Annotated in this window: 108 protein-coding genes, 1 pseudogene and 2 riboswitches; of the genes and pseudogenes, 78 read left to right on the top strand and 31 right to left on the bottom strand. The window is 44.2% G+C overall.

What is annotated here, in order from left to right; genetic code table 11:
• The first annotated feature begins 381 nt into the window (after window positions 1–381).
• The 5 genes from H2C83_RS12735 (at window position 382) to cdiI (ending at window position 3,045) form a co-directional block, all read left to right on the top strand.
• Window positions 382–777: a hypothetical protein gene (locus tag H2C83_RS12735; RefSeq protein ID WP_181741334.1), complete on the top strand. Its 396-nt coding sequence runs from the start codon at window positions 382–384 to the stop codon at window positions 775–777.
• A 348-nt stretch (window positions 778–1,125) separates the two neighbouring features.
• The gene (locus tag H2C83_RS17425) at window positions 1,126–1,302 is read left to right on the top strand and encodes a hypothetical protein (protein ID WP_220184155.1); all 177 of its coding nucleotides are present in this window, start codon (window positions 1,126–1,128) and stop codon (window positions 1,300–1,302) included.
• 4 nt (window positions 1,303–1,306) lie between these two features.
• The gene (locus H2C83_RS12730) at window positions 1,307–1,699 is read left to right on the top strand and encodes a hypothetical protein (protein WP_181741314.1); all 393 of its coding nucleotides are present in this window, start codon (window positions 1,307–1,309) and stop codon (window positions 1,697–1,699) included.
• A gap of 411 nt (window positions 1,700–2,110) precedes the next feature.
• Window positions 2,111–2,650, top strand: a complete 540-nt coding sequence (locus H2C83_RS12725; RefSeq protein WP_220184154.1) for a CdiA family toxin C-terminal domain-containing protein — start codon at window positions 2,111–2,113, stop codon at window positions 2,648–2,650.
• 2 nt (window positions 2,651–2,652) lie between these two features.
• The gene (gene cdiI / locus H2C83_RS12720) at window positions 2,653–3,045 is read left to right on the top strand and encodes a ribonuclease toxin immunity protein CdiI (RefSeq protein ID WP_181741310.1); all 393 of its coding nucleotides are present in this window, start codon (window positions 2,653–2,655) and stop codon (window positions 3,043–3,045) included.
• 221 nt (window positions 3,046–3,266) lie between these two features.
• On the opposite strand, the gene H2C83_RS12715 is transcribed toward cdiI, so the two are convergent.
• Window positions 3,267–3,677 (bottom strand): TetR/AcrR family transcriptional regulator, encoded by a 411-nt coding sequence (locus H2C83_RS12715; RefSeq protein WP_181741308.1) that lies wholly within the window; start codon window positions 3,675–3,677, stop codon window positions 3,267–3,269.
• 45 nt (window positions 3,678–3,722) lie between these two features.
• Here H2C83_RS12715 and H2C83_RS12710 point away from each other — a divergent pair, with 45 nt between their 5' ends.
• Both H2C83_RS12710 and H2C83_RS12705 read left to right on the top strand, forming a co-directional pair.
• On the top strand, window positions 3,723–4,253 hold the full coding sequence (locus H2C83_RS12710) for a hypothetical protein (protein WP_181741306.1): 531 nt from the start codon (window positions 3,723–3,725) through the stop codon (window positions 4,251–4,253).
• Between the two features lie 618 nt (window positions 4,254–4,871).
• Window positions 4,872–5,693, top strand: a complete 822-nt coding sequence (locus H2C83_RS12705; protein WP_181741304.1) for an ABC transporter ATP-binding protein — start codon at window positions 4,872–4,874, stop codon at window positions 5,691–5,693.
• Between the two features lie 145 nt (window positions 5,694–5,838).
• On the opposite strand, the gene H2C83_RS12700 is transcribed toward H2C83_RS12705, so the two are convergent.
• The 7 genes from H2C83_RS12700 to H2C83_RS12670 all read right to left on the bottom strand — a co-directional run bounded on the left by H2C83_RS12700 (window position 5,839) and on the right by H2C83_RS12670 (window position 17,040).
• Window positions 5,839–6,960, bottom strand: coding sequence for a KamA family radical SAM protein (locus H2C83_RS12700; RefSeq protein WP_181741302.1), 1,122 nt, complete (start codon window positions 6,958–6,960; stop codon window positions 5,839–5,841).
• Between the two features lie 434 nt (window positions 6,961–7,394).
• Window positions 7,395–9,032 carry an SLC13 family permease gene (locus H2C83_RS12695; RefSeq protein ID WP_181741300.1) on the bottom strand — a complete coding sequence of 546 codons (1,638 nt, stop codon included), beginning with the start codon at window positions 9,030–9,032 and terminating at the stop codon, window positions 7,395–7,397.
• 368 nt (window positions 9,033–9,400) lie between these two features.
• Window positions 9,401–11,584, bottom strand: coding sequence for an ATP-dependent Clp protease ATP-binding subunit (locus tag H2C83_RS12690; protein WP_181741298.1), 2,184 nt, complete (start codon window positions 11,582–11,584; stop codon window positions 9,401–9,403).
• Window positions 11,585–12,364: 780 nt separating this feature from the next.
• Window positions 12,365–13,045, bottom strand: coding sequence for an NTP transferase domain-containing protein (locus tag H2C83_RS12685; protein WP_181741296.1), 681 nt, complete (start codon window positions 13,043–13,045; stop codon window positions 12,365–12,367).
• Window positions 13,042–14,031 carry a DMT family transporter gene (locus H2C83_RS12680; RefSeq protein ID WP_181741294.1) on the bottom strand — a complete coding sequence of 330 codons (990 nt, stop codon included), beginning with the start codon at window positions 14,029–14,031 and terminating at the stop codon, window positions 13,042–13,044. The genes H2C83_RS12685 and H2C83_RS12680 overlap by 4 nt, the downstream gene beginning before the upstream one ends.
• On the bottom strand, window positions 14,028–15,890 hold the full coding sequence (locus H2C83_RS12675) for a phosphotransferase (RefSeq protein WP_181741292.1): 1,863 nt from the start codon (window positions 15,888–15,890) through the stop codon (window positions 14,028–14,030). Before H2C83_RS12675 ends, H2C83_RS12680 begins: the two co-directional genes overlap by 4 nt.
• A gap of 310 nt (window positions 15,891–16,200) precedes the next feature.
• A complete protein-coding gene (locus H2C83_RS12670; protein WP_181741290.1) occupies window positions 16,201–17,040 on the bottom strand; it encodes a LicD family protein in 840 nt (279 codons plus the stop codon).
• A gap of 392 nt (window positions 17,041–17,432) precedes the next feature.
• On the opposite strand from H2C83_RS12670, the gene H2C83_RS12665 reads away from it, so the two are divergent.
• From H2C83_RS12665 to H2C83_RS12625, 9 genes and pseudogenes are all read left to right on the top strand, one after another.
• Window positions 17,433–18,683 carry an alkaline phosphatase gene (locus H2C83_RS12665; protein ID WP_181741288.1) on the top strand — a complete coding sequence of 417 codons (1,251 nt, stop codon included), beginning with the start codon at window positions 17,433–17,435 and terminating at the stop codon, window positions 18,681–18,683.
• Between the two features lie 423 nt (window positions 18,684–19,106).
• A complete protein-coding gene (locus tag H2C83_RS12660) occupies window positions 19,107–19,631 on the top strand; it encodes an FmdE family protein (protein WP_181741286.1) in 525 nt (174 codons plus the stop codon).
• A 144-nt stretch (window positions 19,632–19,775) separates the two neighbouring features.
• Window positions 19,776–20,450: a class I SAM-dependent methyltransferase gene (locus H2C83_RS12655; RefSeq protein ID WP_181741284.1), complete on the top strand. Its 675-nt coding sequence runs from the start codon at window positions 19,776–19,778 to the stop codon at window positions 20,448–20,450.
• A 22-nt stretch (window positions 20,451–20,472) separates the two neighbouring features.
• Entirely contained in the window at window positions 20,473–21,558 is a 1,086-nt protein-coding gene (locus H2C83_RS12650) for a FecCD family ABC transporter permease (RefSeq protein ID WP_220184153.1), read from the top strand.
• On the top strand, window positions 21,555–22,307 hold the full coding sequence (locus H2C83_RS12645) for an ABC transporter ATP-binding protein (protein ID WP_181741282.1): 753 nt from the start codon (window positions 21,555–21,557) through the stop codon (window positions 22,305–22,307). Before H2C83_RS12650 ends, H2C83_RS12645 begins: the two co-directional genes overlap by 4 nt.
• A gap of 53 nt (window positions 22,308–22,360) precedes the next feature.
• A complete protein-coding gene (locus H2C83_RS12640; protein WP_181741280.1) occupies window positions 22,361–23,470 on the top strand; it encodes an iron ABC transporter substrate-binding protein in 1,110 nt (369 codons plus the stop codon).
• 472 nt (window positions 23,471–23,942) lie between these two features.
• Window positions 23,943–24,551: a TetR/AcrR family transcriptional regulator gene (locus tag H2C83_RS12635; RefSeq protein ID WP_181741278.1), complete on the top strand. Its 609-nt coding sequence runs from the start codon at window positions 23,943–23,945 to the stop codon at window positions 24,549–24,551.
• A gap of 25 nt (window positions 24,552–24,576) precedes the next feature.
• Window positions 24,577–25,155 (top strand): hypothetical protein, encoded by a 579-nt coding sequence (locus tag H2C83_RS12630; RefSeq protein WP_181741276.1) that lies wholly within the window; start codon window positions 24,577–24,579, stop codon window positions 25,153–25,155.
• 114 nt (window positions 25,156–25,269) lie between these two features.
• Window positions 25,270–26,023: pseudogene (locus H2C83_RS12625) on the top strand (methyltransferase domain-containing protein).
• A 138-nt stretch (window positions 26,024–26,161) separates the two neighbouring features.
• Here the strand turns inward: H2C83_RS12625 and H2C83_RS12620 are convergent.
• Complete coding sequence (locus tag H2C83_RS12620; protein WP_181741274.1) at window positions 26,162–26,911, bottom strand: MerR family transcriptional regulator; 750 nt, start codon at window positions 26,909–26,911, stop codon at window positions 26,162–26,164.
• Between the two features lie 320 nt (window positions 26,912–27,231).
• Here H2C83_RS12620 and uvrA point away from each other — a divergent pair, with 320 nt between their 5' ends.
• The 6 genes from uvrA (at window position 27,232) to H2C83_RS12590 (ending at window position 33,010) form a co-directional block, all read left to right on the top strand.
• The gene (gene uvrA / locus H2C83_RS12615; RefSeq protein ID WP_181741272.1) at window positions 27,232–29,703 is read left to right on the top strand and encodes an excinuclease ABC subunit UvrA; all 2,472 of its coding nucleotides are present in this window, start codon (window positions 27,232–27,234) and stop codon (window positions 29,701–29,703) included.
• A 605-nt stretch (window positions 29,704–30,308) separates the two neighbouring features.
• Window positions 30,309–31,172, top strand: coding sequence for a DegV family protein (locus tag H2C83_RS12610; RefSeq protein ID WP_181741270.1), 864 nt, complete (start codon window positions 30,309–30,311; stop codon window positions 31,170–31,172).
• A gap of 310 nt (window positions 31,173–31,482) precedes the next feature.
• A complete protein-coding gene (locus H2C83_RS12605) occupies window positions 31,483–31,677 on the top strand; it encodes an alpha/beta fold hydrolase family protein (RefSeq protein ID WP_181741268.1) in 195 nt (64 codons plus the stop codon).
• A 61-nt stretch (window positions 31,678–31,738) separates the two neighbouring features.
• The gene (locus H2C83_RS12600; RefSeq protein WP_181741266.1) at window positions 31,739–31,966 is read left to right on the top strand and encodes an AbrB/MazE/SpoVT family DNA-binding domain-containing protein; all 228 of its coding nucleotides are present in this window, start codon (window positions 31,739–31,741) and stop codon (window positions 31,964–31,966) included.
• 176 nt (window positions 31,967–32,142) lie between these two features.
• Window positions 32,143–32,757, top strand: a complete 615-nt coding sequence (locus tag H2C83_RS12595) for a nitroreductase family protein (protein ID WP_220184152.1) — start codon at window positions 32,143–32,145, stop codon at window positions 32,755–32,757.
• 82 nt (window positions 32,758–32,839) lie between these two features.
• Window positions 32,840–33,010, top strand: coding sequence for a hypothetical protein (locus H2C83_RS12590; RefSeq protein ID WP_181741262.1), 171 nt, complete (start codon window positions 32,840–32,842; stop codon window positions 33,008–33,010).
• A gap of 141 nt (window positions 33,011–33,151) precedes the next feature.
• On the opposite strand, the gene H2C83_RS12585 is transcribed toward H2C83_RS12590, so the two are convergent.
• The 6 genes from H2C83_RS12585 to H2C83_RS12560 all read right to left on the bottom strand — a co-directional run bounded on the left by H2C83_RS12585 (window position 33,152) and on the right by H2C83_RS12560 (window position 40,841).
• A complete protein-coding gene (locus H2C83_RS12585) occupies window positions 33,152–33,499 on the bottom strand; it encodes a hypothetical protein (RefSeq protein ID WP_246333897.1) in 348 nt (115 codons plus the stop codon).
• A gap of 264 nt (window positions 33,500–33,763) precedes the next feature.
• Window positions 33,764–33,892, bottom strand: coding sequence for a hypothetical protein (locus H2C83_RS17820; protein ID WP_312853915.1), 129 nt, complete (start codon window positions 33,890–33,892; stop codon window positions 33,764–33,766).
• Window positions 33,893–34,279: 387 nt separating this feature from the next.
• Complete coding sequence (locus H2C83_RS12575) at window positions 34,280–36,250, bottom strand: TRAP transporter permease (protein ID WP_181741260.1); 1,971 nt, start codon at window positions 36,248–36,250, stop codon at window positions 34,280–34,282.
• A gap of 14 nt (window positions 36,251–36,264) precedes the next feature.
• The gene (locus tag H2C83_RS12570; RefSeq protein WP_181741258.1) at window positions 36,265–37,275 is read right to left on the bottom strand and encodes a TAXI family TRAP transporter solute-binding subunit; all 1,011 of its coding nucleotides are present in this window, start codon (window positions 37,273–37,275) and stop codon (window positions 36,265–36,267) included.
• A 139-nt stretch (window positions 37,276–37,414) separates the two neighbouring features.
• Complete coding sequence (locus tag H2C83_RS12565) at window positions 37,415–38,821, bottom strand: sigma-54-dependent transcriptional regulator (protein WP_181741256.1); 1,407 nt, start codon at window positions 38,819–38,821, stop codon at window positions 37,415–37,417.
• 1 nt (window position 38,822) lies between these two features.
• Entirely contained in the window at window positions 38,823–40,841 is a 2,019-nt protein-coding gene (locus tag H2C83_RS12560; RefSeq protein WP_181741254.1) for a transporter substrate-binding domain-containing protein, read from the bottom strand.
• A gap of 263 nt (window positions 40,842–41,104) precedes the next feature.
• Here H2C83_RS12560 and H2C83_RS12555 point away from each other — a divergent pair, with 263 nt between their 5' ends.
• The 16 genes from H2C83_RS12555 (at window position 41,105) to H2C83_RS12485 (ending at window position 52,259) form a co-directional block, all read left to right on the top strand.
• Window positions 41,105–41,335 (top strand): helix-turn-helix transcriptional regulator, encoded by a 231-nt coding sequence (locus H2C83_RS12555; protein ID WP_181741252.1) that lies wholly within the window; start codon window positions 41,105–41,107, stop codon window positions 41,333–41,335.
• Window positions 41,336–41,632: a hypothetical protein gene (locus H2C83_RS12550; RefSeq protein ID WP_181741250.1), complete on the top strand. Its 297-nt coding sequence runs from the start codon at window positions 41,336–41,338 to the stop codon at window positions 41,630–41,632.
• 178 nt (window positions 41,633–41,810) lie between these two features.
• Entirely contained in the window at window positions 41,811–42,380 is a 570-nt protein-coding gene (locus tag H2C83_RS12545) for a class I SAM-dependent methyltransferase (protein WP_181741248.1), read from the top strand.
• 15 nt (window positions 42,381–42,395) lie between these two features.
• Window positions 42,396–43,007 (top strand): DedA family protein, encoded by a 612-nt coding sequence (locus H2C83_RS12540; protein WP_181741246.1) that lies wholly within the window; start codon window positions 42,396–42,398, stop codon window positions 43,005–43,007.
• Window positions 43,007–43,708, top strand: coding sequence for a response regulator transcription factor (locus H2C83_RS12535; protein WP_376766363.1), 702 nt, complete (start codon window positions 43,007–43,009; stop codon window positions 43,706–43,708). The genes H2C83_RS12540 and H2C83_RS12535 overlap by 1 nt, the downstream gene beginning before the upstream one ends.
• The gene (locus H2C83_RS12530; RefSeq protein ID WP_181741242.1) at window positions 43,705–44,787 is read left to right on the top strand and encodes a sensor histidine kinase; all 1,083 of its coding nucleotides are present in this window, start codon (window positions 43,705–43,707) and stop codon (window positions 44,785–44,787) included. Before H2C83_RS12535 ends, H2C83_RS12530 begins: the two co-directional genes overlap by 4 nt.
• 188 nt (window positions 44,788–44,975) lie before the next feature.
• Window positions 44,976–45,671 (top strand): lantibiotic protection ABC transporter ATP-binding protein, encoded by a 696-nt coding sequence (locus tag H2C83_RS12525; protein WP_181741240.1) that lies wholly within the window; start codon window positions 44,976–44,978, stop codon window positions 45,669–45,671.
• Window positions 45,671–46,429, top strand: a complete 759-nt coding sequence (locus H2C83_RS12520; RefSeq protein ID WP_181741238.1) for a lantibiotic immunity ABC transporter MutE/EpiE family permease subunit — start codon at window positions 45,671–45,673, stop codon at window positions 46,427–46,429. The genes H2C83_RS12525 and H2C83_RS12520 overlap by 1 nt, the downstream gene beginning before the upstream one ends.
• Window positions 46,426–47,211, top strand: coding sequence for a lantibiotic immunity ABC transporter MutG family permease subunit (locus H2C83_RS12515; RefSeq protein WP_181741236.1), 786 nt, complete (start codon window positions 46,426–46,428; stop codon window positions 47,209–47,211). The genes H2C83_RS12520 and H2C83_RS12515 overlap by 4 nt, the downstream gene beginning before the upstream one ends.
• Window positions 47,212–47,267: 56 nt before the next feature.
• Window positions 47,268–47,966, top strand: a complete 699-nt coding sequence (locus tag H2C83_RS12510) for a response regulator transcription factor (protein ID WP_181741330.1) — start codon at window positions 47,268–47,270, stop codon at window positions 47,964–47,966.
• Window positions 47,902–49,461 (top strand): HAMP domain-containing sensor histidine kinase, encoded by a 1,560-nt coding sequence (locus H2C83_RS12505; protein ID WP_220184151.1) that lies wholly within the window; start codon window positions 47,902–47,904, stop codon window positions 49,459–49,461. The genes H2C83_RS12510 and H2C83_RS12505 overlap by 65 nt, the downstream gene beginning before the upstream one ends.
• A 148-nt stretch (window positions 49,462–49,609) precedes the next feature.
• Complete coding sequence (locus H2C83_RS12500) at window positions 49,610–50,095, top strand: MarR family winged helix-turn-helix transcriptional regulator (RefSeq protein ID WP_181741234.1); 486 nt, start codon at window positions 49,610–49,612, stop codon at window positions 50,093–50,095.
• Complete coding sequence (locus H2C83_RS17815) at window positions 50,064–50,735, top strand: MATE family efflux transporter (RefSeq protein ID WP_246333896.1); 672 nt, start codon at window positions 50,064–50,066, stop codon at window positions 50,733–50,735. Before H2C83_RS12500 ends, H2C83_RS17815 begins: the two co-directional genes overlap by 32 nt.
• The gene (locus tag H2C83_RS17810; RefSeq protein WP_246333895.1) at window positions 50,690–51,418 is read left to right on the top strand and encodes an MATE family efflux transporter; all 729 of its coding nucleotides are present in this window, start codon (window positions 50,690–50,692) and stop codon (window positions 51,416–51,418) included. Before H2C83_RS17815 ends, H2C83_RS17810 begins: the two co-directional genes overlap by 46 nt.
• Window positions 51,419–51,548: 130 nt before the next feature.
• Window positions 51,549–51,821: a DUF5320 domain-containing protein gene (locus H2C83_RS12490; RefSeq protein WP_181741326.1), complete on the top strand. Its 273-nt coding sequence runs from the start codon at window positions 51,549–51,551 to the stop codon at window positions 51,819–51,821.
• Window positions 51,822–51,881: 60 nt separating this feature from the next.
• Complete coding sequence (locus H2C83_RS12485) at window positions 51,882–52,259, top strand: DUF134 domain-containing protein (RefSeq protein ID WP_181741232.1); 378 nt, start codon at window positions 51,882–51,884, stop codon at window positions 52,257–52,259.
• Between the two features lie 256 nt (window positions 52,260–52,515).
• On the opposite strand, the gene H2C83_RS12480 is transcribed toward H2C83_RS12485, so the two are convergent.
• Complete coding sequence (locus tag H2C83_RS12480; protein ID WP_246333894.1) at window positions 52,516–53,199, bottom strand: Crp/Fnr family transcriptional regulator; 684 nt, start codon at window positions 53,197–53,199, stop codon at window positions 52,516–52,518.
• Between the two features lie 541 nt (window positions 53,200–53,740).
• Here H2C83_RS12480 and arcA point away from each other — a divergent pair.
• The 11 genes from arcA (at window position 53,741) to H2C83_RS12425 (ending at window position 65,687) form a co-directional block, all read left to right on the top strand.
• The gene (gene arcA, locus H2C83_RS12475; RefSeq protein WP_181741230.1) at window positions 53,741–54,973 is read left to right on the top strand and encodes an arginine deiminase; all 1,233 of its coding nucleotides are present in this window, start codon (window positions 53,741–53,743) and stop codon (window positions 54,971–54,973) included.
• A 75-nt stretch (window positions 54,974–55,048) separates the two neighbouring features.
• Window positions 55,049–56,050, top strand: coding sequence for an ornithine carbamoyltransferase (argF, locus tag H2C83_RS12470; protein WP_376766362.1), 1,002 nt, complete (start codon window positions 55,049–55,051; stop codon window positions 56,048–56,050).
• 41 nt (window positions 56,051–56,091) lie between these two features.
• Window positions 56,092–57,516 (top strand): arginine-ornithine antiporter, encoded by a 1,425-nt coding sequence (gene arcD, locus H2C83_RS12465; RefSeq protein ID WP_181741226.1) that lies wholly within the window; start codon window positions 56,092–56,094, stop codon window positions 57,514–57,516.
• Window positions 57,517–57,545: 29 nt separating this feature from the next.
• On the top strand, window positions 57,546–58,496 hold the full coding sequence (arcC, locus tag H2C83_RS12460) for a carbamate kinase (protein ID WP_181741224.1): 951 nt from the start codon (window positions 57,546–57,548) through the stop codon (window positions 58,494–58,496).
• A 356-nt stretch (window positions 58,497–58,852) separates the two neighbouring features.
• Window positions 58,853–59,314 (top strand): transcriptional regulator AhrC/ArgR, encoded by a 462-nt coding sequence (gene ahrC / locus H2C83_RS12455; RefSeq protein WP_181741222.1) that lies wholly within the window; start codon window positions 58,853–58,855, stop codon window positions 59,312–59,314.
• 238 nt (window positions 59,315–59,552) lie between these two features.
• On the top strand, window positions 59,553–60,395 hold the full coding sequence (locus H2C83_RS12450) for an ABC transporter ATP-binding protein (RefSeq protein ID WP_181741221.1): 843 nt from the start codon (window positions 59,553–59,555) through the stop codon (window positions 60,393–60,395).
• A complete protein-coding gene (locus H2C83_RS12445) occupies window positions 60,349–61,251 on the top strand; it encodes an iron-hydroxamate ABC transporter substrate-binding protein (RefSeq protein ID WP_181741219.1) in 903 nt (300 codons plus the stop codon). Before H2C83_RS12450 ends, H2C83_RS12445 begins: the two co-directional genes overlap by 47 nt.
• Window positions 61,252–61,356: 105 nt before the next feature.
• Complete coding sequence (locus H2C83_RS12440) at window positions 61,357–62,322, top strand: FecCD family ABC transporter permease (protein WP_246333893.1); 966 nt, start codon at window positions 61,357–61,359, stop codon at window positions 62,320–62,322.
• On the top strand, window positions 62,319–63,326 hold the full coding sequence (locus tag H2C83_RS12435) for a FecCD family ABC transporter permease (RefSeq protein WP_181741215.1): 1,008 nt from the start codon (window positions 62,319–62,321) through the stop codon (window positions 63,324–63,326). Before H2C83_RS12440 ends, H2C83_RS12435 begins: the two co-directional genes overlap by 4 nt.
• Before the next feature lie 897 nt (window positions 63,327–64,223).
• On the top strand, window positions 64,224–64,850 hold the full coding sequence (locus H2C83_RS12430) for a nitroreductase family protein (protein WP_181741213.1): 627 nt from the start codon (window positions 64,224–64,226) through the stop codon (window positions 64,848–64,850).
• Window positions 64,851–65,054: 204 nt separating this feature from the next.
• Complete coding sequence (locus H2C83_RS12425) at window positions 65,055–65,687, top strand: N-acetylmuramoyl-L-alanine amidase family protein (protein ID WP_181741211.1); 633 nt, start codon at window positions 65,055–65,057, stop codon at window positions 65,685–65,687.
• Window positions 65,688–65,742: 55 nt separating this feature from the next.
• Here the strand turns inward: H2C83_RS12425 and H2C83_RS12420 are convergent, their stop codons facing one another.
• Together H2C83_RS12420 and H2C83_RS12415 are read right to left on the bottom strand one after the other, a co-directional pair.
• Window positions 65,743–66,180: a peptidylprolyl isomerase gene (locus H2C83_RS12420; protein WP_181741209.1), complete on the bottom strand. Its 438-nt coding sequence runs from the start codon at window positions 66,178–66,180 to the stop codon at window positions 65,743–65,745.
• Between the two features lie 42 nt (window positions 66,181–66,222).
• Complete coding sequence (locus H2C83_RS12415; RefSeq protein WP_181741207.1) at window positions 66,223–66,510, bottom strand: hypothetical protein; 288 nt, start codon at window positions 66,508–66,510, stop codon at window positions 66,223–66,225.
• Window positions 66,511–66,681: 171 nt separating this feature from the next.
• Between H2C83_RS12415 and H2C83_RS12410 the strand changes: the two genes are divergently transcribed.
• The 6 genes from H2C83_RS12410 to H2C83_RS12385 all read left to right on the top strand — a co-directional run bounded on the left by H2C83_RS12410 (window position 66,682) and on the right by H2C83_RS12385 (window position 75,114).
• The gene (locus H2C83_RS12410) at window positions 66,682–67,653 is read left to right on the top strand and encodes a DUF3048 domain-containing protein (protein WP_246333900.1); all 972 of its coding nucleotides are present in this window, start codon (window positions 66,682–66,684) and stop codon (window positions 67,651–67,653) included.
• Between the two features lie 82 nt (window positions 67,654–67,735).
• The gene (locus tag H2C83_RS12405; protein ID WP_181741322.1) at window positions 67,736–68,056 is read left to right on the top strand and encodes a YerC/YecD family TrpR-related protein; all 321 of its coding nucleotides are present in this window, start codon (window positions 67,736–67,738) and stop codon (window positions 68,054–68,056) included.
• A gap of 143 nt (window positions 68,057–68,199) precedes the next feature.
• Window positions 68,200–68,913, top strand: coding sequence for a heptaprenylglyceryl phosphate synthase (gene pcrB / locus H2C83_RS12400; protein WP_181741203.1), 714 nt, complete (start codon window positions 68,200–68,202; stop codon window positions 68,911–68,913).
• Between the two features lie 4 nt (window positions 68,914–68,917).
• On the top strand, window positions 68,918–71,083 hold the full coding sequence (gene pcrA, locus H2C83_RS12395) for a DNA helicase PcrA (protein WP_181741201.1): 2,166 nt from the start codon (window positions 68,918–68,920) through the stop codon (window positions 71,081–71,083).
• A 155-nt stretch (window positions 71,084–71,238) separates the two neighbouring features.
• Entirely contained in the window at window positions 71,239–73,260 is a 2,022-nt protein-coding gene (gene ligA, locus H2C83_RS12390; RefSeq protein WP_181741199.1) for an NAD-dependent DNA ligase LigA, read from the top strand.
• Between the two features lie 126 nt (window positions 73,261–73,386).
• On the top strand, window positions 73,387–75,114 hold the full coding sequence (locus tag H2C83_RS12385; protein WP_181741197.1) for a transglutaminase domain-containing protein: 1,728 nt from the start codon (window positions 73,387–73,389) through the stop codon (window positions 75,112–75,114).
• Between the two features lie 52 nt (window positions 75,115–75,166).
• Here H2C83_RS12385 and H2C83_RS12380 read toward each other — a convergent pair whose 3' ends face one another.
• The 4 genes from H2C83_RS12380 to H2C83_RS12365 are packed head-to-tail and all read right to left on the bottom strand — an operon-like array spanning window position 75,167 to window position 77,959.
• Window positions 75,167–75,916, bottom strand: a complete 750-nt coding sequence (locus H2C83_RS12380) for an ABC transporter ATP-binding protein (protein ID WP_181741195.1) — start codon at window positions 75,914–75,916, stop codon at window positions 75,167–75,169.
• Window positions 75,879–76,676, bottom strand: a complete 798-nt coding sequence (locus tag H2C83_RS12375; protein ID WP_181741193.1) for an ABC transporter permease — start codon at window positions 76,674–76,676, stop codon at window positions 75,879–75,881. The genes H2C83_RS12380 and H2C83_RS12375 overlap by 38 nt, the downstream gene beginning before the upstream one ends.
• A complete protein-coding gene (locus H2C83_RS12370; protein ID WP_181741191.1) occupies window positions 76,660–76,959 on the bottom strand; it encodes a thiamine-binding protein in 300 nt (99 codons plus the stop codon). Before H2C83_RS12370 ends, H2C83_RS12375 begins: the two co-directional genes overlap by 17 nt.
• A gap of 1 nt (window position 76,960) precedes the next feature.
• Complete coding sequence (locus H2C83_RS12365) at window positions 76,961–77,959, bottom strand: ABC transporter substrate-binding protein (RefSeq protein ID WP_181741189.1); 999 nt, start codon at window positions 77,957–77,959, stop codon at window positions 76,961–76,963.
• Window positions 77,960–78,196: 237 nt separating this feature from the next.
• Window positions 78,197–78,309: riboswitch (TPP riboswitch) on the bottom strand.
• A 170-nt stretch (window positions 78,310–78,479) separates the two neighbouring features.
• Here H2C83_RS12365 and H2C83_RS12360 point away from each other — a divergent pair.
• From H2C83_RS12360 to H2C83_RS12340, 5 genes are all read left to right on the top strand, one after another.
• The gene (locus tag H2C83_RS12360) at window positions 78,480–79,391 is read left to right on the top strand and encodes an RluA family pseudouridine synthase (protein WP_181741187.1); all 912 of its coding nucleotides are present in this window, start codon (window positions 78,480–78,482) and stop codon (window positions 79,389–79,391) included.
• A gap of 205 nt (window positions 79,392–79,596) precedes the next feature.
• Window positions 79,597–81,249 (top strand): esterase/lipase family protein, encoded by a 1,653-nt coding sequence (locus tag H2C83_RS12355; protein ID WP_181741185.1) that lies wholly within the window; start codon window positions 79,597–79,599, stop codon window positions 81,247–81,249.
• A gap of 453 nt (window positions 81,250–81,702) precedes the next feature.
• Window positions 81,703–83,016: a YeeE/YedE family protein gene (locus tag H2C83_RS12350; RefSeq protein WP_181741183.1), complete on the top strand. Its 1,314-nt coding sequence runs from the start codon at window positions 81,703–81,705 to the stop codon at window positions 83,014–83,016.
• A 366-nt stretch (window positions 83,017–83,382) separates the two neighbouring features.
• Entirely contained in the window at window positions 83,383–85,077 is a 1,695-nt protein-coding gene (locus tag H2C83_RS12345; RefSeq protein WP_181741320.1) for an FAD-dependent oxidoreductase, read from the top strand.
• Between the two features lie 14 nt (window positions 85,078–85,091).
• The gene (locus H2C83_RS12340) at window positions 85,092–86,423 is read left to right on the top strand and encodes an APC family permease (RefSeq protein WP_181741181.1); all 1,332 of its coding nucleotides are present in this window, start codon (window positions 85,092–85,094) and stop codon (window positions 86,421–86,423) included.
• Window positions 86,424–86,620: 197 nt separating this feature from the next.
• Here H2C83_RS12340 and H2C83_RS12335 read toward each other — a convergent pair whose 3' ends face one another.
• Window positions 86,621–86,830: a hypothetical protein gene (locus H2C83_RS12335; protein WP_181741179.1), complete on the bottom strand. Its 210-nt coding sequence runs from the start codon at window positions 86,828–86,830 to the stop codon at window positions 86,621–86,623.
• Between the two features lie 121 nt (window positions 86,831–86,951).
• Window positions 86,952–87,074, bottom strand: a complete 123-nt coding sequence (locus H2C83_RS18165) for a hypothetical protein (protein WP_281364158.1) — start codon at window positions 87,072–87,074, stop codon at window positions 86,952–86,954.
• Between the two features lie 342 nt (window positions 87,075–87,416).
• On the opposite strand from H2C83_RS18165, the gene H2C83_RS12330 reads away from it, so the two are divergent.
• Window positions 87,417–88,178, top strand: a complete 762-nt coding sequence (locus H2C83_RS12330; protein WP_181741177.1) for an SDR family oxidoreductase — start codon at window positions 87,417–87,419, stop codon at window positions 88,176–88,178.
• Between the two features lie 120 nt (window positions 88,179–88,298).
• Here H2C83_RS12330 and H2C83_RS12325 read toward each other — a convergent pair whose 3' ends face one another.
• Complete coding sequence (locus H2C83_RS12325) at window positions 88,299–88,493, bottom strand: hypothetical protein (RefSeq protein WP_220184149.1); 195 nt, start codon at window positions 88,491–88,493, stop codon at window positions 88,299–88,301.
• A 121-nt stretch (window positions 88,494–88,614) separates the two neighbouring features.
• Between H2C83_RS12325 and H2C83_RS12320 the strand changes: the two genes are divergently transcribed.
• From H2C83_RS12320 to H2C83_RS12310, 3 genes are all read left to right on the top strand, one after another.
• A complete protein-coding gene (locus H2C83_RS12320; RefSeq protein WP_181741173.1) occupies window positions 88,615–91,185 on the top strand; it encodes a transglycosylase domain-containing protein in 2,571 nt (856 codons plus the stop codon).
• A gap of 81 nt (window positions 91,186–91,266) precedes the next feature.
• Complete coding sequence (locus H2C83_RS12315; RefSeq protein ID WP_181741171.1) at window positions 91,267–92,310, top strand: YkvI family membrane protein; 1,044 nt, start codon at window positions 91,267–91,269, stop codon at window positions 92,308–92,310.
• A gap of 34 nt (window positions 92,311–92,344) precedes the next feature.
• Window positions 92,345–92,902 (top strand): glycerol-3-phosphate acyltransferase, encoded by a 558-nt coding sequence (locus tag H2C83_RS12310; RefSeq protein ID WP_181741169.1) that lies wholly within the window; start codon window positions 92,345–92,347, stop codon window positions 92,900–92,902.
• 6 nt (window positions 92,903–92,908) lie between these two features.
• Here the strand turns inward: H2C83_RS12310 and H2C83_RS12305 are convergent, their stop codons facing one another.
• Window positions 92,909–93,703 (bottom strand): DUF2797 domain-containing protein, encoded by a 795-nt coding sequence (locus H2C83_RS12305; RefSeq protein WP_312853914.1) that lies wholly within the window; start codon window positions 93,701–93,703, stop codon window positions 92,909–92,911.
• 195 nt (window positions 93,704–93,898) lie between these two features.
• On the opposite strand from H2C83_RS12305, the gene H2C83_RS12300 reads away from it, so the two are divergent.
• Window positions 93,899–94,069 (top strand): hypothetical protein, encoded by a 171-nt coding sequence (locus H2C83_RS12300; protein ID WP_181741168.1) that lies wholly within the window; start codon window positions 93,899–93,901, stop codon window positions 94,067–94,069.
• A 16-nt stretch (window positions 94,070–94,085) separates the two neighbouring features.
• Window positions 94,086–94,967 carry an SDH family Clp fold serine proteinase gene (locus H2C83_RS12295; protein ID WP_181741167.1) on the top strand — a complete coding sequence of 294 codons (882 nt, stop codon included), beginning with the start codon at window positions 94,086–94,088 and terminating at the stop codon, window positions 94,965–94,967.
• A gap of 276 nt (window positions 94,968–95,243) precedes the next feature.
• Here the strand turns inward: H2C83_RS12295 and H2C83_RS12290 are convergent, their stop codons facing one another.
• Together H2C83_RS12290 and H2C83_RS12285 are read right to left on the bottom strand one after the other, a co-directional pair.
• Window positions 95,244–95,573 (bottom strand): metal-sensitive transcriptional regulator, encoded by a 330-nt coding sequence (locus H2C83_RS12290; RefSeq protein WP_181741166.1) that lies wholly within the window; start codon window positions 95,571–95,573, stop codon window positions 95,244–95,246.
• Between the two features lie 81 nt (window positions 95,574–95,654).
• Window positions 95,655–96,494: an alpha/beta hydrolase family protein gene (locus tag H2C83_RS12285; RefSeq protein WP_181741165.1), complete on the bottom strand. Its 840-nt coding sequence runs from the start codon at window positions 96,492–96,494 to the stop codon at window positions 95,655–95,657.
• A gap of 64 nt (window positions 96,495–96,558) precedes the next feature.
• A riboswitch (cobalamin riboswitch) is annotated at window positions 96,559–96,750 on the top strand.
• A 147-nt stretch (window positions 96,751–96,897) separates the two neighbouring features.
• Here H2C83_RS12285 and H2C83_RS12280 point away from each other — a divergent pair.
• The 12 genes from H2C83_RS12280 (at window position 96,898) to H2C83_RS12225 (ending at window position 105,767) form a co-directional block, all read left to right on the top strand.
• Window positions 96,898–97,857: an ABC transporter substrate-binding protein gene (locus tag H2C83_RS12280; RefSeq protein ID WP_181741164.1), complete on the top strand. Its 960-nt coding sequence runs from the start codon at window positions 96,898–96,900 to the stop codon at window positions 97,855–97,857.
• A 14-nt stretch (window positions 97,858–97,871) separates the two neighbouring features.
• Complete coding sequence (locus H2C83_RS12275) at window positions 97,872–98,885, top strand: FecCD family ABC transporter permease (protein WP_246333892.1); 1,014 nt, start codon at window positions 97,872–97,874, stop codon at window positions 98,883–98,885.
• Window positions 98,886–98,898: 13 nt separating this feature from the next.
• Window positions 98,899–99,675 carry a heme ABC transporter ATP-binding protein gene (locus tag H2C83_RS12270; protein ID WP_181741162.1) on the top strand — a complete coding sequence of 259 codons (777 nt, stop codon included), beginning with the start codon at window positions 98,899–98,901 and terminating at the stop codon, window positions 99,673–99,675.
• Between the two features lie 19 nt (window positions 99,676–99,694).
• Window positions 99,695–100,249 (top strand): cob(I)yrinic acid a,c-diamide adenosyltransferase, encoded by a 555-nt coding sequence (locus tag H2C83_RS12265; RefSeq protein ID WP_181741160.1) that lies wholly within the window; start codon window positions 99,695–99,697, stop codon window positions 100,247–100,249.
• 53 nt (window positions 100,250–100,302) lie between these two features.
• A complete protein-coding gene (locus H2C83_RS12260) occupies window positions 100,303–100,662 on the top strand; it encodes an arsenate reductase family protein (RefSeq protein WP_181741158.1) in 360 nt (119 codons plus the stop codon).
• Between the two features lie 145 nt (window positions 100,663–100,807).
• On the top strand, window positions 100,808–101,068 hold the full coding sequence (locus H2C83_RS12255; RefSeq protein ID WP_181741156.1) for a methyltransferase family protein: 261 nt from the start codon (window positions 100,808–100,810) through the stop codon (window positions 101,066–101,068).
• A gap of 544 nt (window positions 101,069–101,612) precedes the next feature.
• Entirely contained in the window at window positions 101,613–102,152 is a 540-nt protein-coding gene (locus H2C83_RS12250; RefSeq protein ID WP_181741154.1) for a peroxiredoxin, read from the top strand.
• A gap of 73 nt (window positions 102,153–102,225) precedes the next feature.
• Window positions 102,226–102,672, top strand: a complete 447-nt coding sequence (locus H2C83_RS12245) for a TlpA family protein disulfide reductase (RefSeq protein WP_281364157.1) — start codon at window positions 102,226–102,228, stop codon at window positions 102,670–102,672.
• Window positions 102,673–102,687: 15 nt separating this feature from the next.
• Entirely contained in the window at window positions 102,688–103,077 is a 390-nt protein-coding gene (gcvH, locus tag H2C83_RS12240) for a glycine cleavage system protein GcvH (protein ID WP_181741152.1), read from the top strand.
• Between the two features lie 93 nt (window positions 103,078–103,170).
• Window positions 103,171–103,395, top strand: a complete 225-nt coding sequence (locus tag H2C83_RS12235) for a DUF2553 family protein (protein WP_181741150.1) — start codon at window positions 103,171–103,173, stop codon at window positions 103,393–103,395.
• A 281-nt stretch (window positions 103,396–103,676) separates the two neighbouring features.
• Window positions 103,677–104,903 carry a dicarboxylate/amino acid:cation symporter gene (locus H2C83_RS12230; RefSeq protein ID WP_181741149.1) on the top strand — a complete coding sequence of 409 codons (1,227 nt, stop codon included), beginning with the start codon at window positions 103,677–103,679 and terminating at the stop codon, window positions 104,901–104,903.
• A gap of 438 nt (window positions 104,904–105,341) precedes the next feature.
• On the top strand, window positions 105,342–105,767 hold the full coding sequence (locus tag H2C83_RS12225) for a hypothetical protein (RefSeq protein WP_181741147.1): 426 nt from the start codon (window positions 105,342–105,344) through the stop codon (window positions 105,765–105,767).
• 339 nt (window positions 105,768–106,106) lie between these two features.
• Here H2C83_RS12225 and udk read toward each other — a convergent pair whose 3' ends face one another.
• The 3 genes from udk to H2C83_RS12210 form a co-directional block, all read right to left on the bottom strand.
• Window positions 106,107–106,790 carry a uridine kinase gene (udk, locus tag H2C83_RS12220; protein WP_181741145.1) on the bottom strand — a complete coding sequence of 228 codons (684 nt, stop codon included), beginning with the start codon at window positions 106,788–106,790 and terminating at the stop codon, window positions 106,107–106,109.
• Window positions 106,791–107,054: 264 nt separating this feature from the next.
• A complete protein-coding gene (pckA, locus tag H2C83_RS12215) occupies window positions 107,055–108,632 on the bottom strand; it encodes a phosphoenolpyruvate carboxykinase (ATP) (RefSeq protein ID WP_181741143.1) in 1,578 nt (525 codons plus the stop codon).
• Window positions 108,633–108,938: 306 nt separating this feature from the next.
• Window positions 108,939–109,082, bottom strand: coding sequence for a hypothetical protein (locus tag H2C83_RS12210; protein ID WP_181741141.1), 144 nt, complete (start codon window positions 109,080–109,082; stop codon window positions 108,939–108,941).
• Window positions 109,083–109,341: the final 259 nt, after the last annotated feature.

Raw genomic sequence — 109,341 nt, 5'->3', positions numbered from 1 at the left:
ACAAACGGGGTTCATTAAGTTGGATGTATATACATAACTAAAAGTGATGCATGTTCATTACCCTTGAGTTGAGGGTTTGAATTTCAATCTGCTTTAAACTCTGAAAGGCTGATAAACAAATTACCCGAACCGGTACAAAAGTTATTTAGCAAAGACTTTTGGAAAAGCATGGTTCGATTCCTCCTTGGCAGAATGAGAATCAATTGGAAAAATGTTGTCGTCACCCATGAATCACACACTTTTAGAACAATTGATGGTTGGTAAAACAGGATAATTTTTTGAACATGAGAAAAGCAGTGCGTGGGATTTATTGAGAAAGGCGGTAGCATAAAAAATGAAAAATGACCATGAATCAAAAGATGATCTTTTTAATATTGGTTGATGGAAATGGATGATAAGCTTGATGAATTCCTTGAGATCATGCCACAAGACTTAAATTTGGATTTTAGTCCGCAGTCATTACTTCGATCAGAAGCCTGGATGCTAGAAATATATTCAACAGTAAAAGATATTTTAAAAGAAAATGAAAAAAGTACACTTGATTTTTTAGCTCGCTATGCTGGTGAGGTATATCGGAAAAATTTCAATGGTAAATGGAAACTCTTCTTAGATGATCCGGATAATGTTATTTATGAATTGCCAGTGGTTATGATTTCAGGCTTAGATCCTATCTGTCCGATAACTGAGGTAACAGCCAGTTTAGACCGCCGACGAGGGGATTATATATATGATCTATTTCAAAAAACTGCTGAGCGAATAAGTGATGACATTAACTAATTTGGATGAGGAACGAACAGGAATATTGAAACGCTGGCAGATATTTTTCTTTGTTTGTTTGAAGAAAAGAAAGAAAATGAAAGTATGAATGATTGATTTCACTAGTTTAATTCAACAATGTGTATTTGATTTTGTGTATGAGTCGTCCATTGGGGCGGCTCAGATTGTTTTTAGTGCTTCTTTGGTGAAAATATAAAGGTGGGAAGCTGCCAATAAACTTGAACAGTCAGGCTGCAACACAAATAACTCATTTCCTGAAATCCATGAAAAAAGTCCGCTTATAATCACACCGCGTTTCTGATCTTTAACTTTTTCCCAATCTTATTCTCCCGGCTAGTCCTTGATGAAATGTTGCTGGATATGTTGTTTGGGGGCATTGCAGGAGCCATATCTGCCTTGTTTGGCTTGGCAGCCGGTACAGGAGCTTTTAAAATGAGTCAAATGGCTGGACGACCTGTTAATTTTATGTTATTTGAAAGTGTGGAAGAAGCACTAAGAAGACCTGGTATAATGGCGGTGACATGATCGAATGGGTATATATGTTACATATGGAACTGTTAAAAATGATTTGTCAGCAGTCAAGAATGATTTGGAAAAGGCATTAAATATTCAATTCAAATTACATGAAAGCAGTTATTGGGATGAGTACTATTTATTTAAAACAGACGACAAGCAAAAGATACGGATTAATTACAACTTTGTAGATGGTGATTGGCTTGAAGATGAATTCAGGCAATATCCTGTTCTGATAAAATTAATGAGCTTGAAAAATCTGGATGAAGTCATGGAAGTGATTAAGAAAGAACTTCCATACGCTAAGCCAATCCGGAAAACAGAAATAATTCCTGGGATCAAAAGCAAAGAATATTTATTTATTGATGATAAACCTGCATTAATATCAGAACAAGAACTGAAAAAATGATTCTAAAGGTTGAAAAGCTGTTGGCGAGTCTTTGCCAACAGCTTTTCAGTTGGGACATTTGAAGAGAAATTTTTTATACACGTTTCCCCATTTTACTGGTACAAAATTTTTTCAGAAAAGACTGCTGAAAAGGTATATCCAGCGACAGTTATGGGAGGCGTTAATATTGGTTGAAATAAAGTATAGAATAATTGAGATTTTGATGATTGAGGAGAAATTGTTGACTGTACAATATAAAAAGCAATGATTGCCTTGGATGTGTAAAGAACTGGGTTAACAGCTCAGTTCTTCTTATTTTGCAAGCGGCACGGGTTATGCCACCGGTGCAGGAGCTGCCGGGAGCAGTGTGGTTCGTTGGCTGGGCTAACTACGGCACCCACGAAGATTGGAGATACCCCGTTAGGAGAGTGGTTGCAGAAGTTTGCTGCTGAAAGCGGAGAAAATGGAACCACCGTCGGCAGTTCAACTGTGCGAATTACAGTGCAGTTTGCAGAAGGCTTTGATGACCATTTGATTAGAGGAAATGGAATAGGGAAAGGCAAACAGGGAGTGATTGGTGCCCATAATATGGAGGAATTTGTTCGAACGTTAAAAGAAACGGGGGTAGAAATAGATAATTTAATAATTAGTAAGATGCAACACCCGAAGTTTCCAGGATTGTATGATATTGAATACAAGCTTCCATCCCTAACCTATGATAAAAACGGGAACTTGGTTCCATCTGGTCAATATAAAGTGATAAAGAATCCTAAAACTGTGTATGACCCTGAAGTTTATTCAGATCAGCAAATGATTCAGGGGGGAAAAGAGGCCATGCAAGAAGGAATAGATGCCAAAAGAATTGATGGGAGATTTGTTGAAGGATTTAGCACCAATGGAATGAAGTTTGCAGGCTGTCTAAATGAACAAGAAAAAATAAAAAACTTTTATCCTGTAATCAAGGAGAAGTGAAAATGTACAATTCTGAAGAAGAAAACTATAAAATTATGAAAACAATTGAAGAAAAAGAATTATGCATAAGAATTTTCTTTAGTCTGGTTGGGAATTACTATTTTATTAGGTGTCTAAATGAATTTAAAGAAAAAACTGGTTTTGGGAAAGAGGAAATCATGATTTTATTTCATCAGGATTTTGAAGAATGGGAAAAATACCGATGTAAAGAAAATGAAGTTGCTCTGTTAATGTATTATCCGGCCGCTGAGGAAGATACCATTGGTTACATGGATTTTGAACAATTTTATCCTTATGTTAATCAATATGGACAACAATTTATTCAGAGGCATCCAGAGAAAAAAGAAGAAGTTACTCGTTTGTTAAAGGAAATCAAGGAGAGTTGGGGGATTTAAAATTTTATTGGGTATGTCTTCGTTCCGTCTCCGCCTTGCAAAGAAGCAGTCGTGACGTTTGAGCATTCCCTTCCAGGCGGGCTCACTTGGGCCCAAACGGTTTTGCCCGTTTTTCCTGGAAGGCAATGTTTTCTTTTGAAAGCAATCCGATCGTTTTCAAAAATCGCTTTCTCACACTTGTTGACAAGCCGAAAGGAGTTGAATTTCCCAGCTCCTTTCCCTTATTTGCAAAGGGATCGCAGATGGTATTTTAAGGTGCGAATCATTTTTTCGTAAGTGAACTGTTTTGGATATAACAGGTGGTGCATAGCCATCCTGTCCTCCATTTCAATTCTTCTCTCTTCATCGATGGGGAGTACCTCACAGATCGCCTCGGTCATAAACTCCATGGGATCACCATCGTATTTCCTTGCTTCTGCGCGCTCTTTTACCCGTTTGGCTACCAATTCCATCGAAAAACGCAACAGTTCCGATTGTGATGAAAAATAGTGTCGCAAGGAGCCAACGGAAAGCCCGGCTGTCTTGGCAATTTTCCTTACTGTTGCCTGCTCAATCCCCTCATTGACGATAACTTTCCAGGCAGCTTCGGCAATTTGGATTTTACGTTTTTTGTGATCAACAAGTTTAGGCATGCGTCTATTTTAACACACTTGTATTAAATAAAGGTGGGTGTTTGCTTGATAGGTTGGCTTATCATTGGCTGTGAGATTGCGTTCTGGGTGTTTGTTTTAGCAGGCTTGACAGCGAGATATATATTCAAGCAGAAGAAACTTGGTTTATTGTTGCTGATTTGCACGCCAATCGTTGATCTCATTTTGCTTGTTGCAACCGTAATCGATATCAGAAATGGGGCGATTGCCACCACTGTACATGGCCTTTCTGCCATTTATATAGGGGTCAGTGTGGCATTCGGGCATCAGATGATCAAGTGGGCAGATGAACATTTTGCTTACAGATTTGGATATGGAGAAAAACCGGTTAAAATAAAAAAATACGGGAAAGAACACGCCAGACAAGAACGTGAGGGATGGTACCGCCATTTGTTGTCCTGGTTAATAGGCGGGGGAATATTAACAGGCATTATTCTCTATATAAACAACAGTACACAGACGGAAGCATTGCTTCACACGCTGCGGATTTGGTCAATCGTCCTGGCCGTAGATTTTATGATCAGTTTCAGTTATACGCTTTTCCCGAAAAAAGAATAATAGCGGTTTTGACTCTGTTGAGGGACTGATGGTTTAATTTAATGGAACATATATGTTTAATATAATGTAATATACAAGTGATGCCAATATTGTTTACTGGAACAGAAGTTATCAAATGTGAATCCCCGCAAGACAAGTTGAAAAAGGGAGAACCTGGCTCCTGTCCGGTTTTGTTCTGGGCATTATGAATATGATCCGGAGACTGGCTTCCAACAGGCATCCTTGTGGGGGATCAACGTACCATTAAAGGAAGTGCTGACAAGGGGAAAATTGGACATAGGGCACTGCCTTACCGGAAGGAAAGCAGGGACCGGGTGCCAGTCTGGAACCGTGTGAAGAGCCCGAAATTTTCAACTAGTCAGAGAGAGTTGGAGATGTGATTGAAGAGGGATTTCCCGCCCCGTTCTTTTGCATTAATCTTTTAGAATTTAACAATTAAGGGGGCTGGACAGATCCGTACGAACAGCTGTTGATGCAGAATGGAAAGTATTGATGACTGTAAACTCTTGACCTTGTAACAAACGGGTTTTCAAGAAAAATATAAAAAGGCCCGGATAAAGGAGGAATAATGCAGTATTTTCTTATCCACGCAATTACATAAATATGGGGTGAAATGCCATGGATCGGATTATTACCTTCAAGGATGTATCATGGAGAAGAAATGGTCAGGAAATTTTGCGCCAAATTAACTGGGAAGTAAAGAAAAACGAGCACTGGTCCATTCTGGGGTTAAATGGTTCCGGGAAAACATCATTATTGGATATCGTCACAGGTTACCGTTTTCCGACTACAGGGAAGGTTACCGTTCTGGGAAATGAGTTTGGCAAGGCAAATCTGCCTGAACTAAGAAGAAAAATTGGATATGTGAGCAGTTCATTGGAGAGATTTTCACACGTTCTGGATCATGAAACAGTCGGGAACATTGTTGTAAGTGGCAAATTTGCTTCCTTCGGTTTATATGAAGAAGTTTCTGATGATGACCGGGAAAAGGCAGATTCCTTGCTTTCCGCGTTGCGTCTGGCTTATTTGAGTGGCAAGACGTATCATATGTTGTCACAGGGAGAAAGAAAAAGAATACTTGTCGCCCGGGCGTTAATGAGTGATCCTGAAATTCTCATCCTGGATGAACCCTGTACAGGGTTGGATGTGTTCGCTCGTGAAGAATTGTTAAATTTGATGAACGAAATCGTCCAAAAAAATTGTCATTTGCTTTATGTGACTCACCATATTGAGGAAATTGTCGATGTTATATCGCATGTGTTACTGATTCGTGATGGGAAAATAGTTGCTTCGGGACCAAAGCAAGAAGTTTTGACAGATGAATTGTTATCAGAAGTATACAAAATGCCGGTAAAAATCCGTTGGGAAGAAAACCGCCCGTGGCTGACGATAAAAAAATTTTCAAACGGAACAATTGGATTGCATAAAATTTCGAGTTAATGGTTTATTCCTTGCTTGTGTTCAAAACAAGGTGTAATCCAATATGATGGATCAATGGAAAAGGGAAAAACATATTTGTTATGGTTCGGATAAGAATGATTGATATCGCGGAGAGGAGAGATCCGAACAGGCTGAAATCAACTATTTAAGGCATCATATGAACATCCTGCTTGTCAAGCAGTTCTCCGGCTCCCGGCAGGTCATCAAACCATGCCGCATCTTCCGGGCATTCCAGTTTGAAAAAGTGGCCATAGTACTCCGGGTTGCGAGCCTGGTGATACTTCAGATAGATATGTTTGTCATCCACGGCTAAAATTTCAATCTTGCCGGAGGAATGGCTCATCACATAACGGACCCGTTTGCCGAGACCGGAAGTCAGGGACTTGGCTTTCTCGATTTTTTCATAGGCTTCCCGGAAACTGAGGATAAAATTGGCGTTTCCGGCCACGGGCCGATTTTGGAAGAAATAGTAGGGAGTTACCCCGGCCCAGGACAATTTGTCGAGGAGTTTGGCCAGTACTTCGGGATCATCGTTGATTCCTTTTAGTACCGGCGTCTGGTTGACCAGTATGACCCCGGCCTTCTGAAGTGCGTTGATTGCCCGGAGGGCTTTCCCAGTCAGTTCCCGGGGATGGTTGAAGTGAGCCATGACATAGATTCGTGCATCAGGCCGGGAGAAATTCGACAGAGTCTGAAGCAGTTCTTCATCTTCATAAATTCGCATCGGATTGAAAGAAGGAAGCTTGGAACCAAGGCGGATGATTTTCACATGTGGAATTTCCCGCAGGCGTTCCAGGATTCCCTGTATTTTTCCTGTGGACAGCATCAGGGAATCGCCTCCGGTTAGAAGAACGTTGTTGATCTCCGGGTGGTTCCGGATATATTCCACTCCCGGAGATATATTCAGGGAGGCTTCGTGAACGTCGTTCCGGAAGAGTCGCTTGCGGAAGCAGAATCGGCAATAGGAACCACATACTTCCGAAACCAGCAACAGGGCGGTGGTGCCATACTTGTGTTGGCATCCGGGCGCGACATAGTTCCTGTATTCATCGGAGGCGTCCCACTTTCCGTATTCATCCAGTTCGGCCTCGTCAGGGATGATCAATTTACGGATGGGATCGTCGGGATCATTCCAGTCAATCAACGAGAGATAGTAGTCGTTTACCCTGAAGACGAATTTGTCAGTGATGTCAGTCAGCTTTTGCCGCTCTTCCTCGGGCAGGTTCTCGATTTTACGAATGTCGGTGATGTAACGCGGATGCGGCATCAAAATCCCCTCCTCCATGAAGTCTGCTTTGGTAATTCATGAGTTTTTGCCGTTGATCCAGTTCAAGTTTACTCCGACTTCTTGTTTTCATAAGATCGATCAGGGATTTGAAACCCTTGATCCTGCTGTTTGCTGGAAAGTTGGACGATCGCCCCATTACCTGACTTGTACAAACATAACATCTGCAGTTTTCTGTTTTATAAAGCCCCGAGTGGCGTGTAGACCTCCCCTGCTCCGCATGTTTAAAAAAGGAGAACACAGATTAAGTATATCACAGGTTTTCGGTACAAGACGGTTGTATATGGCATTTCAATGACCCTGAGAAGCAATTACAAGACTTGAGGGATGAATTGGCCTGAATGAGACTGTGATGGAGAAGAAGAAAAAAGAAAGGAAGAACATCCATGCTTGCCACGGGTTCTTCCTTTTTTATGTTATCGAAACTGGTCCGGGACGCTTGTCAGATCAATTCCCCAAGCGGCCGGAAGCAGGAAATAGATTGCAAAAGTTACAAGAAAAATCCCAATAATGTTTAAGGCCAAACCGGCTCTTGCCATATCCGGAATTCGTAAATAGCCTGATCCGAACACAACAGCATTGGGTGGTGTTGCAACAGGTAACATGAAAGCGGATGATGCCGCTACTCCTGCCGCAATCATCAGCGAATATGGATGTATGCCCAGTGCTATTGCCAGAGATGCCATAATTGGATACATCATGGAGGCAGTTGCTGTATTTGATGTTATTTCGGTCAGGAAAATGACAAGTGCTGTAACCGCCGCGATGACAATTAAAATGTTAACACCCTGTAATGCTGTTAATTGGCTTCCAATCCATTCGGAAAGTCCTGAACTGACAAATCCGGCGGCAATGGCAAGACCACCGCCAAATAACAGCAGGATTCCCCATGGCAATTTAACCGCTGTATTCCAGTCAAGCAAAGCATTCTCCCTGTTTTTGGAAGGGATAATAAAAAGCACGATCGCAGCTGCCATAGCGATAACGGCATCAGTAATATTTTCGTTGATTTTAACGAGAATAAAAGTTCTTGTGATCCATGCGAGTGCAGCTGACACGAATACAACAAAGACCGCTTTTTCCTCAAATGATGGTGCGCCGAGTTCCTTTTTCTGGGACTGAATCACTTCCCGTCCACCTGGAAGTTGCTTCAGTTTTACTGGATAAGCAACTTTTACAAGATAGAACCAGGCAATGATGATAAATACCCATGCAATCGGCACCCCGAATAACATCCACTCGGCAAAGGAAAGTTCTGTGCCATATGTTTTTTCAATTGCACCGGCAAGTATTGTGTTTGGGGGTGTACCAATTAGCGTTGCAATTCCGCCCAGGGAGGAAGAGTAGGCAATCCCCAGCATCAATGCCTTTCCAAATCGGAAATTCTTTTTCGACGTATCGATCGAAGGGTCACCCTTCAATGCTTCTGAAACCTGGTAGATAATAGCCAGGCCAATTGGAACCATCATCATGGCTGTAGCGGTATTGGAAATCCACATTGATAAAAACCCGGTTGCCACCATAAACCCAAGAATAATTCGGTTGGTGTTTGTTCCAATTTTCGAAATAATGTCAAGAGCAAGTCGTTTATGAAGATTCCATTTTTCCATTGCAAGGGCGATCATGAAACCACCCATGAACAAAAAGATGGTTTCGTCTCCATACGAAGAAGCAGTTGTCCCGATATCCAATCCACCCGTTAAAGGAAACAGCACAATTGGAAGCAATGATGTGGCCGGAATGGGAATTGCTTCTGTCATCCACCATACAGCAATCCAGGTTGTACTGGCCAGAATTGCTTTCCCTTCTGCTGATAATCCTTCCGGTGAAAAGAATGCCAAAATCAGAACAAATAAAACAGGCCCTGAAATGAGCCCTGAAAACTGGGATGGCTTGTAAATACGTTTGCGATTTCCATTATTATTACGGGTTTGTAAGGTGTTTTGGGGGTTGGTGGTACGGATGTTCGTATCATTTGGTTTAACAAAAAAGCGAAGCAGTTCTTTTGCTTGATCATGTTTATCCCATAACCAGTTCCATGCAGTTGTGACCATGGATGTCTCCTTTCTTATAGCATGATTCTGAATATAATATTTATTGGTTTTATTTAATTAATATACAATATTGTATGATTTTTTCAAAAAACCACAAGTATAAATGCAATTAGTCTTAAACTAAAAATATAATTATATTGGATTGTTTATCCAAAATCGCGGAAAATTCCACTTTGAAGGGAGCTTGAAGGTTATTATTTTAAGACTCCGGGAATACCTGGGCCTTTTTTTCAACTGAGGAACTTTAATAGTTCAAAAAGTTATCTGTTTGTCTGATATCTGGTGAAAAGGTGCGGGTTTCGGGATGGACAGTATGCATCAAAAAGGCGTCCGCAGGTCTTTTGCGAACGCCTGGATTTATTTTATCTTCATCCCTGTGCTGTTGCTGTTTGCACTTTTATTTTGTCGCCATCGGTATCCACGGTCAGGTGAGATACCGCATCATTTTCCAGCAGAACATCGGCAATTTTGTCTTCCACCAGTTCCTGAATCACCCTGCGCAAAGGGCGGGCACCAAACTGCGGGCTGTATCCCAGTTCTGCCAGCCTGGTTTGCGCCGCCACGGTAAATTCGACGGTAATTCCCTGTTCTTTTAATTGTTTGCTTACTTCTTGCAGCATGATGGTAACGATTTGCAACATGTTTTCCTGTGACAGGCTGTTGAATTCGATAACAGCGTCCAGACGGTTGAGAAATTCCGGCTTGAAGTAACTGCTCAGGCTGTTCAGCACACTTTGTGTTTCCGCCTGATTATTGCCGAAACCTACCCGGACTTTGCGCTCGGCGGTGCCGGCATTGCTGGTCATGATGATTACTGTGTCCTTGAAACTGATTGTCCGGCCCTGACTGTCGGTCAAACGCCCGTCTTCGAGGATCTGAAGGAATATGTGCTGGACATCGGGATGAGCTTTCTCAATTTCGTCCAACAGCACAATGCTGTAGGGTTTCCGTCGTACTTGTTCCGTCAGCTGCCCTGCTTCTTCATATCCGACGTATCCAGGCGGTGATCCTATCAGCTTGGACACTGCATGTTTTTCCATGTATTCACTCATGTCGAGGCGAATGATTGCATTCCGATCGCCAAACAATTCTTCAGCCAATACCTTTGCCAATTCGGTTTTCCCAACACCGGTAGGACCAACGAAAAGGAAAGAACCGATCGGCCGCTGGCTATTCTTCAACCCTGCACGGCTGCGCCGGATGGCACGGGCCACTTTGTTTACCGCATCCGGTTGACCGATCACTTTTCGGTTCAATCGCTCTTCCAGATCTCTCATCTTGGCCTGTTCATCCTGTTGCAACTTCCGTACAGGAATTCCTGTTTTTTCTTCTACAATGGTCTGAATATCAACGAGATTGACCCTGGCAGCAGCCGACTTCCTGTTTTCCTTCAATTGCTGGATCAGGTGTTTTTCCTCGTCCCGCAACCGGGCTGCCTGCTCGTATTGTTCCTCTTTGGTGGCCTGTTCTTTTTCCTTTCGTACCTGGGCCAGACGTGCTTCCAATGTGTCAGAAGTCCGGCCGCCTTCACGCAGGTTGACTTTGGACCCTGCTTCGTCCATCAAATCGATGGCCTTATCTGGCAGATAACGATCCTGAATATAACGGTGGGAAAGAGTGGCACAGGCGGTCAAGGCTTCATCGCTGTAGACGACCTGGTGATATTGTTCGTATTTTTCCTTTAAGCCTTGCAGAATTTGAACCGTTTCGTCAATACCCGGCTCATTGACCAGCACCGGTTGCAGCCGGCGCTCCAGCGCTGCATCCTTTTCAATTTGACGGTATTCCTTCAAGGTGGTGGCTCCAATCACCTGGATGTCACCGCGGGCGAGGGCCGGTTTTAAAATATTGCCTGCGTCCATGGAACCCTGGGCAGAACCGGCGCCTACCAGGAGGTGAACTTCGTCGATAAAGAGAATTACATCCCGGCGTTGTTGCAGTTCCGCCAGCAGTTGTTTCATCCTTTCTTCGAACTGGCCGCGGAAGCTGGTGTTGGCTACCAGACTGGCTACATCCAGGATAAATACCCGTTTGTGTTGCAACTTTTGGGGAACATTTCCCTGGACAATCCGCTGGGCGAGTCCTTCGGCGACGGCTGTTTTTCCCACTCCGGGTTCTCCGATCAGTACAGGATTGTTTTTGTTGCGGCGATTGAGAATTTCGATTACCCGTTGAATCTCTTTTTCCCTTCCTATTACGGGGTCCACTTTGCCCCCTTGGGCGGCGGCTGTCAAGTCCCGTCCCAGTTGTTCCAGCAGACCACCACGGCTTCCGGTGGTCGTTTGTGTCATAACCTGTGGGTCTTTCCCTTCGGGAGTAAAAGGAATTCCTTTAGAATTGGCAGAGCCCAGCAAGCTTTGGAACAGGTCGCTCACCGGCCCTCCTTCGATGCCGAAAGGCAATCCTGGAAAAGGAGAATGGCTGTCCGTCATTTGCTGTTGAACCTTTTTATAACATGTACTGCACAGATTCAGATTCTGAGTTTGATAATTGATTTGCAGGTGAAGATGAATCGTTGCAGGATTGGTCTTGCATATTTCACACACATCCATCGTTATTACCTCCTTCACTTCGATGGAGTGCCAAAAAATTTGACTTTGACTTTATTTGACCTTTCAATTTCTATTATAATCATTTTATTTTTGGATGCAAGTCCCAAAGGAGAAAAATCCCAGAAAAAAACATATACTTCTCGATATCCCATAGAAATACAGAAAAAGGATCATTTTATCTGTAGCGGATGAACTTGTCGCAATATTGGAAAACCGGTATGTAAATAATATGGAAAACTTTGGTTGGTTCGCTTGGATAATCCTGTAAGCAATATCAAAAGCCTGTTCCTCACCGTGTCGTAACAATAATATATTCAGGAGAGAGGAACAGGCTTGGGGACCTGAAGCGCTTTTGCCGGAATTCCCGTTTCCTCTTGCCGGGGGATTCGTCAGGGTCGTCTTCATGCCGGAAGAATCTGACTGAATAAAGATTTTCGTCTTATCTTTACAGATTCTGGATTTGACGCTTTTGTTTCATCCAGCCAAAGCACTGGTTGTAGAGTCGGCGGCATGATGGATCCATAGTTCACATTGTCCGGGAATATGGAATTCCTGTTGTTGCAAACATAGACAATGTATACTGAAAAACGGCCTGTACGATCTTGTTGGCGGTAATAAGGGATTTGCGCAGGTGTTGGATGAAGAAGGGCATGGTGACTTTGTGTTCCGGCAGGCGGGAAAAAAGCGTTTTGTTTTAAGCGTCCGTTGGACGGTGGGATCATTCTGATGGGGTCAGGTGTCCGCACTGATGAAATCAGGCACGGACACTGTCCGGAACGGCTACAGCACTTCCTGGCGCAACCGGTGCAAATCATCAATACAATCGATTTCATATGTATCCGGGGCATCGATTTTTTTCAGATAGACATTTAAATCGTCGATGTTATCTTTGACAATGTTGTCCCAATATAAATCTTTGAAGTTCCCATTTGCGACCGTTTCTTCCAGTTTCCTGACAAGTTTTCGGCCGTCCGCCTCGCTCCAGTAGGAAATGCCGCAGAGGATGTAATTGTTTCCTTTCTCATCGATGGTAATGTTTCGGACTTTGTTTGTCCGGTCTGCATGGATTACCCATTCGTTGCGAAACGGTTTTTTTGCACTGAAATATAGAGATGTATCCGGTTTTTTCAACAGGAAATTGCGGCGCAAATAGTTGTCAGCGTCGATGACATAAGCACCGGGTAAATACTTCCTGACCAAATACATTGAATAGACATTGTTGTAACAGTCAAATCGGTCATTGCGAATAAGCGTCACATGGTATTTCTCTTTCAGGTAAGAAAATTTTTTATGGAGATAACCGGTCACAACGACGATCTCCCGGACACCAATTTCTTTCAGGAAACGGATTTGCCTTTCCAGTAGTGGTTCGCCGTTTATTGGTATGAGGGATTTCGGAGTCGTAAAGGTAATCGGGCGGAGTCTCGTTCCCATTCCCGCAGCCAGCAAAATTGCTCTCATCGGTTCGCCTCCTTTATGTGATGGTTCAGGAATCTCTTAAAGAACCCCGTGACATTGAATTCATCTTTTCCAGCCACCGTCAGCACTGAACCGAAAATAATCATGAAGCAATAAAATACCATCCGGAAAGTGAAGGGTTGCGCAAAAAAGAGAAACCTGAAGAATATTGCCCAGGCAGAATAAGAGATGTTTAAACTCATCGCCCTTGTGGGACCAATTTTGCGGATGGCTTTGTAATAAAACAGGTACGATACCGATCCCGCCAATGCAACAAGAATAATAAAAAACAGCTCTTTGCTTGTGATCACTTCCGTTGCAAGTGTCCAGCCGCCAAAAGACGGGAGGATGATTGTGCAATAGGTGACCGCGGAAACGAGTTGACGCAACTGGAGGGATTGTTCCGGGGTGATTTCATCTCCTTTCATCCCGCAGGCGACGATGACGCATTCCATCCCCCAACCGAAGATGCATAGAGCAATGAACAAAAGTCCGAGACCATATTGGGCGGAAAATGCCCCGGATCCCGAGTATCCGAGTAAGATGATGAACAGGATACTGATGGAAAGGCCGACCCAGTTTTTGGGATACAGACGGTCTTTCAGGATCAGAAAAGAGAAGAACGCCCCAACCGCCGGATAGACCGCGGAAAACGAGGCGGCATAGGAAGAACCCAGATATTTGATGGCGAGCACATAAAACGTCATTCCGAGGGGGCCGCCAAGAAGCGCTCCCAATATGACAAACCGGCCGCTGGTCGTTTTGATTTTTGACAGTGCCGCCTTCAATTCTCCTTTAAGTGACAGGTATCCGGCTATCCACAGGCTCGATGCGGTGTCATGCAGAAACGTTCCCACCAGCGGGGCGAGAAATAATGCCTGCTCTGTCGACACGAACATGGAATGGGTGAGGATTACGCCGATGAATACCGTGTCCAGTGCCCACATAATGCCGGACAAAAATCCGTAAGCCACCCCCTTGTGCTTCATGCTGACACCTTCTTCGACAAGAAAAATTCCGTGTTGGCGATTGCCCGGTTATACCGCGTGATGCCGTAATCTCCGAAATTGTCGCCTTTGGCTTCTTTGTAAACAGTCCACAGGCTCCAGATGTAATCCTGGAAAATCTTGTGCATAAGCATCCGCATCCGGATTTTTTCGGTGATTCCTTCTGGAAAGTAGAACGACAAAAACAGTTCTTCTTCCCGTTCCGTAAAAGAAGATTCCAATGAATAAGCGGCCAAATCCCAGACCGGATCGTTTAACCCGGCGTATTCCCAGTCGATAAGATAGATCCGGTCGTCTCCGCTTTTGACGAAATTATCCGGCAATGTGTCATTATGACATGGCACAAGTGGAACTTGCATGGCATCGTACATCGCCTTGATTTTCAGGACCTCTTCTTTCAATTTGCGGAAGTTCGGATAAAAATGCCCGTTGACCTCATCCACGAGCTGTTCGTATCTGGCCTTTATTTGCCCGATATCAAATTTGTTTTTCATCGGAATCCCGGAAGTGTGCAGCTTTTTTAAAATCCCGGCCACAAGCTTCATATTTCCTTCTCGCCGTGCCATCTTTGGGGTGAGTGTTTCCGCGTCAGGGATCATCTCCGAAATTTTCATGCCTTTGTTTTCATCGAAATACAGGATATTCGCGTTGATTCCGAGCCGGCTGGCAAGCACCGCATTTTCCTTTTCGATGCGGCGGTCGATCATTTTTTTCGTTCCGGCCCCCGGAATGCGGAGCACATACTCCTTCCCTCCAGCCACGCTGATTTTGTAGTTTTTGTTCGTCATCCCTCCCAAAGGGGAAACTCCCGTAATTTGGTCCTGGGGAATCCCAACCGTAGATGAGATTGTCTCTTTAAATTGATGGACGAAATATTTTTCTTCTTTCCGTTTCAATTTCGGGTAAACAAGATTGAGAATGCGGATATAATGCTCTTTCGTGTCGATATCGGACCAGATCAAATCATTGATTTTCAGATATCCGATTTTGTACTGGCGGGAGACGTCCAACAGCAAATATTCATAATTCAGAAACGGGTTCTGGTTTTCTTTGTATTCTTCCAGCATCAGTTGGAAGACATCATAAGAAATTTTGCTGATCCCGACCATTTCGCCGTTGATCCTGTTCAGCTGATGGAGATCCTTGGAAATTTTGAATATGTATTGGTTGCGAAGTTCCACATAAGCTTCGTTGCCTAATCCGCTTTCTGTCGCGATCAGCATACAGTCCCGCTGTTCATTATTAATCAATTGAGTGAATGCTTGTTCCTCAATTAGAATATCATGTTCAAGAACGAGGAAATCTCCGGAAATTACATTTTTGGCACAAGCAAGGGAGGACATCGAACCAGTCCATTGATAGCGGGGATTTTCAACGAAAATAATCCCCTCTTCATCAAATAACTGGCTGAAGGCTTCTTTTTTGTATCCGGTGACGATGATGATCTTTTCGATTCCATGTTTTCTCAGAATATTAATGTTCCGTTGTAAAAGCGTTGTGCCGTCAAGCGGCAACAGACTTACTGGCAGATTGAACTCTTTTGTTTCCCCGGCGGCCAGAATAACGACTTCTTTTACCTGCGCCGTTTTTCCACCGTGAAGATAAACCTTTTTATCCTGATAGGAAGCATACCGGTTCTTCAAATAACGGATTCCTTGTTTGGTAAGGTAGTATTGTGTGCTACGGCCGTGTTTCTGTGTACCGATCAGGCCCTTTTCCATCAAATCGCGAATGAGATAATTGACTTTGCCGGCGGAAAAATTGCAGAGCTGTCCGATGAATTTTTGATTGATGTGGACATGTTTGTTGATGGTCTCCAACACCTTTAGTTGGTCTTCCATTGCAATCCCTCCTGTTATGCTGTTGTTATTATTCTGTTGTCAGGATTCGGAAACCAGGTGTGGTGAAGCCGGGGAAATCCGGAATGGATTTGGCAGGTAAAAGAAAGGATAAAAAAATAACATTCAATTTTTGAACATATTCATTTTATCACAAAATAATTTTCTAGTAAAGTTTAAATGCATAATGGTAAAGGTTTATGATGTTTTTTCAAGATGCTTCCAGTCCAAAATTTAAGGCATCAAAAAAAGAGAGATGTCCATGTGATAAAGTCATCCCTCTTTTTTGATCAAAAAGTGAACAAAAAACACTTTATAATTTTAACTCCGTGAACATATGCTTGCATACACGCTGTTCTTTGGGCGGTAATTCCATGTAATTATCCCCGTAAAGGGTCTTCAGATAGCGGTCGCGATCCTTCAGGGCCATGAAAGTGTGATGCTCAAATTCGATTTCCCCGAGGTCGTGAAAGATCCTGATGGGCAAGATCATGGTATCCTTTAACTCAGTAGGAATGATTATGGAATTATCCCCATAAGTATATTCAAATTCTGAATGATGATTGTATTTCGTTTTGATATGGGTTTCCCATCGGTTGAGCCGGTTAATGCCGAACGCTTTCCCAAGCGGCCACAGAATCCTGCCTATTATCTTCCGCAAACGGCTGTGGCGCTTTTTCTTGAACTGCAAGGTCACCGAAAATTTGGTGAAGTAAATGAAAGCAAGCATCAGGCGGTCGATTGCCCGGATGACTTTATTGTCAGGGATGCGGTCGATCGGGAAAATATCTATAAAAACACCCCTTTTTATATCCAGTTTGGAGGTAGTATGCTCGACGAGGAAGGTACGGGTATCCACAAGTTTGATGAAATTGTGGGGAAAATTGTGGTCCGTCTCATAGTGTTGGATGAACAGGTAATCCGGCAAGTACTTTTGTCCTTCCTTCAGAAAACGTTCGTAATCTTCCCGCAACATCGCCACATCTGCGTCATCATCCCAGGGAATGAAGCCGCCGTGGCGCACCGCACCCAGCAGGGTTCCGGAAGAAAGCGTATAGGGAAGGCCCATTTTCCTTGCGGCCTTGTCGAATTCCCGCAAAATCTCAAACTCTTTTTTTTGCAGTTGTTTTACTGTTTCTTGTGAAAGTTTCATTTGCAACCACCTCTACATTTGTTCTATTAAAATGGTAGCACAAATAGGTTTCCAATTCGGTGGCTGATACTGCTTTCAGGAGGGATATTGTTGCGTTGTGCCGTTAATCACAGGCGGAACGCGCCTGGAGATGACTGTCAAATTCTGCATTTGGCTAACATGTTTTAACATTTTGTGAAAAATCATATCTGTCTCCTGAATTTTTGGCTTTTGGGAACTTTATCTGATTATTTTCTCTTGACTATACTTTTAGTAATTTTTAAAAGGGTATTTATCTTTTGTTGATATAGGGGGATTAGAATATAAAGGGATCGTAACAATGCAGTTTTGTGCGAAAGAGTTTCGCAGAGTTCCTGAGACGGGAGAGCATTTTTAACGGGGAGTGATCATTCATGAACAAACGCAGTTGGTTTGGGATAGTCCTGGCTGTGGTTGTGGCCATCGCAATGGTTTCTTTTTCCCAGGTGCGGGCAGGTCAGGCCAAACAGGCACCCCGGACGAAAAACGTGATTCTGATGGTCGGTGACGGAATGGGAAAAGCCCAGCGTGATGCGATTCGCCTGTCCAGCGTCGGCCTCCATGGGGAAACGGCAATGGACAATATGCCCTATACTGGCTATGTACACACCAACTCTGCTGACCCCGAAGAGTTTGTGACCGATTCGGCCGCTGCCGCTACGGCCATGGCTACCGGGGTCAAAACCTATAATGGGGCGATCGGTGTCGACCGCCACAAAAAACCGGTGGAAACCGTTCTGGAAAAAGCCAAAAAACTGGGCAAAGCGACGGGTCTCGTTACCACCAGCCAAGTGACTGATGCGACTCCGGCTGCTTTCGGGGCCCATGTGGAGGATCGGGATGATCAGAGTAGAATTGCGCGGCAGTATTTGGAGAACAGCCGACCGGATGTCATTTTGGGCGGTGGAGAGGATTATTGGTATCCTGCGGGAAACTCCGGACGGCATCCGGATCGGCCGGCTGATGATCCGTCCGAAGGGAGCAAGGGAACGGAAGGAAACCTGGTGGAATTGGCGAAAAAACTGGGTTACCAGTATGTGAGTGACCACAGAGAATTGCAAAAAGCAAATGGAGCCAGGCTTCTCGGTCTGTTCGCCAATGAGGAGATGTTCCAGTACGGCACAGAAGCGGGGGACAAGTACAATCCGCTGGTTTCCCTGCCGGAGATGACGGATAGAGCCCTTGAAACCCTCTCCAGGAACAAGAATGGATTCTTCCTGCTGGTGGAAGAAGAGGGGATCGACAGCATGTGCCACGTAAACAACGCTGAACTGGCAATCGAGGCAGGCCGGCAGTTTGACAGGGCGGTAGCCCGTGCCAAGAAATTTGCCAGGAAACATGGCGACACTCTCGTAATTGTGGTCGGTGACCATGAAACGGGCGGTTTTACCATTGAACCGTTGGACGACTCCGACGAGTCCGGGGATGGCACTTCCGCGGAGGATGGCCCCTTCCCGGTAGCGAAATCCAACCAGCAATTTATCGTGGATTGGACAACAGAGGGACACACTGCGGTGGATGTTCCCTTGACTGCAATGGGCCCGGGGGCGGAAAGGCTGCAAGGCGTCTATGAGAATACACATATCCACGATGTGGTCGTGAAACTGATGAGGGCGGGAAATTAACTCTTGTAAAACTGACAGTGTCTTTGATGGCACTGTTGTTTTTTTGAACAGGATCGTGCCGGAAGAGGAGCGGAGTAATTTATTCAAAATAATTGAGCAAAAAACAGGTCAACTCGTAGATAAAAAATAATAAATTGACATGTTTTCTTTATTGTAGTAAATTGTTTTATGATAAATTTTTACAGAATATTAAAACAAACGTTCGCAGAAGAAGTCCATGAGCCTGTTGCGCTCTGCGTTTTACAACCAGCTGAACAAACCGGCAGAAAAACCTGGTCCTGAATAAATCACCAAAATCCAGCCTTCTTGTTTTTTTAGACAAGTTGACAGAAGATTATTCGCCTCGCCTTTTTCCTCTCTTTAAAGGTTTTTAAAGAATATTTTAAAAAAAAGAAAAGTGACACTTGTTGAAAGGAGAATTTCATGAATAAAGAACTGTGGAAGAAATCAGTGGCATTTCATGGCCATGAATGCCCGGGGCTTGCCATTGGTTTCAAAGCTTGTGAGGCCGTGATGGAAAAGATGGGACTTGAATTCTCAAAGGATGAGGAGGTTGTATGCGTTACGGAAAATGATGCTTGTGGTGTGGATGCTATTCAGGTGATCACAGGCTGTACGGTCGGAAAAGGGAATCTTGTTTTCAGAGGGACAGGAAAAATGGCTTTCAGCTTTTACAATCGGCTCAATGGAGAAAGTCTCAGAATGATTGTAAAGCCATTTGAAGGAGAAATGGATCACCAGCAACGCCAGCAATACATATTGAATTCACCGGTGGACGAACTTTTTCATTTCAGCAAACCGGCCTTTAAAGTGCCTGAGAAAGCAAGACGGTTTGCGACGATTGTGTGCGAAAATTGCGGTGAAGGCGCACCAGAGCACAAAATCAGAATTAGATCCGGCAGGAAGGTATGCCTTGACTGCTTCGAGTACTATGCGAGAGGCTGGTAGGGCATCAACTACTTTGAGCAGGCTTGGAGCAAAAAAGAAGTTGATCCGGCAGCAAGGCAAACGTTTTGGGACAACAGGGCTGAAGAGTTTAATCAACGGGTTTATAAAGGCGAAGGAGAAGAGCGCCGGAAAAAGATATTTTCGGTGCTGGCCTCAAAAGGGATGCTGACAAAAGATGCCAATGTGCTGGATATAGGATGCGGTCCAGGCAAATATGCTGTAGAATTTGCAAAGAAAGCAAAATCTGTTACAGGGATTGATGTTTCTCCAAAAATGATCAGGTACGCAGAGGAAAATGCAGCTGCGGCAGGCCTTTCCAATGCCGAATTCAGGGTTTTGGATTGGGAAGAAATTGATCTTCAATCTGCAGGCTGGGACAAGAAATTTGACCTTGTGTTTGCTTCCATGACTCCTGCTATAAACAGCAGAACTGCACTTGAAAAAATGGTAAAGGCCAGCCGGGGAGCTTGCTTTTTGAGTCATTTTGTTGAGCGCAGGGATGAGGTAAAAGACCGCCTTGGCGAGTATATCGCGGGAAAGGATACCAAAGCCGGGCATGGAAAAGCTATCTACTGCAGCTTCAATATTTTGTGGCTTATGGGCTTGCATCCTGAAATCACATACCTTGATACTTCATGGGAACAGATTATGACCATCGAACAGGCAGAAAAATTTTACTGCTCTTATTTTGGACTGACACAAACATTAACCTCCGGGCAGAAGGATTTTATACAAAGCTATCTTCGGCAAATATCTGAAGACGGACTGGTTAAAGAAACTGTCCACGCCAAAACAGCCTTGATGACTTGGAAAGTTTAATAAAGGAGGAGACAAGAAAATCTTGAAGCGAGAGCGGCCGATCATCAATACTTCGAACAATACAGCCATGTATCATAAATATACAGCCAAGAAAAAAGTTGTCATAAGCCTGCTTTTTTTGCTCATTGTCATCGCATCGCTGTTTGCCATCAATGCCGGTTCAGCCTCACTCAATCTGCTTCAAGTTATTCAGGCGATCCTGGGAGATGGAACAGATGTTTCCGATATTGTGATATGGCAGATTCGTCTGCCTAGGGTTCTGGCAGCGATTATTGCCGGGGCCGGCTTGTCGGTGGCTGGCTGTGTGATGCAGAACAATCTCAGAAATCCGCTGGCTTCACCTTCAACACTGGGGGTCTCCAATGCTGCAGCTTTTGGAGCCAATGTAGCGATTATCGTATTTGGAGCTGGAAGCATACATAGTGCCGGAGCCGATGCGGTTATGATCAACAACCCTTACCTGGTGACGGCTTCCGCTTTTATCTGGGCCATGGCGGGAACAGGGATTATCCTGCTATTGGCCAGATTTCGCAGTTTTTCCCCTGAGGCAATGGTGCTTGCGGGTGTCGCTTTAAGCTCGCTCTTTTCCGCGGGAACCATCCTGATCCAGTATTTTGCCCAGGATGTCCAAGTCGCTGCAGCTGTTTTCTGGACGTTTGGGGATCTTGGCAGGGCCACGTGGAATGAAGTTTTTATTCTGGCGGGGATTGTTGGCTTTTCTTTTATTTATTTCATGTTCAGAAGATGGGAGTACAATGCGCTTGACAGTGGAGAGGAGACGGCAAAAAGTCTTGGTGTTCATGTGGAAAATATCAGGATGGGTGGAATGTTTATCGCTTCCCTGATTACAGCTGTATCCGTTTCATTTCTGGGGATCATCGGTTTTATTGGTCTCGTTGGGCCACAAATCATGAGGAGGATCATTGGAGAAGATCATCGCTATCTTATCCCGGCCTCAGCACTTGCCGGTTCAGTGCTACTCCTGGTATCAGATACTCTGGCCAGGACGATGGTCGCACCTGTTGTCCTCCCGGTAGGGGCAATCACCTCCTTTTTTGGTGCTCCGCTGTTTCTCTATTTACTGGCAAGGGGGTATCAGAAAAAATGATTTTGTCTGTGGAAGGATTGGCATTCAACTATCCCAGTCGTTCAGTCATCAAGGATATCAAATTTTCCATTTCTAAAGGCGATTTCTTGGCCATCTTGGGAGTTAATGGAGCTGGCAAATCCACATTGCTGAAATGTATCAACAGGATTTTAAAACCGCATACAGGCACCGTCTTCATAAAGGGGGAGGAAGCCTTTAAACTGGGCAGGCGGGAACTGGCAAAAAGGATCGGGTATGTGGCACAGCGAAATGAAAGCATCAGGTCTACCGTTTTTGACGCCGTGTTGCTTGGAAGAAAGCCGTACATTCAATGGGAAGCTTCTCGCGAGGATCTGGAAATTGCCCAAGATGCTTTAAAATCACTTGGCCTGACGGAATATGCCCTCAGGTATCTGAATGAATTAAGCGGAGGGGAACAGCAAAAAGTGGTAATCGCGAGGGCGCTGGCACAAAAACCTGAACTTCTTCTGCTTGATGAACCAACCAGCAGCTTGGATTTGAAAAATCAGTTTGAAGTTGCCAAAATCATAAAAAAAGTGGTCAAAGAACAACAAATTGCTGCGGTCGTTACCATGCATGATTTGAATCTGGCCATACGCTTTGCAGATAAATTCCTGTTATTAAAGGACGGAAAGATTTTTGCAGCAGGCGGTATTGAAGTCATGACTCCTGAAAATATTGAAAGTGTTTATTCCGTTCCTGTGAAAATCGATAAAATTGAAGATGTGCCGGTTGTTATTCCTGTATAGGCAAAAGCCGGTTCAGCCCGGATCAATTTAAAACGTTACAGGGTGTGTGAAATATGAAAAAGAGAAACATATCGTTATTGGCTGTTGTGTTTTTTTGTCTGATATTGATTTTGGGCGGATGCTCTACCGCTGCAAAAACTTCTTCTGATCCTGGTTCAGAAAAAATCACTGTGACGGATATCCTGGGAAGGCAGGTTGAAATCGGTGCGCAGGCAGAACGTGTGGTAGCGGTTGGCCCAGGGGCGTTAAGGTTGCTATGTTATTTTAATGATGCGGATCTGATCGCCGGAGTTGAACAAATGGATAAAGATAATTCTTTGGGCAAGCCCTATATCATGGCTAATCCATCGTTCGCAAACCTTTCCGTGATCGGCCAGGGCGGTCCGAATAATGCACCCGACCCGGAAAAAATCCTTGCGGTCCAGCCTGATGTGATTTTCAGCACATATGCATCCGATAAAGCTTCCGCAGATAATCTGCAATCCAAAACAGGCATACCTGTAGTTGCCATCGGTTATGGAGAAACTTCCGCGTTTGATCCGGCAGTAAATACATCGATAAGGTTGATCGGAAAGGTAATTGGCAAGGAGCAAAAGGCCCGGGAGATTGTGGATTACATTGACAGGTGCAAACTTGATCTGGATAAAAGAACGAGGGAGATCCCCGAAGATAAAAAGCCAAGTACATATGTTGGCGGACTGGGCATGAAAGGGATGCATGGCATTGAGAGTACACAAGGCAATTATTCTCTGTTTAATGCCGTCCATGCCAAAAATGTAGCGGATGAAACCGGAAGAACCGGTTCGATTATGATCGACAAGGAGAAGCTGCTTGAGTGGAATCCGGATAAAATCTTTATTGATGGAGGCGGATTCCAAATGATCCAACAGGATTATCAGAAAAATCCGGGATACTACAATACCCTGTCTGCCGTCAAAAACGGGGAACTCTATTTACAACTGCCGTATAATTTCTATACTACAAATATTGATACAGCCATAGCGGATGCATACTTTATTGGAAAAATTCTTTACCCGGAACAGTTTAAAGATATTGATCCCGAAAAGAAAGCTGACGAAATCTACAAATCTCTGCTTGGCAAGGAGTTATATGATCAGATGGCCCGGGATTTTGGAGGATTTAAAAAGGTGACCTTGCCGTAAGTTCAGTAAAACAATAAGAATGGATTAATTACAGCCCGATCTGCCAGCTTTGTGCCGTGGGCTTTTTTTATTGCTTTAACCGCAAACCTGGAGACAGAAATGGATCAGTTAAATATATCATTATCGGTCCAGCATTGTTACAAGCGTTATGTAGCGGGTATAAATTTTTTCCCATGATTCAGATATGAGAGAGAACAAATATGATGCCGCGGATCTGTTTGGACTGTGCGGCTTTGGTTGGCACTGCCAATATGTCACAGAACAGGGAGCGAAGCACGTAGTTGGTATGGATCTCGCTGAAAAAGGCTGGAGGCAGCGAAGATAGTATCAGGTGTCTGGCAAGTCAGGGTCAAAGAAGATCTCTCCACTATACTGGAGCAACTTATTGATAAAGCAGCAGGAAAATGGTAATATCAAAATAGACCGTATGGTCTAGACTATGTGGTCTAGGTTTGTGGGAAGGAGCCAGGCAATGAAACAAAAAACATTTGCAAAAAAGGCAGAACTTTTGAATGCTGCGTTAGATGAATTTACAAAGAAAACTTATGAAGATGCTTCACTGAATCGTATTATCAAAAACGCAGGAATCAGCAAGGGAACCTTTTATTATCACTTTAAAGACAAACAAACCCTTTATCTGTACTTATTGGAACATGCGGTTAAGGCCAAGTGGGAATTTATAGAAAGAAAAACCAAAGAAATAAATCTGAATGAAACAACTGACATATTTGAACTGTTCAGGATTCAGGCAGCATTTGGAATTGAATTTGCGAAGTGCTGTCCCCAATATCATAAACTGGGAACCATGTTTGCAAAAGAAAAAGGCAAAGAAATATACGACATTGCCATCAAAATGCTGGGAGACAACCCGGAAAATCTGCTTAAGAACATGATTGATAAAGCAATAGCAGATAGAAATTTCAGAGAGGATCTTCCGGAGAAATTTATTCATAAGATCATAAGCTATTTGTTTATCCACTTTACAGATATATTTCAGGAAGACGAGGATTTTGAAATTGAGAGGATGCTGGAAAACGTGAATTGTTTGGTAGATTTTTTAAGGAATGGATTAGGAAAATAGATTACTGGTATAGGAGGAAAATATTATGAAATTTTCCAGGAAATACGATAAAATTTTGGGGATTATTTTTCTTGTGTTAATAGTATTTTTGATTGTTTTGGCATTTACAAACAAGAGCTTTTTTGACTGGGCTTATGAGCGCCATCAAAATCAGCTTAGTTGGTATATTAGACCGCTGTTCCTCATTCCTTTTTGCTATTTTGCCTATAGAAGAAGCTGGGGCGGAATACTGGGAACGATGTTTATCGTTTTGACAAGTATGTTCTGGTTTCCAAAGCCCGGTCTTGTAAATGAAACGGTAAAGCAATTTTTAGAGATGGAAAAGGTATATTTATTGGGAGACTGGGGCTTTTCCAAAATTTTGATATCCTTGCTGATACCAATTTCACTGACAGTTTTGGCTGTTGCATTTTGGAAACGAAATTTATGGTTTGGACTATCGGTAATTGTTTTTATAGCCGTTGCCAAAATGACCTGGAGCGTTGCTTTTGGTGGAGAAGCGGGAAAATCAGTATTTGTACCGGCAATAGCAGGTCTTGTTATTTGTATTGGGTTAATTTATATCGGTTTTAAAAAAACGGAAAAAAGAAAAGAGAACAGATAGAATAAGAGATTAAAGGGATATATAGACCTGGTAAATGAAAAATGAATATTTAAAAGCAATATCAGAGTTATGACATGTTTCTGTTTACACGAAAGTTGCAAAAGGTTTTGAGACATGAAAGAGAACAAATACGATGATGTCGGCTTTTTTCAAAAAAACAGCCGGATGCCCCGTTCTGTCGAAGGGTTGAAAGCACCAGGAGAATGGCCGGTGTTGAAAAAGATGCTGCCGGATCTGAATCAGAAGCGCGTTCTGGACTTGAGCTGTGGCTTTGGCTGGCACTGCCAATATGCCACAGAACAGGGAGCGAAGCACGTAGTTGGTGTGGATCTCTCTCGAAAAATGCTGGATGTAGCCAGGAGAAAGCATCAGGCACCTTCCGTCGAATACAGGCAGATGGCCATGAAGATATCGATTTTCCGGCAAATACGTTTGACGTGGTGATCAGTTCGCTGGCCTTTCACTATATTGAATCATTCAGCAATATTAGCAGAAAAGTAAGTCATTGTCTTTCAAATGGCGGGGATTTTGTTTTTTCTGTGGAGCATCCGATATTTACAGCATATGGAAAACAGGACTGGCATTATGACAGAAAGGTAATATCCTTCACTGGCCAGTTGACAGATATTTTGATGAAGGATTGCGTAAAGCGGTTTTTTTGGGTGAAGAAGTGATCAAGTACCATAGAACACTGACTACCTATGTACACAGTCTTCTTGAGTCCGGCTTTCAATTGACGGGACTGGTTGAGCCGAAAGCCGACACGGCTTTTTTAAAGGCCTTTCCGGAGTGTAAGGATGAGCTGAGGAGACCCATGTTTCTGATCATATCAGCGAAAAAGAAGAAAAACTTGATTCTTTATATGTAAGGGACTGGATATAAACTGTTCAGTTTAAAAACGTGTGTGGCCTTGAGAGCAAACAAACAATATGAAAGCAGATAAAAACGGGGGTTCCGCTTTCTGGTAATTTGGCTTGCAAACGGTCAAGTATGCTGGAGCCCTTTTTTAAGATTGTTTCGAAGAAACTTCATGTTGATCAAACTGATTTGTTTCGACTTGCCTGCACAAATGATAAAGTGCAGATATGCCTCTGATTTGAGCCCGGTTAACCTGATTCAGGTATTGCCGGATGGTTTCTGTCATCTTCATGATTCTGCTTCTGTCGTCAGGGTTAAACTCCCGGAGTTCCTCTCTGATATGCCTGATGGAATGTTTCCGGCCGTTGGCAAAAACCGATAGTTTTAATGCGTATATGGCCAAAACTTGCCTCACATGGTCGTCGGTAAACATTCGGTAATGATTTGAGCTGCAGCGCCGGGCTGAGATCAGGCCAACCTGATCCCAATAGCGAATGGTTGAAACCGGGATTCCTGTTTCCCTGCTAACATCGTTAATGGTTAGCAGGCAGCGGTTTGCTTCATTTCGCGAATTGTTTGGCTGAAGGAAGTTCTGTACGATTTTTTCGGTAATCCTTTTTTTTCTGTGCAAGTCTGCTTGCGCTTTGTTCGCCATCCACAGGGCCGTATCGGTTTTTAGGGCCATGACTTCCCTGAAAATTTCCGCAATCTGTTTCAAGGTAAAACCGTGCAGCATTTCTCGGAGGCAGATAAAATAAGCGACATGTTCATCCGTATATTCCCTGTATCTTGTTGCAGAACGCGGCACAGGCGGTGTCAGTCCCCATTTTTCATATTTTCTCAGGGTTGTGGTGCTGATCCCCAGTTTGCGGGCAATATCTACAGGACGAATTGCCATTTTGTTGCCTCCGGAATTGTTTGAACATTTTACTGCAGGTTCAAGCTTTTTAAACAAAAGTGCTTGTCGCCGGGCTTCAGATCCGGCAAAGCTTGGCAATTGCATTAATGTTATATCATAAAAGTAAATTGCTGTTCAAGTAATTGTGCAAAGAACAATGCGGAAAAGGAATTGTTGTTGACCGGTCGGGTTTATGTTTGAAAAAAGCAGTGGGATAAAGTTCATGTTTCCAGACTGATTTGGCATCCAATATTCGCATACCATACAAAAACATAAGTACAGTTTGAGAAAGATCCCAATATTAGAAAAGAGGAAGTTTTATGTCCCATATGATTGTGCGTGGAGCAAGAGAGGGGAATCTAAAAGATATTTGGCTGGAGATTCCCCGCAATAAACTGGTTGTTTTTACTGGTTTGTCCGGCTCCGGAAAATCCACACTGGCGATTGATGTGATTTACCAGGAATGTCAGAGACAGTATTTGGAGGCCATGGGGTACCAGGGGATTCATAAACCAAACATTGATTTTATCCGTAACGTGTCACCGGCAATCAGGATTACGCAAACGGAAACGAATAAAAATCCCCGTTCTACCGTTGGAACGTTGACGGATATTTATACGGAACTTCGGATGATCTATGAAAAGCTGGGTATACGGACCTGTCCATGCTGCCATAAAATAATATCTGCCGCAGAATGTAAGGAAGAAGTCAAAAAGAAGGATGGAGAATTCAAAGTTTTCATGTTTTGCAGCCATTGCCATTACAAAATGGAAAAACTGACCCGAACGCATTTCTCCCACAACACCAAGGAAGGGGCCTGCCAAACTTGTCAGGGATTGGGGAAGGTTCCGACGATCAACAAGGGAAATACGGTTGACGAATCGTTATCATTGGAAGATGGTGCGGTTGACTTTTGGCAACATCAATACAAGGAATATCAAATTTCATCTTTATACAATGCTTTCCGGCATTATCACATTTCATTTGAGGAAAATACCCCGGTCAGGGATTTCAGCGATATTCAGAAAGCCATTCTTTTCTACGGTGTGGAAAACGATGAGGTGAAGAAAACATTTCCCGATATTCTTCCCCCGAAAACGGTTGCAGCAGGCAAGTTTGAGGGCATATTCACTGTACTTTGGAGGCGAATGGCAGCTCAAGGCGGCCATACCAAAAAATTGAATGCCTATTTCGATTATGATATTTGTCCGGCCTGCAATGGAGAAAGGTTGGGAAAATTAAGCCGCAGCGTAACGGTCGAAGGCATACGCCTTCCGGAACTGGTTTTGCTGTCTCTGGAAGAATTATATGAATGGATCCAAAAGCTGGGAATTTTATTGGATGATGCCAAACGGAGCCTTGTAGAATCCTATTTGCTGGATTTGAAAACAAAACTTCTAAGGATTATTAACGTAGGATTAGGATATCTTTCACTTGACCGCCAGACCATTACCCTGTCCGGCGGAGAGGCACAAAGGCTTAAACTAGCGTCGGTTCTGGCTTCTGATTTGACAGGGATCGTTTATATTTTGGATGAGCCGACGATTGGTCTTCATCCTAAGGATACTGAGGGGATGATAGCGATATTAAAAAAATTGCGTGACTTGGGTAATACTGTTATTGTCATTGAGCATGACCCTGACATTATGCAGGCTGCTGACTATATTGTGGACGTCGGCCCCGGTTCTGGAAAACATGGTGGTGAAATTATTGGGACAGGTATGTTGGAAGAACTCAAGAAACAGGAAAACTCCGTAACTGGCGCATATTTAAAGAAAAAAAGGCAGATTAAGAAAGAATTCAGAAAAGGAACTGGTGATGTAATAGAAGTTCGAAATGCTGATTTGTACAATTTAAAAAACATTAATGTTACTTTTCCGACCGGTTGTCTGGTTGCAGTTACAGGCGTTTCGGGTTCAGGAAAATCCACTCTGGTATTTGAAGTGCTTGCAGGAGTAACAGGTAAAAAGCAGACCGCTGCCAATATTGTATCGGGAGTTGAACAATTTGACCGGATTGTCACCATAGAGCAGTCTGCGATTACTAAAATGAAACGCTCCAATGTTGCCACCTATTCCGGACTGTATTCCAAGGTCAGGAAGATCTTTGGCAGACTCAAGGGAGCCAGAGACAAAGGGTTGAGCGAAAGGCATTTTTCATTTAACTCAAAAGGGGGACGCTGCGAGAATTGTGAAGGGCTGGGGATTGTTACCAGCAATATGCTGTTCTTTGAAAACATCGAAGTGACCTGCCCGGTCTGCGGTGGGAATCGGTTTAACGACGAGGTCTTGTCCGTGAAATATAAGGGACACAACATAAAGGAGATCCTGAAGATGTCTGTGGAAGAGGCCCTGGTTATATTCAACGGCCATCCCAAAATAAAAAGGGCTTTGAAACTTCTTTACGACGCAGGATTGGGCTATCTGGAACTGGGCCAAACCCTGACAACCTTGTCCGGCGGCGAAAGCCAGCGCCTGAAATTGGCCAGGGAACTGATTAACAATACGGGGAAAAACAGTTTATATCTGATGGATGAACCGACGACCGGCTTGCATCCCGTGGATGTGGAGAATTTTCTTGTACTTTTAAACCGCATTGTAGATTCCGGAAATACAGTCGTTGTTGTTGAACACAATCTGCAGGTTATCAAAGCTGCCGACTGGATTGTTGACCTTGGACCGAAGGGAGGCAACCATGGCGGACAAGTTGTATTTACGGGGACACCACTCGAAATGTTGAAAAACGGAGTCACGATTACAGCAGAATGTTTGCGAAAATCCTGTGAAACTTGACAGAAAGCCCATGGAGTGTGTGGTGCTGATAAAAAGGTTTAGACAAATTTTTATGTTCCCTCAGACGAACGGCAATGTTACACTATACTGGGGGCAATCCACGGCGTGACGGAGTTGTAAAGCTGTGTAATGGCATATCCATTATCAAAAAGGGGGTGATTGTGGAATCGAACAGCCTGCATAATCTCCCCGAATATATTACAGGAAAGAAACATTTTCGGATCGCCTGCCCTGAATCAAACACATTGGTTCAAGGCCTTTTGTTTTTATTGCTGGGAAAGTCCCTGTTGTTTAACAGGTATAAATGGTTAATAGCTAATTTTGACAAAACAAAATAGGGTGTAATAAAATTTTTTTAGATGAAAAATGAATCGTACGAATCATATCATAGATAGAGCCAGCTTTTATACCATATTCTTTATTTCTGAGAAATCATTGATAGCGATACATATCAATTGAATTCATCTAATTGTTATTTTAACAGCAGAAGGATATTTTATGATTATTTGGTATATTTCCTTGTAAGAATATCCTTGATGGTTATATATATAAAACCGGTGACAACAAGAGAAAATGGCGAAAAATATTAAAGAATGGTGATAAACATGATAAAAATAACCGCGGACAGCACCTGTGATCTTTCTCCCGAGATCCTGAGCACCATGGATATCACGCTGGTGCCTCTTCATGTTCTTATTGATGACAAAGTGTTTCGGGATGGCGTGGACATTACACCAGCAGAAATCTTCCGATATGTGGGCGAGGAAGGAAAAACATGCAAAACGGCTGCTGTAAATGTGTATGAGTATCAGAACCTGTTTGCCGAACTCTCCCCGAAATATGAGGCGGTCATTCATGTTTCGATCAGTTCGGATTTTTCTTCCAGCTACCAAAATGCCGTCCTGGCGGCACAGGACTTTCAAAATGTTTATGTGGTGGATTCACGCAATCTTTCCACGGGCAGCGGGCATATCGTTTATGATGCGGCGTTGATGGCCAGGGAAGGCTTGCCGGCAGAAGAGATATGCAGCAGGCTGGAAGCGGAGATTCCCAAGGTTGACGCAAGCTTCGTGATTGACCGCCTGGACTATTTGCACAGGGGCGGACGCTGTTCGGGGGTTGAAACCATTGGGGCAACACTGCTTCGAATCAAGCCAAGTATTGAAGTGATTGACGGCAAAATGAAAGTCGGAAAAAAATACAGGGGCAGCTTTGACCGCTGTCTGGAGCATTATGTGAGGAATAAACTGTCTGACAGACAGAATTTCGATGAAAGCCGCATTTTCATTACTCATTCCATGTGTTCTGAAAATACTGTTGCCAAAGTAAAAGAAGCAGTCCGCCGTTATGCTGATTTTGATGAGATCATTGAAACCAGGGCCGGGTGCACCATCTCATGCCACTGTGGGCCAAATACGCTCGGGATTTTATTTAAACTCAAAAACAATAAGGAAATTACTCGTATATAATTTGTTATTCAAAAAACCAGGTGTCTGGTTGAAAGAGCAATATTAACAGGGAAAGTCATTGCTGTATTTCCAAAACCTGCCGCAAAAACGGACAGGTTTTTTTGATTTGTTTTATGTATAACGAGTATTAATTGTAATACAAATATGATATAATATAACCAAGTCTATATTTTGATTGGAGAAAATGAATGAAAAAACCATGAAGATTTTGATCATCGTTGTCGTTGCCATTTTTTCCGTGCGGCTGCATCCCCGATTTGGAGATGCATTTTATAACGGCTCATGAAATGATATGGATCACGAAGCCATTTTGGCGAAAATTGAGATGCCGTCTGTTCTCATTCATACAAACTGGCAATACGATAAAAATGGTATTCTGTTGGGGGCAATGGACGAAAAAGATGCAGTCAGAGCCCGTCAACTTCTGAAAAACAATCAACTGATCAGCGTCCAATCCGGTCATGGATTTCATTTTGAAAAACCGGAAGAGTTTATTAATATATAATTAAAGTTTAAAAGTAAAGTTGGGACTGAATAAAGAGTTAACCTGGCAAAAGGAGGAAAATATGAACCAGAAAAAGAAAATGCCGGAAGGAAAATATGTTGGAACGGCAAAAGTTGGCACAAAAGGCCAGATCGTTATTCCCAAGGAGATCAGGGATCTGTTTGGCATTGAGCCTGGAGAAACACTTTTGCTGCTTGCGGACATCGAAAGAGGAATTGCTGTGATGAAAGCAGATGTGTTTGATGATATTCTGGATGTTCTCCATAAAGTACAACAGAAAAGCGATTAGTACAATTATAATAAAGGGTTTCTATGCATCGGATAAATTTGCTGAAAGGCATGTGCATAGATTCACAAAAACCGGTCGTGCTTTAAAACCGGATGGTTCCAGTTCGAGAGGAAAGCCCGTATTGTAAAGGATTGACAGAAAATCAGTAAAAGTATATATGTGAATTAGGTATAGTTTTGTTGAAAGGTTATATAACTTTATGGATCAAAGCCATAGAAGGGATGAATCGGATGATTGTCAACGAGACTTTAAAAGTGATAAAACAGCGCAGGAGTATTCGCAATTTTAAAGATGAACAGATTAAGGATGAACAATTGCAGGCGATCCTGGAAGCGGGGATGTATGCTCCCAACGCCGGAAAGCAGCCGTGGCATTTTACCGCTGTGCAAAACAAAGACATGCTTGTAAGACTGAACCAGGCTGCCAAGGAAACGGCCAAAGGGATCGAACATCTAAAAGAAAAAGCGTATGATGAGGAGTATGACTGTTTATATGGCGCGCCAACATTGATCATCGTATCCGGAAATGAACAGGTTCCTGTCCCGCTTGAGGCAGATTGCGCCGCCGCTACCCAGAACATGCTGCTTGCTGCGGAATCACTTGGACTGGGCTCGTGCTGGATTTATTTTGTCATCCTGGCGTTTGATTCTCCGCAAGGCGACCAACTGCGAAAAGAACTGAAAATCCCTGATGGCTACAAGCCTTATTATTCGGCAATTATTGGATATAAACAGGATGAGACCATCCATATACCAGACAGAAAACCCAACATGGTCACATACATCAAATAACAGGAAGCAAATCTGTATCAATTCGTATCATTGATGTTATATATATATTGAATCAAAACAGGACCAAGGATCATTTTGTGTGTTGAATGAGACAGAAAAGAGCAATAAGCCGGGAGAAACCGGAGAAAGCAATAAGTTAAACAAAAATACGTCTGGAACGGCATTTTCGCAGATATTCAATAATCTGGCTTTTGGCATTGCGATGGGAACAGCAACGGATATTAAATCAATTCACCTGTGGAATACAATTTGAAAAAATAAAAATGTCCGGGTCTGACTACAGCCTGGTTTTCCGACCGGATCTGCAAATGACGCTCCACTCCCTTTGCGTGTTCAGGGAAGTGGAGCGGTGTTTCATGTCTGAAAAAGACAATTTGTATATAAACTTAATCTATTAACTCCAGTATGCCAGCGAACGTTTTTTCATCGACTCTCTGAATTGTTCTGTTGATTTCGGCAAAACCTTGTTTGTTGCATAATCCATAATGACTCCGTAGCGGCAAATTACATCCAATTTATCAATCTCTCCATTAATAAATTTTTGTTCTACGATAGCAGGATCTGTTTCAAGCCATTTTAACCGATTTTTTCTGATGAAATCTCTTTCTTTTTTTGTAGTCTCATAGTCAATTTCAAAAAGATCAAGATCTCTGTCAATTTCTTTAATCACAACTCCGTAGTCTTTTCTTGCTCGCTTAATGGATACATATCCATCAATTACATCTTCCAGAACAGTGTTCAAATTACGTTCAGACGGATCGCCAAGCCACCGCCGCCTGCTGAAGGCCGGGTAAACGTGTCTCCTTTTTTCACCTTGACATTTGAAAAAATCGTACCCAAAAATTGTTCGTCATCTTGACCCGGATTGGGATCAGATGTCCATCACACCGCCGCCGGAATGAAGAACAAGGATTTCGTCTGATAGCCTTTTTTACCATTTGTTTCTTTAATTTTTGAATATATTTACTCACGATTGGTCCAAGTACCGCATTAATAATGGTTGTACTCATTCGTTCATGTTCAAAAATTTCAGGTAAAACTTCACTTGATATACAGGACGTATACATCTGGCAGTTCTTCTGGACAAGATCTCCTTTACTCTAATTTCGTTTTCGCCATTTACATATGCATTGATGAAACAAACTGCAACCGATTCGGTACCTCGTTTTTTTATTTCCTTGCCAATTGACGTACCTCATCTTCATTGATGCCGACAATGACATTTTCTTCCGCTCTTTCTGTTACTTCAAACCGATCTCTCCTGAGGATATACGGCTTGGAAGGATCTTTGTACTGGTACGTTCAGGGTTGGAAGGGATTGAAGTTTTTGTTACAAAAATCTTGCCTGTTTTCTCATCGAAAACAAATACATCGGTAGATATTCCGCCTACATCAATAGCCCCGAATCGATTTCATTTTTTCACTCCTGTAAAATTGTTTGGAATCTAACCCGGGGCTCCTGCAAATGTATGGTTGACATAATTGACTAAAAATAAGTCTGTCTGGATCTGGTTTTCAATTTTTACAGGCCTATTTTGTGCGGATTTTGATGACGGGATTTCAATTTGGTTTTTTTAAACCATTGGAAAATCAAAACCCCGGTTAAAATAACAGCGCCAATGATATCAGTCGTCATTCCCGGAATGATAAGGGTTAGTGAGCCGGCAAAGCAAACAAAGGCGACGGGAAGGGGCATACTTGTTAAAAAGTAACGTTCCAGCGCCACGCTCAGCCCGAAAATTCCGATAATTGCCGTAGCAGTAACAGAAATCACCATAACAGGTCCCGATATGTCCTGCATAAGAAGTGCTGGTGAAAAAACGAAAATGTATGGAATAATAAAACCGGACATTGCCAGTTTTAAAGCTTCAAAACCTGTTTTGTCAGGATTTGCACCGGCAATGCCTGCCCCTGCAAAAGCAGCAAGAGCTACGGGTGGGGTTATATTTGCCAGGATCCCAAAGTAGAAAACAAACATATGGGTCAAAAACGGGGCGATTCCAAATTCAACGAGTGCTGGCCCTGCCATTGTTGCTGTTATAATATACGTAGGGATTGATGGCAAACCCATTCCCATTACAATACAGGCAACCATTGTTAATAGCAGCGTCAAAACGACTTCCCCCTGTCCAAGCACAAGAATGGATTGTGTCAGTTTGGGACCGAGGCCTGTTAATGTACCAACTCCCACAATAATCCCTATTACAGCACAAGACATGGCAACACCGAGCGAGGAACGGATTCCTTCTTCCTTTGCTTTTATAATATCTTTCAGACCCATCCGGGTTTTTTTGTTAAACCAACTCGCAACGATTGTCAGGATAATGGCATAAAAAGCTGCAAATAATGGGGTTTTTCCTGCTGTTAACAAACCGATCAGGACAACGATCGGGATCAGCAGATGTCCCCCTGTTTTCAATGTTTCCTTCACATTCGGCAATTCTTCTTTTGCCACCCCGTCTAATCCAAGTTTTTTGGCACGAAAATGTACGATAAAAATTATTCCCAGGTAATATAACAATGCAGGCAATATAGCTGCCAATGCAATTTGATTGTATGGCATGTTCAGCGTTTCGGCCATAATAAACGCGGTCGCCCCCATAACAGGTGGAAGAATTTGACCGCCTACAGAGGCAGTTGCTTCTACGGCACCTGCAAATTCAGGTTTATATCCAACCCGCTTCATAAGCGGAAAGGTAAAAGCCCCGGTCGTTACTACATTGGCTAATGCACTCCCATTTATTGACCCAAGTAACCCGCTTGAAATTACAGCAACTTTTGCTGGACCTCCTGATGTATGTCCTGCCAATCCCATAGCGATGTCAGTAAAAAATTTTCCCATTCCGGAAGCGTTTAAAAAGGCGCCGAATAATATAAAAAGGATGATATAGGAGGCAGAAACAGAAATTGCAATCCCAAAAATCCCCTCAGTAGATAGGTACATATAGGTCACTACGTCCTCGAGATCTTTGCCGGAATGGCGCAGAATATCTGGCGCATATTGGCCGAAAAAGGCATAAACAAGAAAAATGACAGCCAATACAGTCAGGGCATTTCCCGCGACACGTCGCCCTCCCTCAATAACAACAATAATTGTCACAATTCCAAACAAAATATCAATTTTGTTGGGCATATAGACGGACATTCGTTCGGCAATTCCCTGATAATCAATAAATATATAGGCACCAGTCGAAAGGGCAGCGATGATCCAGAAAATATCTGCAACTTTGACTTGGTCTTTTTTTGTCTTGAAAAAAGCCGGATATAAAATGAATACAAGTGCAGAGATAACAGAAGTATGAAGTGACCGATGTCTTAAAGCATCAAGGGGGCCAAAATACGCGGTATATAAATGGTAGCCTGCCAAACCAACGCTGAGAATTACGATGATCCAGCGCCAAAAGTCATGATTGATTTTTTTGGCTCTGGATTCGGCATCGTACTTTTCCAGGATAGTATTTTTATTTATCGGTTCTGTGAATCTACCCACCATTTATCCCACCCTCTTTATTTCAAGATGCCTTGTTCCCGATAATATTGTTCAGCACCGGGATGAAGCGGCAGGGGCAGGTGTTGTGCGGCTTTTTTAATATCGATATGTTTTGCTGCGCTATGTGCACTCCGTAATTCATCAAGGTTTTCAAACAATACTTTCGTCAATTCATAGACGGCTTCATTTGGCATATCTTCATATGTTACAAGCAGATTGTCAACCTTGACAGTTGGGCAGTTTTCATTGATACCTTTGTAAGTTCCGGCTGGAATATAACCAGTTTCAAATGCTGGATAGGTTTGCCTTAATTTAAGGGTAAGTTCTTCCGGAACGGGGATCATTTCGATATCATCAATAGCTGCCAGTTCCATAATTCCCGAGTTTGGGTATCCGGATGAGAGGAAGGCAACATCTGTTGTCCCATTTTTAATTCCTTCAATCCCCTCTGAAAAGGACAGGAAATCGGCATTTACATCATCGTAGGTCAAGCCAGCTGCTTCCAAAATGCGTTTCGCCATGATCTCGGTCCCGCTCCCAAGTGCCCCAACAGCCAGTTTCTTGTTGCGTAAATCTTCCAAAGTGTGGATATCTGCTGATTTCGTCGTAACTATTTGCATGTAATTCGGATAGAGAGAAGCCACCGCGCGTATATTTTTCAGCGCTCCATATTTTTCAAAATTTCCTTGCCCGTTGTATGCATCTGATACGGTATCAGCCATTACAAATCCAAGCTCAGCTTTTCCACGTGATACTTTCGCAGTGTTCTCAGCAGAAGCGCCTGTAGTTTGTGCACTTGCCTGAGCACCGATTTTTTCCCCATACAATTTGGCCATGGCATTTCCAAGCTGGAAATAAACTCCTGAGGTTCCTCCCGTTAAAATAGTAAGCGGTTTGCCGGCTTGAGAGGAATTGCCCTGAAAATCATCTGTTTTACCAACATTTTGATTTGGTTGATCGCCATTGCTGCATCCAACCAGAAACATCAGAATACAAAAAAGAATATAAAATCGTTTGTTGTGAGACATATACACTCCCCTTTTTTATAATTTATCTTTAATAACGCAAAAATGATGCCAAAATCAATCATATTGATTTTATTTGATTTGAAAGGAATTAAGGTGAATATCGGCAAAAAATGCCGCATTTAATGAGGAGAAATTTTCCTCACCGGCAATTTTTGCCGATTTTAAAGTTCTCATCTTCTTTTTTATATTGATTCAATTTATTACGTAAATTCCGTTCGCTTATTTTGAGCAGGGAAGCAGTTTTTCTGCGGTTGCCTTTACAATAATCAAGTACAGCTTGAATAAGTTTTTTTTCCACTTCTTTCAGGGTAGATGGTATAGGAATTTGAAGGTTATTCTTATTTTCATCTTTTTCAGTTTTAAAATCGGATTTAAGGGGATCTGTTATTAAAAAAGGTAAATCAGAAGATTGAATCTGTCTGTTTTTAGCCATGGCAACAGCGTATTCAAGAATATTTGCCAGTTGCCTTACATTTCCCGGATAGGAGAATTGCTCGAGACATTGCAGGGCTTCAGATGATAATGCTGGTACAGGCCGATTCATCACTTCGGCATGTTTTTTTAAATAATAGGGGATTAAGAGCTTGAGATCATCTTTTCTTTCCCTTAATGGTGGGATATGCAAAGGAATTACACTTAGTCGGAAATACAAATCTTCTCTGAAATCCCCTTTTTCAATCAAATCAAGCAGATTTTGATTGGTTGCCGAAATAATTCGAACATCAACTTTTATCGTATCGCTGGAACCAAGAGGTGTTACTTCTTTTTCCTGAAGAAAACGAAGCAACTTTGCCTGCAGTTGGGGAGTCATTTCGCCAATTTCATCCAAAAACAGTGTTCCGTTTTGTGCTGCTTCAATCTTGCCGGTTCGGCTGGAAGAAGCGCCCGTAAATGCTCCTTTCGCATAGCCAAATAATTCACTTTCAAGCAGTGATTCCGGTATTGCTGCACAGTTGATGGCAATAAACGGTCCATTTCGCCGCTTTCCGTTATGATGGATTGCTCTGGCAACCAACTCTTTCCCAGTGCCGCTCTCACCGGTAATCAAAACATTTGAATCAATGTCCTTTACTTGATCGATAATGGAGAACACTCTTTTCATTGGGGGACTTTTTCCTATAATCTGATCGTATCCTTTCATTTTTTCAATTTGTTTGCTCAGTTCCCGTACCTGATTATACAAATTTTGATGTTCAAGCGATTTTTTAACAAGTAAAAGAAGCTCGTCGACTTCAGGAGGCTTCATAATATAATGAAAGGCTCCTCTTTTGATCGCTTCAACGGAAGATTCAATAGAGCCGAATGCAGTCATAATGATTACTGGAATTGCAGGATACATTTCCTTGATTTCAGAAAGAAGATCCAATCCGTCTGCATTGTCCAATCGCAAATCCAGCAATATAACATGTACTTCGTGTTTCTGCAGTATTTTGTAAGCATCAGAAACATTCGTACACGCAAATGTACGAAAATGATCTTCAAGAGCAAAGTGCAGGGATGAACCGATTGCAGGTTCATCATCAATAATCAGTACACAAGGTTTCATCTCAGGTTTCCTCCTTCTTTACGGAAGGGAATTTGATGGTAAATTCCGAACCTTTATCCAGCACCCGTACCTCTATCATCCCATTGTTTTCTTCTGCCAATTGATAACAAAGTGACAAGCCCAGCCCGACTCCGTCCGGTTTTGTGGTATAGAATGGTTCAAATAAATGATCAATCGTTTCCGGATCAATGCCACATCCCGTATCAGAAACCTTGATATAAGCATACTGATCATCATTAAAGGCCTTGGCCGTCATAACTTTTTCTGTACTGTTTATCATAGCGTCCAGGGCATTGATCATAAAATTCAAGATGATCTGCCCTACCTGGTTTGGATCACCGTATCCTGCTGCGTTTTCATTCAGTTCTGACACAAGTTGAACCCCGTTTTTTTTCAATGTCGGTCTCATTATGGAAATGATGGACTCCAAACAATCCTTTAGTACAAACTTCTTCCGCTTTACTTCATGGCGGCGGGAATATCCCAACAGACTTTCCACAATCCGGTTCATCCGATTTACTGCTTCAGGCACATGCAGTATCATTTCATCGCGAAAAGCAGGATCTGCGTACTTTTTGGGAAGCATATCTGTAAACATTTTCAAGGTTGTTAACGGATTCAGAATTTCATGAGCAACCCCCGCCACCAGCCTGCCAAGGGCGCCCATTTTTTCCTGCAGGGCAAGCTTTTTCTCCAGCATTCTTTCTTCTGACCGATCTGTAAGAGTGATCAAATGCCCGTCAGCCATTTGATCCTTTCCATTGAGCGGAATCATACGAAACAAGATGGATCGTTGTTCCCATTTGTCATTCAATTCTATCTCTTTAGAAAAAATCTCTTCTTTTCCTTTCAGGGAAACAAATTTTTGGTATTCTGCAAAAAATCGCTTTATAATCGGTAACGATAAAATCTCTTCAGCTTGTACAACTTGTTTTTCTTTGAAATTTAAAATGGAGCGTGCGCGTTTGTTTATACTTGTAAGATTGTATTTATGATCAAAAGTAATAATCCCGGAATAAATATTGTTAAATATGGTTTCCTTAAATTGATCTGCTTTTAACAATTCCATTTGTTGCCTGTATAATTGTTTACTGGCAGATTCCAGATCGGCGGTTCGCTTTTTTACCTGGGCTTTCAGTTTTTTATTCCATAAATAAATAACAGATAATGCTGCCAGAATTATAAAAATAAATACGATCAGCACTGTAATCAGAAACTTGAGTTCTTTTAACTGTTTTTCAGTAATACTGCCGAACCATTGTGAATGTATTTCCACGTACTCTCCGTCTTTCTTCATTTCCTCCAAAGCAGTATTTATCATTTCCAGCAATTCCTGCTCATTCGGATCAATCACAGCTGTTAATTCGGATGATGTCCCGGTCAATCCATTAAGAATCTCATATTGTGATTGTGTATCAAGCTTTTTCAGGTAATATGCAGCCGTCCATTTGTTTGTGATTAATCCGTCTGCCCGATGGTCCAACAATAAATTAAAAGCATCTCTCGTGTTAAGAGCAATAGCAATTTGTGAACCACGGACATTTTTTATCATCGAAAGAACTGAATGATCCTCCTGCATTATGATTAATTTGTTGCGCAAATCAGTCAATGTGCGGATTGACTGAGCTTCTTTTTTTGGTACTACGATTGCATCCGTTACGATAAAGTACGGATCAGAAAATAAAAATTGACTCATATTACTGGAATATTTCATTCCCAAAATAGCATCAATTTCAGCTTTTTTTAATGATTCCATTGCTTTGTAGGAGGGCATGGGAATCAGCTTGATTATAATATTTTTCCTTTCTGCGATCCTCTTGAACAATTCAACACTAAATCCGGTAAATTCTCCTGTCTCATCAATATAGGAAAATGGCGGCAAATGCTGATCTCCCGCAATGCGATAAACTTTCTTTTCATGCCTTGGTACCTCGGCACTTCCTTTTATTGTATACGGAAGATTCAGATAAATGAAGAGGACTAAAGCGTTTACAAAAACAATGACGCCAGTTCTTTTCATGAAAAACTGTTCTCCCTTTTACATTCTATAAAGTAAGTTTACCATAAACTTTACTAAGTAATTAATTCCTTGTTATCCATAAATTCATTCAGGTTCGGCGGTGATTTTTTAGCAGAAGCATACCAAAACAGGCAAGTTTGTCTCCACGATTAAAAACAAAACCATAAAGTTTTTTACAGAATAATGTAAAATTTCCTTTACTTACAGTAAAATATACTTTACAATAAGTAAAGAAAAGTTGACTTAAAAGGGGCGGGAATGAAATGAAGAAGCCTGGTGGACAGTTAACCAATCGAATTGCGGTATTGAGGGCCGAACGCAAAATGACACAAAAAGCGTTGGCGGAAAAGGCAGGCGTAAGCAGACAAACGATTATCTCGATTGAAAACAGAAAATATACCCCATCCTTAAAACTGGCTTTTGAGATAGCCGATGCGCTGGATGCGGACATAACGGAAGTGTTTCAGTATAGTAAACCGAATGGAGGGAATTAGGTGATGGAAACAGCAATAATGATTACCAACGGTTTGGCGGGGTTTGCCTTTTTTGCTTTTTTGGGGCTCGTTGTAATGATTGCCAGGGAAGGGAAGGATGAGCGGGCCCGATTTCTGGGATATAAACTGTTCAGCTTTTTGTTTGTGTTCCTGTTTGGCGGTTTGTCGATCATTATTTTTTATACGGGATGGGTAAATGTAGAGTATAAGGTACTAAGGGTTGCTATAACCACGTTATCTTCCCTGACCATTTTTTCCGGCTTGATTTACTGGATGGCCCTACGGAAGAAATACTGACCGCGGTCTCTTTTTCGTTTGGCGGAAATGTGCCTTTTGCCGGCAAGAAGTCAGGAAAATGAACCATTAAAGAGGCATTCTTTTCTTTCCAGACTTCAGAAAGTCTTTAGTTTTTTCCTCCCTGTATCTTTAGTTTTGTTATTTATGATAGTTCCTGTCGGAAGGGAGGAATAAAGATATGAGTCTGGCAAAGTTGAATGAACCGTTGACCTTTATTTCCAAATTTGTGCAATCACCTCGCCAGGTGGGCAGTATTGCCCCCAGTTCAAGATTTCTGGCGGCAAAAATGCTTGCACCGATTGATTGGAAAAATACCTCTATTGTAGCAGAACTTGGTGCCGGGACAGGTGCTCTGACAAAGTACATTCATATGTTTAAACAGCCTGACTGCAAGCTGTTTGCATTTGAAAAGGATCAACAAATGCGTGACCGCATACAATCTTCATATCCCGGAACGGTTTGTTTTGCGGATGCTCTGGACCTGAAAGAGCATCTTTATTCCCGGTTGAATGCCATGGAAGCGCCCGATGTGATTGTTTCAGGATTGCCTTTTGCGTTGTTCGAAAAAAGGATGCGGGAATGTATTGTTGAGCAAGCAGCTGATGTCTTGAAACCTGACGGGATTTTTATTGCATTCCAATATTCCCTGCAAATGAAAAAGTTGTTGATAAATAAATTTTCCCGTGTGGATATTTCATTTGTCTCTTTAAACATCCCGCCAGCGTTTATGTATGTCTGCCATAAGTAAGAAGGAGAAAAAGAAATGTATGATATATTGCTGGATTATGTTCAAGAGTACGGATATGTCGCTTTGTTCCTGGCCCTGTGGTTGGGAATTGTCGGTATGCCGGTTTCTGATGAAGTGATTGTGATGACAGGCGGGGCGTTGACCGCCTTTGGTCTATTGAAGCCGATTCCTGCATTTATCCTCACTTATCTGGGAGTTGTATCCGGGCTGTCCATCGGATATCTCCTTGGCAATTATCTGGGAGCGCCTGTTCTTGAGCCAATTGTTAAAAACAGGCAAAAAACAGAATACTATGTAGAGAAAGCCCGGGCGATGCTTGCCAGTTTTGGCCATTTTGCCCTGGTCATCAGTTATTTTTTTCCTGTTATCCGCCACCTGATCCCTTATCTTGTCGGAATTGGCAAAATGCCTTATCGCAGATATGCGTTTTATTCCTGTTCCAGTGGTTTTGTCTGGACTTTGATTTACTTTTGTGCAGGAAGACTGTTTGGAAGACATATTGGGCAGATTGGGTTATTGGTTACAAAGTATGGCTGGTATCTTTTGACTTTATTGGTTCTGACCGTTTCAATTCTATTTTTAACCCGCCTTCGAAAATCCGGTTTGGGAATGCAGGAGGGATCATGATGCAGCCAACGATCCTGGTGATTGATGATGATGTTCAGATACGCAACCTTGTTGAAATTTACCTGAAAAATGAAGGCTTTCAAGTTGTTAAGGCAGGAGACGGCCTCGAAGCTTTGGATATTCTTTCAAAAAATAAAGTCCATCTTATTATTCTGGATATCATGATGCCGAAGATGGATGGAATTGATGCCTGTTTAAAGATTCGGGAAGAAAGTGAAGTTCCTATTATCATGCTGTCGGCAAAAGTTGAAGATCTGCATAAAATTCACGGGCTTAGTGTGGGAGCGGATGATTACATTACCAAACCCTTTAATCCGCTGGAACTGGTTGCCAGAGTAAAATCCCAGCTGAGGCGGTACCTTCGTTGCAATCATTTGCATGACTCCGGTATATCCGATAATGCCAGCCGGATAGAAATCGGCAATTTGACAATCAATACGGCAACTCACCAGGTTTTTGTCAATAATAAGGAAGTTAAGCTTACTCCCAAGGAATTCGCGATCCTGGAGCTTCTTGCCCGTCATCAGGGGATGGTCTTCAGCAGCAGGAAAATATATGAGATGGTTTGGAAAGAACCAATGATGGAATTGGAGAATACGGTTATGGTTCATATACGCAATATCCGTGAAAAGATTGAAGAAAATCCGCGTAAACCGATCTACCTGAAAAATGTCTGGGGAGTGGGGTATAAAATAGAATGAAGCGTAAATTGCAAACCAGATTAAGCCTTCAACTTGTTATTGCGATTGCTGTAAGTTATGTGACCACACTGGTCGCCCTGGGGATCTTTTCCCGGGCCATATATCGTTCCCCGCAGATGAGTCCTTTTTACAAGCCAGTTTCTGCTTTTGTATTTTTTATGGGTATTGTTTTTTTCGTAATCATATTCTATCTCCTTATTTACAGAAAAATTAACTACCTTAAATATATTTCCAGGCAAGTGACGGAAATTGCCAACAAAGGGTTTGGCACCACGATTGAAATCCGGGGAAATGATGAAATCGCAGAACTGTGCAGGAATATCAATACCATGTCCATTGAACTCAAGAACAAATTTGACCATGAAAGAGATCTGGAAAAGAGCAAAAATGAACTGATCAGCGGCATATCCCATGATTTGCGAACACCACTGACATCCGTAAAAGGGTATCTTCAATTGGTCAAGGACAAGAAATACCGGAATGCTTGCGAGTTGGAAACCTGTATTCACATTGCCTTTGACCGGATCGAGGTGCTTGAAGACCTGATTGACAATCTGTTTGAATACACAAGAATTCAAGGAAATGAGATCCAACTTTACAAAAAACGATTGTGTCTGAATGACATTCTGCTCCAATTTGTGATTGATTATGGGCCTTTGTTTGAAAAAGAAAGCCTTTTGAAAGAAAGCCTTTTGTTAGAAGTAATGATTCCAAAAGAAAAATATTATGTACAAATAGAACCCGACAAATTTGTTCGAGTAATAGAAAATTTGTTGGGCAATGCCCTTAAATACAGCCTTAAGCCAAGCAGTGTATGGATGAGTCTTGTGCCTGAGAATCAGGGGGTACGGATGACAATAAAAAATAAAGCACAGCCCATTGATACAGAAAGCCTTTCCCATTTGTTTGACCGCTTTTACCGGCTTGAAAAATCCAGGTCAAAAGAGACTGGCGGGACCGGTTTGGGGCTTGCGATTGCAAAAAGGCTTGTTGAACTCCATGGAGGAAAAATCTGGGCGGACAGCGAGGAAGAAATGATCAGTTTTCATGTGTGGCTGCCCGTCGAATCGCAGAAATAAAAAAGACAATATTGGATATCCTCCCATTCCGTCTGTTGGTTTATGAAAAGATAAAATCAATAGCAGGAAATAACTGTCAGCTTTAAAAAGACGACAGTTATTTTTTTGTCTTGATAAATTCTTTATAAATACCAGTTAAATTAGTAAATGAAAAAAATACTTATCCATCTGTGAGAGAGTGTGATCCTATGTCAAACCTCATACTTGAGACGAGAAATTTAAAAAAATATTACGGGAAACAGCTTGCTGTAGATGATATTTCCCTCAAAGTGCCAAAGGGATCGGTATATGGCCTGCTTGGGCCTAACGGGGCAGGCAAATCCACCATTTTAAAAATGCTTGTCGGTTTAATAAAACCCAGTGCAGGCGAAATTGCTGTTTTTGGTGAACCGTGGCAGCGAAAGCATCTTGAACGAATCGGTTCCCTGATTGAGACACCTGCATTGTATGGAAATCTGACCGCATCCGAAAATCTTCTTGTTCACACTAAGCTGATGGAGATTCCGAAAAAAAGGATTGATGAAGTGCTTGAGTTGGTGGATTTGAAAAATACCGGCAAAAAGCCGGCGTCGCGATTTTCCATGGGGATGAAACAGAGACTGGGAATTGCCATGGCCCTTTTGGGCGATCCTGAACTGCTGATCCTCGATGAACCTGCAAATGGACTGGACCCGGTAGGGATTCGAAAACTGAGGCAGTTAATAGGTTCATTTCCCGAAAAGGGAATTACGGTTATTCTTTCAAGCCATATTTTGTCTGAAGTCTCCCGAATCGCAGAACATATCGGGATCGTAAGCAATGGTTTGCTTAAATATCAGGGGAAGGTCAACCGGGATGAGAATCTCGAGAAGTTATTCCTTCATGTTGTAAAGGAGAAAAAGTGATGAACATGATTCAGTCGGAACTTTTGAAATATAAAGGGACCTTTACAAGAAAATTGATTTTGCTTGCCCCCTTGTTGTTTGTAATCAATGCCCTTTTGCAAAAGTTGTTTATGCCGGTTGACTATTCAAGGTCATGGCAGCTTCTGATCGCTCTGGTGTACAATTGGTGGCCGGTCATATTTGTTCCGCTCGGCATTGCCTTATTGGCAGCGTTGGGAGCATCACAGGAGAAAAAGGCGGGAAATTACCGCTACCTTCGTGCTATGAATATTTCCCCTGCTCGTATCTGGTCAGGCAAAGTTATCGTAATGGCGCTGCATACACTGGTTGCAGCATTTTTTCTTATGGTGGCCACCGTCATCTCCGGGTTTATTTCAGCCGACGGGCCGGTTCCATGGCTCAAAATTTTCACAGGTGGCCTTGTCATCTGGGTGGCCTCCCTGGCAATCATACCAATCCAATTGTGGGTGGCATCCTGGAAAGGCACATTTTACAGTATGACTGCGGGATTTGCGGGAATGATCGCAGGGGTTCTGGCCGCGCCGAAATCCTGCTGGGTATATGTACCATGGAGTTGGCCGACAAGACTTATGTGCCCGATCATCGGGGTACATCCTAACGGGATTTTACTGGAAGCCACCGATCCCCTGAGAGATGCTTCATCCATACCGGCAGGGATTACGCTCTCCATTCTGTCAGGGATCCTGATTACAGCCATTACTGCGATCTGGTTTGACAGGAAAGAGGTAAAATCATGAACCTGTTATCATCTGAATGGCTGAAGACAAAACGAACTCCCGTCAGATGGTTTGTATTCCTGATTCCCGTCGTTTTTGCAGCACTAATGATTTGGTATTATTCTTTCAGATTTATCCCGGCAAATATTCAAATATCCATGTACCGGGCTTTTTTTGAAGTGTGGGCGGCATTGGCAATTCCATTGGGGACCGGTTTGCTGTCTGGCATGATCATCCATCAGGAAGAACTGGCGGGAAGCTTTAACGGATTGCTTGGCAGCAGGTTGCCGCGGCGTGACATGTATCTTGGGAAGCTGTTGTTTCTGTTTCTTCTGGCATCAGCCAGCACGTTGCTGGCAGTATTAACATTTATGGCTGGAGCGGAATTCATTCTGGAGATCAGGATGGCCTGGCCGATTTTCATTGCCGGAGCGATCATGGCGATTGTCGGTATGACCCCGTTACTGGTATTGAATTTATGGATCAGTCTGGCGTGGGGAATGGGGGCATCTGTCGGAGTTGGCAGTTTTGGTTTGATGATGGCCGCATTGATGGTAACCAATCTCGGCGATCAGATATGGCCATGGGTGCCATGGGCCTGGCCGGTAAGATTGTCCATATTTCCCGGAGTTTATTTATGGGCTGAACCCGGGATGAAATATCCTCCGCAGATTATTTCTTCAGGTTTTGTGCTCGATCAAGCCATAAAAGGCCTTGTTCCCGCGATCCTGTTTTTTGTTGTCATGCTGTTTGGCAGTCTGGTGTGGTTTAAAAGGTGGGAAGGAAGAAAAGTATATGAGTAAAATCCGGCTTCTTTCGTCAGGGACAAAAGAAGCCGCAGATGGAGGGTGATCTGGTAATGGGCAAAATTTTAATTATCGATGATGAAGAGGATCTTGTTGCCCTGTTAAAAGATTCGCTGGAAAGAAAAGGTCATACCGTTCTGACAGCTTATGATGGAGCGAAGGGGGCAGAATTGGCAAGGCAGCAACCTGAACTGATCATCCTCGATATCATGATGCCGGGAATGGATGGATATGAGGTTTGCAGAAAAATACGGGATATCGTTTTATGCCCCATCATATTTTTAAGCGCGAAACAGTCTGAGGCCGATAAAATCAAGGGATTGGCTCTGGGCGGTGACGATTACGTGGCAAAGCCATTCGGTTTAAAAGAGCTGTTGGCCAGAGTTGAAGCGCATTTGAGACGGGAGAAAAGAGCCATTTTCCTTAATGATGCCGGAAAAAGAGTTTTATTGCATTTTAAAAATCTCACCATTGATTTAAAGTCCCGCCGGATATACATTCATAACGAAGAAATCATGTTCACAAAACGGGAGTTTGAGATCATCGAACTTCTCTCGTTACATCCGGGGCAGGTCTTTTCCAAGGAACAGATTTATGAAAAAATATGGGGTTACGATGCTGAAGGAGATTGCTCCACGGTGACCGAGCATGTGAAGAACATAAGGGCCAAGCTGGCTGAATTTGATCATGATACAGAGTATATATCAACTGTATGGGGAATTGGTTACCGGTTTAACAGGATCATCCAATGACCGGTTCTTATGTATTGGCAGGTGTTTATCCATGTTGGAAAAAAAGTCTCTCAAGACCCAATTTATCATAACTTTTGTCCTGATTATCCTTCTCAGCATCATCGCTACCATCGTCACGTATTTTGCAGGGTTCATTCTTTTTACCCAGATTGAATACAAAAAAGTATACCCTGCCAATTACCCGGAAAAGATGATCCCGGATCTTGAAGATTATATCAGAAGAGAAGGTACACTCCTTTTAAACAAGAGAAACCGGAATCTCCTTGAGCAAAGGGTCCCTTCAAAAGTCATTTTATATCAGGTAGTGGATGAAAACGGAGAGATTATATACGGGACAGAGCATCATAAAATTTTAAACGGCAAAGAGGATTTGTATAACAAAGTAAATACGACTATCAAAATGGACGGAAGATACGCAAAGATGATCCCGGTATTCAATTCCAGGGGAAAGATCAGCGGAGCGATTTCATTGTCCTATGCAATAACCCCTTATTATCCGGAAACATCCGATAAAATATGGTTTACATTCGTTTTTATGGTGATTATTTTTTCTCCGTTTATCTATATTGTGGTCTTTACGTTTGCTTTTTCAAGGATTCTTGCCAAAAATACAGGAAAACCGGTAAATATGTTGATTGATGCTATCAGAAAGGTAAAAGAAAAGGACCTGGATTTTGATTTGGATTACAGGGCAGAGAATGAACTTGGCAAACTTTGTGAAGCATTTGATGAAATGAAAAACGAGCTGAAAAAGTCCTTGATGTCACAGTGGAAAGCTGAGCAGGAAAGGCAGGAGATGGTTCAGGCTCTTGCCCATGATATGAAAACGCCTCTTTCCGTGATACAGGGCTACACAGAATCACTTCTGGATAATGGTTCGGGCAATGCTGAGCAAACCGCAAACTATTTACGGGTAATCAAGGAGAAAGCCGATCAGGCCAGTGAACTGATCAGGGAAATCCTGTACGCCATGGAACTGGAGAGATCCGGCGAAGATATTCATGCTGTTTCGATAGATATACGTTCATTCCTGATGAAGAAAAAAGAAAGTTACGAAATGATTTCCAGAGACAAAAAGATCGTGTTTGAAGTGAATGTCAGTTGCCAAAACCGGGGCGAAGCCATATTTCCGGTGGATGTTGGAAAACTTGACCGCATACTTGACAATGTCATATCAAACAGCATCCGTTACACTCCGGAAAACGGAAGAATTCGAATCAATGCGGATATGGCCCGGGACCGGATCCATTTTAAAATATGTGATACAGGAAAAGGATTTAGCAGAAAAGACCTGTCAAATCTGTTCAGGAAATTCTACAAAGGAGATGAAGCCCGTTCCCATAAAAACGGCCATGTGGGACTTGGCCTTTACATTGCCAAAAAACTGGTAGAAATGCATGGCGGCAGCATAGCTGCTTTTAATGACAATGACCGTGGCGCGTGTGTTGCATTTGATTTGCCTTTTATAAGAAATAATGACAATGGAGAAATTTAGGCGAAAGCTCTGGAGACCCCTGATTACAGGGGTTCTTTTGATATTGGACAAGCGAGATCATGCCGGTTGTTTGTTGCATATACAACTAATTTCGGCTATTATTCTAGATAGTTGCATTTACAACTATTATGGAAAGGATGTGGCCAGAATGTCGAATCATCATGAGTCGGTGGGAAAGTGGATTTCAACCATTCACCGTTACAGCATGATTTATAAGGCACGCAAATTCATGGATGTTGGGATTGGTTCCGGCCAATTGGGTTTTTTAGGGGTTTTGTACCGGAAAGACGGCATTTCACAGGATGAATTGGCCCGAAAGTTGAATATCGATAAAACCACAACAGCCCGGGCGTTGCAAAAGCTTGAAAAACAGGGATTTGTCAGCCGAAAGCCAAGTGAACGCGACCGGCGCATCAATTTGGTATTTCTCACCGAAAAAGCGTTTGCTTTGGAACCTATGATCAAATCGGTGATGAAACAATGGACGGAAATTCTGGTGCAAGGTTTTACCGATGATGAAAGGACCCAATTGCTTGACATGCTAAAAAGGATTTCTGATAATGCAGTCGATTACATTTCGTTTTTAGAAAGGGAGCATTCAGATGAAGCAACAAAGCAGTCGTTTGGGAACTGAAAAAATCCCCGCTTTATTGGTGAAGCTGTCATTGCCTGCTTTCATCGGAATGTTCGTAAATGCACTTTACAATATCCTTGATGCCATTTTCATGGCTCGAGGTGTCGGCACAATCGGATTGGCCGCTTTATCAATTGTATTTCCTATTCAGATGATTATCTCGGCCAGTGCAGCAACCTTTGGCGTAGGCGGTGCTTCCATCATCTCCAGACGATTGGGAGAGAAGCGTTTAAATGAGGCAAATAAAGTATTCGGGCATATTATCTGGCTGATTATATTTTTCAGCCTGATTGTTATGATTGCCGCTTTTTTGTTAATTGAGCCCCTGCTAAGATTTTTCGGGGCGACAGATGTGATTTTGCCGTATGCCAAAGACTATTTGCAGATTATTCTCATAGGCTCGGTGATTTTTTCGTTTGCGATGGGTACAAATAATGTTGTCCGTTCAGAAGGCAATGCCAAATTGGCCATGAACACCATGCTTGTTGGAACAGTTGTCAAACTGATTATTACCCCCATATTTATTTTTGGCCTGGAGATGGGTATGAGGGGGGCGGCACTTTCAACCATTATTGGACAAAGCACATCGGCCATTTGGCTGTTGAAGTATTTTTGGGCGGAGGAAGTTCGCTTCAAATAAACTGGATCTGGAAGCCCAATTTTCGTTTGGTAAAAGAAATTATCGGGATCGGCCTGCCTGCTTTCGTAATGATGTCAGCGACAAGCCTGATGGTTGTTTCTGTAAACCGGGTACTTGTTTCATATGGCGGAGAAGGCGAGATCGCGATCTTTGGCATTATCAACCGGCTTCTTACCTTTTCTGATATGCCGATTTCAGGAATTGTCCAGGGAATGCAGCCGATCATCGGGTTCAACCATGGAGCCGGCCTGGCAGAAAGAGTGGGACGAACCTTTAAACTGTGTGCATATATTGCCACCGGAATTGCAATGATCACATGGATTATTATAATGACAATCCCGGGGCTTTTAATGAATATCTTCACTGCAGATCATGAGATGATCAAAAATGGTTCGGAAGCATTGAGGTGGATTTTCTTCGTTACGCCCATGATCGGCCTGCCCATGGTTGCTTCGGGACTCTATCAGGCGCTTGGCAAGGCAAGAAAAGCCTTTATGTTATCCATGTCCAGGCGAGTATTGTTTCTGCTTCCTTTTGTGTTTATCCTTCCCCATTTTTTCGGGTTGAAGGGTGTATGGCTGTCTTTTTCATTAGGAGATGGAATGGCATTTTTGCTTACGGCTATTATTTTGCTCAAAGATCGAAAACCTTTATTTGCTTCTTGCAGACTTGAAGAAAACTGATTTTTTTAGTCTGGAAACATTAATTAGCCAGCAGGAAAGTTATTGATTTATTATTGACATATGTCATAAATAAGCTATAATTACAATTGTAAATGACATATGTCATAAAGATAAAGGAGAGGTGGATCAAATGCCGGGAAAAGACGGAACGGGTCCAATGGGGTTTGGCTCGATGACGGGAAGAGGCCATGGACGTTGTGAGTGGGCAATTAAAACTGGCAATGGCACAGGTTTGGGGCGAAGAAAGGGATTTGGTTTAAGACACGGGTCAGGTCATCGTTTAGGGAAATATTCTAAATGGGATATGTTTTCTCCTGAAACAAAAAGGAAGCTGCTCCAAAAACAAAAAGAGTTGTTTCAAAAACGGATTGAAGCGGTTGACAAGCAATTGGAAAATTTGTAAAAAGCAAAAGGCAACGGAAGCAACCACGGTTGCTTCCGTTGCAATTGGAGGATTGATACGATGCCAAGACCAAGAAAAGGGAGAAAAGTTTGCTGTTTGCCTGATACCACTCAATTTGGACCGCTCGATTTACCGGATAACGAGGCCAATTTTGCCAATTTTGTGCAGATGACTGTCGATGAATATGAGACGATCCGGCTGATTGATCTGGAAGGGTTGACTCAGGCAGAATGTGCCACACAAATGAATGTAGCACGGACAACCGTTCAGGGAATCTATAATCAGGCAAGAAAAAAGCTTGCCAAATCTTTGGTAAACGGAAAGGTCCTCAGGATTGAAGGCGGGGAATACAAACTTTGTGATGGTCAGGGGAGATTTTGTCACAAAAGTGGTTGCTGCAGGCAGAAACAGCACAGATGCTGCCGTACGCATGTATGAGGGTTTGGGTTGAACCTGGCCAGGCGAATTGCCGGAATGTGGCAAGACACGCAAAACAGACAGCAGCTCTGTTTCAAAGAACAGGGATGCTGTTTTTTATTCAGCAAAGACAATGTTTTAAACAGATATTTATCACTTGATGCCGGATGAAAAGAGAAATTGAAATTGCTGCTTCATTAACCGGAAGATCCGATATGACCGGATGTTATGAAATAAAAAATAATCAGGTTATTGACCGAATCGAATGCATTTTTTCCTACAATTTCTGTAAAAAATAATCGGGGTTATGAACCACGATATGGTTTGACTGGTCTGAAAGCAGGTTTTCCTTTTTCAGATCCTTGAATATATGAGAAACAGATACTCGTGATGTTCCGGCTAATCTGGCAATTTCGGTCAAGGTCATCGGTACATCAATCATAATTCCGTGATCTGCTTTAACTCCGTAGGTTTTTATCAGGTAAGCGACAGACAGAATCACCCGGTCTTTTACATAATTGGAATTGATAATTTTCAAACGGTTTTCATGGTGTTCCAGTATGCTCGATAACCGTTTGATAATGATAAACAGCTGCTTTTTGTCAGCGCTTACAGTGCTTTCAAAAAATTTCGTGGGAATGTAGTAAACCAGTATATCTGTCAAAGCATAGGCGGAATAATGATAAAAGTCATCAAAAAACATGCCTCCATATGGAAAGAGATCATTTGGCCTCACATAATCGATATATTGCGCTGTCATATCTACGTTGTTTTTCTCCAGTTTAACGTATCCGCTGATTAAAAAATAGATTCTTTCTCTTGGATCCCCCTCAGTAAATAATATCTGTTTTTTTTGGTAGGTACGATGGAATAAATGCTTTTCGTACTTTTTCAATTCCTGCTCATCAAGATGAGAAAAAAACTCAATGTTTTTTAACTGATTAATACAATTTACCATCATGTTTGGCTCACCCTTCACTAATCTTCCATAAGCGGGTTTTTATGGATTACAGTATCAATGCTATATTTGCAAAATCATGGAATTTTTATCTATATTATTGAAAGCAATCCATCAACTTCCTATGTTTATTATATCATCTTTGTTTCATGATTATTTTGTGCACTAATGTTATTCAAGTTTTTAATAAAACTTTATAAATAAACATCATGATGCATAAATATTATAGGGATGGTTGGAATTATTTTTCACTCTCATTATAGCCTAAAAATACGCTCAGGATTGGTGCTCGTTCATACATATTAAGAAAATTGTCATATCCTTGGCCGATTGATTTGAATAATATGACAACAACAATAATTTTAACGATTACCGTAAATGCATGTAGAAAAAGAAATAGATTATAAAAATATAACCTGGTTTATGTAAAAAATTATCAACTGACATTGTAAATGTTTTCACATATAAAGTTTTTTAAGTACTTTATTATAAAAGATGGAAATACGGAAATACTACTATAAAACGTCGTCTGGGAGGTTTTTTGATGAAGAATCCTATCAATGTCACCTCAGAAATAGGTGAGTTACAAACCGTTTTATTACATCAGCCAGGAGAGGAATTGGAGAATCTGACGCCTGAATTCCTGGACAGGTTGCTCTTCGATGATATTCCATTTTTGCCGATTGTTCAGAAGGAACATGATTATTTCGCATCTGTTTTGCGAAACAGGGGGATTGAAGTTTTGTATTTGACAACGCTTTTAACGGAAGCGTTAAATACAGCTGACGTTCGCAAACAATTCCTGAAAGATATCCTGACAGAGTCAAAGATCTTTGGTGACGCATCCTATGACGCCCTTTATGAATATTTGTCGTCTTTTGATACAGAACAAATGATTAAAAAAATTGCGTCCGGAGTTCGCAAATCTGAAATCGATCTGTCCAAAAGGGTTCATCTGTATGAACTGCTGGAAGATCATTATCCGTTTTATTTGGATCCGATGCCCAATCTTTATTTTACCAGAGATCCCGCCGCTTCAATTGGAAACGGTTTAACGATTAACCGGATGAGAGAAAAAGCAAGGCGCCGGGAGTCTCTGTTTATGGCGTACATTATCAAATATCATCCGCGGTTTGCAAATGAGGAGATCCCAATCTGGTTTAATCGCGATTTTGAACATTCGCTGGAGGGTGGAGACGAATTAGTACTTAACAAGGAGACCATTGCGATTGGAATCAGTTCCCGAACTTCAGCCAAAGCGATTGAACATTTTGCATTAAACCTTTTTAACGGCCAAAACGATTTTAAACGTGTGGTTGCCGTAGAAATTCCGAAATCCAGAGCCTTTATGCACCTGGATACCGTATTTACGATGGTGGATTATGATAAATTCACGATTCATTCCGGCATTCAGGATACAAAAGGAGAAATGAACATTTATATTTTGGAAAAAGGAACCAATGGCGAAATCTTAAATATTACTCACAAAACGAATTTGCTGGAAACATTAAAAGAAGTATTGGGACTGAAGGAGGTTGTCCTGATTCCTTGCGGCGGGGGAGATGAAATAACCGGACCAAGAGAACAGTGGAATGACGGGTCCAATACGTTGGCTATTGCTCCCGGCGTTGTTGTTACTTATGACCGGAACTTTGAATCCAACAGGTTATTAAGGGAAAACGGTATCGAAGTTATAGAAGTAACAAGTTCTGAAATATCCAGAGGTCGTGGGGGCCCGCGTTGCATGAGTATGCCGTTGGTCAGAAAAGAGATTTGATTAATTGCCAAATTTGGGAAATGCTATCAATAATCGGAAATGCTTTCAATAAATGGAGGAATTGTAATGGAAACAATATTGAGCAATCGCCTGGCAGGGAGAAGTTTGTTGACACTGAGGGATTTCACGGAAGATGAAATAAATTATCTGATCGACTTGGCCGCGGAATTAAAAACAAAAAAGAAAAACGGCGTTCCGCATCGGTATTTGGAAAGGCAAAATATTGCCTTGATCTTTGAAAAACCCTCAACCAGAACCCGCTGTGCTTTTACCGTTGCATGTATAGATTTGGGAGCTCACCCTGAATATTTGGGTAAAAATGATATCCAGTTTGGTAAAAAAGAATCGACTCGCGACACGGCAATTGTACTTGGCCGCATGTTTGATGGTATTGAGTTTCGCGGCTTTAACCAATCAACCGTGGAGGATTTGGCGAAATATTCCGGAGTCCCGGTCTGGAACGGGTTAACAAATGAATATCATCCTACCCAAATCCTGGCCGATTTTCTGACCGTTAAAGAAAATCTTGGTCACCTTAAAGGGATTAAGCTGGTGTACGTAGGAGATGGAAGGAACAATGTTGCCAACAGTTTATTAATCGGCGGGGCCAAAGTGGGAATGGATGTCCGAATTTGTTCGCCGAAAGAATTGTTCCCGAATACAGAAATCGTCAATTATGCAACTGAAGTTGCCAAAACTTCCAATGGAAAAATCATGGTCACCAGTGAGGTAGATCAGGCTGTTTCCGGTGTTGATGCCATTTACACAGATGTCTGGGTTTCTATGGGTGAAGAAGATAAATTCAAAGAACGCATCGAATTGTTGCAGCCGTATCAGGTGAATAGAGCAATGATCGAAAAAACAGGAAATGAGAATGTCATCTTTTTGCATTGCTTGCCCAGTTTCCATGATTTGGAGACAGAAATCGGAAGAGATGTATATGAGAAATTTGGCTTGAAAGAAATGGAAGTAACCGATGAAGTCTTCCAGAGCAAAAATTCATACGTATTTGATGAAGCTGAAAATCGTCTTCACACGATTAAAGCGGTTATGGCAGCGACAAACAACAACTTATAAACAGGAGGTGAACCAAGCCTCCTGAAAAAAAGGTGGTCAAAATGGAGGAAAATAAAAAATTAGGTCTGATTGCGTTAACCGCACTGGTTATCGGTTCGATGGTTGGCGGTGGGGCTTTCAACCTTGCAGGCGATATTGCGTTGGGAGCAAACGCAGGTGCTGCGATTATTGGCTGGATCATTACCGGAATCGGAATTATTGCAGTTGCCTTTGTGTTTCAGAGTTTGAGCTTCAGAAAACCGGAACTTGACAGTGGCGTCTACAGTTACGCGAAGGAAGGCTTTGGACCGTTTCTGGGCTTTAACAGTGCGTGGGGATATTGGCTGTCCGCCTGGCTGGGCAATGTCGCCTATGCTACGCTGGTTATGTCTTCACTTGGATACTTTTTCTCCGTATTTGGCGAAGGACAAAATGTTGCATCGATTATAGGCGCTTCCGTATTACTGTGGCTGGTTCATTATCTTATCCTTCAGGGAGTAAGCTCGGCAGCCTTTATCAATACAATTGTAACGATTGCCAAGATCATTCCCATCTTCGTTTTTCTTCTGATAGTAATTTTTGCTTTTAATCTGGATACATTTTCAATGGATTTTTGGGGAAACGGCAACTTTTCATGGAACTCTGTGTTTGAACAGGTAAAAAGCACGATGCTGGTTACATTATGGGTATTTATAGGCGTTGAAGGCGCAGTGGTTATGTCGTCAAGGGCAAAAAGAAAATCCGATGTGGGCAAAGCAACGGTTATTGGTTTGATATCCGTATTATTGATTTATATCCTGATTTCCCTCTTATCGATGGGGATTATGCCCAGAGAAGAACTGGCTGATTTGCCTAACCCGGCAATGGCATATGTACTGGAAGCGGTTGTCGGAAAATGGGGTGCTGTTTTTATCAATCTGGGGCTGATCATTTCGGTACTGGGAGCCTGGCTTAGCTGGACACTGTTCGCCGCTGAATTGCCATATATTTCAGCGAAAGACAAAGTTTTTCCGAAATGGTTGTCCAAGGAAAACAAAAACAAGGCACCGGTTAATTCCCTGTGGTTAACAAACGGTTTGGTGCAAATATTTTTGATTACGTTACTCTTTTCAGATGCTGCCTATAATTTTATGTTTTCGCTGGCCTCTTCGGCCATCCTGATCCCCTACATGCTGTCTGCTTTCTATCAAGTAAAATTGGCAAAAACCGGGGAAACCTATCAGGATCAGAAAGAATCCCGGAAAGGTTTAATTGTGGGAGCCATTGCATCTATTTATGCAATATGGCTGGTCTATGCAGCAGGAATTGATTATTTGCTTCTGACAATGTTGCTGTACGCTCCGGGGATCATTCTGTATAAATGGGCGCAAAAGGAAAATCATGTAAAACAGAAAGATACCAAGTTGGATATTTTTCTGATGATCCTTTTTGTCATACTTGCCATCTTTGCTATTGCAGGGCTGATTAATGGCAGCATAACAATTTAGCACTAGTTGTTAGGGAAAGGAACGTGGTTATGGAAAAGGCAAACAAGAAAATAGTGGTTGCATTAGGCGGGAATGCGATTCAATCAGGGGAGGCAACCGCTGAAGCTCAACAAAAAGCAATTGAGGATACAGCAGCAGAACTGGTTGAAATCATTAAATCAGGATATCAGGTTGTTATTACGCATGGCAATGGACCTCAAGTCGGCAACATTTTATTGCAACAATTGAAATCAGATTCCAGGCAGACTCCGGCAATGCCATTGGATACTTGCGGCGCAATGAGCCAGGGGATGATTGGATACTGGATGGAAAAGGAATTGGAGGTCAACTTGCGGGAACAGGGAATCAATAAAGGCGTAGCAGCTATTGTTACAAGAGTAGAAGTAGATTTAAACGACGAGGCCTTTAAAAATCCAAGCAAGCCAATTGGGCCGTATTATTCCGAAGAAGAAGCGAAAAAGTTAATGGAAGAAACGGGAGATATTTACCGGAAAATAGCAGGAAAAGGTTGGAGAAAGGTGGTTCCGTCTCCAAAGCCAATCAATATTTTGGAACATGAAATCATAGAAAATTTGATTGAAAAGGATAATGTTATTATCTGTACCGGTGGCGGCGGAGTTCCTGTTTACTGGGATCAAAACCGGCTTGTCGGGGTAGAGGGGGTTATCGATAAAGATTTTGCGTCACAAAAACTTGCCGAACTGATTGACGCGGATATTCTGTTAATCCTGACGGAAGTCGAAAATGTGTATATTAATTATAATAAGCCTGATCAGGCAGCGTTAGAAAAGATTTCAGCGGAATCAATGAAAAAATATATACAGGAAGGACAATTTGAATCAGGCAGTATGTTGCCCAAGGTAGAAGCAGCAGTGGAATTCGTGGAATCTAAACCTGGGCGTCTGGGAATCATCACGTCTCTGGACAAAGGACTTGAAGCGTTGCTTGGAAAAGCCGGAACTGTAATATACAGTGAGTAAAATTGCAATCAGATGAAAACAGAAAGAGGGGAGTTGTTCTTTCCGCTGTAAAAAAATCGATTCACAGGAGGCAATTTTTGGGATCTGTTTTCTGTACTTCATCTTAAAACGGGAAGCTTACTGGAGTTTGCTTTCAGGCAGGCTGAATAGTCATGCCTTATCTTGCCAGGCAAGCGTTTTCGCTTTAACGAAGGGAGTACGTGGCTTCGGTTTCAAAGATTGCCTCCTCTTTTTTTGCTTTCCTTATATTTTTATGATTTTGTCATATATTTTTTATTATAATGCAATTGTACAAGGGTTTTGATATTCCAATATATGCAGATGGAAAGAATTATTTACAAGGAGATGTAACAATAATGGGGAAATACCAACGTTATTCGGCAATACGTGAGCTGGTTACCAATGAGGAAATTGAAACGCAAAAACAACTGGTCGAACGGTTAAATTCGCTGGGTTATCATGTAACACAGGCAACTGTCAGCAGAGATATCAAGGAACTTCAACTTATAAAAGTGCCTGTGGGGAATGGGAGATATAAATACAGTTTACCGATTTCAGGCTTGCCTTATGATGAGTTGTTAAAGAAATTCAGGCGGGTGGTGGCAAATAGTCTGGTAAATATCGATTCTGTCAATAATTTGATTTTGTTAAAAACTTTACCCGGAAATGCCCATGCCATCGGTTTTTTTATTGATCAAATAAGATGGGAAGAAATAATCGGAACCCTTTGCGGAAACGACACATGCCTGATCGTATGCAAATCACAAGCCGGTACTGACAAAATAAAAAATTGCCTTATGATGCTAAAAAACTCCTGAGGGCAATTCGGTTATTTTTTTTACATCTGACAAAGCTGATAAATAATGTCAGAAATTATTTCCAAATATTCAGTATATATGAAAAAAATAAAGTGAACAGCTGTAAAGCGTTTCCAATATAATAGTAGTTCATATATTAATAGAATTCTTTTGCATTGACGTTAACAGGAAAACGTTTTATAGTATTATTTGACAGATATTGATAATCATTATCATTAAAGGTCATGGGGGCATCATCATGGTTCGTCTTTACACAAAAAAGTTACAAGTTGGGTATGGGGAACGGGCAATTGTAAAGGATCTGACGCTTGAAATCCCTGACGGAAAAATTACCGTAATCATCGGGCCAAATGGATGCGGCAAGTCTACCCTTCTGAAAGCCATGTCACGCATCATTCCGCATCAGTCGGGATCGATCCTGCTTGACGGGGTTAGCATTGCCCGGGAAGACACAAAGAGCCTGGCGCGGAAAATGGCGATTCTTCCCCAGTCTCCAGAAAGCGCAGCTGGCCTTACCGCAGGTGAACTTGTTTCATATGGGCGGTTTCCCTATCAAAAGGGTTTTGGAAGATTGACGAAAGAGGATCTGGAGGTTATTGACTGGGCCATGGAGGTAACCGGTACAAAAAACTGTAAATACACACCGGTAGATTCCTTGTCCGGCGGCCAAAGACAGCGAGTCTGGATTGCATTGGCGTTTGCCCAGAAAACCGAGATGATTTTCCTCGACGAACCGACGACCTATCTGGATCTGGCCCATCAGCTGGAGATTCTCCAACTTTTGCAAAAACTCAATCAGGAGCAGGGACGGACGATTGTCATAGTACTGCATGACTTGAACCAGGCTGCCCGTTTTGCAGATTTTCTCGTAGCCTTGAAAGGTGGAAAGATTGTGAAGACCGGAAGCAGCGAGGAAGTCATAAACCGTGAAGTACTTAAGGAAGTATTCCAGATCGATGCGGAAATCGGACGTGATCCCCGTACAAACAAACCCATGTGCATTACTTACAATCTGCTTAAAGGAGAAGAACGTTATGAGAAAAATGCTGCCACTCCCGCTTATGCTGGTACTTGTTCTTAGTGCCTGCGGAGCGCCAGGTGCGGAAAAGGGTGAAATCGCCCGGGCAGAGACAATTACTTACCAATCGGGGAAAGGTCCGGTAGAAGTGCCTGCCAATCCACAGAGAGTCGTTGTACTTTCAACATTTGCGGGGAATGTCCTGGCGCTGGATGTCAATATTGTCGGGGTGGATTCCTGGTCCAAAATGAATCCCCGTTTTGAAGAGCTGAAAGATGTGGAAGTTGTAACCGATGATAATCTGGAGAAGATTATCGAGCTGAATCCTGATTTGATCATCGGTCTTTCCAATACGAAAAATGTTGATAAATTAAAACAGATTGCTCCTACCGTTACCTTCACATACGGGAAACTGGATTACCTGAGCCAGCATCTGGAAATCGGGAAACTTTTGAATAAGGAAGAAGAAGCGAAGAAATGGATTGAACAATTCAAGGCAGAAGCCAGACAGGCCGGAAAGGATATCAAGGCAAAGATTGGCGAAGATGCAACAGTTTCGGTGATTGAAAACTATGATAAACAACTTTACGTTTTTGGCGACAACTGGGCGCGTGGAACAGAAATCCTGTATCAGGAAATGAAACTGAATATGCCCGAAAAAGTGAAAAAGATGGCGCTTAAATCGGGGTACTATGCCATTTCGCCAGAAGTTTTGTCCGATTTCGCCGGTGATTATGTTATCTTCAGCAAAAATGCCGACGGGGATACATCCTTCCAGGAAACAGAAACTTATCAAAACATACCTGCTGTAAAAAACAACCGCGTTTTTGAAGCGAATGCCAAGGAATTCTATTTTAACGATCCCATTTCCCTGGAATATCAGCTTGATTTTATTAAAAAGGCATTGTTAAACAAATAAGAATGCAGGAGGGATTCTTATGATGGGAATTCCTCTTCTTGCTGTTAGAAAGATGAGATGTTTATGAGCAAGCATAAAAAATCCCTTTCAATGTTTTTCAAGTTCATGGTTGGACTTTTTGTCTTTATCGCCTGTTTTGCGGCAGCGATGGTCTGGGGTGCGGCCGACACAAGTATCAGGGAGGTCTGGCTGGCTCTTCTGTCCGGTGAAAAAACAGATACTCTTACAATGATTCGGGAAATCCGTTTGCCGCGTGAAGTGGCTGCAATCTTTGTCGGAGCTGCCCTTTCTGTTGCCGGGGCAATCATGCAGGGACTGACCAGGAATCCGCTTGCCGACCCGGGGTTACTGGGATTAACAGCTGGAGCCAATGCGGCACTGGCTATCATGCTGGCACTCAGCCCTTCTGCCGGATATTTGGCAACGACGATCGCCTGCTTTGTCGGTGCGGCTGTTGGCATGATGCTGGTGTTTGGAATCGGGGTGATGATAAAGGGCGGTTTCTCATCTTTAAGGATAGTTCTTGCCGGGGCGGCAGTATCCGCTTTCTTGTACGGAGTTGCAGAAGGAACCGGCCTGTATTTTATAATTTCCAAAGATATATCGATGTGGACTGCAGGCGGACTGATCGGCACTTCCTGGAGCCAGCTTCAGGTGGCTATCCCGTTTATTGTTTTGGGAATGGCTGTATCTTTTTACCTTTCAAGTCAACTGACCATTCTCAGCTTGAATGAAGAAGTGGCTGTCGGATTGGGGCAGAAGATCAACCGGGTTAAAACGGTCCTGTTTATTGTCATTGTCTTGCTTGCCGGTTCTTCCGTTGCGCTGGTCGGGAATATGGCCTTTGTCGGTCTGATGGTTCCACATATAGTGAGAACTTTTACAGGGATGGATTACCGTTTTGTTCTTCCCATGTCAGCCATCATCGGGGCATCTTTCATGTTGCTGGCTGATACGCTGGGACGAACGGTCAATGCCCCTTATGAAACACCGGTCTATGCCATTGTTTCCGTGCTGGGTCTGCCCTTATTTCTGTTTATCATCCATAAAGGAGGGAAGACTTTGACATGATCCATTCTTCGATTCTGAAAAAACAGAAACGGATCATCGTTATCCTGCTTGTATTGATCGCATTAACCATTACGTTAAGCCTTGGTATGGGCTACTCCTCCGTTTCCTATGACCGGATTTTGCCGACTATGCTGGGAGACGAAACATTCAAGGAAGAATTTGTCCTGTTTTCCATCCGTTTGCCACGGATCGTGGTAACCCTGCTCGCCGGAATGGCCCTGGCCATGTCAGGGGCCATATTGCAGGGATTGACCAAAAATGATTTGGCCGATCCCGGAATTATAGGAATCAATTCCGGGGCGGGAGTGGGTGTTGCCCTTTTCTTTCTGTTTTTTCCGATCGGTGCCGGTTCCTTTACCTATCTGCTGCCGGTGGCGGCGTTTATTGGAGCGTTACTGACGGCCATACTGATCTATATTTTCTCATTTCGCAAAGGATCCGGCCTTCAGCCGGTCAGATTGATCCTTGTGGGGATCGGGTTTTCCATGGCTTTCTCCGGAGCCATGGTTGTAATCATATCGTCGACCGATCGCCAGAAAGTGGATTTCATTGCCGGATGGCTGGCAGGGGAAATCTGGGGGACAGACTGGCCCTTTATCTGGGCCATTCTTCCGTGGCTGGCCGTGTTTATTCCCTGTACCCTGTTTAAGGCAAACCGGTTAAATCTGCTCAGCCTGAGCGATCCGGTCGCTATCGGGGTGGGTTTGTCCATTGAAAAAGAGAGGCTGTTTCTCCTGCTGGCAGCCGTTGCACTGGCTGCGTCAGCCGTCTCGGTAACAGGTGCAATCGCTTTTATCGGGCTGATGGCGCCTCATCTGGCTAAAGCGCTGATTGGGCCCAGGAATCAGCTGTTTCTGCCGATTACGCTCCTGGTCGGTGGCTGGCTTCTTCTGTTCGCCGATACCATCGGGCGCAATCTGCTCGAACCGGAGGGGATTTCTGCCGGAATCGTGTCCTCACTGATTGGCGCTCCTTATTTTGCATATTTGCTTTTCCGGAAATAAGAGGCGGGTCTTAAAAGCCTGCAAAATATTACAGGATGGCAACAACCGTACTTTTGTTCCAAAGGGAATGAAAGTACGGAATTTTTGTTCCCAATCGGTTATCAAAAGCCTGCTCCAGACCGTTATTGAAGGGGAAATGGCACCGGTTATTACGAGATGTGGCAGAGACAATTGACGAATTGTTTGCCGCAGCAGGTTACAAAGAAGGTAAAAGTGGATGCGGATTTGTCGCTCAAGTTGAATGAAATTATTTTTAGGGGCTAAAATTGCTGTATGGCGAAGTTCTTTGAAAATCTCTGTTCTCCCGGGAAGGGCGTTTTTTTGCCGTATCTGATGGAATGGAAAAAGTGGCACCCAAAATTGGATGTCCTGTTATTTTAATGTTTGGGAGAAACAGAAGCCAACCGGATTATTCGGTAATCAATCAAAAAGGAACAGAACATTCGAGATATTGCAGTCGGGCGGAAAAATAACTGCCACCTTCCTGGCGAGTTTGCTGATGCCAGATGAAAATGTTGTAAGTGTGTTGCGCGAGTCGGTATACATACAGACCTGATCGATATCGGGATGGCCGTTCAAGCTCCTTATGCAGTGGGCATTGAGGGCTGGAGTGTAATTCATTTTTAAAGCTGAATTCTGAAACCACCGCCATGTGTGGGGATGGTTACCACTGTTAACTGGTCTATGATGTGAAGGCGCTTTTACTAAATAGCCGGTTAATTGCGGTTTCCGCATTGCAAAGTTTTGCAGTTTCCGGAGATTGTTCAAACTTGCCAATCGCTCTAAAACAGGTATTTGGTTTGGTTGAATATGCACAAAGATATTTGCCAAGCTTTTATAATAATAAGTAGTATATAAACATAATTTTTTATACTATTGATATATTGGGGTGGTCAGATGTCAACAGCAGCAGATGTCATTGAAGTGATGAAAGCGCGGGCCAGTGTCCGCAAATATGATCCTCAGGCGAAGATCCCGCAGGAGGAACTGGATGAGATACTGGAGATTGCCACCCGGGTTCCATCATCCTGGAACCTGCAGCATTGGCGGTTTTTGGTGATTGCTTCCCCGGAGATGAAAGAACGTTTGCGTACCATTGCCAACAATCAGGCACAGGTGAGCGAGGCATCTGTTACAGTGGTTGTTTTGGGGGATTTGAAGGCCAATGAGACGGCGAGAGTGGTTTATGGAGAATCCCTGAAGAAAGGGGAAATTTCCTGGGAAGTTTATGATCGGATGATTGGCCAGGTTGACGAGGCTTATCAGAATAATTTCCAGTTTGCGCGTGATGAAGCCATGCTCAATGCCGGTCTGGCGGCAATGCAAATCATGCTGGCCGCCAAGGCAAAAGGATATGATACATGCCCGATCGGAGGATTTGACCGGAAAAAACTGGTTGAGGCTTTCCGGGTTCCTGACCGGTATATTCCGGTCATGCTGATCTCAATTGGAAAAAAAGCCGGTTCTGTGCGCCCGACGCAGCGACTGTCTCTGGATCAGGTAACCATCAGGGAGAGCTTTTAGGAAAGGGAGTCCGGCTATGCCGCAAATACCTGGAGTAGCGATTTTTGGAGATGAAGTTTCCTGACCATATCAATGCGTCAGGACGAAGCTTCAAAAATCGTCTCCAGTTATGTTTTGTTGCGGTTGAAAGGATAATGTTAACGCTTCCGTTTTTTTGAACTTTTTTTGAATTCCCTGTTTGCAAACTAAATATGTGGGGAAAAAGTGAATGAACAAGAAGCACTGTCTCTATGTGAGGTGAAAAACATGTTGGTGTGTCTTGACCCGGGACATGGTGGTGATGATTGGGGCGCTATTGGTTACTCCCTGTTTGAAAAAGATGTGTGTCTGGAGATTGCTTTTCGGGTCCGTCGAAAACTCCTGCATTATCATGATATATCTGTCACAATGACACGCTCTGTCGATGTGAATCTGGGTGCTGAAGAAAGAAGCCGGTGGGCCAACCAGCAAAATGCGGACTTATTTTTAAGTATTCATACCAATGCATCTCCCGATCCCACTATGGGCGGGTTTTCCTCTTATGTCAGCGTCATTGCGGGATTGAAATCAAGACGAATCCAGTGTTGGCTCCATAACCAGCTTGCAAACTTTTTACGGAATTACGGAGTGGTTGATCTTGGCAAAAAAAATGATACAGAGACAGTCGAAGGGAGACTTCAGGAACTGCGTGATGTAAAGATGCCTGCAATCACCATTGCTTCTTTATTCATCACCCATATGCGGGAAAATCACCTGCTGTCTGATTCCGATTTTCTTGATCTTTATGCAGGAACCATTTCGTCGGGAATCGCCAATATCTATCATTGTAAAAAGAAAGAGAAGGCCAATATCAACTAGGCCCTCCTATGGACAAAACTGCCGCCCTTTTGTAGAGGCCGGCAGTTTTGCATGTTTATTCTTCCCACACTCTTACTTCCTTCATCACTGTACCGGGCAGCATGTTCAAAACATGCTCCATTCCTTTTGTCACAATCCCGAAAACGGTATGGACCCCGTCCAGATGAGGTTGGGGTTCATGCACGATAAAGAATTGGCATGAACCCGTATCTTTACCGCGATGCGCCATCGATAACGCTCCGGTTACATGGCGGTGCGGATTGTTTTCGGTTTCACAAGGAATAGTGTAACCTGCATCCCCATTTCCCAATCCGTTCGGGCATCCGCCCTGGCTGACAAATCCCGGAATCACCCGGTGAAAGTTAAGACCATTGTAAAAACCCTGGTTTGCCAATTTGCAAAAATTATTGACTGTAATCGGAGCCTCTTCCGGAAAAAAATCAATTTCGATTTTTCCCCCGTTTTCCAGTATAATTTCCCCTTTGATTGCCATCAGGAACCACTCCCTAATTATCTTAATCTATTTATTTTACCTCTATTTTCCGAAAAGACAAAGAGATAGGGAGTGACATTTTCCAGCCTGCTTGAAAAAGTGTTTATTGTTCGCTTTTAAAGGTGTCCCCCCTTTAAATTTGATGGCGGATTCCCCTTCTGTCATTTGTTTCGCCTGCTCCGGCATATGCCGGATTTTGCGCATCCAATGGCAAAGTTCCCCGGGATAACAGACAGAACCCTTTTTTCTGTCTGCCGCCTGCTGGTTTAGCCGGTTTACGGGGAATAAACAGATTTGCCGGTCTGCAAGGCGCGAAGGGTGCGGTTCCACGATCCTGCAGGGTTCATGATTTTTTATATATTCATATGAAAAAGAGGGCTGGCCCCTTTTGTGCTCGAACTTTAAAAAGAGAGAGTCTGGTTTGGTAGAGAAGAAAGGTGCCGGTTCGAGTTTTTGGCTTTGAGCAAAAAAATAATTGAGATGGAGGAATTTCCGGTGAAAATGAAATTGGCAATCTTCAGTGTGTTGCTGGTTTGTCTGGCAGGTTGCCAGCCTGACTCCATTCCTGTCCCCAAAAACCAAGAACCCCGGACAGAGTTGACGAGCCCGATCACAGGTACACCCGTGCCAGAAACAGAGTCCAGGCCAGTCATGATGGTTATGATCAATAATCATCCGCATGCCAGACCGCAATCCGGGCTTTACCTTGCCGATGTGGTGGTGGAGATTCTGGCTGAAGGTGAGATCAGCCGTTTTGCCGCTTTTTATTATGATCATTTGGAAGGGACAGTTGGTCCGGTACGCAGTGTACGCGACTATTATCTCGATCTGGCTGACGGGTCGGGGGCCGTCGTGGCTCATGCCGGCGGGTCTCCATCGGCACTGGACCGGATCCGGAATGAGAAAAGCTCCTCCATCGATGGCGTTCATCAGGATGAAAAACATTTTACCCGCGTTTCTTTCCGGAAGTCTCCCCATAACCTGTATGCTGATTTGGAAGTGCTGAGGCAGGTTGCAGCAGACAAAAAATTCCCCGCTTATGACGGGAAACAGGCTTACCTTTTTTCCAGGAGTGCTGCCACCGGTCAGGGGCAGACGGCAGAGAAAATCGAGCTTATTTATCACAAATTGTATAAAGCCGGATATCAATATGACCGTGCGAGCAAAGCATATATTCGTTATACTGAAGGGGAACGGCAAACGGATCGGGAAACGGAAACGCCGCTTGCCATGCAAAATGTGCTGGTGGTCTTTGCCAAACATCAGGTGATTGACTATGCAGGACACCGGGATGTAGACATCACCGGTTCGGGAAAAGGATATCTCATGCAGCAGGGAAAAGCGGTTCCGATTGAATGGAAGTTTCGCAACGGATGGATTGTTCCTTACAGTAATGGAAAGGAAATCGCTTTATTGCCAGGAAAAACATGGGTCAATGTTTTGCCGCTAACCGGAAAAGTATTTTTTCAATAAGATTTGTTTTTCTGTTAAACTTAATAAAGGTAAAACTTTAAAGGATAAAAGAACTTCCTTCTACCCTTGGGGAGGAATCATGATGCAATTGAACAAACTGAACAAAAAAGAAGTAGATCAACTTTTTCAGGCGATTTTGCAATTAAAAACGTTGGAAGAGTGTTATCGCTTTTTTGAGGATCTGTGTACCATTGGGGAAATCAAGTCTTTGGCACAAAGGCTGGAAGTGGCCCGTATGCTGCAGGAAGGCTGTACCTATAACCGGATTGAAACAGAGACCGGTGCCAGCACGGCTACCATCTCACGTGTCAAACGGTGTCTTCATTATGGTACGGATGGTTATAAACTTGCCCTGGAGAGATTATGCCAAATGAAGGAAAACGATTTTCCTGATAACGGATAACCGGCTGGAATCTTTGATGCACTCCCGCTCAGGCTGTGGTCCTTGAAGGATCATCAGCCTTTTTTATGTTGATCCGGGTTTTCTTTTCCTCTTCCCGGAAGTGTATAATAAGGTCTGTAGGTTTGAGTCGGAGGGAAAACAGTATGCTGGAACAAATGGCCGCCGGCTGGCGGCACGTTTTTAAACTGGACCCGAACAGGCGTTTATCGGATTTGTCCCTCGAAAAAGTGTGCCAGTCAGGGACAGACGCCATCATTGTCGGTGGCACGGATGGTATCACGTTTGAAGATATTTGGAAGTTGCAGAAACGGTTGCGGAAATATTTGCTGCCCTGCGTACTGGAAGTTTCTGACATAAATGCAATTGTACCGGGGTTTGACGGCTATCTCATTCCATCCGTATTGAACACCGATCAAGCCAGGTGGATTCACGGGGCCCACCTGAAGGCGATTCAGCGCTATGGCTGTGGAATTCCCTGGAAACAGCTCCTGTTGCTCGGCTATGTGATTTTAAATCCCGAGTCGAAAGTAAGCCGCCTGACAGAGGCAAATGCCGGACTTGATGAGGAAGCAGCGGCAAGTTATGCTTGTCTCGTTGAACATTTGTTCAAATGGCCGGTTCTGTATGTGGAGTACAGCGGAAAATTTGGCGATGAAAACATGGTTCGTGCCATAAGGCGCCAGTTAAAGAAAACCCGTCTGTTTTACGGCGGCGGGATTACAACCAGACGACAGGCGGAAACGATGGCCAAATGGGCCGACACGGTCGTGGTTGGAAATCTGGTTTACACCAATGTGGAAAAAGCGGTGCAGACCGTCTCATGGGTAAAGGAAACAAACTTGCAGGAGAAAGGGTGAGCTGATGCTTAACCAGTTGTCGGCAGAAGAACTGTTAAAGGAATTGAATCCCATGCAGCGCCGGGCAGTGGAAACAACGGAGGGTCCGCTTCTGGTCGTGGCAGGGGCGGGAAGCGGGAAAACAAGGGTTCTGACACACCGCGTGGCTTATCTGATCAGTGAAAAGAAGATTCATCCGTGGAATATTCTGGCGATTACGTTTACCAATAAAGCGGCACGTGAAATGAAAGATCGCATTGTTTCGCTGGTTGGCCCTTATGCAGAAGAAATCTGGATCTCCACGTTTCATGCCATGTGCGTACGCATTTTGCGGCGGGATATCAACCTGCTGGGAATTTCGCGCAATTTCACCATTCTGGACACATCCGACCAGTTGACCGTCATTAAACAGGTACTGAAGGAAGAAAATCTGGACCCCAAAAAATTTGAACCCCGTTCGATTTTACATAAGATCAGCCAGGCGAAAAACAGGCTGGCCGGTCCGGAGGAAATGAGGCAGATTGCCCGAAACATCTTTGACGAAGTGGCGGCGGATGTGTTTGAAAAATATCAGGGAAAAATGCGTGCCAACGAATCGCTCGATTTTGATGATTTGCTGGTAGAAACGGTTTGTCTTTTTAAAACCAATCCGGAAGTGAAAGAATATTATCAGAGGAAATTTCAATATATTCATGTGGATGAATATCAGGATACCAACCATGCCCAGTATGTCCTTGTCAAGACATTGGCCGAACACCATCAGAATATTTGTGTGGTGGGTGATTCCGATCAATCCATTTACCGCTTCCGGGGGGCGGATATCGGGAATATCCTCCACTTTGAACGGGATTATCCAAACGCGACACAGATCAAGCTGGAGCAAAACTACCGTTCGACGAAAACGATTCTGCAGGCAGCCAATCATCTGATCGCCCACAATACGGAACGGAAACCGAAAGAATTGTGGACAGAAAACGTGCAGGGAGAGAAAATCCGCCTGTTCGAAGCGGAATCGGAGCATGAAGAAGCCTTCTATGTTGCCGAAACGGTCCTGAAAGGAATCAGGAACGGAAACCGCTATTCGGACTATGTGGTTTTATACCGAACCAACGCCCAGTCACGGGTGATCGAGGAAGTTATGATGAAATCCAATATTCCTTATACCGTGGTGGGAGGAATCAAGTTCTACGAGCGGAAAGAGATAAAAGATGTGCTGGCGTATTTGCGTTTAATCGTCAATCCGCATGACGATCTGAGCCTGACCCGGATTGTCAATGTGCCGCGCCGCGGGGTCGGAGCCGCCACACTTGAAAAAATCAGGACCTATGCCGCAGAAAACGGCCTGTCCATGTTTGATGCGCTGCTCTCGATGGAACAGATCGGTCTGACCAGACGAGCTATCCGGCCGCTTCAAACATTTGTCAGCTTTATTCGTGAACTGCATGCCATGATTGAATATCTGTCCGCTGTTGAAATCACGGAAGAAGTGCTCAAGCGGAGCGGTTACCGGGAAGAACTGAAAAAGGAAAACACCCTGGAAGCAGCGAGCCGCCTGGAAAACATCGATGAATTCCTGTCCGTGGCGCAGGAGTTTGAAAAGCGGAATGAGGACAAATCGCTGATCGCTTTTTTGACTGATCTGGCACTTGTTTCCGACGTGGACCAGCTGGATGAAGAAAAGGAGACATCTGCTGAAACAGTTGCCCTGATGACGCTGCATAGCGCAAAAGGACTGGAGTTTCCCTATGTTTTTCTTGTCGGTGTGGAAGAAGGAATTTTTCCGCACTCACGGTCACTTGATGATGAAACGGAGATGGAGGAAGAAAGAAGGCTTGCCTATGTCGGCATTACCCGGGCTGAAAAAGAACTGCATCTGACAAGGGCACGGACACGGACCATTTACGGGCAAACCAGTTCCAATATGCCTTCCCGTTTTCTCAGGGAAATTCCGGCGGTGCTGATGGAAGACGAGGCTCCCTTTGCAGGCCAGGTCATGAGCAAGATCCGCCCTGTCCCGAATTCCGGACAGGACTGGCGGGTCGGGGATAAGGCGAACCATCAGAAATGGGGTGTCGGCACCGTGGTCAAAGTGCAGGGGGAAGGCGAAGATGTGGAGTTAAATATCGCATTTCCCGCTCCCGTTGGCGTGAAAAAGTTATTGGCCAAATACGCCCCCATTACGAAAGTTTGATCACAGATGACAACCCGCTCTAATACCCTCGCTTCTTCAGGCGGGGGATAAGAGCGGCTAGTCACTGTATTGACTGCTCTAAGCTTCAGTGAGGGAAAACAATCCCTCTCTGAAGCCAAGACCCAGTTGAAGAACAGGAGGCTGAAACAGGACCCATGCTGGAAGATGCAAAAAAACGCGTTCAGGAATTGCATGAAGAAATCAACGAGCATAACTACTGCTATTATGTTATGGACAATCCCGTCATTTCAGACACGGAATACGACCAGCTCATGCGTGAACTCATCCAACTGGAAGAAAAATTTCCGGAACTGAGAACCCCTGATTCACCCACGCAGCGGGTCGGAGGCGAACCGCTCCCCCATTTTGAAAAAGTACGCCATTCTTCCCAGATGTTAAGTCTCGGAAACGCTTTTGACGAACTGGATCTGCGCGATTTTGACGAGCGGGTTCGCAAGGCGGCCGGCGGAGGAAAAGTTTCCTATGTCTGCGAGTTGAAAATTGACGGTTTGGCTGTTGCCTTGCGGTATGAAAAAGGGCGTTTCCAGCTGGGGGCCACCCGGGGAGACGGATTAACCGGTGAGGATATCACCCGGAATCTCAAGACGATTCGCTCTCTTCCCTTGCGGCTGCGCCAGCCGTTGACGATCGAGGTTCGCGGGGAAGCCTTTATGCCCCGGAAAGCTTTTGAACGTTTGAACGGGGAACGCAAGGAGCGGGGCGAAAACGTATTTGCCAATCCGCGCAATGCGGCGGCCGGTTCGCTCCGTCAGCTGGATCCCAAACTGGCTGCCCAACGTACACTGGACCTGTTTGTTTATGAAGTGGGGCCGAATGTGGAAAAACCCCTTTCCACCCACTCGGAATCGCTTGAGTTTCTGAAAAAATTGGGGTTTAAAGTGAATCCTGCACGAAAAACCGCAGAAACGGTGGAAGAAATGCTTCAGTTTATTCAGGAATGGCGGGAAAGGCGCCCTGAACTTCCTTATGAGATCGACGGGATTGTGATCAAGGTGGATGATTTGGCTTTAAGGGAAAAGATGGGAGCCACGGCGAAAAGTCCCCGCTGGGCAATTGCCTACAAGTTTCCGGCTGAAGAAGCGATTACTCTTTTGCGTGACATTACGCTGAATGTGGGACGAACCGGCGTATTGACTCCAACGGCCATTCTGCAGCCTGTCAGTCTGGCGGGAACCACCGTACAGCGCGCTTCATTGCATAACGAGGACCTGATTCGCGAAAAGGACATCCGGCTGGGAGACCATGTGATCGTCAAAAAAGCCGGGGATATCATTCCGGAAGTGGTCGGAGTGCTGGTCGAGCAGCGGACAGGAGAGGAACAGTCCTTTTTTATGCCCCGGACCTGTCCCGAGTGTGGCAGTGAACTGGTCCGCCTGGAAGGTGAAGTGGCTCTCCGCTGTATCAATCCTGAGTGCCCGGCCCAGACAAGGGAAGGCATCATCCATTTTGTTTCCCGCGGTGCAATGAATATTGAGGGCCTTGGAGAAAAAGTGGTTTCCCAGCTTTTTGCCCATGGGCTGGTACGCAGCGTCGCCGATTTGTATTACCTCAACAGGGAAGATTTGTTAAAGCTGGAGCGGATAGGGGAGAAATCGGTAAACAATCTCCTGCAATCTATCGAGGAAAGCAAGAAAAATTCGTTGGAACGGCTGCTGTTTGGGTTGGGCATTCGCTTTGTGGGCGCCAAGGGGGCAAAGATCCTGGCCCAGCATTACCGGCATATGGATGCGATTATGAACGCCACGGAAGAAGAGCTTGTTTCCATTGGTGAGATTGGCCCCAAAATGGCCGGAAGTGTTGTGACTTACATGAACAAGCCGGAAGTGCGGGAAACCATTGAACGCCTGAAAAACGCTGGCGTGAATATGGAGTATAAGGGGCCGGCTGTAAAAAAACAGGAAGCTGCTACGGATGATCCGTTCGCGGGTAAAACGATTGTCATCACCGGTACGCTGGAACATATGTCTCGCAAGGAAGCTTCGGAATTGCTGGAAGCTTTGGGAGCCAATGTAACCGGGAGCGTCAGCAGGAATACGGATTTGTTGATCGCTGGAGAGAAGGCCGGTTCCAAACTGGACAAGGCCAAAAAGCTGAATGTTACCATCTGGGATGAAAAAACGTTTTTGGATCATCTTCCGGAAGGGGTTGTTGTTTAAAACAAAATGACCGGTCAACAGGGATTCTCAAGTGCAAGGCCAATTGCCGGCGGGTGATTGGCCTTTTGAATCGACTGGAAAACTATCACAAAAGAAGGAATATTATCATATACAGAAGAAAATGGTATGAAGAGTTTTTTAAAAATATTGCGAAAGGCCGGAGAAAGAATGAGCTGGAAGTGGTTTTCGACTGGATGTGCTTTGCTGACTGTTTGCCTGCTGGGAATTGCCATCTTTCAGGAGAACGGAACACTGGAGAAGATGTACGGACAGAATTCGGAAAAGCTGTTTGACCTGGCCTATCTCCAGACCGGTGCAACCGATGCGAAGGAAATTCGGCTGGAAGATTATGCCCGCAGGATAAGGGCAAACCTGGAAAAACCGCGACTGGAACCGGTTCGGACGAAATCGGTTTTATCGCTGGCAGGAACCGTTGGTAAACCGGAGAACCTGGCAGTACCATACATATGGGTGCATATTGAGTACCGGGAAAAACGGAAACGGGATTTGCCGGCAACGATGGATGTTTATGTTCCCGTTAAAAACGGACGGTTTGAAAAACAGATCCGGTTATTTCAGGGCAAGGGAGAGTACCGCGTTTTTCTTCGGTTGCCCGATCGGGAAAAAGAAGAATATTTTTACCGGATGACTTCTTTTACCGTCTCCAACACTTCTGATTCTCTCGCGCGGGACATTTCTTACACCATGGCGGGACTGGGAACGGAGCTGAAACTGACTTCTCCGGAGACGGGTTACACCCGGGCGCAACAGGCGGTATGGGTCCGGGGAAAAACAGACAAATCGGTGCAAAAGATATTGCTGCAAACAACAAAAGGAAAAGAATCCTGGAAGCGGGAAATCCGGGTGAAAGACGGACAGTTTGAGGAAAGGATTCCGCTGCTGTTTGGCAAGGGGATCCACCGGCTGGATGTAATGGTTCCCGACCACAGACGGCGGGGCTATCATCAGGAAGGAGCCGTGTTATATGTTGAGCAGACCGGGGATATCAGGCGGGAACCCATCACCTATTCCAGACTTTATGCCCAGAGGGGGATTCATTTGACAAGGCCCGTGGCAAGCGGGGATACGGCTGATTTGTCTTGTCGGGTCAGCGGGTATATCGATCGTTCGGCTCCCTATGCCAAAGAGACAACGCATATGATTGCAAGCATCCGGAAGGGAAAAAACAAAGCCACCTATTTCCTCCCCGTGAAGAATTATCAATTTGATGACCGGATCTGGCTGCGATTTGGCCCGGGCAACTATGATGTCAGGTTATACGTCCCGGAAATAACAGGGGAAAACCGGGATTATTTTCGCTTTTTCACCGTGGCCCGTTTTGAAGTGAACAGCGTGGCGGACAGGGATTTGCGATATCTGTTGCCTTCAGGGGGGATTGAGTCGGATCATCCGGATATCCGGAAACTGTCAAAACAAATCCTTCGCCATGCTTCCACCCCCAGGGAGAAGGCAAGAGCCATTTATGAATATGTGGCCAGGACAATGACTTATGATATGGACAAGTACCGGAATAATGAGTTCCACTGGTCGGACAGTGCGTTAAAGTCGCTGCGTACCAAAAAGGGAGTTTGCCAGGATTATGTTTTTCTGACCATTGCCCTGTTAAGATCGGCTGATCTGCCCAGCCGTCTTGTTGAGGGAAAAGCAGGCGGACAGCGGCATGCCTGGGTGGAAGTCCGGGTAGACGGGAGGTGGCTGGCAATGGACCCGACATGGGGGTCCGGCTACATCACGGAAAAGGGAACTTTTGCGAAAAGGCTGGATTTCCGGTATTTTGATCCGCCTCAGGGCTTTTTGGACAAAACACACCGGCGAACGGGGTTTACCTATTGAAAAAAGCGGGCAAAGAAAAGGCGTTTCCCTTGCCCGCAAAGCCGTTGTTGGGTTAATTCATGAAAGCTGTATCAGGCAAAAGCCAATCTTCCAGCTGCTTCCGCAATGTTTCCCACTTTTTTGACCCGCGCAGGGAAAAACGGCTGGTTTGGGAAAAAGGAACCGTAATCTCTTTATATACTTGCATGGGACGATCCGTTAACACATAGATGCGGTCGGAAAGCAATAACGCTTCTTCGATGCTGTGTGTAATAAACAGGATCGTCCGCTGTTCCTGTTTGAGCAGCGTGTGAAGCCATTTTTGCATGTGTGTCCGTGTCAGGGCATCCAGAGCGCCAAACGGTTCATCCAGAAGCAGCCAGTCCTGTCCGCTGGCCAGGGTGCGCAAAAAAGCGACACGTTGTTGCATGCCACCGCTCAATTCATGGGGATACCGATTGCCTGCATCTGTCAACCCGGCTTTCTTCAAGTAAATTTGCACTTGTTCTGCCGCTATCTTTCTGTGTTGCAATTCCCCGGGCAAGGAGATATTTTCAGTGACCGTACGCCAGGGGAAAAGGGAAGGCTGCTGGGGCATGTAGGCAAAATTTCCCCGTTGGCCGACAATTGATTGCCCTTTCCACGCAATATCCCCCTGCGCTGGTTTCATCAATCCCCCAATCAGATAAAACAAGGTGCTTTTTCCGCTTCCTGAAGGGCCGATCAAGGAAACAAACTCTCCCTGGCTGATGGATATAGAAAGATCTTTTATGATGGGCAGTGAATCATAAGCGAAACATACGTTTTTCACTTCCAGTTTCATTCTTTCGCCCCCTTTTCCAGTATGAACGTAAAACAAGCCGTTCCGAGAGAGTAATGGCTGCAAAAAAGGCCAGGCTTAACGCGGCGATGAACAAAATGGCGACAAATACCCGATCGGTTTTGAAAGTGGATGAAGCCAATTGCATCATCACCCCGATTCCTTTTTCCGCACCAAGCCATTCGGCAATCACTGCGCCCATAATACTGTAAGTTGCCGATAATTTGAGGCCGGAGAAAAAGGATGGGAGAGCGGAAGGCCACTCACATCTGAAAAAAATCTGCAAGCGGGAAGCGCCGGCCATTTTTAAATAGGTAAGCAATATCCGGTCTGTCTGTTCAAAACCTCCCAAAAGCGATACGGTAACGGGAAAAAAACAGATCAGGGTTACAACCAGAATTTTGGGAAACGCACCAAACCCGAACCACATGACGAGGAGTGGAGCCAGTGCGATCATGGGAATGTTTTGTGACAGGATGATCAGCGGATAAACCATACGGCGCAGGAGAGAAAACAGATGAAGAATGACAGCCGTCAGCACGCCAATCGCTGTTCCTGCCCCCAGGCCGCTGAGCGCGATTTTCGTTGTCGCCCACAAAGGTGCCGGCAACTGTATTGCCAGGATGATTGTTTCTTTCCCGATTTGGGACGGAGCGGGGAGCATCCAGGGATCGATTTCCGTAAATCGGACAAAAAACTCCCACATCAGGACAAGAAAGAGTACAAACCCAAAAGGCAGCCCGCGTTTAAGAACGTTGATCATATTTTTGTGTCAGCTCGCTTATGGAGATTCCATCAGGCTGGTGCAATATTTTCACCTGGGATAAAATGCTGGCTGCTTCCATTTTGACCATTTCCGCATTCATTTGTTCGATGATCCTTAACAGTTCGGGCAATTCCCCTTCCATGGTCGTTTCAAGCGGCCCGACCCGGTAGGGAACGCCTGCCTGATCGATGATTTCAATAGCCCGGTCGACATAAGGGATGATATCTTTTCCATCCGGTGTGCGGGGAATAATCTGGATACTGACGAGTGTATGTGCCAATTTATTTCTCTCCTTCCGGTAAAAATTGATTGGTAAAGGCTTCTTCCGGAGTGAATTTTCCCTCTAGAAGCCCGTGCTTTTCCAGCCATTTCGCATAGTTGGACCACACTTCTTCTTTTTGCCATCCCCAAACCCGGGCATCAGCCTGATAGCGAGGGCTCATCCACGCCTGGCTTTTTTTGGCCAGTCTGGGATCGAGATCCGGTACAGCCTGAAGCAGAATATCCGCCGCCTGATCAGGGTGGTCGATCGCAAATTGGTAGCCTTGGCTGACGGCCTTCATAAAGGCGTGAACCATTTCTTTGTTCTGTTTGATCTGTTTTTCGCTGGTGATGATAACCGGGGTGTAATAATCAAGTGCTTTATCATAATCCCTGAGATAAATCATGTTGATTTTCTCCCCCCTTAGCTCTGCTTCAATCCCGGTCCAGCCGTAATAGATCCACATAAAGTCGATCTCCTTTTTGGTGGCAGAGAAAAAATCGACATTGCCGGTGTTGATCATTTCAACTTTGTCGACATCGGCCTGGTCTTCCTTCATGAGGGATGTAATCACCTGCTTTTCGACGGGTGAGCCGAACCCGCCATAGGTCTTGTTTTCAAAATCTCTGGGGCGTTTGATGTCTTTACTGTCCAAAGAGGCAAAACCGGAAGTATTGTGCTGCAGCACTGTGGCAATCGAAACGATAGGAACTCCTTGAACACGGGCGTGGGTCACATTTTCCTGAAAGCTGATCCCGAAATCGGCCTGTCCGGATGCCACCATCGGTTCAGCGCCGCTTTCCCCCGGTTGGATAATTTGTACCTCTAATCCCTGTTTTTTAAAATAATTTTTTGCCTGTGCTACATAAAGCCCGGTATGGTTTGTATTCGGGGTCCAGTCCAGTACGACTCTGATTTTTTCCGGCTGGGACGGGTTGGAACCTTCATGATTTGCACATGCAGTAAAAGTAATGGAAAAAATTACGAGAACGGCAATAAGCCATATTGGTTGTTTCATTTTTTGTACTCCTTTCTGGAAAACTGACAGAAAACGTCATCCGTTCTGTAGAAATTTATATAACGGAAGCAATTCTCAGGACTTCGGTCCCCCTTTGTAGCGGTTCCGAAGTTACTCAGTTCTGAAAATCATTCCCTCAGACGGTTTAAAGCACCAAGCCCGTTCACGTCTGGTGAAAGGCACAACAAAAAAACACCCCTGATCAGGGATGTTTCAATAAACGGATGAAAGCCGGAACAGAAAGCTTTCAAACAGATCCCTACGCCGGCATGACCCGGATCAGGTGATGAGGGTCAGTGTATCGGTACACTTTCTCAGCCGGCCGTTATCCGGCTCCCCCTGGCACATATAGGTTTGACTGGCTACATTATACCGAACCGGTGAAAGGATTGTCTACAAAAGCTCTTTCCGGGAAAAGTTGACTCAGGCAATGAAAAAGCCCGTTTGCTTGTTTCCCCGTGAGCTTTCAGGTGATATACTAGGAATGTTTGCAAGGATCTTGACATGTTTGAGGTGTTCAATGAATAAAAATATCCAGTTTACTCATAAAGTTTCCCGCGAAGATGATGGAAAAATGCTGAAACAAGTGCTGAGGAATAAGTACCGATTTTCCAAACGGATGATGAGCCAGTTAAAACTGAACCGGCTGGTTACCGTAAACGGGGAAGTGGTGTATTTTACAAGCCGGGTAAAAGAGGGGGACGAGATTGAGATTTCCTTCATGGAAGAGGAGTCAGAACAGATTCGTCCCCAGCCGGTTCCCTTTGACATTGTCGAAGAGGATGATGATCTGATCGTGATTGATAAACCTCCGGGTCTGGTTGTACATCCCACACGCGGTTATCCGGAAGGGACATTGGCCAATGGCCTGATTCACTACTGGAAAAAAAGAGGAGAAAAAAGAAAGGTCCGTCCCGTTACCAGGCTGGACCGGGATACTTCCGGACTGATGGTTGTGGCAAAACACGCATATGCCCATGCTTTTCTGGCAGACCAGATGGCAAAGAAGCGCTATGAGCGGATGTATTATGCGGTAGTACACGGACAGGTTCCGGAAGAAAAAGGCACCATCGACCGCGCAATTCTGCCGCCGGACCAAGCCGGGATTCGCTCTTTAACATCAGAAGAAGGATATCCGGCCAGGACACATTTTGCAGTGATCTGGCGGTTTGCCGATGCAACCTTGCTGCGCTTGCACCTGGAAACAGGGCGTACCCATCAGATTCGTGTTCATCTCTCTTCCATTGGTCATCCCATTATTGGTGATACGTTATATGGCAGCGAAGACGACCAGCAGTTGATTGGGCGGCAAGCATTGCATGCAGCCCATCTTCGCCTGTTTCACCCGCGCTTTCGTGAATGGAGAGAATGGAAATCGCCTCTGCCGCCCGATATCAGGCAGTTGCTGGAAAAACTGAAACCATGGGAGTGAAGCTTGTCAGAGGGGGTCTGGCAAGCTTTTTTTACTGAAGGTGATTTTAGGAATTTGTCATCCCGTATTTGTTGTCTTTTTCCACAGCCTGACAGAAGGGTTTGGTTTATTTGATGTAGAAATTTACAATGAATCATCACAAAAACAAATTAGCTGCATTTTTATCAGAATGTTACGTATATTTACAAAAAAAGGGGAGATCTGTGTGTTACGCCGGCTTTGGTACTTCGTGCTCTGTTCATTGCTGATCTGTTTTGTTCTGCCTGCCGGTTTCGTTTTTGGCCAAAACGGAGATATTCCGCAGCCTGTGCGGATGGGAAATGCCCACGGGCAAGTAATTGCTGAACAGTTGCCGCCTCCTTCCAATGATACAACTCCGGGCACCTGGTTTTTGGGTGCCACCCCTCCTGACGCTGATTTAACCAAACCTCCCATTGTCTTTGTCCAGGGACTTAACAGCCAGGCGCAAAGCTGGTGGGACGAAACGTTCTATCACGGGATGAACGATATGTATGAAACAGCCTACAATCATGGTTACCGGACCGCCTTTGTCCAGTTGCATGATGCCGGTGGCAATCCGTCAAGCCCTTGGGACAACGGAAAGTTGCTGGCCCGAATGCTGGAAGAGATTTACAGCCATTTCAGGCAAAAGGTGAACATTGTCGCCCACAGCAAAGGGGGGCCGGATACACAGGCTGCATTGGTCCATCATGGTGCCTTTCCCTATGTCCATAAAGTAGTGACACTGGGTTCGCCTCACCATGGATCCCATCTAGCCGATCTGGCTTACAGCTGGTGGGCCGGCTGGCTGGCAGAATTGCTGGGCCAGAAATCGGATGCGACTTATTCCCTGCAAACCGGAGAAATGGCAAAATTCCGTGAGGTAACGGACAATCATCCAAATGCGCCCAAAAATACGTACTATACGGCGGCGGGAACAAACTGGGGGCCAACCTTTTCCGCCTTGTGGCTTGGAGGCGTTTATCTGTCCTCACACGGTGAAAATGATGGCCTTGTCAATGTCTGGAGCACCGGTTTGCCGTATGGGCACCATTTGTTTACGAGTGATGTCGACCATGACGGGATTCGTACCGGAACCGCTTCATTTGCCAAAATGGATCCGGTGCTCAGGACCATGCAGGTTGCAGATTCGGAAAAAGAACGGAACCGGCAGTCTTCATCTGTTGTTGTTGAACCCCTTACCAATCATTTTGTGCGAGGCGGACCTTTAGTTGCAAACCAGCCAAAAACAGTAACAATTCCGGCAGATGGAAGTTCTGACAGCATGGTGTTTGCCGTGCTGACAAAATCGCCTCATACCGAAGTGAAGCTGATTTCTCCTTCAGGCAAGGTGTATTCGGAAACGAGCAGCCAGTTTTTCCAAACTACCGATAAATATTTTTTTAAAGGAGCGGCGATTCAACTGTTTCAGATTAAGGACCGGGAAAGCGGAAACTGGGTCATGCAGATGAACAGTCCCCAAAGTGACGCCTATTTGCTGGTTGCCACTTTTCCCGGATCGGAAGAGTTGTCCGTCTCCCTGCCTGTCATAACGGATCAGTTGAAACTGCCGCTTCATGTAGAATGGGATCATGTGAAACAATGGAATCCCGGTCAAATCCGGGGAACGGTCAAAGTGATTCCTCCTCAGGCCCAAACAGACAGAAAGTCTCTTAATCTCGAAACAATTCCCTTGACCGAAGCAGGAAAAAACCGTCCCGAATTATATGCCGAGCTCAAATTGGAAACAGCGGGAACCTATAATCTCACTATCGAAATCGAGGGCAAAACGTTAGACGGAAAACCTTTTGCCCGTACCATTATCCGTTCCGTTCATGTGGAAAAGGCAACCAAATAGGATTGTTTATTTTTGAATTATGGAAGGCGCATTCACAAATAAATAAAATAATATCCTAAAAATAAATGATAAATGAATCATCGGAAAACGCCAGTCCCTGATAAAAACTGGCGTTTTCCTTCAACTGATTATGAAGGAACCTGTTTTTAAAAATAAAATGTTCAGGTTTGGTATAAATTGAATATTCCATGAATTATGGAATAGGTTGTTGCATGTCGGATGTATTGGCATATTGACTGGATCGTGTTAAGTTAAAGGTGAAAACAGATTAAGTGATACTTATCACATAATAAAGCAAAATGTTTCATATATCAGGGGGGTGACCACTAAAAGTAGAAAGATTAGTCACTTTTATTATGTGAGTAATTTCACATATACTATGCCGTACCTATAGGAGTATAAGTTATGTGAAATGATTCATATGAAATCTTATGGAGAGCGAGGCGGGTTTCCATGAAAATTGGTAAAACACAACCAATAATCGGACTTATATTAGTTGTACTGATTGCTGTTTTCGGGAAATATTTGAGCAATTCCAGTGACTCACTGACACTGTACCTGATTACCGGTGTTCTGTTGGGTTACGTTTTGACACGTTCCCGATACGGTTTTGCCGGCGGAATCAAACGAATCTATTTTACCGGAGAAGGCGGTCTGACGAAAGCGCTTTTAATCATGTTTGCCGTATCGATCGTCGCTGCCGCCGGAATTCATTGGGGGGCGGCGGCCGATGGCGCAGTGCCTGCCTTCAGGGCTGCCGCAACGGATGCCATTATCCCGGGAACCACATCGGTCATATTTTTCAACTATGCTACCGTCATTGGCGGGTTTCTGTTCGGCGTCGGCATGATGCTTGGCGGCGGATGTGCTTCCGGAACCTTGACCGACCTGGGGGAAGGGTTTTTCAGAGCTTTTATTACACTCTGCTTCTTTGTGTTGGGAAGTATGCCCGGATATGCCGTACAAAAACAGATTCTGGAAACGGATCTGGGGCAAATCGGTGCCCGGATCTATCTGCCGGATGTGTTTGGTTATATAGGAACGGTTCTTCTGTCGTTGCTGCTGCTTCTCGGTTTGTATGTGTTAACGAGAAGATATGAGGAATCCAGAAAGAGAATGGGTTACTACCAGGAAACAGTCTATGAAGAAAATGAAAAGCCGCTAAAAGAGGAACAAGGCTTCAAGCTGTTCAGCTATCAGACCTATCACAAATTTTTTGTTGAGCGATGGAGTTTCCTTACAGGCGGACTTTTGCTGGCTGTCCTGTTCATTTTCATTATCAATACAACGGGAAAAAGCTGGGGTGTAACCTCTGCCTTCAATCTGTGGGGGGTAGCCATTTTCCACAACCTGGGATTTGATTTTTCACCGGTATTTAATGACATCGTTGATACCGCAAACAAAGGGGTCTTGAATGATAACGGTTCGATCCGGAATATCGGAATTATCCTGGGTTCAACCCTTGCTCTCCTGCTGGCGGGAAGATTCAGATTTGATTTTGACTTCCGCTTCAAGGACACCATGTATTATGCCCTGGGCGGATTCCTGATGGGATTTGGCGCAAGACTTGCCGGCGGCTGTAACATCGGAGCGCTTTACTCAGGAATCGGTAACCTTTCCCTGTCAGGATGGGTCTTTATGGCAACATTGATTCTGGGTGGCATTTCCGCTCTCAAATTTTATGAAGGAAAAGTAAATGTGATCCCAACTCGTGATTTCAAATGCTGCAAGCAGACTGTTTTAAAAGAAGAAAAAATCAATGCTTAAACATGATTCCATAAATTTGGCGTTGATTCGCTTCAATGTTACAAGTTGGTTGAAACCCAAGATAAAAGGATAATATATTACCGGTTTTCGTCCAGGATGTAAAATTATTCTTGATGATTTGGTTTGATTATCAGGCCGTTCCAAGTTACGATGGATAATGTCCGGGTTCACTTTTTCATGGATTCCGGAAACAGTTTGTACAGAATCTGATATTCAAGTGCAGGAAAACCATGGTTGTGATGCCTGCAGGAAGGTTCTCATTCCTGTTGCAGTGTGGCCTTCCATGAGTTGAAGGAATCGTAGCGTTCCTTTCAACAGGAAACAGATGCATGTCTGAACCAAAATTATGAAACAGGAGGATGGATGATGGGAAAACGAATAATGATTGTCGGAGGGGTTGCCGGAGGTGCTTCCGTTGCGGCAAGAGCGAGAAGACTGGATGAATCGGCAGAAATTATCATGTTTGAAAAAGGGCCGCATGTTTCCTTTTCAAACTGTGCTTTACCTTTTCATTTAAGCGGGATTGTTGAAAATAGTGAAAAACTCGTACTGATGTCTCCGGAAGTTTTCAAAGCACAATATAATATTGAAGCACGCACGAATAGTGAAGTTGTGAAAATCAACCGGGTAAAGAAAACCATTACCGTTAAAGATTTGATTAGCGGAAATGAATATGAAGAAGCATATGACAAACTGGTACTGTCGCCGGGTGCCAATCCAATTATGCCTAAAATACCGGGTCACGACAGTCCTCACGTATTTACGGTACGCAATGTAGTAGATATAGACAAATTGAATAAATATATCAAAAACAACGGGGTTCGGGAAGTCAGTGTGATTGGCGGAGGCTTTATCGGAATTGAGGTAGCCGAGAACCTGCGGATGGCAGGTCTGAATGTTACCCTCGTTGAAGCCATGAACCAGGTAATGGCTCCGTTTGATTATGATATGGCACAAATCCTTCATAAAGAAATGATCGACCATGGCGTGAATTTGATTGTAAGTGACGGGATTGAAAAAATTTACGACGACCATATTGAACTTCAATCCGGCAGACAGTTTCCCGCCCAGGCTGTAGTTATGGCGATCGGCGTAAGGCCGGAAACGTCCCTGGCGGTAGATGCAGGCCTGGAAATCGGGGAAACCGGTGGCATCAAAGTAGACCACAACTATCTGACAAGCGATGGAGATATTTATGCGGTTGGTGATGCCATTGAAGTTCATCATCGCATTACCCGCCAGAAAACAAGATTGACATTGGCCGGCCCTGCACAAAGACAGGCACGAGCGGCAGCAAACCATATGTACGGAATTCCAAACCGGAATACCGGAGTGATCGGTTCATCCGTTGTCCGTGTTTTTGATTTGAACGCAGCATCTACCGGACTCAATGAAAAAACCGCGAAAAAAGCAGGAATCGATTATGATTTTGTATATGTCATTCCTGGGGACAAAGTCGGCTTGATGCCAGACAGCAATCCGCTCCATTTCAAACTTCTGTTTGAAGTGCCGACAGGCAGGATTCTCGGTGCGCAGGCGATCGGAAAAGGAAACGTCGATAAGCGGATTGATGTGATTGCCACGATGATCATGATGGATGGAACCCTGGAAGACTTGCAAGAGCTCGAACTGTGCTATTCCCCGTTGTTTGGCACCGCCAAGGATGTCGTGAACTATGCAGCCCTGGTCGGGATGAATATCTTAAACGGCAGATTCAAACAGGTCCCTGTAACCAAAGTAAGAGAGTTGGTCGCGAATAATGCAGTGATTATCGATGTCCGTGAAAAACGGGAATATGAAGCGGGCCATATCATAAATGCCGTGAACATCCCGTTGAGTCAGTTCAGGGAAAGAATGAATGAGATTCCAGCCGATGTTCCAGTTTATTTGCATTGCCGTTCCAGCCAGAGAAGCTACAACGCTTTAATGGCCTTGCAAAATTCAGGTTATAAAAATGCCTGCAACATTTCCGGATCATTCCTGGGTCTGTGCCTGTATGAATACTATAATGACAAAGTCAATAACAGGAAAAAAATAGTAACAGAATACAACTTCAGGTAAAAGGTTTATTGTTCATGCGAAAAGGTTTAAGCCGGATCGATTTGTTATGCCTTGTTGTAGGCTCCATTGTTGGCTGGGGATCATTTACCTTACCGGGGGACAAGTTTCTTCCCGAATCAGGCGTGATTAATACCGGGATTGGTTTGATCATCGGCGGACTGACTGTTGCCGTGATCCAGAAAGGTTACTATATCATGAAGCAAAACCATCGCGAAGATGGAGGGGAATTTTCCTACACCTTCAAGCACCTGGGCAGAAAGCACGGCTTTATTGTCGGTTGGTCATTGCTTCTCTGTTATCTCAGTCTGGTTCCTTTAAATGCCACCGCTTTTGTCCTGGTAATCAAGAAATTGTTCGGTTCGCGGGCAGAATGGCTCTATCTTTATGATGTTGCCGGTTATCAGGTTTTCCTGTCGGACATCATCATTGCCAGTTCGATTATCATCCTGTTTGCATATATCAATATCAGGGGGATTCGGGCCAGTTCCAATGCACAAAACATTATGGTACTGTTTCTGGTGCTGGGCGTGCTGATTGTTTTCATCATGATGTATTTGAAAGCTGATCACACGATGTTCGTGACCCGGTACGTTGAAAACAGTCATCTTGATTTCGGGGAGATTTCCAGGATTTTAGCCATTGTTCCGTTTCTGTTCGTTGGTTTTGACGTGATTCCGCAGGTTACGACCGAATTGAATTTCAAAGCGGAACAATCGACCAGAATCGCGGTCATTTCCATCTTTACCGGTGTTCTGTTATACAACCTGTTAAATATTATTACCGCGTTGGCGCTTGCGCCGGATGAAGCAGCTGAGCAGCAGTGGGCAGCGGGTACTGCAGTGATGAGCCATTTGGGAGAATTCGGTTTTCTGCTTCTGGTCATTGCGCTTGCCGCAGCGGTCATTGGGGGCATTAACGGATTTATGTTAAGCAGCAGCAAGCTGATTGGCGCTTTATCCAACTATGGGCTGTTTCCTGCGAAATACAGCGAACGGAACAAGAAGCGGGTATTTGAAAACGGGATCAGGTTCATTACCGGTGTAAGTTTGATTGCGCCCTGGCTTGGCAGGGAAGTCATTATCTATATTGTTGATATGTCTTCTCTGTTGGCGGCTGTGGCCTACTTCTATGTCTGTTATATCAGTTATAAAATAGCTGTGCTCAGGAAAGACAGATTTTTATCATTACTGGGCAGCGGGATCAGCTTGACTTTTATCGCATTGCTGGTTATTCCCTGGTCACCGGGCCATTTGAGTCTGGCTTCCATCATACTCATGGTGGTATGGGTAATGGTAGGGTTGTTATATTACAGAAGAATGATAAAAACGCCTGTGACTACCTCCTGATGTAAGAAGAAATTGGTTCACATAAAAAAGGTGGATGACCAAGTGCCGAGTCATAACGGTTATCCACCTTTTTTTTCATTCTCTGTACAGCAGCTGGCCTGTTGACAAAAGTCCTGAAGCAGAGTTGTTTCCGGGTAATCGTACAGCAAGCAGGTTTTTCCGGCATAAATCAGTCTGCTTTCCGTCAAGGCTTCTTTTCAATAAAGCTTGTCTTTTTTCTTCGTCAGCCTGTCCAACACTTCTGAATGGATCTGATCTGCTCCGTCCAAAACGGTTTTCTGGAGCTTGTCCGTTATGTAGAAGTTGTAATCTTTGATATAACCGGCCCTTTCCCTGAACTTTTTGTTGACGCCGTTATAAAGCAACTGGAATTCAAAACCTCTCTCCTGTTCCAAATAATCACTCATATGATTAAAACGTTTTTCTTCCCGTTCCATCACTTTGTAAAATTCGTCCGATCAGGCTGGCAGGGCGTATTTTTTTGTTGCAAAACCAGATTCCAGGTGTCCATAATCCAATTGATTTCTCTTAAAATCCGATTTCTTTACAGGACTGGTTGGGTTCGACCGCTTCGACCGTTTCTTCCGCTGCTTTTTCTTCTATCTTTTTATTGCTGTCTGCATTTTGTTCATTTCCACATCCAGCGCTCAATAAAGATAAATGAAAATACAAATAAAAGCATTAGAAAACGTTCCAAAAACAGTCGCCTCCAATAAAATTTAACATACTTGTTTTAATCAAGCTTTATAAAGGTGTCGTAAATGAGCGGTTCCGGTCAGACTGAAGCGATTTCAATTTTTCTTCTTTTGACAAAAAGGATACCAGATGTTTTCATTCATAAAGGTTATCCACAGATTGTTCTATCGATTTACAGATGATTTTCATCAAACCGGCCAGGCTGGAGATATATTATAATATGGAAAATCAACCACTTCCTCATATTTATTTTATGGACGAGCACAAAAATGGACCAGACAAGGAGATGGGTGATAGATGAAGCATTTTGAAAAGCCGGTGGCCTGGGTTGTTGGCGGCTCAAAAGGGCTGGGGGTAATGGTGGTCAAAGGACTTGCTGAAGACGGATACCGGATTGCGATCAATTATCGGCAAAGCCGGACTGCGGCTCAAAAACTGGGGATGGAAATCGAAAATAGAGGGGGGGAAGTTTTGGTGATTCAGGGCGATGTCAGCCAGGTTGCCGATGTACGGAGGATGACCAAGGAAATTGAAGCAACCTGGGGCAGAATTGATGCGCTGGTTTGTGCGGCGGGACCATTTATCTTCAAACGCACCCCTTTGACTGATTTTACCGATGACGAGTGGCAGGAAATGATTGCGGGCAATTTATCAGGAGTCTTCTATCTGATCAGGGAAGTAATTCCGATGATGCGGAAGCAGGGGGGCGGAAGAGTCATTACCTTTGGTTTCCCGGAAGCGGAAAGCATTCGTGCCTGGAGTGGGTATGGTTCCTATGCCGTGGCCAAGACAGGGCTGGTTTCACTGACAAAAACCCTCGCCGCCGAAGAAATTCATCACCATATTACAGTAAACATGGTAAATCCTGGCGACATCCGGGATCCTTTTAAAGAAGCAACGATCAAGGAAGCACGGAACCGGAAAGATCCCCGCACCCCCGCAGGACGGCCAGGTACAGGGGAAGATGTGGCACGAATTGTGCGCTTTCTGCTCCATCCCGATTCCGACTTTATCACGGGTGCCGTGATTCCCGTAACTGGGGGTTTTGTAAACGAGTGATTTTATGTAAAATAAGCATAAGTTTAGTGTAATATTACTGTAACATTTTTTGAAAATGACAAATCTTTTTTTTGATACTTACGTTATAATGTGTAAGTATTGTAGAGAGGATGAATCAATTTACTTTTTCTGCAGGTACCAACTCAAGGCAAACCAAAAACCTGCACAGACCAGGCCGCCAATCAGACCGGTTATGCCCAGGGGTTTCCACAAGAAAATGGCAAGTCCCAGCGCGATGATTCCGGTTAGACGGCTGGCAAAGATTGCTGCTTTTTCATTCATTACACGCTCACCGCCTTTCAATCTATTTATCATAGCACAGAAGTGAGTGAGCAGGAATTGGCAAGCCCTGTTGTCTAATAGTGTAAAAGTTCTTGTCCTGATGAAAGGGTAAAAAGATGATTCGAATAGTACGTTTGTTTTGGGAGGGTAAGTGATGGATGATTTTCGCAGGGTGAGCATGAGGAGTGGCTATAATCCGATGCCTCCTCGCTCACGCAGTGAACGAATAGGCCCCCGCTCCCGTTCAAGGCGTTCCGGTGGCGGCAGAAAACCTCCAAAGACCGGATGGCGGCGCTTTATCTCATGGAAGTGGGTTATCCTGGTACTTATAACTTCTATGCTGCTGATGGTTGGCGGCTGCTCGGCAATTATGCTGAGCCAGGGTTCTTATAATCTGGCTAAAATGAAAAAAGGAAACATGCCGTTTAGTTCGGAACTATATGATTCCAATAATCAATTGGTTGCCACGCTGGGAAGCAAACAGCGTGAGTGGGCAGATATTAAGGAGTTAAACAAAGTAAATCCGTTGTTGGTCAAAACGTTTGTAAAAACCGAAGACCGGCGTTTTTATGATCATATCGGAGTGGACTTTGAAGGCTTGTCCCGGGCCGTGGTAAAAAATATTATCGCCATGGGTGCGGCAGAAGGGGCAAGTACCATTACCCAGCAGGTATGTAAAAATATTATTCTGGAAGATTCAGAAAAGACGATCACAAGGAAAGTCAAAGAGTTGGGATGCGCCCTGAACCTGGAAAAAGAATATGAAAAAGATCAAATTCTTGAAGCGTATCTCAATTTTATAGGGTTTGGAGGCCGCATTGCCGGAGTGCGCATGGCTTCCAAGGTTTACTTTGACAAGGATCCGGTGAAAGAGCAATTGAAACCTGAGGAAGTGGCCATGCTGGCCGGAATGCCGAAAGCCCCCAATAAATATAACCCGGTTAAAAATCCGGAGAAGGCGAAACAACGCCGCAATGTCGTCCTGACACAGGTCATGCCGGTTGACGATGTGATGGAACCCCTGATTTCACAGGAAGAGGCCGACCGGCTGGCTCAAACCCCGCTGGATACCTGTAAGACCTGTGAAAATAACTTGATTAAACGCGGAAAATATGACGCATATAAAGATGTTGTTATTGAAGAACTGGATAAAGTCTACGGCTATAATGAAGAAGAACTTGAACGGGCCGGTTTGAAAATATATACCGGTTTGAATATGAAGGCACAGGAAGCCGTGGAAGAGGCACTGAAGGAAGACTCTTTGTTTAAAAATAATAGTGGCGAAAAATTGGAAGGTGCGGATGCAAGTATTACGATGGTCGATCCGGAGACCGGTCTGATTCGCGCGATCGGAGGCGGACGGGATTACAAGCCGGGGTACCGGAACCGGGCAACCGAAGACCCTGTTCAGCCAGGGTCAACCATCAAGCCGTTAACCGTTTATTCCCCTGCAATTCAGGACCTGAATTACAACGAATACTATAAAGTGGAAGACAAGAAAGTCGACTTTGCCGGTGACTGGAATCCAAGCAACTATTCCGGAGGCCCCAAAGGGGAAGTCACCATGAATTATATGGTGGAGAATTCCCTCAACTTGTCGACGATTCACCTGTTAAGAGAGGTTACCCTGGATCGGGCCTTTGAATACGGACAAAAACTGGGCCTGGATTTGAAACCCGATGATAAAGGCTATGCGCCGCTTGCATTGGGGGGTTTGAGCCATGGTGTCACATCCAGGCAAATGGCGCAGGCTTACTCGGTCTTCCCCAACAAGGGCTCCTACAAAAATACCCGTACGATTGTGAAAGTGATGCGAGGTGACGAGGTCCTGGAGCCGAAAAACCCGATCAGTGACGAAGAGAAAAAGGTGTTCAGTGAAAAAACGGCCTACTGGATGACACGGATGCTGGAAGATGTCATTACCAATGGCTCCGGGAAAAAGGCTTCCCTGAACAACGGATGGGATGTAGCCGGCAAAACCGGAACCATTCAGGACGGGCAAGCGGGATGGTTTGTAGGATATACACCAAATCTGGTTATGTCGGTTAATGTGTTCTATCCCCAGGGGGGACAGGAAAATACCTACTTGACCGGAGGCAGTGCACCGGCAGATATTTTCGGTTATGTTATGAAGAGAGCATTGGAAGGGGAACAGCCGCAAAAATTCCGGTTTAATGCGCCAGAGCCGACAGAGCCGTTTGAGTTGAAAACTCCTCAATTGAGTGCAACTGCACAAAGTGATGGTATCCTGTTGCAATGGGGTGCACAGGACCCGCGTGTGAAATTCCAGGTATGGCGGGCAAAAGAAGGGCAGGATTTCCAATTGATCAAGGAATTGCCTGGCAATGTCGGACAGTACAAAGATCCGGTACAACCACCTAAATCCGGTAACTTCTTTGAAAATATGTTTGGCGGAGGAGACAGTCAGCCACAACCTGAGACCTACCGTTATAAAGTGATCGCCATTGATACAAGCAAACCGGATGATCAAAAAGAATCCGGTGTGGTAACGGTGGTTCTGAACCCGCAGGGAAGTGAGGAACCGAATCAGGATCAGGACAAGGATAAAGATAAAGACCAGGATCCGAATGAACCAGGTAATGATGACAAATTTCCTCCGATCGGCGGCACCCCTGATGATGGCGGCACTGATAACTCTGATGACGGAACTGGTAGCGGGAATAACCGCGGTAACGGTAATGACAAAGACGACGGATGGTGGTAAAAGACCAGCCAATTGGCTGGTCTTTTCTTATGCCTTTATTCATAAACTAGTCCTGACAGTTGGACAAAGGGGATATGGGCCATGTTGTCGTTGCGTCAGTTAGGATTAGCCTTGCGGATTGGTTCTGTTTATATCGGGACAGCGGTCGGGGCTGGTTTTGCGTCAGGACAGGAAATTTTACAGTTTTTCACTTCATTTGGAAAGGACAGCTTCTGGGGGATTTTGCTCGCGGTTGGCTTGTTTGCCTGGCTCGGTACACGGATGATAATGATGGGAAGCCGTTTGCACTCCGAATCGTATGAGGATTTCAACTTTTATCTGTTTGGAGAGCGCTTGGGAAAATGGATGAACTGGCTTGTCAGTTTCATGCTGTTTGGTGTCACAACGGCCATGATGTCAGGAACGGGAGCGTTGTTTGAAGAGCAGTTGGGCATTTCCTTTCATTTTGGCGTGATTTTTACGGCGCTATTTTCCTACCTGGTCATATTGAAAGGGATAAATGGAATTTTGTCTGTCAATTCACTGGTTGTGCCGGTCATGTTCCTGTTTATCGGGATGGTGGCGCTTCATGCGCTGCAAGAAACCGATTTGTCTGCATACATATTTTTTTCCCTGGAATCAGCCCGTTATCATTGGTTTGTTTCGGCCATCATTTATGTGGCATTTAATTTGTCCATGATGCAGGCAGTTCTGATTCCGCTTGGTTCAAAGATTGCGGATGAATCCGTGATCCGACTGGGAGGGATTATGGGCGGTATCGGTTTGGGAATCATGCTTTTCGCCTGCAATACGGCCATGCAAATTTATTGGGCAGAAGTATCCCATCTCAAGATCCCGATGGCATTTGTAATCAGTACCTTGGGAGCCGGAGTAAAATACTTCTTTTTGCTGATCATGTGGGCTGAAATTTTTACAACATTGATCGGGAATGTATACGGGTTGACATTAAATTTGAAACAGCTGTTCAATCTGGGCCAGCCATTGATTATGGCACTCATTTTCGGGCTTGGTTATCTCTTCTCCCTGTTCGGTTTTCCGGCACTGGTGGGGTTTTTGTATCCCCTGTTTGGTTACGCCGGGCTGGCGGTGATTTTTGGATTGGTATTCCGGCGCTTGCCGGCATAAGAAATGGGACTGAAGAGGAAAGGAGGGTCTGGTTGTGAAATTTCTGATAATTATGGTTGCCGCTTATTTGACAGGCGCCCTTCCCCTGCATCTGTGGGCGTTGGGACGGTCACCCAGTCATTTTACATTACATCGGCGCGAAATCTTTCTGGTGATCGTGGTTGACCTGGTAAAAGGGATGGCAGTTACCCTGTTTGGCCTCGCCTTGGGCGGCTGGCCGGGGGCCTGCCTTGCGGCGATTCTGGTTGTGGTTGGAAGCATGTATTCCGTTTTTTTGGGATTTCGCGGCGGGTACGGATTGTCTGTTGCCGCCGGGGCATTGTTGATTTTAAGCCCCATGCTCATCTTGTTTGGAATCATCGTTTACGTGATCAGCCTGCTGGCTACGCGCTACCTGTTTATTTCCACATTACTTACAACGATTGCGATGATCCTTTTGGGTCTCGTATTGGCTACCCATTTTTACGCCCTGGTTGCGATTCTGATCGTGGGAGGACTGATTTTCCTGAGAACCAAACCAAAATGGCGGAGGGTACGACGAAAGATTGAACCGCCATACCGGTTTAAAAATCCATTCCGCCGGATAAATTAGTAAGGATTAAATTGAAACCGAAACCTTATAGCCCGTGTGTTTCCGAACCTGAAACACACCCGTATCAAACAGCAAATATTGTGCTTTGACCCCGATCAGCCTTCCCCGGATGGCCTGTTCTTTATTGAAAGATAAGGACTTGATCTTGTCCGGTACTTCAATTTGCGGATAATTGAAATGATAAATCTCCATTTCCGGAAGAACAAACTGCTGAAAGTGTTTCGGCAATTTGCCGATCAGTTCTTTTCTTGTCTGGTACAGGTTTGCATCGCTTACTTCGTTCTTGAGCATTTTGCGCCAATTGGTCTTATCCTTGATAAACTGCGCCAGAAAAGTTTCCGCATCCCCGGCATCTTTTCGTGTTGGAACCTCCATAATCGGCAAAGCCTGAACGGCCCCTTGGTCAATCCAGCGCCGGATATGGTTGTTTTTTCTGGTGATACCGACTTTAATTTCGCTGGACAGGGCCAAGTACACAATATGGGTGCTCATGCAATGGTGTTCGGCAAATGAACCGTCGCGGCAGGTTCCTTCATGAAAATGGCACAGTTCCGGTTTGATAATGCAAATATCATTATCCGGTAAATTTTTGAAACAGGAAAAACAGGCACTGTTGCCCCCATAAAACTTTTTCGTTTTCCGGCCGCAAAATTGGCATGTCAATTCATCAAGAAACTGGATTTCCATTTCTTTTCCCAAATGTTCGTTCAGTGATATGGTATGTTCATCCACTTTAAGCTCGTAATGGATCGGGTCGGAAAGCTGATGTTGAAGAGGTTTTAAATATCCGGTTCGCTTCACTGATAATCTCCCTCTTTTTAATGGAATATAATCAGTCTAGCAAAAATGTCCCCGGGGAACAACAGATTGGCACAGGAGCACAGATCGGGACGATTAAACAAAGAATGAACAAAATGCTGTGGTCTTTTGGAAAAGGGATCGCATATAGTATACTGAAAAGGGAGCATAAAGCTGTGAGAAGGAGGGGAGTAAGCCATGTTGGATACTTTGCTGACTGCTAAAAAAGAATTGACTTCCGGCGACAAAACCCAAAACGAAATTGAAATTTTCGCCAAATCCCTGCTAAAGCTGAAGAAGGATATCGAGGCGATGGGAATCAGGCCGTCAAAAGAAAAGTTATATGGCCGGCCGTTTAAAGAACAATGATAAAGAAGGAGATTCCATGGATCAACAACAAATTCCAATGCCGAAGCAGAGTCCACTCTATCATGCCATTCACCGTGACCGGTATGAACGGCAAGCGTTGATGAAAGAACTTGAAAAAATTACGGGGCGAAGGATACTTGTTTATATATCCAATCTGACTCATCCGGACAGTGCGATCACCCGGGAAGATATTGCTCCGTTTTATGAGATTGTTGCATCCCTGGATGATCAAAGCGATGTGGATTTGATCATTGAGAGCCCTGGGGGCGATCCCAATGCGGCTGAAACATTGGTGCATACCCTGTTATCCAAAGCGAAGCACCTTCGGGTTGTTGTGCCGCAGGCTGCCAAAAGCGCCGCGACGTTAATCAGTTTGTCTGCCGATGAAATTCTGATGAGCAACACTTCAGAACTGGGGCCGATTGACCCGCAAGTTTCCATTCCGACCGTGCTTGGCTACCAGTACAGGCCAGCCCAGGCTTTTCTGAATGGACTGGAGATGATCAAAAAAGAACATGTGAATGGACAACCTCTCAATTCGGCTTACCTCCCCTTTTTGCAAGGTGTTGACGCCGCATTGATTGATTTTTGTCATAAATCGATTGAACATTCAAAACGTTTGGCAATCAAATGGCTGAGCCGTTCCATGCATAAAAACAATCCGCTCAAAGCAAAGCGGATCGCAGAAACCTTGATCAATATTGACAAATATCCAAATCACGGCTCGGTCATTGGATATGAAGAAGCCAAAGCGATGGGGCTCAATATTGTTTACAAGTCCGATGTGGATGAAGACTGGCAGATCATGTGGAGACTATATACACGTTATTTGGTATATATGAGAGAAAAACAGGCTATCAAGATTTTTGAAAGCAACAGTGCATCCGTGATGTTTTAGCCATGCAGACAAGATCCGGAAAAATTGATTTTATTTTTTTGTTTTTCCCGAAACTTTTCAGGGGGGATTAACGTTATAATAGATAGAGAACCGGAAAATACACTACAAGTTGTTGTACCAGGTGATCAACTACTAAAATTTAATAATTGGACTTGAAATTTTCTAGATCCGGATGTTCTCAAATACTTAAAACAAGTAGAAATCCAAAACGTTTGACCCCCTTGAGCAAACAGGTTGGCAAAAGCCAGCCTGTTTGCTTTTATAAAAAGTGAGAATCTATTTCATCAATTTCTTTATTGTGATCATCAGCTCATCGATTACTTCCAGATCACCTTCCTGCAAACGTTCCACAACACAACTGCGCATGTGGCCCTCCAGAAGAATTTTTCCGACACTGTTTAAAGCGGATTGGATTGCCGCGATCTGATTGAGAATATCATCACAGTAAATATCGTTGTCGATCATTTTCTTTACTCCGCGAATCTGTCCTTCAATCCGGTTCAGCCTTGATATCAGATTATTTTTCACTTTTTCGGGATGATGGCTTTTTCGACAGGAACCAGGATTACAGGTGTCATCATGCGAAGATGGATGTTGTGATTCCATTTCATTCACCTGCTTTTATAATAAGTTTCAAACCGTCTTACATTATTATATCCGGGTAAAAGGGGATTTCCGTCAATCCTGTCAAAGATGCTTTTTGAAAAAGGCGGCAGTTTCCTGAATGGCTTCTTCCAGTTCCGGAGTCATTTCCTTGAGTGGATGAACGGCTTTCATTGTGTGATTGGCGCTGGGGATGATATGTAATAAGGATTTGGGAGCACGATCATTTATTTTTTTGGCCCCTTCCATCAAACCGGGAATATCTTCCCCGCCCTGAACGATGAAAAGCGGACTTTGAAGATCGGACACCCGGTTCAGGATGGCAAAACGTTTATCATTTTGTTTGATATCTTCCAGCACTTCACGGCTGATGGGCAAAAGCTGGCCGGTACGCGCATTGGTAATATAGCCAACGCCTTTTTTTTCGATTTCGCTGATCAGTTCGGGAGCAAAAAAATCGACACGGTGAATGCTGTTCCAGATCGTAACGGCGTTAATGTTTTCAGGATGATCCAATGCATAGATCAGGCTGTTTCCTCCGCCACGGCTGTGACCCATGATTCCGATGCGTTCATGATCCATCGCTTCGGCAAAAGGAAGGTTTCCCTGTTTGATCTTTTCTACCAGAAAGGAGATATCTTCCTGTTCCCGGCTGAAGGTATTTCGCGAAAATTTCTCGAGTTCCGTAAAGTTTTGCAAATCGTCTCCTACGCCGTTCATTGAAAAATTGAAAGAAATGGCAATAAAACCGGCTTCTGCCAATTTTTCAGCCAATACGGGGAAAAAACCCCAATTTTTGAATCCCTTAAATCCGTGACAAATCAAGATAACGGGTGCTGGCCGGTCAGATCCTGAAAGATGAATATCACCACGAATAATACGGTTTTCTTTGCCTAGTTCAAACGAAAAACATTTCTTGCGCAAAATAACATCTCCTTCCGTGAGAAAATTGCAACCAAAACCCCTTTCTTTTATAATGATAACGAACGAAGTGAATAGAAGAAAAGGTCTTTTTCCACAAGGAGAAAGAAAAGAGGGAAGACCGGTGCGAATCCGGCGCGGCCCCGCCACTGTATCTGGAAAGGACGGCTCACGATGGCCACTGTTTCGCTTAGAAATGGGAAGGCGAGCCTGACGATGATCCACAAGCCAGGAGACCTGCCTTTTCTGTTTGCTTGCGTTCTCCTTCGGAGGTGAGGAGATACGTGTGCACTTTTCTCTTTGCCAGGGATTTGCTGCAATTCAAAGAGAAAGTGTTTTTGCATGCCTGTAACTCCTGTGCTCCGAAAAGCACAGGTTTTTTTATTGAGAGAGAGGAGAAGAAAAAATGAAACGGTTTGGGGTCAGGTTGCTTACTCTTTTATTGGCGTTTGTCTTCATATGGGGATTAACCGGCTGTGCCGCACAAAATGGAGCGGATCATCAGTCTGCCGCCGTCAATTCGCCGGTCAAGCCCCGGAGTATCAATTATCCGCTCGAATTGAAAGACCAGGCAGCCAATAAGGTGAAACTGGAAAAAGAACCTGAACGGATTGTTTCCCTTATGCCAAGCAATACAGAAATTCTGTTTGCCCTGGGGGCAGGGGAGCAGGTGGTCGGCGTAACCGACCAGGATGATTATCCGGCACAGGCCAGGAAACTTCCAAAGGTTGGAAGCTTTAAGATCAATGTGGAAAAAGTGGTTTCGTTGAAGCCGGATTTGGTTGTTGCCAATTCAGGCAATGAAAAAGAAGCGCTGGACCAGTTGAGAAATATGGGCATTCCTGTTCTGGTAACCGATTCCCAATCGATCAAAGGGGTTTACGAAGCGATTCATTTGGTATCCCTCGCAACCAACCGGGCCAGAGAAGCAGACATCCTGGTGGCCAACATGGAAAAAGAAGCACGGACCATCTACGGGAAAGTTGTCAACATTCCTGAAGACCGGAGGGCCAAAGTATGGTTTGAACTGGATTCCAACCTGTATACGGTTGGGGGAGACACCTTCATGAACGAACTGATCGGGCTGGCAGGGGGCAGGAATGTGGCCGCGAGCCTCAAGGGATGGCCGAAAGTTTCTCCTGAGCAAGTGGTCAAGTGGAATCCGGATGTGATCCTGACAACCTATGGTGGTGTGGAAGAGATCAAGAAGAGAGAAGGCTGGCAGTCCATTTCAGCTGTCAGGGAAAATCGGGTTTATGCGTTGAATCCCGATCTTCTCAACCGCCCGGGACCACGGATCTACCAGGGTGTGGAGCAAATGGCAAAAGTTCTGTATCCCGAAAAATTCGGTGACAAAGAAAAATGATCCTGAAAAGAAAAATGTTTTTTTGGAGCGGAGGTTTGTTTCTCGCTCTTCTTTTCTCCATTTCTTTTGGGGTTTTCCTTGGAAGTACGGATGTCGGTTTTTGGACGGTATGGAAAATTGTCTTGCGAGAGACCGGATTGATGGCATGTCCTGGTCTTGATGAAGCGGATGCAGCGATTATCTGGCAATTGCGGTTGCCACGTGTCCTGCTGGTTGGGCTGGTTGGAGCCATTTTGGCCACTGCAGGAACGGTTTATCAAGGGCTCTTAAAAAATCATCTGGCTGATCCATATATTTTGGGAGTTTCTTCAGGCGCTGCGGTAGGGGCAGTACTGGCGATTGTGACCGGATGGGGCACAGCCGTTTTTTTCAACTGGACATTGCCGTTATTTGCGTTTGTCGGAGCCTGTCTTGCTCTTTTTCTGGTGCTCCGGCTTGGAAATGGGCGCGGAGCTTCCCAGGCGACTGCATTAATCCTGGCAGGCGTGGTTGTACAGGCTTTTTTCAGTGCGTTGTTAACATTGGCCATATCACTTTCGCCGGATGAATTGCAACGCATTCAGTTTTGGCTGATGGGCAGCTTTTCGTTTCGCGGATGGCAGCATATCGGTGTCGTGCTTCCTTTTTTCCTGGCGGGTTTCCTGATTTGCTGGTGGTTTGCCCAGGAGCTCAATTTATTTGCGCTCGGGGAGCGGTCTGCGGTTCATCTTGGTGTTCATGTAGAGAAGCTGCGTGTCGGTTTGCTCATAGCTGCTTCCCTGATGACCAGCGCGGCGGTGGCGGTATCAGGAATGATTGGATTTGTCGGGCTGATTATCCCCCATGTGATGCGGATGCTGACCGGCGCCGACCATCGGCTGTTATTGCCTTTATCGGCACTGGCGGGAGCCTCTTTCCTGATCTGGGCGGACATATTTGCCCGTATTCTTCTTGCGCCTGCAGAACTTCCGATTGGTGTGATAACGGCGTTTGTGGGGGCTCCTTTTTTCGCGGGCATTTTGCGTAAATATCTGAAAGGCAGGGCATGAAAGGAGACAATAAATGTTAAAGGCAACAAGGCTGGCGAAAAAGCTGGGACAGTGGTGGGTGCTGAATGATATAACCCTTGAAGTCAAGGCTGGAGAAATGCTGGGCATCATCGGTCCGAATGGCAGTGGAAAAAGTACCTTATTGCGTTTATTGTCCGGGGAGGAAAAGCCGGATCAGGGAGAAGTCCTGTTTCTGGAAAAACCATTGCATGAGTATTCCTTGCAGGAAAGGGCGAAACAGCTGGCGGTACTGACACAGGAACAAGTTTCCGACCTTTCGTTTACAGCAGAAGAAATTGTCATGATGGGCCGCCATCCTTATCATCGGTCTTTCTTTGGCCCGACCCCGGAGGATGAACGGATTGTTTGCCGCGTAATGGATGAAACAGAGACACGGGACATGAAACTTCACCGTTTTAACGAATTGAGCGGCGGTGAACGGCAACGGGTTTCCATTGCGCGCGTCATGGCGCAGGAACCGAAGCTTCTGATGCTGGATGAACCAACCACTTACCTGGATATCCACTACCAGCTGGCCGTGCTGGACCGCCTGAAAGCATGGCAAAAGGAATCTTTTTTAACGGTGATTATCGTGCTGCATGATTTGAATCTGGCGGCACAGTACTGTGATTCCCTTCTTGTTTTAAAGGAAGGAAGACAGGTCAGAAACGGAACCATCAGGCAGGTGATCGAACCCCGGCTGGTCGAAGAAGTGTACGGGATCAGACCGGTTATTGTAAACCATCCCATACTTCATATTCCTCAGGTCCTTTTAACATCAAACTGCTGATTGGCGAGGTGTGATTCTCTTGAAAATTTATACCCGTACAGGCGATGAAGGAAAAACAGGCGTTATTGGCGGACGTGTGGATAAAGACGATATTCGTGTGGAAGCCTATGGAACGGTTGATGAGGTGAATGCCTTTGTCGGCGAAGCAATTATGCGTATGGATCCCCGGCTTCATAAGGATCTGATCGGAGCCTTGACAGAGATCCAGCACGAGTTATTTGATGCCGGCGGAGATTTGGCACAGGCCGGAAAAACAAGAAAATACAAGGTGAATGACGCAATGACCAGGCGGTTGGAAAAATGGATTGACCAATATGACAAGGAATGCCCGAGTCTGGGACAGTTTATTTTGCCGGGAGGCACCCCTGTGGCTTCTGCGCTCCATATTTGCCGGGGGCTTACCCGCCGGGCCGAGCGCCTGGTTGTGAGGCTATGCCGTGAACAGGATACCAATAATGAAGTTCGCCGCTATTTGAACCGCCTGTCAGACTTTTTCTTTGTCGCAGCCAGGACAGCCAATGTCCGCTCCCATGTCAAAGATGTGGAATACAAGCGGAACAGGCCTGGTTTTTGAATGAAGCAATACAGGGTAAAATGAGGTAAATGCTGTCAAGGGAGGAATAGAGATTGTCATTGCAAATGTACTGGTATCCCAAATGCGGGACCTGCCGCAAGGCAAAAAAATTTCTGGAGGAACATGGCGTAGATTTTAAAGAGCAAAATATTGTTGATGAGCCTCCTTCACAGGAAGAATTGACCCGGCTCATTCAAAAAAGCGGGCTGCCGGTGAAAAAATTTTTTAATACATGCGGGAAAAAATACCGTGAATTGGGGTTGTCCAGGAAATTAAAAGAGCTGGATGAGCAGGAACAGCTGAAGTTGCTGGCATCAGACGGAATGCTGATGAAGCGTCCGATTGTGACCGATGGCGACAAGGTAACGGTTGGCTTTAAGGAAGAGGAATTCAAAGAAAAGTGGCTCTCATAGTCAGAATCCCCTCGTATACATATCGAGGGGATCTTTTTGCTTGGACAGCCTCACTTGACATGGCAGAGGTTTCATTATAATTACAAACTGTATGGTCTGGTTTGGTTTATGAATGAGGGAATGCCCACAGATCGGAAAAGGGACCTTGCTGCCCACGAATCCAACGCAAAACCTGGTTGTGGCTGGCCCATACCAATATGTGCGAAATCCCATGTATTGCGGTGTCATCTTTGTATTGTCGGGTGAAGCGATTTTACTCGGTTCCATTTATTTGCTTGGCTGGTTTTTCCTGTTCTGGTTGTTCCACCTGGTCATCCTGTTTTTTGAAGAACCAGGATTGGTAAAGCGGTTTGGAGAAGAATATGTTATCTGCGGGAAAATGTGCACAGATGGATTCCACGTTTAACTCCATGGGAAAGGAAAAAAGATTCAGTTGCAGGATAGCCCCGGTCAGGCTCCGAATATAATACCCCAACTTTTATAAAAAAAACAGACAATCCTCCGGTTGCAGATGTTTGTACTTTTTGAATCTGGTGGTGGAGATTGCCCGTATTAAAAAATCTTCCTTCTTTAAAGAAAGAATTTTATGAAATTTGGTTAAAAATGAAATGAAATTTTATATATCAGGTGTATAAAGAAATGGGTAAATTAAGGTTTAATATTTGCCGAAATTGTATAAACTAAAGGTGAAAAAGAAATGTTGTGCAAAAAGGAGTTGGATCTGATGCTCCAACCAGGAATATATCTTGACAGATTAAATGGATTTTTAATATTTTGTATTAATATTTAGATTGAAACAAATATAAATTAGTATTGACTATAATTTACTACTTATGTTATTTTAATAGTGAGCCCAATGAACTGTCCCCCTGATCAGGACACTTGATTGGACGGATGGTCATAGTGGCAAGTTGAGAACACAGTACTTAGAATATGAGGAGGTATTTCTGGTGGCACAACGTTTGGTAGGATTGCCGGCTCCCGACTTTGAAATGGAGAGCACCAAAAATCTGGAAGAACTTGATGTGAACGTCAAACTTTCCGATTATAAAGGGAAATGGCTCATATTGTTCTTTTATCCGCTTGATTTTACCTTTGTATGCCCGACTGAAATTACAGCGTTGTCTGATCGCTATGAAGAATTTGTAGAGTTGGGTGCAGATATCCTTGGTGTAAGCACTGACAGCAAATATTCTCACCGTGCATGGATTAAAACCCCACGCAGTGAAAATGGTCTCGGTGAGATCAAATATCCATTGGGTGCAGATGTAACCCATAAAGTAAGCAAAGATTACGGCGTGTACCTGGAAGATGAAGGAGTTGCCTTGCGCGGTTTGTTCATTATTGATCCGGAAGGTATCGTTCGTCACCAAACTGTAAACGACAATGATATCGGCCGCAACGTAGACGAAGTGCTCCGTGTATTGCAAGCTCTGCAAACAGGCGGTTTGTGCCCGGCTAACTGGAAACCTGGTCAAGCAACTCTTTAATTTAAACGTGAATAAAAAGGGCCTAACAGAGCGTTAGGTCCTTTCTTGTCCATAAACGAGGAGGGATGGATCGATGGCTTTGCGTTTACGTGCGGAAATGCCTGAAATCAAAGGAATTACCGAATGGGTAAATGGAGAGGTAATCAGGGAGGAACTCCAGGGCAAACCGGTTTTGATTCACTTTTGGTCCATCAGTTGCGGGATATGCAAAAAAAGCTTGCCCGATGTAAATAAAATGAGGGAAGAATATCCGCAATTGAAGCTGGTTGGCATCCATATGCCCCGCTCTGAAAAAGATACGGATATAGACGCGGTGAAGGAAAACATAGTAAAATACAAATTGAAGCATCCCCAGGGAATTGATAATACCCACAGTGTGGTGGATGCGTTTGAGAATGAGTTTGTACCAGCCTATTACTTGTTTGATACGAAAGGAAAGCTGAGACACCGTTCTGCAGGAGAAAAAGCGCTGACTATGTTGAAAAACCCATTGGAACGTGTTTTGGGAGAAATTGAATAGCGGAGGGAACAGAAGATGAACTTGCCAAAAGAGTTGCTTTATTCCAGAGAACATGAATGGGTGCGGAAATTGGATGGCAACAAGGTCCGGATTGGAATTACCGATTTTGCCCAGGATCAGTTAGGGGATATTGTATTTGTGGAACTGCCGGAAGTTGGCGCTGAACTGGCGGTGGATGAATCGTTTGGCAGTGTTGAATCCGTAAAAACCGTTTCCGAATTGTATGCACCGGTTAGCGGAAAGGTGCTTGAAGTAAATGAAGCCCTTGAAGAATCCCCGGAAAACGTTAATGATTCCCCTTATGAAGATGGCTGGATGATTGTGGTGGAAATGACTGATCCTGCCGAACTGGAAAAACTGATGGATGCCGGCAAGTATGAAGCGATTGTAAGTGAAGAAGACTGATTTCATATGGAGGATCCTCCTGGGAAGAATATCCTGCCTGATCTTGCGGAAAGTTAAACGTGATGAGGAAAATTCTTAACAGGAGGATATTTTATGTCGTCTGTTAATATTACGGATCAAGTACAGGCACGATTGCAAAATGGTAGAATTGTGTTCTGCCACAATCATTACCTTATCGGGCAAATGAACCTTGAGACACAACAAGTGAAGATACGGGATGGATATACAATGGAAAATCTTTACATTTATGCTTCTGCCCAAAAAACCCCCTCACCCGAACAGTATGCACAAAACTGTGATATGGACTGGTGCCAGTAAGGTATATTCAATCTCAATCAAGAGAGAATGCTTTTAAAAATTGCCTTCACGATTTCTGCGCCTATTTTTTCCTTTACCGTCTGAAGCCGTTATTAACGGTTTTTTTTATGGATTGAATTGGGGTTGGCCTGCAAATTTTTCGGTGTTGTTGCAATAACAAATCACTTTCAAAGTGACTCCAAAATTTTACTTTTTTATGTTATGTTCGTTTTATTTTAACTATAATGCCATTATTTATTATAGAATTAAATAGTTATAAAAAAGAATTGGTGGTGACGAAAGTGAAGGCATATCGGTTTTCATTGATTCTGTTATCTTCGATTGTCCTGGGGGCATTCATTGGAGTCTGGCTTGGAAAAGATGCAGTCATCTTAAAGCCGTTGGGAGATATCTTTCTCAATCTGTTGTTTACGCTTGTGGTGCCTCTCGTCTTTTTTACAATTTCTTCAGCAATTGCCCAAATGGGGGAATTGAAACGCCTGGGACGGATTCTTTCCCGGATGTTTGGGACTTTTGTCTTTACAGGAGTAATCGCGGCGATGGTCATGCTTGTGGCTGTACTTGTTTTTCCGCCTGCGGAGGGAGTCAGCATTTCTCTGGAGAAACCTGAGCAGATGGAACAGACAACATTGGCGGATCAGCTGGTAAAGACCATTACCGTCGAGGATTTCAGCCAGCTGTTTATCAAGGATCATATGCTCCAGTTGATCTTTTTTGCGATTTTCCTCGGGATCGCTGTATCACTGCTGGGAGAAAAAAGCAAACCGTTTGCAAGGTTCCTGTATTCAGGTTCTGAAGTGTTTATGAAACTGGTCACTTTTGTGATGTATTATGCTCCAATCGGCCTGGGTGCTTTTTTTGCTGCGTTGGTTGGAGAATTTGGACCCAGTCTTCTCACCAATTACTTTCGGGTGGTTCTCCTCTATTATCCACTCTCGCTTGTCTATTATCTGGTGTTTTTTACGCTGTATGCGTTTTTGGCCGGAAAAGGCGCCGGAGCCCGGGTTTTTTGGAAAAATGCACTTTCCCCGACAGTTGTATCGCTGGCAACTTGCAGTAGTGCCGCCTCCATCCCGGTAAACCTGGAAGCAACCCGCAAAATGGGAGTACCGCATGATATCAGCGAGACCTCAGTGCCGCTTGGAGCAAATATTCACAAGGATGGTTCCGTAATGGGCGGCATTTTGAAGATCGCTTTCCTGTTTGGGATTTTTGGTATGGATTTCACACAACCGATTGACTTAATTTCTGCTCTTGGGGTGGCAATTCTGGTTGGAACCGTCATGGGTGCTATCCCAAGCGGCGGCTTAATCGGGGAGATGTTAATCCTTTCTGTATATGGTTTTCCGCCGGAAGCATTGCCGATTATTGCGGCGATTTCCGCCATCATTGATCCGCCGGCGACGATGATCAACTCGACGGGCAATACGGTGACCAGCATGATGATTGCCCGCTGGGTGGAAGGCAGAAAATGGCTTTCCGGAAAGTTCGGGAAAACAGCAGTTTGACCTGAACAGAGGATTGACTGGCAGAGCGGGGAGAACCTGCATTTTTGTTTATTGTATACGGATATTCGCTGTCTTTTTCCGTTTATTGCCAGGGAATGCTGATTTTTCCCGAGATTCCGTTTGCAAACAGGTACTTTTTTCCCGGGCCGGTGTCAAAAATTGGCGCTGGCCCGTTCTGTTTTGATACTGAATAAAAGTGTTCCTGTGCAAAAGAGGAATTAAAAAGTGGTTTTGAGGGATGGAAAGGCACAATTATTCGGACTTCCCAATTTTTTTAACGGGCAATATTTATCCGATTAATAGCAATTTTCTTTAAATAAATATGTTTAAGTAATAATGATTTGTGATAAAATATATACATAACCTTATACTTTACTTAATATTAAAATATACTAGGGGATTTGGCCGATCATGAGTGGGAATAGGAGGGGAATGCGCATGAGTTACTGCTGTGGTGCGTCGATGATTGGTTTTATCGGGTCTTTTCGCAAGCAGTCAATTATGGTGCATAAGGTGCCATTGTTATACTGCCCTGTCTGTCATGATGTACAAGTTCATCCAGCCGTGAAGGAAGAGTTTGAGCTAGTGGTAGAGTACGCTCGGGAAGATCGCGTAAGAGAAGTAACCCTCCGAGATACAATTACCCCCGAAATGATCGATGAATGGAAAGAATACGGGATAAGTTTCCAGGATTCAGAAGATATTGAGCCAATCTTGCGCGAACAAATTGACCATTCACTAGACTTGCTGAGAGTTTCCAAAGTCTTGAATGATAAAGAGTGGGGCGAAGAGTTGAAAAATCGCCTCCGTGTCCTGACAGATCAACTCAAAAAGCTTGATAAACAGAAAGAAGAAAGCAAGTAAACCGTCTTGCCCGGGTAAAGGCCCGGGTTTTTGTATGCCAGCACATCCACATGTTGTTGTTTGCAAGCATTGCTGGTCTATGCAAAGATTCGTTTGTTGTGGAATATGTACTGTCGGGCTGAGGACATGCGCTTGATGGCAGGGGCAGTGTCCTTTTCAATGTCCCGGATTGGGATATGAAGCAAAGCAGACCCAAAAGAAAAACATTCTGTGGATGGAAGGGCGATTTGATGACAACGAACTGACTGTATTCCTGTAAAGAAGTACCGGCATTGCTTAAAGACCTTGCCTGCCGCTGGATTGTCAAGGACTTGAAACACCGGGGAAATCTGGACGCCGTTATATGGAGGAAGAGGATCGCAGATAAGTACGGATCTGATTGAGCAACAGATTGATTGCAACCTGATTGTGACCGCCTTCCGGAATAATCAGGTCAGCATAGCGTTTGCCCGGTTCAACAAACTGTAAATGCATTGGCCGGACAACGTTCAGGTACTGGTCAACCACCGATTCCAGCGTTCTGCCCCTTTCCTTGATATCACGGTTAATTCGGCGCAAAATGCGGACATCGGCATCCGTATCGACAAAAATCTTGATATCCATCAGTTCTCGCAACCGTTCATCGTCCAGGATTAATATCCCTTCCAGAATGATGACATCTTTGGGTTCGAGGTGAATGGTCTTTTTGGACCGGGTATGCTGTATATAGTCATAAACCGGTTTATCGATGGGTTGACCGGATTTCAACCGGAGAAGATGATGATACAGCAAATCGTTGTCAAAAGCCAATGGATGGTCATAATTGGTTTTGATCCGTTCTTCAAAGGCAAGGTGGGATTGGTCTTTGTAGTATGAATCCTGTTCCAGATATATGACTGACTCGGAAAGTTGATTGACAAGGTTTTTGGCAACCGTTGTTTTTCCGGAGCCGGTTCCCCCTGCAACACCGATTAATACAGGTTTTGTCATTACACTTGGCTTCCTTTCTTCTATCTTTCGCTCATGACTCGCTGTGCTGATCATAACAAATAAAAAGAGTTTGTTTCAATAGAAAATAATACAAATGCAACTATTTTCTTGTTAAGCATGGCACGAAGGAAAAGTGACAAACAAACAGCCCCTGACCTTAAGGCCAGAAGCTGTTTGTTTTGAGAGACTTGTTTTATTGTGGCGAGCTCATGGATTCATTTCTGTCTCCATCCTGCATCCGGCCAAGGTACACCAGCACGCTTTGCCGGCATTACGGTCCCGGGTTCCGGCTAAAAAAGGTTGTCCGGTTATGGAACATTAAATATTGGGACCGGCCTGGCGAATTTCCTCTTTTACGTTTTCAAATGTTGCAAAATGTTTATGGAAACGTTGTGCCAGTTCACGGGCTGTTTTGTCATAGGCTTGTTTGTTTTTCCATGTATTGCGAGGATTTAATACCTCGACAGGAACATTGGGACAAGATGTGGGCATAGCGAGCCCGAAAATGGGATCTGTTTCATAGTCTGCATGGCTGAGTTCACCTGAAATGGCTGCCCGTACCATGGAGCGGGTATATTTTAGATCCATCCGTTTGCCCACACCATAGGGGCCGCCGGTCCATCCAGTATTGACGAGATAGACCTGAACTTGATGTTTGGCAATTTTCTCACCTAACATTTCGGCATAAACATGTGCGGGGCGTGGAAGGAACGGGGCACCAAAGCAGGTGGAAAAAGTGGCTTCCGGTTCCGTTACTCCGCGTTCGGTTCCGGCCAGTTTGCTTGTGTAGCCAGACAGGAAATGATACATGGCTTGTTCGGGTGTCAGTTTGGAAATGGGAGGCAACACACCAAATGCGTCAGCTGTCAGGAATACGATCACACTGGGGTGCCCGGCAATTCCCGGAATAACCGAACCGTCAATGTAATCGACCGGATAGGCGGTACGGGTGTTTTCAGTTAAAGAAGAATCATGATAATCGGGTTTTCCGTCTTCGTCAACAATCACATTCTCCAGAACTGATCCAAAGCGAATGGCATGATAGATCTGGGGTTCTTTTTCTTCGGTCAGGCCGATGCATTTTGCATAACACCCGCCTTCAATATTGAAGATCCCTTTATCTGACCATCCGTGTTCGTCGTCTCCGATGAGTGAACGTTCCGGATCGGCAGACAATGTTGTTTTTCCGGTTCCCGAAAGGCCGAAAAAGAGTGCGACATCCCCGTCTTTTCCAACATTGGCCGAGCAATGCATGGGCATGACGCCATATTCCGGCAGCAAATAGTTCATTACACTGAAAATGGACTTTTTCATTTCGCCGGCATAGTGAGTTCCGCCGATGACCACCATTTTGTATTCAAAGCTGACGGCAATCACCGTTTCGGAATTGGTTCCGTCCAATTCAGGATCGGCAACAAAATTGGGGACACAGATAACGGTGAATTCAGGTTGATGGCTGGCCAGTTCTTCTTTAGACGGACGGATGAACAATTGATGAACAAACAGGTTTTGCCATGCGTATTCATTGATGACCCGAATCGGCAAGCGATAGGCCGGATCAGCACCTGCAAAACCGTCAAAAATATAAACTTCTTTTTCAGCGAGATAAGCTCTTAACCGTTTCAGTAACTGTTCAAATTTCTCGGGTTGCATCGGTTGATTGACGGTACCCCAATCAATGTGACCGGAGACAGAAGGTTCTTGTACAATAAATTTATCTCTGGGTGAACGTCCCGTAAATGCACCGGTTGTCGCACGAATTGCGCCTGTTTCTGTCAAGATGACTTCTTTCTTCTGGATTGCATGTTCCACCAGTTTGCTGACAGACAGATTCATGTGTTTTTTGCCGCCAAGGTGAAGAGAAACGTCTTTTTTTGTTGGGATTACAATGCTCATTTTTTACATCCACCTTTTTAGATGAGATTCCAGATTGTTATATCAAATCAACGAACAGTATATCATAATTGCTCTAAATGGGTGAATAATTAAAGCCCCAATTTTTATGGAAGTTTCACGAAATGGAACCTCCAGCCTGGTTTCCCCTCCAGGTCTTGCCCGTCAAAAGATAAAGATGTGATATAAGGAAACTGTACCTTGGCCGCTTCCTTAAAAGGTGGAGACTGAATCAGTCCTGAACGAAGGGAAACCAAGTTATTGGTTTCCCCTTCTTGCGGATTGTAAAACCGGTTAGATCCAATCAAACTATTTATGCGAACCGTTTTTATTTTCATGTTTCAAGTTGGTTTTGGTTGCTTCCTGAACAACCCGTCTGGCCTTTTTTTCGTCTGCCTGTTCTTTTTTGGCTTTTTCCTCAATCATCTTTACATCGTTCACAGTCTGATACATGAAAAGGTCCTCCCGAGATTTGATTTTTCTTGGACGATCCAGCCAACGGCAATCCAATGTCTGAATAAATTCCGTCTGATGATTGCTTCTGCCACCTCATTTTTGGTTTAGAAGAATTACTTATGGATTTTCTGAAAATCCATTTAAAAATAGATTCCATAAAAAAACTACTTATTAAACTAGCATATTTAGAGACATAAAGAAATATATTTTACAAGATTCATGTTTTATCCATATACTAGGGCGTGTCTGGTGAATA

This window comes from Thermoactinomyces mirandus (assembly GCF_013868055.1).
Classification (GTDB): Bacteria; Bacillota; Bacilli; order Thermoactinomycetales; family Thermoactinomycetaceae; genus Thermoactinomyces; species Thermoactinomyces mirandus.
The sequence above is the reverse complement of the archived record's forward strand: the minus strand, read 5'-3'. Positions and strand labels throughout refer to the sequence as shown.

Coding starts and splice junctions, on each gene's coding strand:
- H2C83_RS12735 (WP_181741334.1), top strand. CDS start 382: ATGGAAATGGATGATAAGCTTGATGAATTCCTTGAGATCATGCCACAA.
- H2C83_RS17425 (WP_220184155.1), top strand. CDS start 1,126: ATGTTGCTGGATATGTTGTTTGGGGGCATTGCAGGAGCCATATCTGCC.
- H2C83_RS12730 (WP_181741314.1), top strand. CDS start 1,307: ATGGGTATATATGTTACATATGGAACTGTTAAAAATGATTTGTCAGCA.
- cdiI (WP_181741310.1), top strand. CDS start 2,653: ATGTACAATTCTGAAGAAGAAAACTATAAAATTATGAAAACAATTGAA.
- H2C83_RS12715 (WP_181741308.1), bottom strand. CDS start 3,677: ATGCCTAAACTTGTTGATCACAAAAAACGTAAAATCCAAATTGCCGAA.
- H2C83_RS12705 (WP_181741304.1), top strand. CDS start 4,872: ATGGATCGGATTATTACCTTCAAGGATGTATCATGGAGAAGAAATGGT.
- H2C83_RS12700 (WP_181741302.1), bottom strand. CDS start 6,960: ATGCCGCATCCGCGTTACATCACCGACATTCGTAAAATCGAGAACCTG.
- H2C83_RS12695 (WP_181741300.1), bottom strand. CDS start 9,032: ATGGTCACAACTGCATGGAACTGGTTATGGGATAAACATGATCAAGCA.
- H2C83_RS12690 (WP_181741298.1), bottom strand. CDS start 11,584: ATGGATGTGTGTGAAATATGCAAGACCAATCCTGCAACGATTCATCTT.
- H2C83_RS12685 (WP_181741296.1), bottom strand. CDS start 13,045: ATGAGAGCAATTTTGCTGGCTGCGGGAATGGGAACGAGACTCCGCCCG.
- H2C83_RS12680 (WP_181741294.1), bottom strand. CDS start 14,031: ATGAAGCACAAGGGGGTGGCTTACGGATTTTTGTCCGGCATTATGTGG.
- H2C83_RS12675 (WP_181741292.1), bottom strand. CDS start 15,890: ATGGAAGACCAACTAAAGGTGTTGGAGACCATCAACAAACATGTCCAC.
- H2C83_RS12670 (WP_181741290.1), bottom strand. CDS start 17,040: ATGAAACTTTCACAAGAAACAGTAAAACAACTGCAAAAAAAAGAGTTT.
- H2C83_RS12665 (WP_181741288.1), top strand. CDS start 17,433: ATGAACAAACGCAGTTGGTTTGGGATAGTCCTGGCTGTGGTTGTGGCC.
- H2C83_RS12660 (WP_181741286.1), top strand. CDS start 19,107: ATGAATAAAGAACTGTGGAAGAAATCAGTGGCATTTCATGGCCATGAA.
- H2C83_RS12645 (WP_181741282.1), top strand. CDS start 21,555: ATGATTTTGTCTGTGGAAGGATTGGCATTCAACTATCCCAGTCGTTCA.
- H2C83_RS12640 (WP_181741280.1), top strand. CDS start 22,361: ATGAAAAAGAGAAACATATCGTTATTGGCTGTTGTGTTTTTTTGTCTG.
- H2C83_RS12635 (WP_181741278.1), top strand. CDS start 23,943: ATGAAACAAAAAACATTTGCAAAAAAGGCAGAACTTTTGAATGCTGCG.
- H2C83_RS12630 (WP_181741276.1), top strand. CDS start 24,577: ATGAAATTTTCCAGGAAATACGATAAAATTTTGGGGATTATTTTTCTT.
- H2C83_RS12620 (WP_181741274.1), bottom strand. CDS start 26,911: ATGGCAATTCGTCCTGTAGATATTGCCCGCAAACTGGGGATCAGCACC.
- uvrA (WP_181741272.1), top strand. CDS start 27,232: ATGTCCCATATGATTGTGCGTGGAGCAAGAGAGGGGAATCTAAAAGAT.
- H2C83_RS12610 (WP_181741270.1), top strand. CDS start 30,309: ATGATAAAAATAACCGCGGACAGCACCTGTGATCTTTCTCCCGAGATC.
- H2C83_RS12600 (WP_181741266.1), top strand. CDS start 31,739: ATGAACCAGAAAAAGAAAATGCCGGAAGGAAAATATGTTGGAACGGCA.
- H2C83_RS12575 (WP_181741260.1), bottom strand. CDS start 36,250: ATGGTGGGTAGATTCACAGAACCGATAAATAAAAATACTATCCTGGAA.
- H2C83_RS12570 (WP_181741258.1), bottom strand. CDS start 37,275: ATGTCTCACAACAAACGATTTTATATTCTTTTTTGTATTCTGATGTTT.
- H2C83_RS12565 (WP_181741256.1), bottom strand. CDS start 38,821: ATGAAACCTTGTGTACTGATTATTGATGATGAACCTGCAATCGGTTCA.
- H2C83_RS12560 (WP_181741254.1), bottom strand. CDS start 40,841: ATGAAAAGAACTGGCGTCATTGTTTTTGTAAACGCTTTAGTCCTCTTC.
- H2C83_RS12555 (WP_181741252.1), top strand. CDS start 41,105: ATGAAGAAGCCTGGTGGACAGTTAACCAATCGAATTGCGGTATTGAGG.
- H2C83_RS12545 (WP_181741248.1), top strand. CDS start 41,811: ATGAGTCTGGCAAAGTTGAATGAACCGTTGACCTTTATTTCCAAATTT.
- H2C83_RS12540 (WP_181741246.1), top strand. CDS start 42,396: ATGTATGATATATTGCTGGATTATGTTCAAGAGTACGGATATGTCGCT.
- H2C83_RS12535 (WP_376766363.1), top strand. CDS start 43,007: ATGCAGCCAACGATCCTGGTGATTGATGATGATGTTCAGATACGCAAC.
- H2C83_RS12530 (WP_181741242.1), top strand. CDS start 43,705: ATGAAGCGTAAATTGCAAACCAGATTAAGCCTTCAACTTGTTATTGCG.
- H2C83_RS12525 (WP_181741240.1), top strand. CDS start 44,976: ATGTCAAACCTCATACTTGAGACGAGAAATTTAAAAAAATATTACGGG.
- H2C83_RS12520 (WP_181741238.1), top strand. CDS start 45,671: ATGAACATGATTCAGTCGGAACTTTTGAAATATAAAGGGACCTTTACA.
- H2C83_RS12515 (WP_181741236.1), top strand. CDS start 46,426: ATGAACCTGTTATCATCTGAATGGCTGAAGACAAAACGAACTCCCGTC.
- H2C83_RS12510 (WP_181741330.1), top strand. CDS start 47,268: ATGGGCAAAATTTTAATTATCGATGATGAAGAGGATCTTGTTGCCCTG.
- H2C83_RS12505 (WP_220184151.1), top strand. CDS start 47,902: ATGATACAGAGTATATATCAACTGTATGGGGAATTGGTTACCGGTTTA.
- H2C83_RS12500 (WP_181741234.1), top strand. CDS start 49,610: ATGTCGAATCATCATGAGTCGGTGGGAAAGTGGATTTCAACCATTCAC.
- H2C83_RS17815 (WP_246333896.1), top strand. CDS start 50,064: ATGAAGCAACAAAGCAGTCGTTTGGGAACTGAAAAAATCCCCGCTTTA.
- H2C83_RS12490 (WP_181741326.1), top strand. CDS start 51,549: ATGCCGGGAAAAGACGGAACGGGTCCAATGGGGTTTGGCTCGATGACG.
- H2C83_RS12485 (WP_181741232.1), top strand. CDS start 51,882: ATGCCAAGACCAAGAAAAGGGAGAAAAGTTTGCTGTTTGCCTGATACC.
- H2C83_RS12480 (WP_246333894.1), bottom strand. CDS start 53,199: ATGATGGTAAATTGTATTAATCAGTTAAAAAACATTGAGTTTTTTTCT.
- arcA (WP_181741230.1), top strand. CDS start 53,741: ATGAAGAATCCTATCAATGTCACCTCAGAAATAGGTGAGTTACAAACC.
- arcD (WP_181741226.1), top strand. CDS start 56,092: ATGGAGGAAAATAAAAAATTAGGTCTGATTGCGTTAACCGCACTGGTT.
- arcC (WP_181741224.1), top strand. CDS start 57,546: ATGGAAAAGGCAAACAAGAAAATAGTGGTTGCATTAGGCGGGAATGCG.
- ahrC (WP_181741222.1), top strand. CDS start 58,853: ATGGGGAAATACCAACGTTATTCGGCAATACGTGAGCTGGTTACCAAT.
- H2C83_RS12450 (WP_181741221.1), top strand. CDS start 59,553: ATGGTTCGTCTTTACACAAAAAAGTTACAAGTTGGGTATGGGGAACGG.
- H2C83_RS12445 (WP_181741219.1), top strand. CDS start 60,349: ATGAGAAAAATGCTGCCACTCCCGCTTATGCTGGTACTTGTTCTTAGT.
- H2C83_RS12440 (WP_246333893.1), top strand. CDS start 61,357: ATGGTTGGACTTTTTGTCTTTATCGCCTGTTTTGCGGCAGCGATGGTC.
- H2C83_RS12435 (WP_181741215.1), top strand. CDS start 62,319: ATGATCCATTCTTCGATTCTGAAAAAACAGAAACGGATCATCGTTATC.
- H2C83_RS12430 (WP_181741213.1), top strand. CDS start 64,224: ATGTCAACAGCAGCAGATGTCATTGAAGTGATGAAAGCGCGGGCCAGT.
- H2C83_RS12420 (WP_181741209.1), bottom strand. CDS start 66,180: ATGGCAATCAAAGGGGAAATTATACTGGAAAACGGGGGAAAAATCGAA.
- H2C83_RS12410 (WP_246333900.1), top strand. CDS start 66,682: ATGAAATTGGCAATCTTCAGTGTGTTGCTGGTTTGTCTGGCAGGTTGC.
- H2C83_RS12405 (WP_181741322.1), top strand. CDS start 67,736: ATGCAATTGAACAAACTGAACAAAAAAGAAGTAGATCAACTTTTTCAG.
- pcrB (WP_181741203.1), top strand. CDS start 68,200: ATGCTGGAACAAATGGCCGCCGGCTGGCGGCACGTTTTTAAACTGGAC.
- pcrA (WP_181741201.1), top strand. CDS start 68,918: ATGCTTAACCAGTTGTCGGCAGAAGAACTGTTAAAGGAATTGAATCCC.
- ligA (WP_181741199.1), top strand. CDS start 71,239: ATGCTGGAAGATGCAAAAAAACGCGTTCAGGAATTGCATGAAGAAATC.
- H2C83_RS12385 (WP_181741197.1), top strand. CDS start 73,387: ATGAAGAGTTTTTTAAAAATATTGCGAAAGGCCGGAGAAAGAATGAGC.
- H2C83_RS12380 (WP_181741195.1), bottom strand. CDS start 75,916: ATGAAACTGGAAGTGAAAAACGTATGTTTCGCTTATGATTCACTGCCC.
- H2C83_RS12375 (WP_181741193.1), bottom strand. CDS start 76,676: ATGATCAACGTTCTTAAACGCGGGCTGCCTTTTGGGTTTGTACTCTTT.
- H2C83_RS12365 (WP_181741189.1), bottom strand. CDS start 77,959: ATGAAACAACCAATATGGCTTATTGCCGTTCTCGTAATTTTTTCCATT.
- H2C83_RS12360 (WP_181741187.1), top strand. CDS start 78,480: ATGAATAAAAATATCCAGTTTACTCATAAAGTTTCCCGCGAAGATGAT.
- H2C83_RS12350 (WP_181741183.1), top strand. CDS start 81,703: ATGAAAATTGGTAAAACACAACCAATAATCGGACTTATATTAGTTGTA.
- H2C83_RS12345 (WP_181741320.1), top strand. CDS start 83,383: ATGGGAAAACGAATAATGATTGTCGGAGGGGTTGCCGGAGGTGCTTCC.
- H2C83_RS12340 (WP_181741181.1), top strand. CDS start 85,092: ATGCGAAAAGGTTTAAGCCGGATCGATTTGTTATGCCTTGTTGTAGGC.
- H2C83_RS12335 (WP_181741179.1), bottom strand. CDS start 86,830: ATGAGTGATTATTTGGAACAGGAGAGAGGTTTTGAATTCCAGTTGCTT.
- H2C83_RS12330 (WP_181741177.1), top strand. CDS start 87,417: ATGAAGCATTTTGAAAAGCCGGTGGCCTGGGTTGTTGGCGGCTCAAAA.
- H2C83_RS12325 (WP_220184149.1), bottom strand. CDS start 88,493: ATGATAAATAGATTGAAAGGCGGTGAGCGTGTAATGAATGAAAAAGCA.
- H2C83_RS12320 (WP_181741173.1), top strand. CDS start 88,615: ATGGATGATTTTCGCAGGGTGAGCATGAGGAGTGGCTATAATCCGATG.
- H2C83_RS12315 (WP_181741171.1), top strand. CDS start 91,267: ATGTTGTCGTTGCGTCAGTTAGGATTAGCCTTGCGGATTGGTTCTGTT.
- H2C83_RS12300 (WP_181741168.1), top strand. CDS start 93,899: ATGTTGGATACTTTGCTGACTGCTAAAAAAGAATTGACTTCCGGCGAC.
- H2C83_RS12295 (WP_181741167.1), top strand. CDS start 94,086: ATGGATCAACAACAAATTCCAATGCCGAAGCAGAGTCCACTCTATCAT.
- H2C83_RS12290 (WP_181741166.1), bottom strand. CDS start 95,573: ATGGAATCACAACATCCATCTTCGCATGATGACACCTGTAATCCTGGT.
- H2C83_RS12280 (WP_181741164.1), top strand. CDS start 96,898: ATGAAACGGTTTGGGGTCAGGTTGCTTACTCTTTTATTGGCGTTTGTC.
- H2C83_RS12275 (WP_246333892.1), top strand. CDS start 97,872: ATGTTTTTTTGGAGCGGAGGTTTGTTTCTCGCTCTTCTTTTCTCCATT.
- H2C83_RS12270 (WP_181741162.1), top strand. CDS start 98,899: ATGTTAAAGGCAACAAGGCTGGCGAAAAAGCTGGGACAGTGGTGGGTG.
- H2C83_RS12245 (WP_281364157.1), top strand. CDS start 102,226: ATGGCTTTGCGTTTACGTGCGGAAATGCCTGAAATCAAAGGAATTACC.
- gcvH (WP_181741152.1), top strand. CDS start 102,688: ATGAACTTGCCAAAAGAGTTGCTTTATTCCAGAGAACATGAATGGGTG.
- H2C83_RS12235 (WP_181741150.1), top strand. CDS start 103,171: ATGTCGTCTGTTAATATTACGGATCAAGTACAGGCACGATTGCAAAAT.
- H2C83_RS12225 (WP_181741147.1), top strand. CDS start 105,342: ATGAGTTACTGCTGTGGTGCGTCGATGATTGGTTTTATCGGGTCTTTT.
- udk (WP_181741145.1), bottom strand. CDS start 106,790: ATGATCAGCACAGCGAGTCATGAGCGAAAGATAGAAGAAAGGAAGCCA.
- pckA (WP_181741143.1), bottom strand. CDS start 108,632: ATGAGCATTGTAATCCCAACAAAAAAAGACGTTTCTCTTCACCTTGGC.
- H2C83_RS12210 (WP_181741141.1), bottom strand. CDS start 109,082: ATGTATCAGACTGTGAACGATGTAAAGATGATTGAGGAAAAAGCCAAA.